75 protein-coding genes and 3 tRNA genes are annotated in these 83,068 nt (G+C 30.5%); 39 read left to right on the top strand and 39 right to left on the bottom strand.

Annotated elements, in window-relative coordinates; translation table 11 throughout:
* Window positions 1-456 precede the first annotated feature (456 nt).
* Window positions 457-1,374 (top strand): mechanosensitive ion channel family protein, encoded by a 918-nt coding sequence (locus tag C7447_RS13685; protein ID WP_148871079.1) that lies wholly within the window; start codon window positions 457-459, stop codon window positions 1,372-1,374.
* Between the two features lie 510 nt (window positions 1,375-1,884).
* On the opposite strand, the gene C7447_RS13680 is transcribed toward C7447_RS13685, so the two are convergent.
* On the bottom strand, window positions 1,885-2,109 hold the full coding sequence (locus C7447_RS13680; RefSeq protein WP_148871078.1) for a hypothetical protein: 225 nt from the start codon (window positions 2,107-2,109) through the stop codon (window positions 1,885-1,887).
* Entirely contained in the window at window positions 2,096-3,454 is a 1,359-nt protein-coding gene (locus tag C7447_RS13675) for an MATE family efflux transporter (RefSeq protein ID WP_148871077.1), read from the bottom strand. Before C7447_RS13675 ends, C7447_RS13680 begins: the two co-directional genes overlap by 14 nt.
* Window positions 3,455-3,541: 87 nt before the next feature.
* Here C7447_RS13675 and tpx point away from each other — a divergent pair, with 87 nt between their 5' ends.
* The 6 genes from tpx to ribB all read left to right on the top strand — a co-directional run bounded on the left by tpx (window position 3,542) and on the right by ribB (window position 10,299).
* Window positions 3,542-4,039 (top strand): thiol peroxidase, encoded by a 498-nt coding sequence (tpx, locus tag C7447_RS13670; protein WP_148871076.1) that lies wholly within the window; start codon window positions 3,542-3,544, stop codon window positions 4,037-4,039.
* Window positions 4,040-4,423, top strand: coding sequence for a diacylglycerol kinase family protein (locus C7447_RS13665; RefSeq protein ID WP_148871075.1), 384 nt, complete (start codon window positions 4,040-4,042; stop codon window positions 4,421-4,423). It begins immediately after the preceding gene.
* Between the two features lie 36 nt (window positions 4,424-4,459).
* On the top strand, window positions 4,460-6,913 hold the full coding sequence (locus C7447_RS13660) for an FtsK/SpoIIIE family DNA translocase (RefSeq protein WP_148871074.1): 2,454 nt from the start codon (window positions 4,460-4,462) through the stop codon (window positions 6,911-6,913).
* A 38-nt stretch (window positions 6,914-6,951) separates the two neighbouring features.
* Window positions 6,952-7,605, top strand: a complete 654-nt coding sequence (locus C7447_RS13655; RefSeq protein WP_148871073.1) for a LolA family protein — start codon at window positions 6,952-6,954, stop codon at window positions 7,603-7,605.
* A gap of 64 nt (window positions 7,606-7,669) precedes the next feature.
* Window positions 7,670-9,154: an LptF/LptG family permease gene (locus C7447_RS13650; RefSeq protein ID WP_246143081.1), complete on the top strand. Its 1,485-nt coding sequence runs from the start codon at window positions 7,670-7,672 to the stop codon at window positions 9,152-9,154.
* A gap of 2 nt (window positions 9,155-9,156) precedes the next feature.
* Window positions 9,157-10,299, top strand: a complete 1,143-nt coding sequence (gene ribB, locus C7447_RS13645; RefSeq protein ID WP_148871072.1) for a 3,4-dihydroxy-2-butanone-4-phosphate synthase — start codon at window positions 9,157-9,159, stop codon at window positions 10,297-10,299.
* A 70-nt stretch (window positions 10,300-10,369) separates the two neighbouring features.
* On the opposite strand, the gene C7447_RS13640 is transcribed toward ribB, so the two are convergent.
* From C7447_RS13640 to C7447_RS13625, 4 genes are all read right to left on the bottom strand, one after another.
* A complete protein-coding gene (locus tag C7447_RS13640) occupies window positions 10,370-11,311 on the bottom strand; it encodes an NAD(P)H-dependent flavin oxidoreductase (protein WP_148871071.1) in 942 nt (313 codons plus the stop codon).
* A gap of 3 nt (window positions 11,312-11,314) precedes the next feature.
* Window positions 11,315-12,109, bottom strand: coding sequence for a toxin-antitoxin system YwqK family antitoxin (locus tag C7447_RS13635; RefSeq protein ID WP_148871070.1), 795 nt, complete (start codon window positions 12,107-12,109; stop codon window positions 11,315-11,317).
* Window positions 12,110-12,129: 20 nt separating this feature from the next.
* A complete protein-coding gene (gene mnmA / locus C7447_RS13630) occupies window positions 12,130-13,317 on the bottom strand; it encodes a tRNA 2-thiouridine(34) synthase MnmA (RefSeq protein WP_148871069.1) in 1,188 nt (395 codons plus the stop codon).
* An 84-nt stretch (window positions 13,318-13,401) separates the two neighbouring features.
* Window positions 13,402-14,094 carry a toxin-antitoxin system YwqK family antitoxin gene (locus tag C7447_RS13625; protein ID WP_148871068.1) on the bottom strand — a complete coding sequence of 231 codons (693 nt, stop codon included), beginning with the start codon at window positions 14,092-14,094 and terminating at the stop codon, window positions 13,402-13,404.
* A 44-nt stretch (window positions 14,095-14,138) separates the two neighbouring features.
* Here C7447_RS13625 and C7447_RS13620 point away from each other — a divergent pair, with 44 nt between their 5' ends.
* Together C7447_RS13620 and C7447_RS13615 are read left to right on the top strand one after the other, a co-directional pair.
* Entirely contained in the window at window positions 14,139-14,726 is a 588-nt protein-coding gene (locus C7447_RS13620; protein ID WP_148871067.1) for an adenylosuccinate lyase, read from the top strand.
* Window positions 14,723-15,790: a serine hydrolase domain-containing protein gene (locus C7447_RS13615; protein ID WP_148871066.1), complete on the top strand. Its 1,068-nt coding sequence runs from the start codon at window positions 14,723-14,725 to the stop codon at window positions 15,788-15,790. Before C7447_RS13620 ends, C7447_RS13615 begins: the two co-directional genes overlap by 4 nt.
* On the opposite strand, the gene C7447_RS13610 is transcribed toward C7447_RS13615, so the two are convergent.
* The 4 genes from C7447_RS13610 to C7447_RS13595 all read right to left on the bottom strand — a co-directional run bounded on the left by C7447_RS13610 (window position 15,791) and on the right by C7447_RS13595 (window position 19,443).
* Window positions 15,791-16,633 carry a sterol desaturase family protein gene (locus C7447_RS13610; protein ID WP_148871065.1) on the bottom strand — a complete coding sequence of 281 codons (843 nt, stop codon included), beginning with the start codon at window positions 16,631-16,633 and terminating at the stop codon, window positions 15,791-15,793.
* A 197-nt stretch (window positions 16,634-16,830) separates the two neighbouring features.
* Window positions 16,831-18,198: a leucine-rich repeat domain-containing protein gene (locus C7447_RS13605; RefSeq protein WP_148871064.1), complete on the bottom strand. Its 1,368-nt coding sequence runs from the start codon at window positions 18,196-18,198 to the stop codon at window positions 16,831-16,833.
* Between the two features lie 100 nt (window positions 18,199-18,298).
* Window positions 18,299-18,910 carry a Crp/Fnr family transcriptional regulator gene (locus tag C7447_RS13600; protein WP_148871063.1) on the bottom strand — a complete coding sequence of 204 codons (612 nt, stop codon included), beginning with the start codon at window positions 18,908-18,910 and terminating at the stop codon, window positions 18,299-18,301.
* A 35-nt stretch (window positions 18,911-18,945) separates the two neighbouring features.
* Complete coding sequence (locus C7447_RS13595) at window positions 18,946-19,443, bottom strand: YkgJ family cysteine cluster protein (protein ID WP_148871062.1); 498 nt, start codon at window positions 19,441-19,443, stop codon at window positions 18,946-18,948.
* Between the two features lie 93 nt (window positions 19,444-19,536).
* Here C7447_RS13595 and argS point away from each other — a divergent pair, with 93 nt between their 5' ends.
* The 3 genes from argS to lpdA are packed head-to-tail and all read left to right on the top strand — an operon-like array spanning window position 19,537 to window position 23,321.
* Window positions 19,537-21,309: an arginine--tRNA ligase gene (argS, locus tag C7447_RS13590; RefSeq protein ID WP_148871061.1), complete on the top strand. Its 1,773-nt coding sequence runs from the start codon at window positions 19,537-19,539 to the stop codon at window positions 21,307-21,309.
* Window positions 21,310-21,328: 19 nt separating this feature from the next.
* A complete protein-coding gene (locus tag C7447_RS13585) occupies window positions 21,329-21,898 on the top strand; it encodes a hypothetical protein (RefSeq protein ID WP_148871060.1) in 570 nt (189 codons plus the stop codon).
* 34 nt (window positions 21,899-21,932) lie between these two features.
* Entirely contained in the window at window positions 21,933-23,321 is a 1,389-nt protein-coding gene (gene lpdA / locus C7447_RS13580; protein WP_148871059.1) for a dihydrolipoyl dehydrogenase, read from the top strand.
* Window positions 23,322-23,391: 70 nt separating this feature from the next.
* Here the strand turns inward: lpdA and C7447_RS14870 are convergent, their stop codons facing one another.
* Together C7447_RS14870 and C7447_RS13575 are read right to left on the bottom strand one after the other, a co-directional pair.
* Window positions 23,392-23,559 (bottom strand): hypothetical protein, encoded by a 168-nt coding sequence (locus C7447_RS14870; protein ID WP_170246044.1) that lies wholly within the window; start codon window positions 23,557-23,559, stop codon window positions 23,392-23,394.
* Window positions 23,516-24,886, bottom strand: coding sequence for a hypothetical protein (locus tag C7447_RS13575; protein ID WP_148871058.1), 1,371 nt, complete (start codon window positions 24,884-24,886; stop codon window positions 23,516-23,518). The genes C7447_RS14870 and C7447_RS13575 overlap by 44 nt, the downstream gene beginning before the upstream one ends.
* Before the next feature lie 200 nt (window positions 24,887-25,086).
* On the opposite strand from C7447_RS13575, the gene C7447_RS13570 reads away from it, so the two are divergent.
* A complete protein-coding gene (locus C7447_RS13570; protein ID WP_148871057.1) occupies window positions 25,087-25,875 on the top strand; it encodes an aldose 1-epimerase in 789 nt (262 codons plus the stop codon).
* Window position 25,876: 1 nt separating this feature from the next.
* On the opposite strand, the gene C7447_RS13565 is transcribed toward C7447_RS13570, so the two are convergent.
* The 4 genes from C7447_RS13565 to C7447_RS13550 are packed head-to-tail and all read right to left on the bottom strand — an operon-like array spanning window position 25,877 to window position 30,953.
* Window positions 25,877-27,265: a TolC family protein gene (locus C7447_RS13565; protein ID WP_148871056.1), complete on the bottom strand. Its 1,389-nt coding sequence runs from the start codon at window positions 27,263-27,265 to the stop codon at window positions 25,877-25,879.
* A gap of 1 nt (window position 27,266) precedes the next feature.
* Window positions 27,267-28,619, bottom strand: coding sequence for an HlyD family secretion protein (locus C7447_RS13560; protein WP_148871055.1), 1,353 nt, complete (start codon window positions 28,617-28,619; stop codon window positions 27,267-27,269).
* Window positions 28,620-28,625: 6 nt separating this feature from the next.
* Entirely contained in the window at window positions 28,626-30,278 is a 1,653-nt protein-coding gene (locus C7447_RS13555; protein WP_148871054.1) for a peptidase domain-containing ABC transporter, read from the bottom strand.
* Between the two features lie 3 nt (window positions 30,279-30,281).
* Window positions 30,282-30,953 carry a TetR/AcrR family transcriptional regulator gene (locus C7447_RS13550; RefSeq protein WP_148871053.1) on the bottom strand — a complete coding sequence of 224 codons (672 nt, stop codon included), beginning with the start codon at window positions 30,951-30,953 and terminating at the stop codon, window positions 30,282-30,284.
* An 861-nt stretch (window positions 30,954-31,814) separates the two neighbouring features.
* Between C7447_RS13550 and C7447_RS13545 the strand changes: the two genes are divergently transcribed.
* The 6 genes from C7447_RS13545 to C7447_RS13525 all read left to right on the top strand — a co-directional run bounded on the left by C7447_RS13545 (window position 31,815) and on the right by C7447_RS13525 (window position 36,483).
* On the top strand, window positions 31,815-32,504 hold the full coding sequence (locus tag C7447_RS13545) for a helix-turn-helix transcriptional regulator (protein ID WP_148871052.1): 690 nt from the start codon (window positions 31,815-31,817) through the stop codon (window positions 32,502-32,504).
* Between the two features lie 70 nt (window positions 32,505-32,574).
* Window positions 32,575-33,528: an alpha/beta fold hydrolase gene (locus C7447_RS13540; protein WP_148871051.1), complete on the top strand. Its 954-nt coding sequence runs from the start codon at window positions 32,575-32,577 to the stop codon at window positions 33,526-33,528.
* A gap of 78 nt (window positions 33,529-33,606) precedes the next feature.
* On the top strand, window positions 33,607-33,885 hold the full coding sequence (locus C7447_RS15080; RefSeq protein ID WP_317128814.1) for a YdeI/OmpD-associated family protein: 279 nt from the start codon (window positions 33,607-33,609) through the stop codon (window positions 33,883-33,885).
* Window positions 33,886-33,888: 3 nt separating this feature from the next.
* Window positions 33,889-34,089 carry a YdeI/OmpD-associated family protein gene (locus tag C7447_RS15075; protein ID WP_317128813.1) on the top strand — a complete coding sequence of 67 codons (201 nt, stop codon included), beginning with the start codon at window positions 33,889-33,891 and terminating at the stop codon, window positions 34,087-34,089.
* 186 nt (window positions 34,090-34,275) lie between these two features.
* Entirely contained in the window at window positions 34,276-34,764 is a 489-nt protein-coding gene (locus tag C7447_RS13530) for a hypothetical protein (protein WP_148871050.1), read from the top strand.
* A gap of 270 nt (window positions 34,765-35,034) precedes the next feature.
* The gene (locus C7447_RS13525) at window positions 35,035-36,483 is read left to right on the top strand and encodes an FAD-dependent oxidoreductase (RefSeq protein WP_148871049.1); all 1,449 of its coding nucleotides are present in this window, start codon (window positions 35,035-35,037) and stop codon (window positions 36,481-36,483) included.
* 81 nt (window positions 36,484-36,564) lie between these two features.
* Here C7447_RS13525 and rlmF read toward each other — a convergent pair whose 3' ends face one another.
* From rlmF to C7447_RS13510, 3 genes are read right to left on the bottom strand one after another with little or no spacing between them, the layout of a single operon-like run.
* Window positions 36,565-37,413 carry a 23S rRNA (adenine(1618)-N(6))-methyltransferase RlmF gene (gene rlmF / locus C7447_RS13520; protein WP_317128812.1) on the bottom strand — a complete coding sequence of 283 codons (849 nt, stop codon included), beginning with the start codon at window positions 37,411-37,413 and terminating at the stop codon, window positions 36,565-36,567.
* A complete protein-coding gene (gene bshC / locus C7447_RS13515) occupies window positions 37,413-39,005 on the bottom strand; it encodes a bacillithiol biosynthesis cysteine-adding enzyme BshC (protein WP_148871047.1) in 1,593 nt (530 codons plus the stop codon). Before bshC ends, rlmF begins: the two co-directional genes overlap by 1 nt.
* On the bottom strand, window positions 39,006-39,662 hold the full coding sequence (locus C7447_RS13510; RefSeq protein WP_148871046.1) for a class I SAM-dependent methyltransferase: 657 nt from the start codon (window positions 39,660-39,662) through the stop codon (window positions 39,006-39,008).
* 57 nt (window positions 39,663-39,719) lie between these two features.
* On the opposite strand from C7447_RS13510, the gene C7447_RS13505 reads away from it, so the two are divergent.
* Genes C7447_RS13505 through C7447_RS13485 form a run of 5 tightly spaced genes read left to right on the top strand, consistent with a single transcriptional unit; the run spans window position 39,720 to window position 44,858 of the window.
* Entirely contained in the window at window positions 39,720-41,669 is a 1,950-nt protein-coding gene (locus C7447_RS13505; RefSeq protein WP_148871045.1) for a BatA domain-containing protein, read from the top strand.
* Entirely contained in the window at window positions 41,666-42,925 is a 1,260-nt protein-coding gene (locus C7447_RS13500; RefSeq protein WP_148871081.1) for a dihydroorotase, read from the top strand. Before C7447_RS13505 ends, C7447_RS13500 begins: the two co-directional genes overlap by 4 nt.
* Window positions 42,926-42,928: 3 nt before the next feature.
* Window positions 42,929-43,255 carry a hypothetical protein gene (locus C7447_RS13495; RefSeq protein WP_148871044.1) on the top strand — a complete coding sequence of 109 codons (327 nt, stop codon included), beginning with the start codon at window positions 42,929-42,931 and terminating at the stop codon, window positions 43,253-43,255.
* A gap of 10 nt (window positions 43,256-43,265) precedes the next feature.
* Window positions 43,266-43,901, top strand: a complete 636-nt coding sequence (locus tag C7447_RS13490; protein ID WP_148871043.1) for an alpha/beta hydrolase — start codon at window positions 43,266-43,268, stop codon at window positions 43,899-43,901.
* Between the two features lie 39 nt (window positions 43,902-43,940).
* Window positions 43,941-44,858, top strand: coding sequence for a sterol desaturase family protein (locus tag C7447_RS13485; protein WP_148871042.1), 918 nt, complete (start codon window positions 43,941-43,943; stop codon window positions 44,856-44,858).
* 29 nt (window positions 44,859-44,887) lie between these two features.
* Here the strand turns inward: C7447_RS13485 and bcp are convergent, their stop codons facing one another.
* Window positions 44,888-45,340 carry a thioredoxin-dependent thiol peroxidase gene (bcp, locus tag C7447_RS13480; protein ID WP_148871041.1) on the bottom strand — a complete coding sequence of 151 codons (453 nt, stop codon included), beginning with the start codon at window positions 45,338-45,340 and terminating at the stop codon, window positions 44,888-44,890.
* A gap of 35 nt (window positions 45,341-45,375) precedes the next feature.
* Between bcp and C7447_RS13475 the strand changes: the two genes are divergently transcribed.
* Complete coding sequence (locus C7447_RS13475; RefSeq protein WP_148871040.1) at window positions 45,376-46,026, top strand: endonuclease III domain-containing protein; 651 nt, start codon at window positions 45,376-45,378, stop codon at window positions 46,024-46,026.
* Between the two features lie 239 nt (window positions 46,027-46,265).
* On the opposite strand, the gene C7447_RS13470 is transcribed toward C7447_RS13475, so the two are convergent.
* Window positions 46,266-46,850, bottom strand: coding sequence for an RNA polymerase sigma factor (locus C7447_RS13470; protein ID WP_148871039.1), 585 nt, complete (start codon window positions 46,848-46,850; stop codon window positions 46,266-46,268).
* A gap of 252 nt (window positions 46,851-47,102) precedes the next feature.
* Here C7447_RS13470 and uvrA point away from each other — a divergent pair, with 252 nt between their 5' ends.
* Window positions 47,103-49,895: an excinuclease ABC subunit UvrA gene (uvrA, locus tag C7447_RS13465; protein ID WP_148871038.1), complete on the top strand. Its 2,793-nt coding sequence runs from the start codon at window positions 47,103-47,105 to the stop codon at window positions 49,893-49,895.
* A gap of 40 nt (window positions 49,896-49,935) precedes the next feature.
* On the top strand, window positions 49,936-50,493 hold the full coding sequence (locus C7447_RS13460) for a YqgE/AlgH family protein (protein WP_148871037.1): 558 nt from the start codon (window positions 49,936-49,938) through the stop codon (window positions 50,491-50,493).
* Here the strand turns inward: C7447_RS13460 and C7447_RS13455 are convergent.
* Both C7447_RS13455 and C7447_RS13450 read right to left on the bottom strand, forming a co-directional pair.
* A complete protein-coding gene (locus tag C7447_RS13455; protein ID WP_148871036.1) occupies window positions 50,490-51,320 on the bottom strand; it encodes an aminotransferase class IV in 831 nt (276 codons plus the stop codon). The genes C7447_RS13460 and C7447_RS13455 overlap by 4 nt on opposite strands.
* 105 nt (window positions 51,321-51,425) lie before the next feature.
* Entirely contained in the window at window positions 51,426-51,809 is a 384-nt protein-coding gene (locus tag C7447_RS13450; protein ID WP_148871035.1) for an START-like domain-containing protein, read from the bottom strand.
* 104 nt (window positions 51,810-51,913) lie between these two features.
* Here C7447_RS13450 and C7447_RS13445 point away from each other — a divergent pair.
* Window positions 51,914-51,987, top strand: a tRNA-Met gene (locus C7447_RS13445).
* A 31-nt stretch (window positions 51,988-52,018) separates the two neighbouring features.
* On the opposite strand, the gene C7447_RS13440 is transcribed toward C7447_RS13445, so the two are convergent.
* Entirely contained in the window at window positions 52,019-52,912 is an 894-nt protein-coding gene (locus C7447_RS13440; RefSeq protein WP_148871034.1) for an MBL fold metallo-hydrolase, read from the bottom strand.
* A gap of 2 nt (window positions 52,913-52,914) precedes the next feature.
* Window positions 52,915-53,352 (bottom strand): GNAT family N-acetyltransferase, encoded by a 438-nt coding sequence (locus C7447_RS13435; protein ID WP_170246042.1) that lies wholly within the window; start codon window positions 53,350-53,352, stop codon window positions 52,915-52,917.
* A gap of 27 nt (window positions 53,353-53,379) precedes the next feature.
* Between C7447_RS13435 and C7447_RS13430 the strand changes: the two genes are divergently transcribed.
* Window positions 53,380-53,826 (top strand): GNAT family N-acetyltransferase, encoded by a 447-nt coding sequence (locus C7447_RS13430; protein WP_148871032.1) that lies wholly within the window; start codon window positions 53,380-53,382, stop codon window positions 53,824-53,826.
* 64 nt (window positions 53,827-53,890) lie between these two features.
* Window positions 53,891-53,963 (top strand) — tRNA-Gly (locus tag C7447_RS13425).
* Between the two features lie 35 nt (window positions 53,964-53,998).
* Here the strand turns inward: C7447_RS13425 and C7447_RS13420 are convergent.
* A complete protein-coding gene (locus C7447_RS13420; RefSeq protein WP_148871031.1) occupies window positions 53,999-54,646 on the bottom strand; it encodes a rhomboid family intramembrane serine protease in 648 nt (215 codons plus the stop codon).
* A 98-nt stretch (window positions 54,647-54,744) separates the two neighbouring features.
* Here C7447_RS13420 and C7447_RS13415 point away from each other — a divergent pair, with 98 nt between their 5' ends.
* Window positions 54,745-55,653: a lysophospholipid acyltransferase family protein gene (locus C7447_RS13415; RefSeq protein WP_148871030.1), complete on the top strand. Its 909-nt coding sequence runs from the start codon at window positions 54,745-54,747 to the stop codon at window positions 55,651-55,653.
* 118 nt (window positions 55,654-55,771) lie between these two features.
* Here C7447_RS13415 and C7447_RS13410 read toward each other — a convergent pair.
* Together C7447_RS13410 and bshB1 are read right to left on the bottom strand one after the other, a co-directional pair.
* Window positions 55,772-55,847 (bottom strand) — tRNA-His (locus C7447_RS13410).
* 56 nt (window positions 55,848-55,903) lie between these two features.
* On the bottom strand, window positions 55,904-56,620 hold the full coding sequence (bshB1, locus tag C7447_RS13405) for a bacillithiol biosynthesis deacetylase BshB1 (protein WP_148871029.1): 717 nt from the start codon (window positions 56,618-56,620) through the stop codon (window positions 55,904-55,906).
* A 73-nt stretch (window positions 56,621-56,693) separates the two neighbouring features.
* Between bshB1 and C7447_RS13400 the strand changes: the two genes are divergently transcribed.
* Genes C7447_RS13400 through C7447_RS13390 form a run of 3 tightly spaced genes read left to right on the top strand, consistent with a single transcriptional unit; the run spans window position 56,694 to window position 58,415 of the window.
* A complete protein-coding gene (locus C7447_RS13400; RefSeq protein ID WP_148871028.1) occupies window positions 56,694-57,440 on the top strand; it encodes a Rossmann-like and DUF2520 domain-containing protein in 747 nt (248 codons plus the stop codon).
* Complete coding sequence (locus C7447_RS13395) at window positions 57,433-57,960, top strand: KdsC family phosphatase (RefSeq protein ID WP_148871027.1); 528 nt, start codon at window positions 57,433-57,435, stop codon at window positions 57,958-57,960. The genes C7447_RS13400 and C7447_RS13395 overlap by 8 nt, the downstream gene beginning before the upstream one ends.
* Before the next feature lie 29 nt (window positions 57,961-57,989).
* Entirely contained in the window at window positions 57,990-58,415 is a 426-nt protein-coding gene (locus C7447_RS13390) for a DUF2147 domain-containing protein (protein WP_148871026.1), read from the top strand.
* Between the two features lie 392 nt (window positions 58,416-58,807).
* Here the strand turns inward: C7447_RS13390 and C7447_RS13385 are convergent, their stop codons facing one another.
* The gene (locus C7447_RS13385) at window positions 58,808-59,311 is read right to left on the bottom strand and encodes a glycosyltransferase (RefSeq protein WP_148871025.1); all 504 of its coding nucleotides are present in this window, start codon (window positions 59,309-59,311) and stop codon (window positions 58,808-58,810) included.
* Window positions 59,312-59,431: 120 nt separating this feature from the next.
* Window positions 59,432-60,574, bottom strand: a complete 1,143-nt coding sequence (locus C7447_RS13380; RefSeq protein WP_148871024.1) for a response regulator — start codon at window positions 60,572-60,574, stop codon at window positions 59,432-59,434.
* A 195-nt stretch (window positions 60,575-60,769) separates the two neighbouring features.
* Here C7447_RS13380 and C7447_RS13375 point away from each other — a divergent pair, with 195 nt between their 5' ends.
* From C7447_RS13375 to C7447_RS13365, 3 genes are read left to right on the top strand one after another with little or no spacing between them, the layout of a single operon-like run.
* Entirely contained in the window at window positions 60,770-63,859 is a 3,090-nt protein-coding gene (locus C7447_RS13375; RefSeq protein ID WP_148871023.1) for a hypothetical protein, read from the top strand.
* Window positions 63,859-65,085 carry a hypothetical protein gene (locus C7447_RS13370; protein WP_148871022.1) on the top strand — a complete coding sequence of 409 codons (1,227 nt, stop codon included), beginning with the start codon at window positions 63,859-63,861 and terminating at the stop codon, window positions 65,083-65,085. The genes C7447_RS13375 and C7447_RS13370 overlap by 1 nt, the downstream gene beginning before the upstream one ends.
* Window positions 65,078-66,628: a glycoside hydrolase family 2 TIM barrel-domain containing protein gene (locus tag C7447_RS13365; protein ID WP_148871021.1), complete on the top strand. Its 1,551-nt coding sequence runs from the start codon at window positions 65,078-65,080 to the stop codon at window positions 66,626-66,628. Before C7447_RS13370 ends, C7447_RS13365 begins: the two co-directional genes overlap by 8 nt.
* On the opposite strand, the gene C7447_RS13360 is transcribed toward C7447_RS13365, so the two are convergent.
* Window positions 66,608-67,822 (bottom strand): glycosyltransferase, encoded by a 1,215-nt coding sequence (locus tag C7447_RS13360; protein WP_148871020.1) that lies wholly within the window; start codon window positions 67,820-67,822, stop codon window positions 66,608-66,610. The two genes, C7447_RS13365 and C7447_RS13360, sit on opposite strands and share 21 nt — an antisense overlap.
* Window positions 67,823-67,924: 102 nt before the next feature.
* Window positions 67,925-69,178: an oligosaccharide flippase family protein gene (locus tag C7447_RS13355; protein ID WP_246143080.1), complete on the bottom strand. Its 1,254-nt coding sequence runs from the start codon at window positions 69,176-69,178 to the stop codon at window positions 67,925-67,927.
* Between the two features lie 144 nt (window positions 69,179-69,322).
* Between C7447_RS13355 and C7447_RS13350 the strand changes: the two genes are divergently transcribed.
* On the top strand, window positions 69,323-71,410 hold the full coding sequence (locus C7447_RS13350) for a tetratricopeptide repeat protein (protein ID WP_148871019.1): 2,088 nt from the start codon (window positions 69,323-69,325) through the stop codon (window positions 71,408-71,410).
* Window positions 71,411-72,525: 1,115 nt separating this feature from the next.
* Here the strand turns inward: C7447_RS13350 and C7447_RS13345 are convergent.
* The 7 genes from C7447_RS13345 to C7447_RS13315 form a co-directional block, all read right to left on the bottom strand.
* On the bottom strand, window positions 72,526-73,236 hold the full coding sequence (locus C7447_RS13345; protein ID WP_148871018.1) for a LytR/AlgR family response regulator transcription factor: 711 nt from the start codon (window positions 73,234-73,236) through the stop codon (window positions 72,526-72,528).
* A gap of 14 nt (window positions 73,237-73,250) precedes the next feature.
* Window positions 73,251-73,568 (bottom strand): Hpt domain-containing protein, encoded by a 318-nt coding sequence (locus C7447_RS13340; RefSeq protein WP_148871017.1) that lies wholly within the window; start codon window positions 73,566-73,568, stop codon window positions 73,251-73,253.
* An 11-nt stretch (window positions 73,569-73,579) separates the two neighbouring features.
* Window positions 73,580-74,629, bottom strand: a complete 1,050-nt coding sequence (locus C7447_RS13335) for a sensor histidine kinase (RefSeq protein ID WP_148871016.1) — start codon at window positions 74,627-74,629, stop codon at window positions 73,580-73,582.
* Window positions 74,629-75,765 (bottom strand): FIST signal transduction protein, encoded by a 1,137-nt coding sequence (locus tag C7447_RS13330; RefSeq protein ID WP_148871015.1) that lies wholly within the window; start codon window positions 75,763-75,765, stop codon window positions 74,629-74,631. Before C7447_RS13330 ends, C7447_RS13335 begins: the two co-directional genes overlap by 1 nt.
* Window positions 75,762-78,131, bottom strand: a complete 2,370-nt coding sequence (locus tag C7447_RS13325) for a PAS domain S-box protein (RefSeq protein WP_148871014.1) — start codon at window positions 78,129-78,131, stop codon at window positions 75,762-75,764. The genes C7447_RS13330 and C7447_RS13325 overlap by 4 nt, the downstream gene beginning before the upstream one ends.
* Window positions 78,124-78,669 carry a heme NO-binding domain-containing protein gene (locus C7447_RS13320; protein ID WP_148871013.1) on the bottom strand — a complete coding sequence of 182 codons (546 nt, stop codon included), beginning with the start codon at window positions 78,667-78,669 and terminating at the stop codon, window positions 78,124-78,126. The genes C7447_RS13325 and C7447_RS13320 overlap by 8 nt, the downstream gene beginning before the upstream one ends.
* Window positions 78,670-78,730: 61 nt before the next feature.
* Window positions 78,731-79,144, bottom strand: coding sequence for a response regulator (locus C7447_RS13315; protein WP_148871012.1), 414 nt, complete (start codon window positions 79,142-79,144; stop codon window positions 78,731-78,733).
* Between the two features lie 311 nt (window positions 79,145-79,455).
* On the opposite strand from C7447_RS13315, the gene C7447_RS13310 reads away from it, so the two are divergent.
* Window positions 79,456-83,068, top strand: a 3,613-nt coding sequence (locus C7447_RS13310) for a lectin-like domain-containing protein (protein ID WP_148871011.1), incomplete at its 3' end; no start/stop codon positions are given.

The following is an 83,068-nucleotide window of genomic DNA, read 5'->3' as shown; positions in this document are numbered from 1 at the left end:
AAGTAGTAAAAGCGTAGGGATTATCAATGTTGACGAAATCTAGGTTTCCACGTATATCATAACCTTATTCTACGCTTCTTTCTTTCTGATTTATAACTCTAAATTTAAACAATTGCTAACTTAAGATGTATATAAAAAATAGCGGTTTAGGTCTCAATCTGAACCGTTTTTTGCATTTATTTAAGTATCTTATTTTCAGGAAAGTAAGTGCTTTTAATTCGCTACTTTTCATATACTAAACCGATAGCGAAACTTCCACTCCTGCTTAATTAATAAGTAAATAAATTGTTATTCAAAATTAGAATTGATAGAACTAAGAGCGCTAATAAATAGTTTGATTTTCTTAATATAAAAGACGAAATTAGCTTACTGATAACAAATCACTTAAGCTAAACATGTTTTAGGGTTAAAATATTTTTTATCCTTTACCAAGTTAAATCTAATTTCTGAAAAACAATGAAATCAATTGAGCTTATTAAAAAATGGATGCAAGAGCATCCTACTTCAATTGCTCTAATCAAGTATTTGATTTTAGTTATTTTCATACTTGGTATTGTTCAATTATTAAGAAAATTTCTTCAAAAAAACTTACCTGACACCAATACAAGGTATAAATCTCAAAAAGGAATTGAAGTTCTTGGTTATTTTTTTATTCTGATATTTTCCTTTACTTATTTTACAGGTAATATTAAAGATTTTGCCTTAGCTGTTGGCTTGTTAACAGCAGGAATAACAATAACTCTTCAAGAGTTAATTCTAAGTATTGCTGGGTCAATTTATATTTTCTTTGTAAAAGTTTACAAGCCTGGTGATCGAATTGAAATAAACGGAATAAAAGGTGATGTAATAGATATTGATAGCGTTTACACCACAATGATGGAAATTGGAGAATGGGTTACTAGCGATAATTACAGTGGTCGAATTGTTAAACTGAGTAATGCTTTTGTATTTCGAGGGCCTGTTTATAATTATTCTAAAGATTTTCCATTTATTTGGGATGAATTCAATTTACCAATTCGATATGGTTCTGATATTGACCTTGCCAAAAAGATCATAATCCAAATTGCTTCTGATAAATTATCTGAATATGTTAACGATTCAATATCAAAATGGAAAACTGTTGTAGACAAATACTACATTGAAAATGCACAGGTAGAACCTACTTTAGCAATAACAATGACTGATAATTGGATCGAATTTAACCTTAGGTATATTGTAGATTACAAAAAAAGGAGGTTTACAAAGCACTTATTAAGTGAGTTAATTAGAAAAGAAATTGAAAAAACCAATGGAAAGGTTAGTTTAGCCTCATCTACAATAGAAATCATTAAAATTCCAAAACTGAATATAGAAAGACAAAATCAAAAAACTTAATCATCTAACCCTATTCTTTACTTCATTGTTTATAATTCTTTAGCAAAATAATTTTCATTTTATATGTAATAATGTAACATATTTAAAGTTAAAAACACTTAACAATCTGATTATTATTGTTTTATTTTTTTTATTTGAATGTAACAAATGTAGAATACCTTCGAATATTACGGAAGTATATTTGTAGTGTACTAAAGAAATAATATTTCGATAGGCATAAATTAAAAAGGAAAACTATACGAGTAGCTGGGGGGCAAACTAATGTAGCAATTACTTTTTAAAACAAAAAAACAACACATTAGTGTTGTTTTTTTGTTTTAAAAATTTATATATACTAAAAGGGGATATTTTTCATAAATAATTATATGTTGTTTTTGATAAAGCCTTAAGAATTAATAATAATAGATTTTATATTATTATTAAATTCCCCCAAAAAAAAGAGCGAGTGCATTGCACTCGCTTTTTTATTTTTATAGAAATCTATTGTGTATAATAAATCTACTTTTAACTTTATTCTAGTCCTTCCATTTCAGCGTCGTAAAAAGCACTAGCTTGTTCTATTAAACTTTCTAATTCATTCGCTAGTTCTTGCTCATTTTCATCAGATAAGTCTTCAAACCATTCTATTTCATCATCTTTTAAGTTAATTAAAAAACGAGGGTAATCAGTATGTAATACAAATATATCTTCTGGATAATTGCTGTTATCTGCTAATAAAAATTTAGGTAGTTCCATTTTTCTCTACAATTAATTTTTTAGTTAATAAGTTAAAACGAATATACAACATAATTGCCGATGCTGTAAGTGAAATCAGTAAGCCAATCCATATTCCTGAGGCTTTTAATTCGGTATGTAATGCTAAATAATAGCAAATAGGAAAACCAATAATCCAATACGCTATAAAAGTGATTCCCATCGGAATTTTTACATCTTGTAATCCACGAAGTGCTCCCAAAACAACTGCTTGAATTCCGTCCGACAACTGGAAAAACCCAGCGATAACTATTAAGATAGCTGCGGTTTCAATTACATTCTCATTCTGAACGTAATACGTTGGTAAAATATCTTTAAAAGCAATAAATCCGAGCGCAAAGAACAGATCAATAATCATCATTAATAAAAATATGGATATCGCAATTCTTCGTAATTCTTTGTAATTATTCAACCCTTTTTGGTTTCCTACTCTAACAGTTGCAGTAACTCCTAATCCGATAGCAATCATAAAAGTCATTGACGCTAAATTTAATGCAATTTGATTCGCTGCTTGTGCATTGGTACCAAGGGCTCCTGCCAAAAAAACACCTGATGCAAACAAGCTCACTTCAAACCACATTTGTAAGGCTGTTGGGTATCCTAAATTGTAAATACGCTTCACAACACTTTTTTTAATATGATTGAATGAAAATTTCTCTAAATAAGGTTGAAATTCCTTGCGCTTGCTTACAATGTAAATCATGAATATCACCATAAAGAAACGAGAAATTAGAGTTCCATAAGCAGAACCAACAACACCATAAGCAGGAAAACCAAACTTCCCATAAATTAATACATAATTAAAAAAAACATTAATTATGTTCGCTATAATAGTCGCTTGCATTGCATATTTAGTAAGTGACAAACCGTCAGCAAACTGTTTAAACCCTTGAAAAATCATCAATGGTATCATCGAATAAGCGATAACTTCAAAATAAGGAATTGCTAACTCAACAACTTCTACAGGTTGCTGTATGTAATACATTAAAGGTTTAGATAACAGTAATAATCCACAGATAATAAATCCAAGTATAATTGACAAAAACAGTCCGTGTTGGAATATCGTTCGTCCTTTTTCAATATTTTTTTCACCATCTGCTTCAGCTATCAACGGAGTAATCGCAAACGTAAAACCAATACCTAAAGACAAGAAGACAAACATTAACCCATTTGCTAACGAAACCGATGCTAATGGTGCTGCACCTAATTTACCGACCATTATATTATCTGCTAAACCCACTAAAACATGACCTAATTGCCCTAACATTACTGGATATGCTATGTATAAATTTTTTTTAAATTCTGAAGTATAATTAGATAAGTTCAAAGCTTCGTAGTTGATTTTACGACTGCGAAGATAGTTTAAATTGGCAGATTTTAATTACTTTTGAAATGAATAAAAACTCTATAAAAAATGGCAACCATCACTTTAAAAGGGAACGAAATACAAACTGTAGGAAGTTTACCAAAAATAGGTTCAAAAGCATCTGATTTTAATTTAGTTGGAACAGATTTATCTCGTAAAACTTTAGCTGATTATTCAGGTAAAAAAATAATTTTAAATATTTTTCCTAGTGTAGACACAGGTACTTGTGCTGCATCTGTAAGAAACTTTAACAAACAAGCTTCTCAATTAGAAAATACAAAAGTTTTATGTATTTCTAGAGATTTACCTTTCGCACAAGGTCGTTTTTGTGGCGCTGAAGGAATTGAAAATGTAGAAATGTTATCTGATTATGCAACTGGTGATTTTGGTAAGAACTATGAACTTACTATCGCTAACGGCCCTTTAGCACAACTACACTCACGTTGCATTATTGTTCTTGATGAAACAGGAAAAGTAATATACACAGAACAAGTTCCTGAAATTGTAGATGAACCTAACTATGAACAAGCATTAAAAGCTTTATAAATGAACAACTCTAAAGACGGATTTGTTAAAAAGCGTTTGCGTGGTATTAAATTTGCGTTAAAAGGTATTTGGATACTTGCAACCACTGAAGACAGTATCAAAGCCCAATTTTTTATTGGGCTTTTCGCTATTGTACTCGGTTTCCTTTTTAACATCTCTCTTTCAGAGTGGATGATTCAGCTTACCATAACAGGTTTGGTACTTGTTGCGGAAGCCTTAAATACTGCTGTAGAGAAAATGGCAGACTTTATTCACCCCAATTTTGACAAAAAAATTGGAATAATCAAAGATGTTGCTGCAGGTGCTGCAGGTTTTGCTGCAATAATTTCCATAATTGTCGGTTGTATTATTTACATTCCAAAAATAGCATACATATTTTCGTAATTATTCTATATTTACATGTTGAAATAAATACTTTTAATGGCAAAAAAAACAACAACAAAAACTAAAAAACCTAAAAAAATCTCAACTTTTAAACAAATTTTAGATTTTTTTAAAAACCGTCAAACCCAAACAGTAATAGGCTCGTTTTTGGTTTTATTTTCATTTTTTTTAATAATTGCATTTATCTCTTTCTTTTTCTCATGGCAAGAAGATCAAAGTTCACTTTCGCAATTTTCTGATAGAGCTATTCAAGCAAGAAATTTATTAGGTAAAATTGGTGCTAAACTAAGTCACTTCTTTATTTATAATGGATTTGGAATTAGTGCTTTTATCTTGCCCTTTTTAATCTTTTTAACAGGTGTTAGTTTTTTACTACAAACTCGTCTAAAAAACATTATTGCTTCTTGGAACTGGGGATTATTTAATATGCTTTGGATTTCTATAGCTCTCGGGTTTGTTGAAAAGAAATATTCAATTTTATCAGGAATTATTGGATTCGAAATCAACGAGTATTTGAGAACATTTATTGGTAAAACTGGCTTAGCCATAGTACTTACCTTCTTTTTAATAGCTTATTTGGTGATGCGTTTTAGAGTAACTCCAGAAAAAGTTGCAGATAAATTAAAAAGTAAACAAAAAGAAATTTCAGATAATATAGTAGACGATTTTTCTACAGATGAATTGCAAAACTCTTCAACTGATAATTCTAACACCGAAAAAACATTCGAAGGAACAAATAAATCTGAATTTGAGCTATCGGTTAAGAACTTGCAACCAACCATTGGTAAACACTCTACTGTTGGTCCAAAAAAAGAAGAATCTCAAGTTTCTTTTGATATTGAAGATTCAACAAAACATTCTTTAGACCCTGTTTTAAAAACAACTGAAAAACAAGAACCAAAAGATGTTGAAATAGCCATAGAAAAAATTTCAGAAGAAAAAAGTGTTTCTGAAAACTTATCAGAAAGACTCATCAAAGATTTTGGTGAATTTGACCCTAAATTAGAATTAGGAAATTATAAATTCCCCACTTTTAACTTACTTAAGCAATACAACGAAAGTATTTCAATTGACCCTGAAGAACTAGAAGCTAATAAAAATAGAATTGTAGAAACATTAAAAAACTACAAAATTGGTATTGCACAAATTAAAGCTACAGTTGGACCAACGATTACTTTGTATGAAATCGTTCCCGATGCCGGAATTCGTATTTCAAAAATTAAAAATTTAGAAGACGATATTGCGTTGTCTTTATCGGCTTTAGGAATTCGTATCATTGCTCCTATTCCTGGAAAAGGAACTATTGGTATTGAAGTACCTAATAAAAAATCGACTATCGTTTCAATGCATTCGGTAATTGCCTCAAAGAAATTTCAGGAAAGCCAGATGGAATTACCAATTGCATTAGGTAAAACAATTTCCAATGAAACTTTTGTAGTTGATTTAGCTAAAATGCCTCACTTATTAATGGCAGGAGCTACAGGACAAGGTAAATCGGTTGGATTAAATGCAGTATTAACATCGTTGTTATATAGAAAACACCCTGCGGAAGTTAAATTTGTATTGGTTGATCCTAAAAAAGTAGAACTTACTTTATTCAATAAAATTGAACGTCATTATTTAGCAAAATTACCCGATAGTGAAGAAGCTATCATTACCGATACTTCTAAAGTCGTGAACACTTTAAATTCATTGTGTATTGAAATGGATAATCGTTACGATTTGCTTAAAACAGCCATGGTTCGTAACATAAAAGAATACAATGTAAAGTTTAAAGCTCGAAAATTAAATCCAGAAAACGGACATCAATTTTTACCTTATATTGTTTTAGTCATTGATGAATTTGCTGATTTAATTATGACAGCAGGAAAAGAAGTAGAAACACCTATTGCTCGTTTAGCACAATTAGCACGTGCCATTGGTATTCACTTAATTGTTGCTACTCAACGTCCGTCTGTAAACGTAATTACAGGTATTATTAAAGCAAATTTCCCTGCAAGAATTGCATTTAGGGTAACTTCAAAGATTGATAGTAGAACAATTTTAGATGCGCCAGGAGCAGATCAACTTATTGGTCGCGGAGATTTATTATTTTCTGGTGGAAATGACATTACACGTATTCAATGTGCTTTTATAGACACTCCTGAAGTTGAAAAAATAACCGATTTTATTGGCTCACAAAGAGCGTATCCAGATGCTTATTTATTACCTGAATACGTTGGTGAAGAAGGTGGCGCAAATGTTGATATTGATATTGAAGACAGAGATAAACTTTTTAAAGAAGCAGCTGAAGTTATTGTAACTGCACAACAAGGTTCGGCATCATTATTGCAAAGAAAACTAAAGTTGGGATATAACAGAGCTGGTAGATTGATTGATCAATTAGAAGCTGCTGGTATTGTTGGCCCTTTCGAAGGTAGCAAAGCAAGGCAAGTTTTAGTTCCCGATTTTATTGCTCTTGAACAATTATTAGAAAACGAAAAAAATTAAATAATTATAAATATCCCGCAGAGCGGAAATAAAAGAACATGAAGAAAGTAGGATTATTTTTAGTAGGAATATTTGTTAGTGTAAATATGCTAGCACAAAGTTCATCTTCTCAAGCAAAAGCCTTATTAGATGAAGTTTCAAGTACAATGGGTGCATATACAAACATGAGCATAGATTTTTCTTCAACCTTAGTAAACAAAGAAGCTGGTGTAACAAATGATCCTCCAATTAGAGGTAGTATTATTTTAGCAGGAGAAAAATATAGTTTAGATTATTTAGGAAATAATTTTGTTTTTGACGGTAAAAAATTAATTGTTATTAACAAAGAGGAAAAAGAAATATCTATTACTAATGGAGATTTAGGAGAAGAAGACGGCTTTATTTATCCTTCAAAATTATTAACTTTTTACAAAGAAGGTTATAACTATAAAATGGGGAAATTAGAAAATAATAACGGCCGTAATGTGCAGTTTGTAAATCTAACTCCTATAGATAGTAATTCAGATATTATAAAAGTGCAATTAGGTATTGATGCGAAAACTAAACATATTTATAAATTAGTTCAAATTGGTTCTAATGGTGCAGAAACAACATTTACGATTACCAAGTTTAAGAGCAATCAACCTATTTCAGAAAATTTATTTTCTTTTGATAAATCTAAATATGAAAAATTAGGGTATTTTATTGATTAAATACCCCATTCTTATCACTAAAAGTTTTGTTATTGATTTTTTATAGTCAATTAACAAAACTTTTATGTTTATTACAACAATCCTTACTACTTTTGTGTTGGTGAAAACATTAGACAAATACATACTAAAAAGTTTCTTAGTCCCTTTTTTAGCAACCTTCTTTATCATTCTGTTTGTGCTAGTCATGCAAACTTTATGGCTTGCTTTTGACGATTTTGCAGGAAAAGGAATTAGTCTAATTTTTATTTTAAAATTTTTGTGGTATACTACTTTACTAGTTGCTCCACAGGCGCTTCCTATTGGTATATTACTTTCGTCAATTATGACTTTAGGAAGCTTATCCGAAAACTATGAATTTGCTGCTGCAAAATCTGCTGGAATTTCTTTACAGCGAATGGTTAGACCTTTGGTTTTCTTCGCTATATTTATGAGTGCTGTTAATTTTATGTTTTTAAACTACGTGTACCCGTATGCTATCTTAAAACAGATTAACTTAAAAATGAATATCAAGAAAAAACAACCTGCTTTAGCTTTAGTTCCTGGTAGTTTTAATACTGAAATTCCAAATTATCAAATTAAGTTTGATGAAAAATATGGTGAAGAAGATAATCTATTAAAGAATGTCTTGATTTACGATTTATCCGCTAAAAGAGGAAATAACAAAATTATATCTGCTAAAAAAGGAGAACTTGTTTCGGAAGAAGGTAGTAGATACATGACGTTAATATTAAAAAATGGACATTTTTTTGAACATCATGAAAAAAATAACTCTTCCTATAAGCAACGTCAAAAAATGCCCGCATCATATGCTGATTTTGATGAGTACACCATAAATATTGATATTTCTTCTTTTGCAAAAGATGATTTAGATGACCTAAATTATACACGAAATTTTAATATGTTAAGTTTAAAACAGCTAAAGGATACTTTACCAACGATAAAGCTTAACTATGATGAATATGTTAAAGCAAGAGCTAAAAATCTATTTTTAAATGTAAATGCTAAAGATTTATATAAATACCCAGATTCTCTTATTAACTCAAAATTATCATTAAACTTACTTGATAATTTTGATCTGAATCAAAAAAGAAATATTGTAAATACAGCCATCTCTAAAGTAGACAGAACACTTAACAATATTAAATCTAATAAGGATTCTTTTAAGCACAAAAGAAAGGTTTTAAATCTATATGATATTGAGTTTTATAACCGTGTTGCCTTTTCACTTTCATGCTTATTGCTTTTCTTTATTGGAGCTCCTTTAGGTTCCATTATTAGAAAAGGAGGTATGGGCTTACCCATGATTTTAGCTATTTCTATATACGTTTTATATTTCTTTACAAATACTTTTGGCCGTAATTTAGCTGAAGAAAGCTCGGTAACAGCTCTTTTAGGTTCTTGGATGGCAATTATATTGATGTTACCTTTAGCCCTTATTTTAACCACCAGAGCAACTAAAGACAAAGGTCTTTTTGATATTAATGGTTTTTTCAAAAAATTAATAGATAAATTTAAAAACTTACTCCCTAAAAAGGAGAAAACAACATAACAATGACAACAAAAACTACTTCAAAAATTCAATTAAATACTATTGAAGAAGCTATAAACGATATTAGAAAAGGTAAAGTGATTATAGTGGTAGATGATGAAGATCGTGAAAACGAAGGCGATTTTTTAGCTGCAGCAGAAAAGGCAACGCCAGAAATAATCAATTTTATGGCAACTCATGGTCGTGGTTTAATTTGTACTCCGCTTACCGAAAATCGTTGTAAAGAACTAGAGTTAGGTATGATGGTAACCAACAACACCGATCCTATGGAAACTGCTTTTACTGTTTCTGTAGATTTACGAGGGAAAGGTGTTACCACAGGTATTTCTGCCAGCGATAGAGCCTTAACCATACAAGCATTAATAAATGATGAAACAAAACCTTTTGATTTAGCTAGACCTGGTCATATTTTTCCGCTACGTGCTAAAGAAGGTGGGGTTCTAAGAAGAACTGGTCATACCGAAGCTGCTATCGATTTTGCTCGTTTAGCAGGTTTAGAGCCAGCAGGAGTTATTGTTGAGATAATGAATGAAGATGGTACCATGGCACGTTTACCTCAACTTTTAGAAGTCGCTAAAAAATTCGATTTAAAAATTGTTTCGATTGAAGACTTAGTCGCTTACCGAATGGAACACGATTCTTTAATTGAAAAGAAAGAAGATTTTGATGTACAAACTCGTTTTGGAGATTTCCGCTTAAGAGCTTACGAACAAACAACCAACAATCAAATTCATATTGCTTTAACAAAAGGAGATTGGAGTAAAAACGAACCTATTTTAACACGTGTAAACTCTACTTTAGTTAATAATGATATTTTGGGAACCTTAACTAATAATGCTGATCAGAAATTAGATCAAATGTTTCAAGTTATTAATGATGAAGGTCGTGGAGCTATTTTATTTATCAATCAAGAAAATCAATCTTTAAATTTATTGAATAGATTGCGAGGTTTAAAAATAAATCAAGAAACAGGAGAAATGAAAGCTCCAGGAATAGCGATGGATAATAAAGATTTTGGAATCGGTGCTCAAATCTTACACGATTTAAATATTCATAAACTACGCTTGATTTCTAACACTCAACAAACCAAACGTGTAGGTATGATTGGTTATGGTTTAGAAATCGTAGATTATGTTAATTATTAATATTTCAATTTTATAAAAAAACAGTCTGTATAAACTTTATACAGACTGTTTTTTTTATGATTATTTCTATTTAAAAATCTATCATAGAAGATTTAACTTCATTATATTCTTTTACTATTTCTTCTAAAACTTCTTTTGCTGATTTTATCTCATGTATTAAGCCTGCAACTTGACCAATTTCTAATTCACCTTCTTCTAAATCACCTTCAAACATTCCTCTTTTAGCACGTGCACGTCCTAACAGTTCTTTTATTTGTTCTATAGATGGCTTATGTTGATACAATTCCTGAACATCGTTATAAAACTTATTTTTAACCAAACGAACAGGTGCTAATTCTTTTAGTGTTAAATGCGTATCACCATCTTTCACTTCAACAATAGTTTTCTTAAAATTTTCATGAGCAGAAGATTCTATAGTTGCAGCAAAACGGCTACCAATTTGCACTCCATCAGCCCCTAAAACCATTACCGCTAACATACCTCTACCCGTTCCTATTCCTCCAGCTGCAATTACAGGAATTTTTAGTTGCTCTTTTACCATTGGTATTAATGTTAATGTTGTAGTTTCTTCTCGTCCGTTATGTCCTCCTGCCTCAAAACCTTCGCAAACCACAGCGTCTACGCCGGCTAATTCAGCTTTTAATGCAAATTTTACCGAACTCACTACATGTACAACCGTAATTCCTTTTTCTTTAAAAAAAGCAGTCCATGTTTTCGGATTTCCAGCAGAAGTAAATACAATCTTCACCCCTTCTTCCACAATAATATCCATGATCTTCTCAATGTCTGGATATAACATTGGTACATTCACTCCGAAAGGTTTATCAGTGGCTTTTTTACATTTTTGAATATGCTTTCGTAATACATCAGGATACATAGAGCCTGCTCCGATTAAACCTAATCCGCCTGCATTAGAAACTGCTGAAGCTAATCTCCAGCCACTCACCCAAATCATTCCTCCTTGAACAATTGGATATTGTATATTAAAAAGTTTGGTGATTTTATTTGTCATTAACTAACTTCTAAAATTTAACGGAATTGAATAATAAACAGGATGTTTTCTGTGGAAATTTTCTGCAGGTGACCAGCCTTTTATACTTTTAAAATAATTTACAATCTGATTATGTAGCATTTCAGGTAATTTTTCATCAATTTCAACATCTGATATTTTACCATCTATTCCAACAAAAAAACTAACATGAACCTTACCTTTAACAGTATAATTAATACTTTTAGAGAGCTTTTTTATCTTCTCAGCAAATTTTTTCTTACCCCCTTTGAATTGAGCTTTTTTATTTTGAGCCTCTCTATATTTCTTTTGCCCCCCTCTATCATCAATTTCTATCACTTTAAGAACACTATCGTTTTTATAATAAACTCTAGAAGCTAAGCCACCTGTAAAATGGTAATATTTCCAAACTCCTTCTTTTTTATTACCATCGTAAATACCTTCATAATTTTTATTTCCATTATGAAACCATCCCTCTGTCTTACCTTTTTTATGTCCTTTAAGATCATAATGTTCTATATGAGATGGTTTACCATTTTTAAAATAAGTAATAAATTGACCTAAAGGTTTCTTTAAATTTTTGTTTTTATAATGACCTTGTCGAAATATTTTTCCATTTCTATTATAGCTCCTAACAAACCAAAGAGAACCTGCTTTTTTTGTAATAATTTCAAAAGAATGAGCTTCTTGTTTATTCTTAGTTATACTTCCATTTTTATCTAAAAAATTTACAATAGAATCCTTTTGCGAAAAGGATTTAAGACTAAAAAAGATAGCAAATAGTAATAATACTTTTTTCATAGATTTTTTTGGGAGGTAATTTAAGAAATTATTCCCGAACCTAATAATTCATCAACCTTGTACCAAGCTACAAATTGTCCTTCTTGAATAGCTGATTGTGGGTTTAAGAATTCAACAAACAATCCGTTTTCTACTTTGTGCAAAATTGCTTTTTCAAGTGGTTGACGATACCGAATACGCGCTTCTACTTTCATAGTTTCACCTGTTTTTAAAGCCAAATCTTCACGAACCCAATGTAATTCTTCGTTAGAAACAAACAACACACTTCTGTATAATCCTTTATGCTTTTTTCCTTCTCCTGTGTAAATTACATTTTCATCTACATCAGTTTCTATAACAAAAAGTGGTTCTTTGGTTCCTCCGACAGCCAATCCTTTACGTTGCCCTTTGGTAAAATAATGTGCTCCTTGGTGCTTTCCAACAACTTTTCCGTCTTTAAGATGATACTTATATTTTGTAGAAAAATAATCTAACTCCGCTTGTTTGTTTTCAAAATGAGGAGTTGATTTTACATAGTCATTAAAATTTTCAGGAATTTGAACAATAAGCCCTTCTTTGGGCTTCAATTTTTGTTGCAAAAACTCTGGAAGTCTAACTTTTCCAATAAAACACAATCCTTGAGAATCTTTTTTATCCGCCGTAATTAAATCTGCTTTTTTAGCAATTTCTCTGACTTCTGGTTTGGTAAGCTCCCCTATAGGAAACAAAGCTTTTTCTAATTGCTTTTGCGATAATTGACATAAAAAATAAGACTGATCTTTATTCTTGTCTTTTCCTGCCAATAACTTGTAAACGGTTTTCGCGTTAATTACTTCTTCTGCTTTTCTACAGTAATGACCAGTTGCTACATAATCTGCCCCTAAACTAAGTGCGATGTCCATAAAAACATCAAACTTTATTTCACGGTTACATAACACATCTGGATTGGGTGTACGCCCTTTTTCGTACTCATCGAACATATAATCTACAATACGTTCTTTGTATTGCTCGCTTAAATCTACTGTTTGAAAAGGAATTCCGAGTTTTTCAGCAACAATCATTGCATCATTACTATCTTCTAACCAAGGACATTCATCAGAAACGGTTACCGAATCATCGTGCCAATTTTTCATAAATAAGCCAATAACTTCGTATCCTTGTTCTTTTAATAAATATGCGGTTACACTACTATCTACACCTCCCGAAAGTCCTACAATTACTCTTTTCATTTTCTTTTAATTGGGGTGCAAATTTACGAATTTGTAATGGATTTATAAGATTGTAAGAATTGATGGTTTCATCAATAAATATTATTACTGTTTTTTAATAGAATGGGTAACACGTTTCTTTTCTGCCAACTCACCATCCATATAAAATTCCCATTTCCCATCACGTTTTCCGTCCTTATGCATTCCTTTTTCTTTCAGGTTTCCTTTTAAATCGAAATATTTACCTAATCCGTTTAATTTCCCATCTGCATATATTACTTCTTCGATTAAAATTCCATCATCCGAAAAAGTTTTAGAAATCCCGTTTTTAAGTCCATTGCTATAGTGAGATTCTTCCGTTACTTTTCCGTTAGGGTAATAATTTTTTAAAACTCCATTAAGTTTTCCATCAACATAAAATTCTTCAGAAAATATTTTTCCATCAGAGAAGTAATACATCCACTTCCCTACTCTATTTTTACCTATCATGACTCCTTCAGACTTCAACTTACCTTTTGGCGTATAAAATTTTACCATAGCAGAATCTGAACTTGTCGAAAATTCTTTGATAATAGATGGAAACGAAGAAGATTTGTTATAAAACTTAAACGTACCGACTTCTTTCCCTTCTTTAAAATTACCTGTATAACGAATTTTGCCGTTTTCGTAGTATTTACGCCAAACACCTATTCGTTCTCCATTTTCATCTACTTTATTTACATTTTGAGAAATTGCATTTGAAACGAAAAAAAATGAGAATACAATAGTTCCTATAAATAGTCTTTTTATATTTATCATGGGGATGAATAATTTTAAAACAAATATACACAAACCATACCAAGGTGAATCAAGAATTTTTAAACACCATTTTGATAAAAGTTGAGAATGCCAAACGAAAAAATAGAGACGCAGCTGCGAAAACGATCTTAAAAACACCTACGCTATTTCCTTATTTAGTTTCTACAACGTTTCAAGTTGATACTAAATTATCTGTTCGTGCTGCATGGATCTTAGAATGGATTTGTACTCACAACGGATTAGATTTATTACTCCCACATTTAGAAGAATTCACCAAAAACATCCATAAAGTTCATTTTGATGGTTCGGTTCGTACGTGCGCTAAAATTTGTAAACATATTGCAACCGCTTATACCTCTAAAAATTCGCATAAAATAAAGAACGTTTTAACTAATGATCAAATAGAACGAATTATTGAAACTGGTTTTGATTGGTTAATTACCAATCAAAAAATTGCAGTAAAAGCATACACCATGAATACTTTATATTTGTTCGGATTACAAAAAGATTGGATTCACCCCGAATTAGAACATATTATTAGAAATGATGTGATTCATCAAAGTAAAGGATGCGAAGCTAGAGGAAGAAAGATTTTAAAACTAATACAGAATTTTAACCAAAAAAAGTTATGAATAACTATTGTAAAGTAATTTTAATAATACTTTTATTTTCTTCTGTTATATCAAATGCACAATTTGAAAAGGAGATAATAGAAGCTGAAGTTGTTACTAAAGATTTCCTAGAGGTACAGAAAATACCTGGACTCTCTATTTCTGCATCCTATAAAGGAAAAATTATTTGGTCAGAAGGTTTTGGATACTCAGATTTAGAAAACAAGAAAAAAGTATCTCCAACTTCTACACAATTTAGAATTGCAAGTATATCAAAAACACTTACATCAATTGCTTTGGCTAAACTTTTAGATAATAATAAATTAGATTTTGATGATAGTTTGTATAAACATGTTCCAGATTTCCCTGAAAAAAAATATGATTTTTCCCTTCGTCAAATTGGAAGCCATCTAGCAGGTATAAGACATTATAAAGGAAACGAGTTTTTAATAAACAAAAAAATGTCTATTGTACAAGGGCTAGAGATTTTTAAAAATTCAGAGTTGCTCTTTAAACCTGGTGAAAAGTTTAAATATAGTACCTACGGCTGGAATTTATTAAGTGTTGTTATTCAAAATGCTTCAAATGAAGATTTTTTTAAATACATGAATGATGAAGTTTTCAATCCCTTAAACATGAGTAATACTACTCTAGATATAGCCGACAAAGAAAATAATAATAGAACTAAATTCTATATAAATAGAAAAGGTAAAGCATTAATTGGCCCTAATGTGAATAATGAATTTAAAGCTGCAGGTGGTGGTTTTTTATCTACATCTGAAGATTTAGTTTTGTTTGGTAATGAGTTTATAAATCCAAAAATAATTAGCTCAAAATCCTTATCTGAAATTACAACTTCAAACAAGACTTTCGATGGCAAAAAAACAAATTATGGAATTGGAGTTAGTATTTCTAAAACTACAAATAACACGTTAAAATTAAGTCATTCTGGAGGAGGAATTGGAGCCTCTTCTTACTTATTAATCTATCCTGAAGAAGAAATTACTATTGCTATCCTAACAAATTTATCTGGTGTAAAAATGAAAGGATACATTAAAAATCTTGAAAATATATTTATCAAATAATTATTGAGGCAATTCCTCCAAATTAGTTGGTTTTCTATATCCTTTAAAAGGTTGTTTCAATAATTCTTTTAAATTAGAATTGGCTACTTCATCAGGAAACGTATCTACTCCATATACTATTTTATCACGATCAAGTTCCATGTAGGTTCCGAAAAGTCTATCCCAAACAGAGAATATATTTCCATAGTTAGAATCTGTATAAGGTAATAAATTATGATGATGTACTTTATGCATATCAGGCGATACAATAACATAACTCAATAATTTATCGACTTTTCTGTTCATTTTAATATTGGCATGACCAAACTGTGTAGCTATTAACGATACAGATTGGTACAACATGATAATCCCGATAGGGGTTCCTACTAAAAAAACACCAACTAGTGTAAATACAAATCGAATTACACTTTCTAACGGATGATGTCTATTTGCTGTAGTTGTATCTACATTATGATCAGTATGATGTACCAAATGTACCATCCATAAAGTTTTCACTTTATGCTCAGTAAAATGCGCTAAATAAGCTCCGAAGAAATCTAAAAATAAAACACCCAATACCGCATATAACCATAATGGCATTTCAGGCAACCAATTAATAATTCCGAAATTGTTAGCTTTTACCCAATCGGCAGTATTCAATAATAAAAAAGCCAATCCGAAATTAACTACAATCGTTGTTACAGTAAAAAACAGATTAGGCCATGCATGTTTCCACTTTTTATAGTTGAATTTAAATAAAGGCACAGCGCCTTCTAATAACCAAAAAAAGGTAATTCCACCCACCAAAATGATACTTCTATGAGAAGAAGGAATGGTTTCAAAATAGTTTAGTATTGTTTCCAAGAGATAATTTTATTTTCTCTAAAAATAAGAATTTTTGATGATAGTTATCGTTACAGGTTTGTTCATCCTTGAAAAATACAATCAAAATAATAAAACTTTATCTTAAAAATCATGAATTTTTATCATTTATGTATAAAATAAAAACTCAGAGAAAAATTTCTATGAGTTTCGTTATTAATAATGTATTTTTTGAAAGTTTACTCACAAGTTACTGCCGAATCTTTAGTAATAACAGTACCTGCATTTTCTAAATCACATATTTCTTGTGGAATAGTAGTTAAGAGGTTATCCTGTAAAAACAACTGCTCTAATCTTGTTAAATTTCCTATTTGAAAAGGTACACTTTCCAGTTGATTATCTTGAAAATACAACCCTTTTAAATTACTTAAGTTTCCTATCTGCTCCGGAACTTCAGATAGCTGATTACCTCCTAAATATAAAAATTCTAATTTATTAAGGTTTTCAATTTCTGACGAAATAACAGTAAGCTGATTAGAAAATAAATGTAAAAATGTTAATTCTGATAACATAAACACCTCTTCAGGGATATTCTGTATTTGATTTGAAGGCAAACTTAGCTTTGTTAATTTACTTAAGTGTTTAATTGAATTAGGTATGTCAGTTATTTGATTACGTCCCAAGTTTAAGTCTATTAAATTAGAAAGATTACCTATACTTTCTGGTATTTCCGTCAATAAATTATTAAATACTTGTAATTCTTCCAAAGCTGTCATATTTCCTATTTCTTCAGGTAGACTTTCTAATTCATTTAAACCTGCTCCCAAAATCTTTAATTTGGTAAGATCACCTATACTTTCAGGTAAAGTTTGTATAGCATTTCTAGAAATATTCAAGTTTATTAAATTTATTAAATTTCCTATTTCAATAGGAAGAGTATTAATATTGTTATCATACAAACTTAAATTTGTTAAATTTCCTAGACTCCCTATTTCAGCAGGGAGAGTTTGAATATTGTTATCATTTAAATTTAACTTACTTAAATGAGTTAAATGTTTAATCTCTGTTGGGATTGTTTCTAAATTAACATTGTAAAAATCTAATTCAATCACATAACCTTCATCATCAACAACTACACGACTCCATGTACTGATATCATCATTAGTTATATTCCAATCCAAATAATTACTTTGATTAGCATTGAAAATAGCTATTAACACCTCTCTTTGTGAAAGAGGCTCAATTTCAACAATAACATTATAATCTGCGGTAGTTTGGTTTTGAGAAGTAACGGTATAAGTAACTGGATTAGTAAAATCCATTATTCCTTCAGGAGAAAAAGTTGCGTATTCAGATACTTCTAAGGTAGGTACCAAAGCTGTTATATTTGTTCCATAAGGTACTGTAATCGTAATCGTTTTGTCTTCTTGATTAATTTGAGCAGCAATATCTGAATTAAGCGCCTCATTATTTTGCGATTTAAATACAAAGCTCACAATCTCTTTCTCATTACTCAAAATTGGATTATTGTCCTTTTTACTACAAGAATTTAAAAAGAGCCCAGACAAGATAACGGATACTAAAATAAAATTTATATGTTTTAACATGTTCTAAAAATAAAATTGATCAAAGATTAGGCTAAATAATAAAATCTTGACAATTCTAAAGTTATCTCCAGGTAAGTCTATGCCTTTTTTATGCAAGAACTTATTTATACAATCTTTTTTGAAGGCGTTTTTCCTTACTATATTGCTGAGGGGTCATGTTTAAATAACTGGCAATATATTTATCAGGGGTGCTTTTCAACATCGAATTTGATCGCTCTTCCATTTCATGGAAAAGTTGAAATCTTTTTGATGGGTTTCGGTATTGAAGCAGGCTCATCCTGTTTTCTCTGTCTAATAAAATAGATTCATGAATTTTATACATAATGTAGGCCATTTCGGTCCACTTTTTTGAGAGCATTTCAAGATCCTTCTTTTCTATAGATAGTATTTCGACATCTGTAATGGCTTCCTGTATTTCTATAGAAGGGGTTCTTTCCATATAACTTTTAAGACTGTTAAATGCGAAACCCTTTGGGCTAATGTTAGTTGTAATGGGAATGTCTTCATCATAAACAAACTGATGAACTACTCCCTTGATTACAATATTAGATCTAAACGCTATTTCACCTTCTTTTAAAATGGTTTCACCTTTTGCAAATTTCCTTTTTTTAAAATACTTAATTAGTTCTGAAAAAAAATCATCACTTATAGGGGCGGCCAATTGCATGTAATCATATAATAATTGACAATCTGAATCGGAGATAGTTTTCATCAAAAAAATAATTAATAAAAAATATTAAGCAATACTTATTGAGGCAATCGTTTCTTCAATTCCTGTACAATTCTGTAGGTTGCAGGACAAACCTCTGTATTTTTAATGGTTAAATTAGCTAATTGGATAAACTTTTTACGATTGGTATGCGGATATTCTGCACATGCTTTGGGGCGAACGTCATAAATAAAACAGGTATTATCTCGTTCGTCTAAAAAAGTACACGGAGCCGATTGCAAGACCATAAAATTATCTTCATCTCTTTGTAAGTATTGATTTGTAAAATCAATAACTTTCATTCTTAAATGCTTCGAAATACGTTCAATATCTTTTTCCGTAAAGATTGGACTTGTAGTCTTACAGCAATTTCCACAAGTTAAACAGTCTGTTTTTTCAAACTCTTCTTCATGTAGTTCTTGCATTAATAAATCCAAACGTTTTGGAGTTCGTTTTTTTAAACGTTGAAAATATTTTTTATTTTCTTCTAAAGCGTCTTTTGCAAGTCTTGGTAAGTTTTCTAAATCTTTGTCCATATCCATGCTGCAAAAATACAATTATTCTAAGCCAAAAATCCTCTTAAAAAACAAATAAAATTATGTAATTTTGCTACTCAATTTTTTTAGCTAATGAACATTCAATCGTTAATCGAAGCGAAAGTAAAAGAAGGATTTTTAAGTTTGTATGAAACCGAAATTCCGTCAGTAGAATTCCAAGCAACCCGTAAAGATTTTGAAGGAGACATCACCGTAGTTGTGTTTCCGTTATTACGCTACAAAAAAGGAAATCCTGTTCAAATTGGTGAAGATTTAGGAAAATATTTAGTTAAAAATGTTTCAGAAATAAACAACTATAATGTTGTTAAAGGTTTTTTAAACTTAGTAATTGAAGATAGTTTTTACACCAATTTTTTCAATACTATTTACACAGATAACAACTTCGGATTGGCAATGCCTACTGATAAGCAATCGGTTATGGTTGAGTATTCATCACCTAACACCAACAAACCCTTACACTTAGGTCATGTTCGTAATAACTTACTAGGATACTCGGTTGCCGAAATTTTAAAAGCATCGGGTAAAAACGTGTTCAAAACCCAAATTATTAACGATCGTGGTATTCACATTTGTAAGTCGATGTTGGCTTGGGAAAAATTTGGAAATGGGGAAACACCTGAGTCTACCGGATTAAAAGGAGATAAACTGGTTGGAAATTACTACGTAAAATTTGATCAAGAATATAAAAAGGAAATTGCTGATTTAGTTGCTCAAGGTAAAACCGAAGAAGAGGCTAAAAAAGAAGCACCTCTTTTACTAGAAGCGCAAGAAATGTTACGTAAATGGGAAGCTGGTGATGAAAAAGTAGTTTCTCTTTGGAAAACCATGAACCAATGGGTATATGACGGATTTGACGTTACCTATAAAAACATGGGAGTTGATTTTGATGCCTTATATTACGAAAGCAACACCTATCTTTTAGGTAAAGAAGTTGTGGATGAAGGTTTACAAAAAGGTGTTTTTTATCAAAAAGAAGACGGTTCAGTTTGGTGTGATTTAACTGAAGACGGATTAGACGAAAAACTTGTGTTACGTTCAGACGGTACTGCCGTTTACATGACGCAAGATATTGGTACCGCGATACAACGTGTAAAAGATCATCCTTCAATTAACGGAATGGTGTACACCGTTGGTAACGAACAAGATTATCACTTTAAAGTATTATTCTTAATCTTAAAGAAATTAGGATACTCTTGGGCGGAACAATTATTTCATTTAAGTTACGGAATGGTAGATTTACCTTCTGGAAAAATGAAATCTCGTGAGGGAACCGTGGTTGATGCTGATGATTTAATGACGGAAATGACCGATACTGCTCGCGAAATTTCTCAAGAATTAGGGAAACTAGAAGGCTATTCTGATACCGAAAAGGAAGAGTTATACAAAATGATTGGTTTGGGTGCTTTGAAGTATTTTATTTTAAAAGTAGACCCAACAAAACGTATTTTGTTTGACCCTAAAGATTCGGTAGATTTCCAAGGAAATACAGGACCTTTTATTCAATACACCTATGCAAGGATTCAATCAATTATTAGAAAAACAGATTTTGATTTTTCTAAAAAGGTAACAATTGATTTACACGAAAAAGAAAAGGAACTCATTAAACAATTAGAGTTATATCCTGAAGTAATTCAGTTAGCTGCTAAAAAATATTCGCCTGCTGTTATTGCAAATTACACCTACGATTTGGTAAAAGAGTTCAATTCTTTTTATCAAAACGTACATATATTAGGTGAAGAAAATATAGATAAAAAGATATTCCGTGTTCAACTATCTAAAAAGGTAGCAGACACTATAAAATCGGCATTCAGCTTATTAGGAATTCAGGTTCCTGAGAGGATGTAAAACACATAACGGTTAAACTATGAAAAAAAATTTAATACTTCTCTTATTATTAAGTTCAATAAACAGTTTTTCTCAATACCAAAAAGGAACACTGTTTTTAAGAGATAACTCTAAAATTACTGGTTTAATTAAAATTTCTAATGGATTTCGATTAAAATTTAGAGAAAATGAAAAATCTAAAAGGACTTTTTTTAACTACAGAAAAGTAAAAAAGGTAGTTTTTGATGATAAAACTGAGTATGTATATAAGATAGAAAGTCAGTTAGTAGTTTTATTAAAAAAAGAAATTAGTGGTAAGTTAGAATTATTTTCAAGGCAAAGAGCATCAGCTCCTACGAAAAATAAAATGGATGATTTTTTACTAGGCAAAGGACCTTTTACAGAATATTTTATTGCAGATGAAAACTCTGACTTTGCAGACAAACTACCTCTTAATTTTAAAAGTAAAAATTATAGAAAAATACTTTCAAAACATACGTTAGATTGTACAGATTTTCAGAATAAAATTAAAGATAAAAAAAGTATTAAATCAAACTTCGACTTTAATATTTCTCAAATGATTAATTATTATAATGATAATTGCAATTAGATTATAAACAAACAACAAGATAAAAATAAACAACATGAAATACGACGTATTAATAATCGGAAGCGGTCCTGGTGGATATGTAACTGCTATCAGAGCATCTCAATTAGGATTTAAAACTGCAGTAGTAGAAAAAGAAAACTTAGGTGGTATATGTCTTAATTGGGGATGTATTCCTACCAAAGCCTTATTAAAATCTGCACAGGTGTATGATTATTTAAAACATGTAGACGAGTACGGATTAAAAGCAGAAGCAATCGATAAAGATTTTGAAGCGGTTATTAAGCGTAGTCGCGGTGTTGCAGAAGGAATGAGCAAAGGTGTTCAATTCTTAATGAAGAAAAATAAAATTGACATTATCGATGGTTTTGGTAAAGTAAAACCAGGTAAAAAAGTAGATGTTACTGCTGCAGACGGAAAAGTTACTGAATACTCTGCTGATAATATTATTATTGCCACAGGAGCACGTTCTCGCGTATTGCCTAATTTACCACAAGATGGTAAAAAAGTAATTGGGTATCGTGAAGCAATGAGCTTACCAACACAACCAAAATCGATGATTGTTGTAGGTTCTGGAGCAATTGGTGTTGAGTTTGCTCACTTCTATAACTCAATGGGAACCGATGTTACTATTGTAGAATATTTACCAAATATTGTTCCTGTAGAAGATAAAGATGTTTCTAAACAAATGGAACGTTCGTTCAAAAAAGCTGGAATTAAAATTATGACTAGCTCTTCTGTTGAATCTGTAGATACTTCTGGTACTGGAGTAAAAGCTACGGTTAAAACAAAGAAAGGTGAAGAAATTTTAGAAGCAGATATCGTTTTATCAGCAGTTGGAATTAAAACTAACATCGAAAATATCGGATTAGAAGAAGTAGGTATTGTTACCGATAGAGACAAGATCTTAGTAAACGATTGGTACCAAACTAACATTCCTGGGTATTATGCTATTGGTGATGTAACTCCTGGTCCTGCTTTAGCACACGTTGCTTCTGCCGAAGGAATTACTTGTGTAGAGAAAATTGCAGGTGTACATACCGAAGCAATCGACTATGGAAACATTCCTGGTTGTACCTATGCGACTCCAGAAATTGCTTCTGTTGGTTTAACAGAAGAAAAAGCAAAAGAAGCTGGCTATGAATTAAAAGTAGGTAAATTCCCCTTTTCTGCTTCTGGTAAAGCAAAAGCAGCGGGTACTCCTGACGGATTCGTAAAAGTAATTTTCGACGCTAAATACGGTGAGTGGTTAGGTTGCCACATGATTGGTGCCGGAGTTACCGATATGATTGCTGAGGCTGTTTTAGGACGTAAATTAGAAACTACAGGTCATGAAGTATTGAAAGCTATCCACCCTCACCCAACCATGAGTGAAGCGGTTATGGAAGCTGTTGCAGATGCTTATGATGAAGTGATTCATTTATAGATTTATAGAAACAAGAATCAAGATAAGAGATAAAAGACCTCACCATCCCGAAACTTCGAGAGGTGAGGTTTTAAGTTAAAGATTGTTTCAATCCTTTTTCTATATTCTTCCAAAAGAAATTCCAAAAAGAACGTGTTTTATCTCGTTCTAGGTCTTTAATTTCAGTTTTTATTAGTCCGTTTTTAGATGAATTTTTAATAAATAAATTTAAAATCCAAGAAAGTACTTTTTTTTTCATTTCCGTCTTCTAAAAGATTAATTTTAAAATTATCAAAATCAATTTCAAAATCTCCGTTAGAAACATCATCATTTCCATATAAATTAAAAAACAATTGATTAATTCTTCCTTCTACCTCTACATTTGTTGTTGGTCGCATAAATGAATTAATGCTCTCTTTTGGCACATTTAGTAAACTTCCTCTTATAGTAAATTCATCATTTAAATTATCAGTTTTAAAACTCCAATCTATTTTCAGATCAGACGTATTCATAAAACGAGAGTCTATATGTATAACTGTTCTAGGAAACTTATTTTCTCTTTCTACATTTGTTAAATCATTAATTTCTGCATGTATCGAATTGAAAGATATTAATCCAGGAGTTCCATTTTTCTTTGTTAACTCTTCGTAAACAATTTGTGTATCTTGTATGTTAATTTTATGTATATCAATATCAAAGGGTAAATTTCTCATCGATTTACTATAAAGATCTTTTCTTTGATAGGGATGCTCTAAAACAACTCTATCTCCATACACATTAAAATCACCTTGATCGATAAAAATGGTATCTAATTCAAAAAATAATCTTTTTTTATTATGAATTTTAAAAGAAGGAACCGTAATTTTCTTTATATAAAGAGTTAGTAGATCTTTTTCATAAGGAACATGGTAAATATAATTTTCTCTCGATTTTAAGGGTATGATTTCTAAGCTATCAACTTGAATTTTTTCATTTTCAAACGTAAAATTTGAAAAACCTACTGCTTGTACTTTAGAAAACTGACTTTTAAATTTTTTAATTGTTATTTTTAATGCTGAATACTCAAATGGTATAGATGTAGTGGATGGATTATCTAAAGTAAAATCTTTCAAGTTTACATCTATTCTATCTATAGATAATGGAAAATTATTTTGCTTCGTTAAGTTGATATTTAAATTTTTGAATGCAATTTCTTCAATATTTACTTTTTCATACCAACTTTTAGACGGCTTTTTTTCTTCTTTTTTTTTGTCTATGATTTTCCCTGTAATTTTTGAATTTTCAACAGTAAAAGATTCGATTTTAATTTTATTATTTATAAAATATTGATAGAAAGAAAAGTTATTAATTTCAACTTTTTCAGATTCAAATGTAACACTATCTTGAATAGCTTTACATTGCTTTAAAGCAGCATTTCCTAATAAAAAATTAATTTCTATTTCATCATATTCAAGCGCATTAGTTTTTCCAAAATTTGTCTTTAAATAGGTGTCAATCTTATGCGTAGCATACATATCTAGGATTTTACAGCCTAAAATAATTGATAATAAGAAAACTAATATTTTAGCTTGTAACTTGTTTTTCATACTAAAGTTATTACACAATAATAAGCACTTACCCTTACTTAAGCTACTCCATTACAAATATTTATTAACTGATATGATTTTTTACTCTAAAAAATTAATTCAAATAAGAATTGATATTTTATAAACATTCAGCTTTTTATTAAAAAAAAGATTTCTTATTCCTTATTTTGCATCTGCAAACTCGAAGGCAATTTTTAAACATGAAAAACATAACTTTAAGCAACAACGACCTAAGTGTGGTTATTGACCAAGGAGAATTGATAAGTTTTAAAAAAGGAAATGAAGAGCTAATACATCAAAAAGGAGCTCCGGGTTGGAGAAATTCTGATACTGAAATGTTTCCTATAATTGGCCCTACGGTTTCTAATAATTTTGTGGTTGAAACACCTAAAGGCAATTGTATTCAAGATCAACACGGATTGTTAAGAGAGTTTGCCTACACTGTATTGGAAAGCAATAAAACATCGTTGAGTTTACAAAAAGAATACAAAGCCAACACAAAAATTAAAAACTCAAAATTCCCCAATAAATCTACTGAAGAATTCCAGTTTTGGCCATATGACTTTACCTTCATTAAAAGGTATGTTTTAGAAGATGATCACCTAAAAATTATATTTCAAATCCAATCAGAAAAAGACATGCCTTTTATGTTAGGCTATCATCCAGCCTTTAAATTATCTGGGAACGCAACAGAAATTTGTAAAACAAATACTAAAACCGCTACTGTAAAAGATGTTATGGATGCTGGTTCTACCGCTTTTCCTTTTTTGAATACTGATGAAATTACCCTAGTTAAAGAAAACGGACATAATGTTACTATAAAAACAAAAGGATTCAACAATTTTATGTTGTGGACAGAAGTTACCAATATGCTTTGTATTGAGCCTATAACCGAATATCCTTATACCGGAAAGAAAAAATTAGAACCTAATTTATTTAACAAAGCCAGCGGTAATGATTTTTTTGAAGTCACCATTTTTCCCGAATAAATTACATCTGTTGGTTTAACAAGATCATACTCGCTTGCTCTTTTAACAATTGGTTTTCTGTATCTATTTGTTTTAACCGTGCTTCAATTAATTTTGCTTCACGAGAATTAATTAAAAATAAGGAGCTATCCCCTAACGAAAATTTACGCTCTTCAGCAGTTACCATTTTTTTATAACCCGTAACCATTTGTTGAGTGGTTGTTAACTGGTCTTTATACGATTCAACCGCATTTAAAGTAGCCTTGAATTTGTTTTTTAACGATACTTCTTGCGATAGCATTTCAAAGTTCACCTCATCCAACTTTGCTTTTGCTAATTTAAGTTCTCCTCTCTCTTTTCTTAAAAATAAAGGCAATTTAACAGCTACTCCTCCTTTATAATTTGCTCTTGTAAAAGAATCTAAAAACCCTGGTTGTGTGGTTAAAAAATTATATTCAACATTAACCTGTGGCAATAAGTTATTTAGTTTTAATCGTTTTTCTACTTGTAAACTTTTCTGCTTGTATTGCAGCGCAGTATATTTTGGGTGCTTTGTAGGATCAAAATCCTCTTTTATAACCGCTAACAAAGAAGAAACATCCTCATTTACTACTGCTATATTGGTTTCTGGAACTACATCTGGCTGCAATTCTACAGGAACTGTATTCTCATTCCATAAATAGTTAGACAACTCAAAACCAGCCTTGGTTAGTGTCAATTTATTTTTCTCAAGCATTAATTTTCTATTAGCTACGGTAATAGATGCTTCTAAAGTATCAATTGCCGGTTTATCACCTGCTTCAAAACCTTTTACTATTCCTTTTAATCTGAATTCTACATTGGTTAAAAAAGAACTATACAGCAAATTCTCTTTGTAGGTTTTAAGCCAATTGGCATAACTCACCGTGGCATCGTACAAAATAGAATTCACCAATAATTGTTGTTCTGCTTCCGCTTGCTTTCTGAATAATTTTGCTTGTTTTAGCTGAGCCATACGCTCATTGATCAATAAATTTTTAGCCAATGGCACAGAAATTCCTGCGCTATACAATCCATCTTCCGGTACTGTAGCTTCAGGATTCAAATACAAACCGTTATTATCTTCAAAAGAACCTTTTAATTCAATTCCGTACCATGTAGGAATTTTAAAAAGTAGTTGCTGCTTATCGTAATACTCCTTTTTATCAAATTCTTTAGTAGACTTGGAATATTCTATTTTTGGATCAAACGCTCCTCTAGCTTTTAACACTTTTGCTTCTGCTTGCGTTAACGTAATATTAGCTTGTTTTACCAAGGGATGATGCAGCTTTACATACCCTAAAAATTCTGGTAATGACAATACTTTTTTCGAAGCATTTTGAGCTGTTAGCAACCCACTAAACAATAACAGAACTAAACTTATATATCGCATATTATTTTTTCTTTTTGACTGTTGTAGTTGTTTGAGGTTGATAATAGTTAGGCGGAAAACCATTTAACTGACGCCATAATTCAAACCAAATGGGCACATCATTTAACAAAGCAATGGTTCTAGCTCCTGATCCTACTCTAATGGCTTCCGGCCAGTCATGAGTTGATTCATCTGGTGCTAATAACACTCTAAATTTTCCGTTAGCACTAATAAAATTTTCAATAGCCACCACTTTTGCTCCATATGTCCCGTAGGATACATTAGGCCAACCGCTAAATACAATTGCGGGCCAACCATCAAATTGAACCCTGAATTCTTCCCCCATGTGAATTAATGGAAGATCAATAGGTTTTATATAGGTTTCTACTGCCAAAGTATAATTTGCGGGCATGATACCTACCAACGCTTCTCCTTCTTTAAAAATCTCTCCTATTCCACCTTTGATAGCTTTATTAATAAAACCATCTTGTGGCGCAGTTACAAACAACAAAGAAGATCTCTTTTTATAATTTGAAAATGTATTTTCTAACTTCGTTACCTCTACTTTTGCATCTAACAAACTCGATTCTGCTGTAGACAGATCACTTCTGGCTTTTGATATTTTTTCGGCGTAATTTACTTTGATGCTTGAAAGATCTATTTGCGCATTGAGCACATCGTTTTTACTGGAAATCAACTTATTTTCCTGCGCAATTAATTTTGATTGTGATTCTTGTAATTTCACGCGTTTCGCCTCTACATCTTTCACCGCTTTTAATCCTTCTTCTTGCAAGGTTAATTCTCGCTTATACTGTTGTTCAGCAACTTTATAATTGGTTTTTTCAGCTTCAAAGGCAATGCTATCACTTTTCACTTTTAGCTTTGATTGCAACAGTTTATTTTGCGCTTGCTTGTATTTTAATTGTTGCTCTTGTTGCAAAGAAGTTATTTGCATTTGTAAAGCATTCAATTTGTTATTGTAAGCATTTACCGAGTTGTTTTTGGCTTGAATTTGATCATCGGTTCTTTGCAGTAATTGATCATCAAAATAATCACTCTTTATTTCAGAAATACGAAGTATAGTATCTCCTTTTTTAACAAAATCTCCTTCCTGTACATACCAATGTTCAATCCTCCCTGGAATTTGCGACTGAATGGTTTGGGGACGCTGATTGGGCTGTAAAGTAGTTACGGCTCCTTTTGCATTGATATTTTGCGTCCAAGGTAAAAATAGTACGACAATACTCAATACCAACACAAACAGTAAAAACCTGCTAAAGTATTTTCCGTATTGTTTACTGTTTACATATTTAACCGACGTAAAATGATGTAACGATACTTTTTTATTTAATTTATTATTAGATATATTAAGCATATTTTTTTATTTTATTTCACCATCAACCAACGCAATGTGCTTTGAGCATTTATTTTTCCATTTATGATTGCTGCTCACTACAATTAACGACCATGAATGTGCTGCATCTGTAATGTAATTGATAATTTCATCTGTTTCATCATTATCAAATTCACTTAAAGGATCTTCCAGAATTAGTAGTTTTGGTTGTTTTACAATGGCTCTAGCCAACACCAATTTTTTAGCATCTGTTGAGGAAATTTGCTTTCCATCAGGTTTTAAAATGGTTTGTAGTCCTTGAGGTTGTTCTCTTAAAAAAGAAGTAAGTTTTACTTTTTCAAAAACCTTGATGATCTCTTCATCAGAAATATCTTCCCTATCAAAAACAATATTTTCTTTAATAGTTCCTTCAAACGGCGTTTCATCATTTAACGCCAATCCTAAACTGGCACGATAATAATTTAAAAACAAACTGTTTATTGATAAATTATTGACGTAAATATTTCCTTTAGACGGACAAATAACTCCGGAAATAAGTTGTAATAGTGTAGATTTACCCGAACCGTTTTCTCCTTGAATTAAGATTCTGTCTTTTGGATTGATAGACATATCAACATTTTTAATAATAGGCTCTTCTCTATCAGCCACTTCAAAACTCACATTGTCTAGCTCTACAATCAATTTATCTTTAAAATTAGGTTTTTCTCCATTTTGTGCTTCTAATTCTTTATCAACCACCTGACCTATTTTTTCAATAGATGTCAACACATCATAGAATGATCCCAAGCCTAAAATCAACTTTTCAACCGAAGCAATAACCAAAAGAATAATGATTTCCGCCGCTACAAACTGACCAATATTCATCTCTTGGTTCAACACCAACATTCCTCCTATTAACAATAAACCCGCAGTAACAATTACTTTAAAACCTATTAAATGAATGAATTGTAACACTAAAATTTTAAAATGTTTTTCTCTGGACTGTAAGTATTTACTCACCAACGCATCATTTTTACGCAATGCTAAATTAGTATTACCTGATAATTTAAAACTTACAATACTTCTGGCTATTTCTTGAATCCAATGCGCTACTTTATACTTATGCTTTGATTCCTCCAAACTGGTCTCTAACCCTCTAACGGCTGTAAATTTGAATACCAAGTAAATTAATAGCATCAACAACACGCCAAAAAAGATAAAAAATGGATGGTAAAATGATAGCAACACCAACGCAAATACTATTTGTAACAATGCTGATGGTACATCTATCAATATTTTTGATAAGCCTTTTTGTATGGTTAACGTATCAAAAAAACGGTTGGCTAACTCCGGCGGATAATAACTATGCAACTCATTCATCTTTATTTTAGGAAAACGATAGCTAAACTCAAACGATGCTTTTACAAAAATGCGTTGCTGTATGGTTTCTATAATTCGTAATTGCATTAGTTGTAATATACCAGAAAAAGCCACTCCAATGGTTACTATTACAATTAAAACAATCCACGACGTAGAAACCTGCGCTCCTTGCATTAACCCAATAATTGCTTGAATTCCTAAAGGCAACGATAACGCCACCAAACCCGAAAAAATAGCATAGTTAAAAATCTGTAAAATCTCTTTACGTTCTAGTTTCAGGAGTCCGACAAAACGTTTCCAAGGTGATAATCTTTCGTTCATAGTTTATAGTAATGTTTTTAGTGCTAAATCAGTAAAAAAAGTAGTAGGAGTCATGTTTTTTTTACAATTGGTTATGGATGTAAAATGATTTTTTAAAAAATGCTGATGCAACGCTCCGTCCACAATAGTACTGGCTAAACTTGCAGGATATTTGTACTGAGTATTTACCTCAGCAATAACATCTTGCAATCGGTTAATAACACATTTGTAAGTAGTAAAATAACCTTCTTTATTCTCAGTATCTACCTCTTTAGTCATAAACGACTTGGAATTTTCATTAATAATAATTCGGTTCAGTACTACCTCATTAATATGGCTGATGCTAGAATCTTCTTTAATGGTTCTGGTTACAACGGTAATGGCTTTTTTTAGTTTTTCTTTTGAATTGCTAATGTTATACGTTTCAAATACCAATTGATACTCTAACCACGCCCAATACCAAGAAGTTAAGTATAGCAACAGCTTGTGTTTATTCTCAAAATAACGGTAAATAGAACTTTCATTAGAACCAATTTTAACGCCTAATTTTTTAAAAGTAAAGGCTTCAAAACCAATTTCATCGATGAGTAAAATACTTTCTCCAATAATTTTTTTACCCAATGCAGACGACTCTGGATCTTTCAAAAAGATCTTTTCGGGTACCGCTATTTTTAAATTTGACAGTAAACTTTTCATTTCAAAATATTAAAGCGCAAAAATAATAGTATTACTATTAAAAAAGAAATAAAAACTCTGTTTTAACAAATTATTAATTGATAGTACTATAAAGATTTATGATTGTACTAATAGTTCACAATAAGCTATTTGATTTTAACACGTAAAACACTATATTTGAAAGACTTCTTATACTTGTTATGAAAAATATAAGAAACAAATACTAATAAAACATTTGTATATCCCTCACAAAAAAAGGGATAAGTGTATAAAAAATACACATATAACCAGTTGTATTTAATAAGACCGACTTTTGGACTTCCCCATGTTTATTGCTAAAATCGAAATTTGAGGATTAAGACCAGTGCTTTAAAAATAGCACGAAAATGGACTTCTGTCGAATTTTAGACTGTCAAGCTTTCGATTGAAATCGTGTGAGAGTTTCACTATCAAATACGAATTTTGATTCGCATAAAGCTTGTCTAATTTATGGATATTTTTTGACAAAGTCAAGTAATCATTCTAATGACATAATATTTAAATCACTATTAATTAGTTATTTACAAAATTTAGATTATCGCTTTTAAAATAACGATATCTTATCAGCCACTGATAAAATGCATAATTTTAAAATCATAAACGCTGACTCAGAAGTATTATCTAGCGTCGGGTCTGACTACGTAAATAAGGATTAACCAGAGGCTTTGGTTAATTTACTAAACACAACAACGCACATAAAACATAGCTAAAGTTTAAATATCCAATATTTTTTGTTTCTTTATAAAAAAGAAATGTACTTGAAATGAGTAGTCATTATTTAAACGCTACATTCCATGTACGTAAACGTAAGCCATTTGAAAAAACCAATAACTACTTTTAAAAATGGATTATTCCGAAATAAATAGACTATCAAGATTAACTGCAATTTTAATTCAATTACAGACTAAACGAATTGTGACGGCTTTGGAATTAGCGAATAAATTTGATATTAGTAAAAGAACTATTTACAGAGACATAAAAGCATTGGAACAATCTGGTGTTCCTGTATTAACAGAAGAAGGAAAGGGTTATACATTAATGGACGGATATAAAATCCCACCAGTAATGTTTACCGAAAAACAAGCAAATGCTTTAATACTTGCAGAACAATTAGTGCTAAAAAGTAAGGATGCATCATTTATAAAAGATTATTCGGAAGCAATTGATAAAATAAAATCAATTCTAAAATACACCGTCAAAGACAAAACAAATTTACTAACAGATAGGACACAATACAATCAAGTTATAAATCTTGAAAGAAATAGTAACAATTTATCAGATTTGCAAAATGCTTTGACCAATTACAACCTTGTTAAAATAGAATATATCGATAAAGAGAATTCTACATCAATTAGATTAATAGAACCATTTGCTATATTAAATTCCGAGAATTGGTATTTAGTTGCATGGTGTCGTTTGCGAAACGGATTTAGGTTTTTCAGACCAGACAGAATTCAAAAAATGGAAATTCTAACAGAAAAATTTGAACCTCATAATATGACCTTGCAAGAATATTTTGACAAATATCATTAACTCTTTTTTGACCCTTGCCATAAGGCTGTCACCGACTGAATTTACTTTTGTATCATATTTAAACAAAAAAATGACAAACGTAATGATCAAAAAACTTAATTCAATCGAATTTCCAAGTCCCACTATGGTTTCAGTTAACGGTATTGAACTCGAAGTATTTGAGGCTGATAATCAAAATAAAGGTAAACCTATTATACTCTGCCACGGTTTTCCAGAGAATGCTTTTTCTTGGCGTTTTCAGATTTCTGAGCTTGTAAAAGCTGGCTATCACGTTATTGTTCCTAATCAGCGTGGATATGGTAACTCATCTCGTCCAACCAAAGTAACCGAGTATGATATTGAATATTTAACAGGTGACTTGGTAGCGTTACTTGATTACTATGGATATAAAGATGCCACTTTCATTGGTCACGATTGGGGTGCAAATGTTGTATGGAGTCTTGCTCTAATACATCCAGAACGAGTAAATAAAATAATCAACTTGGCTTTACCTTATCAAGTTCGTGGAGAAAAACCATGGATTGAATGGATGGAGGAAATATTTGGGGAAGATAACTATTTTGTTCACTTTAATCGACAATATGGTGTAGCAGATAAAATATTAGATGAAAATATATCTAATTTCCTTCGCAATTTATTCCGAAAGAATGTACCTCTTTCACCGCCCGAACCAGGAATGTTGATGATTAATCTTGCAAGAGCAAAAAAAACAGATGGTGAACCTATTATGAGCGAAAGTGAACTAGCTGTTTTTGTTTCCGCCTTCGAAATATCAGGATTTACAGGAGGAATCAATTGGTATAGAAATCTTGACCGAAATTGGCATTTACTTGCCGATGTAAATCCAATCATTCAACACCCTACACTTATGATATATGGTGAACAGGATATGATTCCTAAGTCCGAAAACCTAACAGATTTTGTACCCAATGCAGAAGTGGTCAGTTTAGATTGTGGTCATTGTATTCAACAAGAAAAACCAAAAGAAACAAATAGAGTGATTCTAAAATGGTTGAAACAATAGCCTTTCTAAAAAAATATAGAGACCTATTGCCCTAAAAGCCAAACGGATTGAAGAAACTGGTTAGAGAAAAATCATCAGTTGAAAAAGTCTGTTTGGCTGGTTTATTATAAATCATCATCAACAAAACCTACAATTAGTTGGAGTGAAGCTGTAGACGAAGCACTTTGTTTTGGTTGGATAGATAGCACTAAAAAGAAAATTAATGATGATAGTTATATGCAATATTTTTGTAAGCGAAAGGCAAATAGCATTTGGTCAAAAATAAACAAGGAAAAAATTGCTAAACTGATTCGAAATAACTTAATGACAAAAGCAGGATTTGATAGTATAAAAACTGCAAAACAGAACGGTTCTTGAACAATGATGGACGAAATAGAAGCACTTGTAATTCCAGATGATTTAAAAGAGCAATTGATAAAGTATAAAAATGGCATGGAATACTTTGATAACTTAAGCAAGTCCAATAAAAAGTTATTGTTATATTGGGTAGTTTCTGCTAAAAGAGAAGTGACAAGACAAATGAGAATTTTCGAAATAGCAGAAAGTGCAAGTAAAATTTGAGACCAAAACAATTTAGATAGAATAAGAACGGCTTACAACAATGTGTATAATTCATAAGGGTTTCAGTGGTTTTCGAGCAGTATCACCCGCATCAATTTTGGATGGTAGCTTGATAGGTTTGAAGCACGCAATCCCTTACGAAATCATACACTCAGCGCTGTAATGCAAAAAAAACACGAAAACTAAATGAACATTTTTCTGAAATTAAAACATTGGCAAATTTTTTTTATTTGGATTGTTGGAACAATTCAAATGTTTATTTTCATAAAATCAGACTTCTGGTTTTTATCATTTGGCTTGTACATTGGACTTTTTCTTGGCTGGATTTATTCAATTGGTAAAGTTCTGAATAAAAGCGTGGAATCGAATAACGGAATGAAAATTTGGTGGATTTTATATCTGATTTCATTAATTCCATTCGGACTAAATGCTCGTGATATGCTAACTCAATCTTACGACCGAATTGACTCTTGGATTATTGCTATAGCTGGAATTATCGGACTTGTAGCTATCTCTAAAATTGTGCTTTTTTCTGCAAAAACTCTAAAACGAGCTGAATCAAAAACTGAACATAAAACAACGGATTTAATTTTAGAAATATTTTTGATATACTTTTTTACTATCGGAGTTTGGATTCTACAACCACGTCTGAATAAACTAATAGCTAAAAAGTAAAGTACTACAGGTAACAAAGTATATAAAAATTGCTAATTTTAGCTAGACCAAAGTTGGTTGCTCGTTTGCCTGCTTCTGATTTTCCTTCGGAAACCCTTACTCGTAAACATGCAACTTCCCCCCATATACAAACACTTTGTTTAGAAAAAAAAATATAAATTTGTCACATTAAATTGCATAGAAGTAGTGAAAACCAAAATCATTACTTAACTGAGGTTCTTCTCTTAAAAGAGAGTCAATATCAGGTTAAATAAAGAAGAAGTGAAAAAGATGAAAAATGAAGAGGCTAGCTGGACTATTTGTCACGAATGTCAGGGACACGGTAAAAAAAGCCAAAGGTTACGTAAGAAAGCACGACTTCGCTACCAGATAGAACTCGATCAATTTGAAAAGACGAATGGTGAAGGAACTCCTCCCGTTCGACCTAAAGGACACTTAGAAACGTGCCTAATCTGTTCAGGATCTGGGTTACTTCCTTCTGCTAGTCAACCGATAGCAGATACAAAAAACTACCCTCACGTTGCTATTATTGGTGGTGGTATAGGAGGAGTAGCTTTGGCTGTAGCTTGTTTGCATCGCGGAATCCCTTTTACCCTTTATGAACGTGACAGCAGCTTCGATGCTCGATCTCAGGGCTATGGACTTACATTGCAACAAGCTAGTAAAGCAATCAAAGGATTCGGTCTTTTCTCGCTAGAAGAAGGTGTATATTCAACAAAACATGTGGTACATACTACAGAAGGAAAGGTGATTGTGGAATGGGGAATGAGAATGAGAGAGGAGTCGGATACGAAAAAAACTCCGAAGCGAACAAATGTGCATATACCAAGACAGGCTTTGCGCTCAGCACTGCTTGAGCAGCTTGGTGGACACGATATGGTGCAATGGGGACATCAATTAATACATTTTAAGGAATATAAAAATAAAGGTGTTGATTTGAGTTTTCAAGTAAATGGAGAGATCAAAAACATTAAAGCCGATCTTGTAGTTGGAGCCGATGGTATTCGTAGTGTGGTGCGAAGGTTACTGATTGGTGAGGATGTTACTCCTTTGCGCTATCTAGGTTGTATGGTAATTTTAGGTATTTGTCCTTTGGCGTCTCTCGGAGGTATTGATAATCACTTACTAGACTCAGCCACTGTATTTCAAACCGTTAATGGCAAAGATCGAATCTACATGATGCCTTTTTCGTCAGATACCATAATGTGGCAACTTAGCTTTCCAATATCCGAAAAAGAAGCCAAGGCATTAAGTGCTAAAGGAGCTAAAGCACTTAAAGAAGAAGCGTGTCGAAGAACACAATGGCATGATCCCATTCCTCAGATTATGGAGGCGACCAAGGAATCTCATATTTCTGGCTATCCTGCATATGACCGAGAATTACTCAAATCAGAATTATTGGAAAAAGGACGACAAATAACATTAATTGGTGATGCTGCTCATCCTATGAGTCCATTTAAAGGCCAGGGAGCGAATCAAGCGCTACTAGATGCATTAGCGCTGGCTCGGGGAATTTCAAAAGGATGTAGACCTCAATCTCAATGGAGAGAAGTAGGAATTCGAAAAAGTGTATTAACCGAATTTGAATCAGAAATGTTAGAACGTAGTGCTTCTAAAGTAAAAGGTTCTGCAGAGGTTGTAAAACTGCTACATTCTAAAGTTGTGCTTCGTGAAGGAGATGGTCCAAAAGGACGTAGTCTAAAGAGAAAAGAGGCATAACAAATGGCTATAAGTAATAAGGATTGATACTTAATCGAAAACCAACCTCTTTTAATCCCGCACTAAACTATAGCCTAACCGTTAAAACCTCCAACAAACAATCCTCGTTACTTTGTTTCCTTGATGCATAGGTATCACTTTAAACTCCACAACCTTTAGTTTTTTAGCAGAAGCCTGTAAACTCTCTACATTTTCTTTTTTAGAAACCAAACTGGTAAACCACTTACTTACTTTAGGTTGTTTAGAACTTTCGTATAAATAGGTGTGTAAAAATGCTTTTTCTCCACCCACATACCATAGTTCGTTATTATTACCAGCAAAATTACGTACTGCGTTATTCCCTAAATTTCTAGTCTTTCTTCGATTAGCTCCTCTTGCCTCTTCTGCGCTTTTGTAAAATGGCGGATTACACATTGTTGCCGTAAATTGGTCACCCTCTTCTAAAACTCCCTCTAAAATATGTTCTTCTTTAAATTGTTGACGTAACTCTATTTTAGCATCCAAATTATTATCATCTATAATATCTTGTGCATAATCCAAAGAATCTAATTCGATATCGGTTGCCACAAAATCCCAATTGTATTCCGCATCTCCTAATAACGGATACACACAACTGGCACCAGTACCAATATCCAACACTTTTACATTAGTTTCATCGCCAATTAAATCTGCTAAATGATGAATGTAATCCACTCGCCCAGGAATTGGCGGACATAAATTTTCATCAGAAAAATTCCAATAATCTATTCCGTAATACGCAAACAACAATGCTTTGTTGAGCTCTTTTACTGCTACGGGATCTGAAAAATCAATGGTAGTTTTATCAAATTTCTCGATTAAAAATTCTTTTAACTTCGGATATTTTGTAAGTAAAAATTTAAAATCGTATCCTTTGTTATGCTTGTTTCTTGAGTGTAAAGTTTTATCCATTATAAAGTGAGTACCGTAAACTCTAATTCTAACGGTTTTAAATTGTTTTTAAGCGTTTTTATAAAGCTTTCGCCATATTCTAAGTAATACTCTGAAAAGTTTCGCTGACGCTCTTCTAAACTTTGATTTGGAAAAATTGCATTTTGTAATTCAGAAATTCTAGTAACCAACTCTTTATGTTTACGTTTTTCAGCACGCATTAAACGTTTTTCTAAATTTTCTAACCCTTTCAACTGTTTTTTTTCTTGAGCATTTACAGCTCCTACAAACGAAACATCTGTCTGTTTTGCAACTTCTCGTAAATCGTTAAACTGTTGTTGTAAAAATGCTTTTTGTTTTGAAAAATCAACCGCTATTTCTGAACTCTCTTTAACTTTCTTTTTGATTAAACGGTTCTGTTTTAAAAACATTTCTTCAGTAGAAACATTTAACTTATCCATTTTTTGTTGCTGTTTTTCACTCACCACTTGTACCGAATTCCTCAATAATAAAATAGGAAACAGAACTTCAGTAGCTTCAAAATAGCTCTTTAATTGCATCCAATACGCCAATTCTCCACCACCACCAATGTAACATAGATTTGGCAAAATTACTTCTTCATAAAGAGGGCGCATAATTACATTCGGCGAAAATCGCTCAGGCACTTCATCAAGATGTGTAAGCAACTCACTCTTACTCCAAGAAATGTCTGTGTTGTTTACTTTATAAACTCCGTCTTCTAAAACAATTCTTTCTCGAATGGTATCCGTTAGGTAAAACAAATTAATCTCACGCGGATTTACTTGTACTTTGTATTCCTTTTCAAACTCAGTATTTGTTTTAGAAACCTTTTTAAAAGAAGTTTGCTGTAACAACTCTTCTTTTGCATAAGGTAAAAACTCATTTTTTAAATCTCTATGGTCGGCGTCGATAATTACCAAACCATATTCACCAAACAATTCGTTGGCGATATAACGAGTTGCCTCAGCCAAATTGTTATGTTCTAAATATCCTTGGGTAAATAGTTTTTTTAAATATTCAGCATTTTTAGAAGTTCCCAAATGCTTAGACAATTCATTAAGAACAACTTCTAAACCTTCGGTTGAAAATCGTCCAACCGCTCCTGTTTGATTTGAGTTCCACTGAACTTTTTTCCCTTTAAAATTGAAAAAATTAATTTCCTCAAAATCATGATCTTCTGTAGCCATCCAGTAAACAGGGACAATTTTTTTTTCAGGAAAGTTTAATGATAATTCTTCCGCTAAATTAATAGCGGATATAATTTTATATAGAAAATACAACGGACCTGTAAACAAATTCAACTGATGTCCAGTCGTAATGGTAAACGTATTTTCTTGTAAAAGAAATTGAATATTTTCCGCTGTTTTATCAGAAGCATTTACTCTTACATATTGCTTTTGTAATACATCTACCAAAACTTTTCTTTTGGAATCTGAGAATGATTTTTCTTTTAATACTATCTGATTTTTAAAACCTTCTAAATCTGGAAAATTATGATAAAACGGATTTATGGTATCGGATTTCGCTAAATAATCGCACATTGTTTTAGAGAAATATCCCGTTTTTTGAAATGGTATATTGGTAATCTTCATTTACGCTCTTCTTTGAAATAATGTATAGACATAAGGTCTCTCTCCTCCGTACGGATTTACAAAGGTGTAGTTAAAATCTTTAATTAATTTAAATTCACTTCCCAAGTTTGCTTGCAACATCTTAGTATTATATCGCTGCAACTGTAAACCATAACATTTTTCTGCTCCATTTAAAGCAAAAACTGCTATAATTACAAATCCGTTGGGTTTTAAAACTTGTTTTAACAAATTAAAATAAGCTTTTTGCTCTTCTTCTTTTAAAAAGAAATGTAAAACTGCTCTATCAATCCACAAATCGATATTAAGCAGCTTACTTAAATCTTTCGATTTAGTTAAATCGTCTTGTATAAACTGAATTTTATCGGAATTCTTACCTAAACGGTTTTTCAACGATGTTAATGCTTCGGAAGAAATATCGCTCGCAATAATGTTAGAGAAATTAGCTATAACTAAATCGTCTATCAACTTAGAAGAACCAACACCAACATTTAAAATAGTTGCTTCTTTTGATAAATTGATTTCTTGAATTAAAGAAAGTATTTGTTCAGATTTTTCTTCGTACCAACCTAACTTTTCTGTTGTGTTTTTTATGTACGCATTATCCCAATGCTTTTGATAATCAACCGCGGAAGTTTTACAATCAGATTCGTTTGTCATAATTCAAAAATACTAAATTTAATTTCTCTATTTTTATCCTCGTTATTTAATTTAGAAATGCAATTTAAACACCCTGAATTTTTATATTTTTTCGCGCTTTTAATCATTCCAGTTTTAGTGCATTTATTTCAGCTACAACGGTTTGTAAAAGTGCCGTTTACCAATGTTGCTTTTTTAAAAAAATTAGTTCTCGAAACGCGTAAGAGTTCACGCATAAAAAAATGGTTAATTTTAGCTACCAGACTACTATTACTTTCTGCGATAATTTTAGCTTTTTCTCAGCCTTATTTAAGCAACAATTCTTTAGAAGAAAAACAACACACTTTTATCTATTTAGACAATTCTTTAAGTACAAATGCTAAAGGAGAAAAAGGAAATTTATTACAAATAGCTTCGCAAGAATTAATAGAATCTATTTCTGATAATTCTAATTTCTCTTTATTAAGCAATACGAGTTTTCATCAAAATATTTCATCATCTGAATTAAAAAACATTCTTTTAAAAACAGAAAATGAAGCTGTAAAAGCACCTTTTAGTGAAATTTTACTAAAAATTTACAATCAAAATAAAATTTTAAATACGACTTTAAGTAAAAATATCTTAATATCTGATTTTCAGAATGCTTACGACAATGACTTTACAAATGTAAATCACTCATTATCACTCATTCAACTACAACCAGAACAAAAAAACAACCTTTCTATAGACAGTGTTTTTGTAAACGAAAACACCTCTTCTAACTTTAACGTAAATGTGGTTATTAAAAATCAAGGTGACAGCAAAGAAAATATTCCGATAGCTATTTTTAATAATCAAAAATTAATCAGCAAACAAACCTTCTCTATCGAGAAAGACAACAATAAAACAGTTTCTTTTTCAATTCAAAAAACCACAGTCTTTTTAGGAAAACTAGAAATAACTTATAGCGATACTTTTAGTTTTGACAACTCCTTTTATTTTACATTAAATTCACAAGAAAAAACAAATGTTTTAGCGATTGGAAACACCAATGATTTTTTATCAAAAATCTACACAAAAGACGAGTTTAATTTCACGAATTCTAATTTACAAAACACCAACTATAATTCTATTGAACAACAACAACTCATCATTTTAAATGAGCTCGAAAAAATCCCACAAAGTTTAATTTCAACTTTGACTGATTTTTCTAAAAAAGGAGGACAACTAGTTGTAATTCCAAATCCAAAATCAGACATCAATTCTTATAATTTATTTCTCAAGAATGTATCCGCAGGGAAAATTCTTCCGTTGAAAAAAGACACTTTAAAAATTACGAATATCAATTTTAAGCATCCGCTATTTAAAAATGTATTTGATAAAAAAGTAAGTAATTTTCAATATCCTACAACACAAAGCTACTACCCTACTTCGTTTACTAATTCTAGTAACTTAATTTCTTTTGAAAACAACGAAAAATTTATCAAACAAGTTAACCTACCTAACTCAAAACTATTTTGGATAGCCTCTTCATTAAACAAATTAAATAGCAATTTTACGAACTCTCCACTAGTTGTTCCTGTTTTTTATAATATTGGTCAGCAAAGTTTACAACTTTCTAAACTGTATTACACAGTTGATGAACTGAACACGATTGAGGTTAAATCTCAACTAGGAAAAGATGATATCTTATCTATTCAAAATAGCGAAACTTCATTTATTCCATTGCAACAAAACAATCAGAATAAAATAACACTTACCACTAAAGAACAACCTTTTAAAAATGGTTTTTATCATATTTTACATCAAAAAGACACTTTAAAAACAATCGCTTTTAACTACCCAAAAGAAGAAAGTTCGCTACAATATTTGGATATAAAATTGCTAGTAAATAAAAATAAAAATATCGAAATTTCATCTTCTGTAAAAGAAACCTTACAAGAAATTAATAAAAAAAATAAAGTTCGATGGCTTTGGAAGTTGTTTTTATCACTTGCCATTGTATCTTTGCTATTAGAAATTTTGATTCTAAAATACTTCAAAGTATGATCACGCTTTTAAAATCGGCTACGATTATTGACGCTTCAAGTCCATTTCACCAACAAACTAAAGATATTTTAATTGTCGACGGAATTATTAAAAAAATCGATGATAACATTTCTAAAAAGAAAGAGTACAACATTCTAGAACTCGATAATCTACATGTTTCTTGCGGATGGTTTGACACAAGTGTTTCTTTTGGTGAACCTGGTTATGAGGAAAGAGAAACTATACAAAACGGATTACAAGTTGCTGCTAAAAGTGGATTTACTTCGGTTGCTGTAAATCCAAATACAAATCCTGTGGTAGATAATAAATCTGCCGTTGAGTTTTTAAGAAACAAAGCTAATGGTTTTGCTACTAATCTCTTTCCTATTGGTACCTTAACACAACAAAGCAAAGGTGAAGAAATGGCCGAATTGTTCGACATGCAACAATCGGGAGCGATTGCTTTTGGAGACTACAACAAACCTGTAGAAAACGATAATCTGTTAAAAATAGCGTTGCTATATGCTCAGAATTTTAACGGATTGGTTTTCAGTTTTGCAAAAAATAAAAAAATAGCAGGTGAAGGTGTTGCTAATGAAGGAATCAATTCTACAAAACTAGGTTTAAAAGGAATTCCTGCTTTAGCAGAAGAACTCCAAATAGCGCGCGATTTATTCTTATTAGAATACACCGGCGGAAAATTACACATTCCAACTATTTCTACAGAAAAATCTGTGCAACTCATAAAAGATGCGAAGAAAAAAGGATTGAATGTTTCTTGTAGTGTTGCCATTCATAATTTAGTATTAACTGATGATGAATTACATGATTTCGAAGCTAATACAAAAGTGACACCTCCTTTACGTACTCAAAAAGATACTAAAGCACTTTTAAAAGGCTTAAAAGATGGTACGATTGATATTATTACCTCAGATCATAATCCGATTGATATAGAACATAAAAAAGTAGAATTTTCAGTAGCCAAAAACGGAACCATTGGGCTTGAGAGCGCTTTCGGTGCATTAAATTCAGTATTAGATTTAGAAACTATCATCAAATGTTTAAGTGATAATCCGAAGAAAATATTTGATATAAAAAAAACATCAATTAATATCGATCAAAAAGCAGATCTATCGTTTTTTAACCCTGAAGGTAATTACATATTTTCTGCAAACGATATTTTATCAATCTCAAAAAACAGTATCTTTTTAAACAAAAAACTAAAAGGAAAAGCTTACGGAGTATTTAATAATAATCAACTTGTTTTAAATTTATAAACTATGGAAAATCAAACTGCAAAAGAAGGACAACTACTAGCCATCATAAGTCATTTTTGGATTATCGGAACACTTATTTCTTGGCTTTTAAACCTTAAAAAACAAAACTCTTTTACAAGTTTTTATATTCGTCAAATGATTGGGTGGCATTTATTGCTTTTTTTAAACGGATGGTTAATTTACAACTTCTTTGGAGGTTTCATTAAATGGATTTTGGGTGGAATTTTAGCTATCTTTTGGTTAATGAGTATATTTGGTGCTATTACCGAAAAAGAACGTTTAATTCCGTTTTTTGGTGAATATTTTCAAAATTTTTTTCGAAGCTTATAAACTATAATTAATGCTGCATTATATAAAAAGAGACCCAAAAATTTCGGTGAAAAATCCTCCTTTACTAATTCTATTACACGGTTACGGAAGTAACGAAGAAGATTTATTCTCATTTGCTGAAGAATTGCCTGATGAATTTCTAATTATTAGCACGCGTGCTCCTTACAATATGGATTACGGCGGTTATGCTTGGTATGCCATTAATTTTGATGCTATTAATGGAAAATTTTCAGATTTAGAGCAAGCAAAGCAATCTATTGTAAAAATTGCTTCTTTTATTGATGAAATAAAAGATAAATACAGCACCAGCCCTGATAAAACTTTTTTATTAGGATTTAGCCAAGGTGCAATCTTAAGCTACGCAACTAGCTTACAGTACCCTAACAAAGTACAACATGTTATTGCATTAAGTGGTTATATTAATGAAGAATTACTTCCCAAAGAAATTTCAAAAGAAATAAAAACAGATTATTATATTTCTCATGGTACAGTAGATCAAGTATTACCTGTAGATTGGGCACGTAAAGCTGTTCCTCTTTTAGAGAAGCTTGATTTAAAAAGTGACTATTCTGAATATCCTGTTGGACATGGAGTAGCTCCTCAAAATTTTTACAGTTTTAAAGATTGGATTGAGAAACGTTTATAAATAAAGTTTATTTTTGTGTATTAAATTTGAGAGAGTCTTATGAGTGGAATATTTAATCAGGACGTTTTGTACTTATGGAGTACACCTTTTTTTCTATCGATCATATTAATTGAAATGTACTTTAGTTATCGTACTAAAGCAAAAAATTACGATTTTAAAGACACAGGAACTAATGTATATTTTGCATTAGCAAACTTTGGTTTAGACCTTTTAATGAAAGGAGTTTCCTTTTTTATAATGGGATTATGTTACAATTACCGAATTATTGATTTTGAAGGAAACCAAGCTTGGCTGTATTGGTTATTGGCTTTTATCGGTCAAGACTTCCTTTACTACATTCACCATTATGTGGATCATCATTCTCGTTTCTTTTGGGCTGTACATGTAACACATCATAATTCTGAGTACTATAACATTTCTACTGGTTTTAGATCTCCTGTATTACAGCCTTTATTTCGTTATATGTTCTTTTTGCCTTTAGCTTTTTTTGGTGTTGAACCATTGCATATTATGTTTGCCTATGCCGCTAATCAAATCTACGGAACCTTGTGCCATACAAACTTTATTAAAAGTGATTTAGGTTGGTGGGGGTACTTTTTTGTAACTCCTTCACATCATAGAGTTCATCATGCTTCTAACACCAAATATTTAGATAAAAACATGGGAATGGTATTAATTATTTGGGATAAGATTTTCGGAACATTTCAAGCAGAAGTAAAAGAAACTGAGTATGAAAAAATTAGATATGGCTTAACATCTAAGATTGAAGACAGAGGGCCTATTAATATAATTTTTCACGAATGGAAAGAAATATTTAAAGACTTTTTTGATCGCAAAAAAGATTTACCTCTTTCAACTAGATTAAAATATGTATTTATGCCTCCAGGGTGGAGTCATGATGGAAGCTCTAAAACAAGCAAAGAGCTACAAGCTGAATTAAAATCTCAAAATAAATAAAAAACCGAACAAAATGTTCGGTTTTTTATTTATTTCAAAATTTGCTCTGTATGCGCTTTGGTTTTTACTTTTAAAATCACATCTTCAATAACTCCTTTCTCATCTATAACAAAAGTTGTACGATGAATTCCATCATATTCTCTTCCCATAAATTTCTTTGACCCCCAAACACCAAAAGCTTCAATCACAACTTTATCTTCATCCGCCAATAAAGGAAAAGGTAATTCATTTTTATTAATGAAGTTTTGTTGACGTTTTGCACTATCAGCACTCACTCCCAACACATCATACCCTTTTGCTAAAAAAGTCTGGTAATTATCTCTTAAATCACAGGCTTCATTTGTACAACCTGGTGTACTTGCTTTTGGATAAAAGAATAACACCAGCTTTTTCCCTTTGTAATCAGAAAGTTTAACAACATTTCCTTTTTCATCCTTTGCTTCAAAATTTGGTGCTTTATCACCCACTTTTAATGTAGTCATATTTCTTACTTTTGTTCATGTAAAAATACTCAAAAATGACCAAAGCCGAAAAAGTTCAGTTTGTAATTGATACTCTCGAAAACTTATATCCCGAAACACCCATTCCGTTAGATCATAAAGATCCATACACTCTATTAATTGCAGTATTAATGTCTGCCCAAAGTACAGACGCTCGCGTAAATACAATTACTCCGCTACTTTTTGAAAAAGCAGACAATCCGTACGATATGGTTAAGCTTAGCGTAGAAGAAATAAGAGATATTATAAAACCAGTAGGTTTATCCCCTATGAAATCAAAAGGAATTTACGGCTTATCAAAAATTCTAATTGAAAAACACGACGGAAAGGTTCCTATCGATTTTGATGCCTTAGAAGAATTACCAGCTGTTGGTCATAAAACAGCTAGCGTTGTTATGGCACAAGCTTTTAATATCCCTGCATTTCCTGTAGATACTCATATTCACAGATTAATGTATCGATGGAATTTAACAAACGGGAAGAACGTAGTTCAAACAGAAAAAGACGCTAAACGTCTATTTCCTAAAGAGCTTTGGAACAAATTACATTTACAGATTATTTATTACGGACGCGAATACTCTCCTGCTCGTGGTTGGAATTTAGAAAAAGATATTATTACTAAAACCATTGGAAGAAAATCGGTGGTTGATGAATACAATAAAAAATAATAAAAAAGCTTCAGTTTTTAACTGAAGCTTTTCCACTCTTAATTCAAATTCAATTCAATGAGAACATCAGTCTTGGATTTGACGACTTTTATAGATTTTGAAAAGTCGAGCAAAAATTGAATTGTTTCTTTTGACGGCTCCATCTTGAAATCAGATGGTTTCTTCGTGTAAATTTGCATCATATAGTCCCTTTTATATTTGTATTTCAACTAGATAACGCATTTTTTAAAATATTATTATCAATTTATTAAAATAATATTATTTTTTTCAATAATTTTTCTCAAATTGATTAATGCATATCGCATTCTACCTAAAGCTGTATTAATACTCACTCCTGTATTTTCAGATATTTCGTTAAAACTCATATCCATGTAAATCCGCATTTTTAACACCTCTTTTTGCTCTTCAGGTAGTTCTTCTACTAAATCGCGAACATCAGATAGTATTTGATCTTTAATAAGCTGTTTTTCTGCATTTAGCGTTCCATCTCCAATAACTGAAAAAATATCAAACTCATCTGTATTCTTAAATGAAGGCATTCTATTAGATTTTCTAAAATGATCTATAATTAAATTATGAGAAATTCTCATAACCCAAGGTAAAAACTTACCTTCTTCATTGTAATTTCCTTTTTTTAAGGTTTTTATTACCTTGATAAAGGTGTCTTGAAAGATATCTTCTGTAATATCTCTATCTTGAATTTTACTATAAATAAAACTAAAAACTCTTTGCTGGTGTCTTTTAATAAGTAGCTCTAAAGCTACTTCTTTACCATTCATATAGTCTTTAACTAAAACACTGTCTTGGGTTTCTTCTTTACGCATAATAATTACTTTTTCTGAAAAGTTTAGAACTCTTCGATTAGGGATTGTTTAATTTTAAAAAGTAATTTTATTCTATACGCGTATTAGTTTAAGAATTGATAATGAGTTACAAATATCTATTATTTTATGATTAAACACAAATAATATGTTAAATTTATTAAAAAAATATTCTTTTTTTAACGTTAACTTTTAATACATGTTATTCTTAACTTCGCTGTAAAAATGGTAATTTTGGTGTTTATTTTTTGATGTATGAAGATCGACATTTCTAAAATTAATCCGAAAGAGAATATTATTATAAAAGGAGCTAAACTGCACAATCTAAAGAATATTGATGTAGTAATTCCTCGTAATAAATTAGTGGTTATTACTGGGCTTTCAGGTTCTGGTAAATCATCCTTAGCTTTTGATACTTTATATGCAGAAGGGCAAAGACGATATGTAGAAAGTTTATCTTCATACGCTCGTCAATTTTTAGGTAAATTGCATAAACCCAAGGTAGATTATATTAAAGGAATTTCTCCTGCAATTGCTATTGAACAAAAAGTTAACTCTACCAATCCGCGTTCTACTGTAGGAACTTCTACCGAGATTTATGATTATATTAAATTATTATATGCTCGTATTGGTAAGACCTACTCACCAATTTCTGGTAATGAAGTAAAAAAGCATACTGTTTCTGATGTAATACAACATGTACAAAACTTTGAGGATCGTACAAAAATGTTACTACTTGCTCCAGTTACTATTGATAAAAATCGTGATTTACAAACAGTTTTACAAGTTTTAGCACAACAAGGGTACGCTCGTTTACAATATAATAATGAAGTGTATAGAATTGATGATTTTCCTGTTAATAATTTTAAAGGAAATACTTTCAATTTGGTGGTAGATCGGATTGTAGTGAAACACGATGAAGATTTCTACAATCGTTTAGCGGATGCTGTACAAACTGCTTTTTTTGAAGGAAAAGGATTTTGTTTTATTGAAAATCTGTCAAATAATGAAATTGCAGAATTCAGTAATAAGTTCGAACTTGACGGAATTACATTTTTAGAACCAAACACTCATTTTTTCAGTTTTAATAACCCCTACGGAGCCTGCCCTACTTGTGAAGGTTACGGAAGTGTTATTGGAATAGATGAAGATTTAGTAATTCCCAATACAGGACTATCAATTTATGAAGATTGCATCTTCCCTTTTCGATCAGATAGTTTTAAAAAATATAAGGATAATTTAGTTTTAAATGCTGCTGATTTTGATATTCCTATCCATAAACCTTGGTTTGAGCTTACAGAAGAGCAAAAAAAATTGGTTTGGAACGGAAATAAAAAATTTAAAGGAATCAATCATTTCTTTAAAAAGCTAGAAGAGAAGAGTTATAAAATTCAAAATAGAGTAATGTTGTCACGCTATCGTGGAAAAACAACATGTATCGATTGTAATGGAAAACGTTTACGAAAAGAAACCGATTATGTTAAAATAAACAACCATACAATTTCTGATTTAGTTACACTTCCTTTAGATGAATTAACAGTGTTATTTAAAAAGATTCAGCTTAACAAATATGAAAAACAAATTGGGAAACGCTTATTAACTGAAATCAATAACCGATTACAATTTCTAGGTGATGTCGGCCTAAACTACCTTACATTAAATAGGACTTCAAACACACTTTCTGGTGGAGAAAGTCAGCGAATTAATTTAGCTACTTCATTAGGAAGTTCGTTAGTTGGATCCATGTATATTTTAGATGAACCAAGTATTGGTTTACACCCTAAGGATACTGAAAAACTTATTGGTGTTCTAAAAAGTCTTCGCAATTTAGGAAACACAGTTATTGTTGTAGAGCACGATGAAGATATTATGAAAGAAGCTGATTATATTATTGATATCGGTCCTGAAGCGGGAACTTTTGGTGGTAATATTGTTGCTGAAGGCACTTTTGATGAAATTCTAAAATCTGACTCATTAACTGCCAAATATCTATCTCAAGAACTAAAAATTGAAGTTCCTTCGAAACGAAGAGAAAGTAAAAACTTCATTAAAATCATTGGTGCTAGAGAAAACAATTTAAAGAATATAGATGTTACATTTCCTCTCAATAACCTAACTGTTATTACTGGAGTTTCAGGTAGTGGAAAAAGTACCTTGGTTAAGAAAATATTGTATCCAACGATGCAAAAAAAGTTAATCGGTTACGGAGAAAAAATAGGTCAACATACAACAATAGAAGGAAGTTTTGATATTATAAAACATGTAGAATTTATCGACCAAAACCCTATCGGTCGTTCCTCTCGTTCAAACCCGGTAACGTATATTAAAGCCTATGACGATATTCGCAAACTTTTATCAGATCAAAAATTATCTAAAATTCGTAATTATCAACCCAAACATTTTTCATTTAATGTTGATGGTGGACGATGTGAAGTTTGTAAAGGAGAAGGAGAGGTAACCATCGAAATGCAATTCATGGCAGATGTGCATTTAGAGTGTGAAACATGTAATGGTAAACGTTTTAAAAAAGAAGTTTTAGAAGTTAATTTTGAAGGAAAATCAATTGATGATATCTTAAATTTTACCATTGATGATGCTGTTGATTTTTTTAAAAAACACAGTCAAAAAAAAATAGCCTCAAAATTAAAACCTTTACAAGATGTTGGCTTAGGGTATGTTCAACTAGGACAAAGTTCATCTACACTTTCTGGGGGCGAAGCACAACGAATTAAATTAGCTTCTTTTCTAGTTAAAGGTAACACGAAAGATAAAGCGCTGTTTATTTTCGACGAACCCACAACTGGATTGCATTTTCATGACATTAAAAAATTATTAGCTTCCTTTAACGCCTTAATAGAAAAAGGACACTCTATCGTAGTTATTGAACATAACATCGAATTAATTAAATGTGCCGACTATATTATCGATTTAGGCTTAGAGGGTGGTAAAAATGGAGGGAATCTTATTTTTGAAGGTACCCCTGAAGATTTAATCAATAATAAAAATTCTCTAACAGCCAGGTATTTAAAAGAAAAACTAATATGTTAAAAAATATTGTTATATTTAGTACCATAAAGAAAGAGGAAATATGGTTGCTTTAAAACCAGAAAAAGGAAGGCTTCTTATTGCAGAGCCATCAATTTTAAATGATGATTCGTTTAAACGTTCCATTATTTTACTTACCGAGCACTCTAAAGATAGTACGGTTGGTTTTATATTGAACAAACCTTTAGAATACATTCTTAGTGATTTAATTCCAGATATAGACTGTAACTTTACGGTATATCAAGGCGGCCCTGTGGAGCAGGATAATTTGTATTTTGTGCATCGTGTTCCTGATTTATTAACCGACAGCATTAAAGTTGCCGAGGGTATATACTGGGGCGGTAATTTTAATCAGTTAAAAGAATTACTTTCAGAAAACAAATTAGAGAATACTGATATTCGTTTTTTTCTCGGATACTCTGGATGGTCTACAGATCAACTTGATAATGAACTCGATACAAACTCTTGGTTTGTTTCAAAAAATGATTATGAGAATATTTTTTCTGTAGATGAAGAAACTATCTGGAAAAATAAGCTTCTACAAAAAGGAGGTAAATATAAGATTTGGGCAAATGCACCGGGTGATGTTCAGATGAATTAAGATGTTATAGATATAAGTTTTAAGCTGTTTTGTAACTTCTCTCCTATGAATGTACTAAATGTTTTTTTACGATAGTTTGTAACTGGTTGAATCCCGATAATAGCATTTGTAATAAATACTTCATCAGCTTTCTGAATTTCAAAAGGAGAAATTGAAGTTTCCTCAAGGGTATAATCAGGATGTTTTTCAATAATTTCCATTATTTTTTTTCGAACAATTCCCTTAATACATCCTTCAGACAACGCTGGTGTTTTAATTATGTTTTCTTTAATAATAAAAATATTTCCATTCGTTGCTTCAACAACACTTTTTCGCTCATTTAATAAAATACAATTATCTAAATCATTCTCTTGCGCAAAAACAGAAGCTAATGTATTTAGCATCCTGTTTGTTGTTTTTACAGTTGACAATAAACCTGAAAAGTTATAAAAATCTTTATACAAATCAATTGTATAAGTAGATTTCGTTTGATAAGTAACAGTTTTTACATCTATAATAAAGTCTACTTCATTAGTAGTAGGTGTATATAAACCTCCATCTTTTCTGTATATAGACAACCTAGCTCTTAAAATAGTATTTATAGGATTAGTTTCTACAACTTTTAAAATTTGTTCTTCTAAAAATTCTAACGTAAACTCCATTGGAATTTTCATTCGCAACATTCGCATAGAAGCCATTAGTCTAAAATAATGATCTTCCCAAAAAACAACTTTATTATTTTGAATTTTAACTGTTTCAAAAACACCATCTCCAAATTTAAAGGCTCTGTTTTCATGAGAAATATTTACTTCTGAAGTATTAATTAAGTTTCCGTTGTAATTTATCATCAATAAAGAATTTGACAGCAAATTTACTGATTTCAATAAGGTTTATCCATAAAAAAGCTCGACAATTTGTCGAGCTTCTATTTATTTTTATAAACCATTTTGAGCTTAGGCTCCAATTGCGTGTTTTAATTCATCAATTTGGTTTTCCCATAACATTTTTGCTTCTTCTGCGCTTTCCTCATCATCAGCAAAATCAGTTATAATTACAGAAACATCTTTAGTTAAAGCATCAACTTGGATTTTAAACTCAAAATAACTATCGTCCCCTTCGCTTTCCGTCCATTTATACTTTACACGTTCATCACTCTTTTTAGACAAAATTGTTGCCTCCTCTTCACTATCATCCCAAAAAAATGTAATTAATTTTCCTCTAGAATTCACTTTATCAGCAAACCACTCTTCTAATCCTGAAGGAGTTGCAAAATATTGATATAACATTGCTGGTGATGCGTGAACAGGAATTTCTAGTTCAAATTTTATTTTACTCATTTCTGTTAATTTGAAGGGCAATATAGGTAAATATTCTTTTTTAAAAAAATTACCCAGATTTATTGCTAAAATCTAAAATTGATTTATATTTGCACCCGCAATCAGGCGAGGTAGCTCAGTTGGTTAGAGCGCAGGATTCATAACCCTGAGGTCACGGGTTCAAATCCCGTCTTCGCTACAAAGCTCAAACAGAAATGTTTGAGCTTTTTTTATTTACTTTTTTTCAAACTTTTATAAATACTTACTCTTATTTTTTCATCGTTTATAAAACTCCAATTATAGTCCTTTTCGAATTCTTTCGTAATATTTTTATTGTTTTTCACCTCTTCTAGACTTTTTCCTGATGCAATCTCTTTTTGAACTCTATCTCTTAAAATAACCAGCATCTCTTTAAAAGCAATTAACTCTTTTTTATTAGAAAGATTTAAATGACCTGGTATAATTACAGTTTCATCATCTGCTAATCTTATGGCTTTTTCTGCAGAAGTAATATAACCATCTATGCTACCTCCACTATCGATATCTATATAAGGGAACTTACCTTGAAAATACGTGTCTCCCATATGTATTACATTACTTTTGGTGAAATAGATATGAGCATCTCCGTCAGTATGTGCATTATGAACATGAGACACCAAAATATCCTCTCCATTTAAATGAAGCATTATATCATTCGTAAATGTGATTATTGGTAGTGCAGCTTTTGGAGAAGCTGGACGTTTTTTTCCTCTAACAACATTATCAACACTCATGCGTTTTCTAACATTTTCATGCGATACGATTATCGTTCCTTCTTTTGTCATATTTGCGTTTCCTCCTGTATGATCTCCATGCCAATGTGTATTGATTAGATATTTAACAGGCGTATTCGTTATTTTTTTTATTGCTGATAAAATTTTAGGTGTTAGTCTTGCAAATTGATCATCAATCATGAAAACGCCATCCTCTCCCACAAACAATCCAATGTTTCCTCCTTGCCCTTTTAACATATAAATGTTGTCTGTAATCTTAACAGGCTCAATAATTACTTCTGTATTTTGACTATATGTTAATGATGTAATTAGTACCAATAAAACACATAACTGAATTTTAATTATTTTCATTGTTATAAGTTTAGGTTTTTATACATTTTAAAATGAGTTCCTACTTTATCAATTTCAAACGAATCTCCAAGAATTTTAAACCCATTGTTTTCATAAAATTTAAGAGCCACTTCTCTCGCATTACACCAAATAAAATCCACCTCCTTTTTTTTTAATTCATTTGTCGCTGTATTAATTAAAAGCCTTCCAAAACCTAAACCTCTTGCTTTAGACAATGTTGCCATTCCTCTTAATTGATATTGATTTCCTTTTAACGAATCGCATTTCACCCTCATAAAGCTAACTACACCAACAAGTTCCCCATTTTTATAAGCTCCTAAATGAAATGTGTCTTTATCGAAATCTCCATTAAATTCGTAAGGCAAATCAATTCCTTTTCGTAAGACTTCTTTTCTGATAGAATAAGTTTCTTCAGCAGTTATATTTTTAATAGATTTCAATATCTTTATCTTAAAATTATTACACTAATGAGCATTCAATTTAAACCGATTGAAAAAGAAGGTATTTTACAAATTATTCCTCTACTCCAAAAATTAAATACAACTACCCCTCTTGATTTACTAAAGCAACGTGTTTTAGAAATGGTAAATTACCAAAATTATGAATGTGTTGGTGTTTTTGATGATGAAAAATTAATAGGCATTAGTGGTTTATGGTATTCAACTAGACACTACATTGGCAAGAGTGTAGAACCTGACCATGTAATAATCAACGAAGATTATCGTGGGAAAAACATTGGAAATCAATTTTTTAAATGGATTTACGAATACACAAAATCGAAAGGGTGTGAAGCTATAGAGTTAAATACCTATACTGGCAACCGAAAATCTCACAAATTCTATTATAACGAAGGTTTTGAGATCTATGGATTTCATTTCGTGAAAGTTATGCGTGAGAATAAAAAATTTTATTAATTTTTTACAAAAAAGTATTGTAAGTTTTAAAAATGCTCTTATATTTGCAACCGCAATACCAAAGGCGAGAGTAGCTCAGTTGGTAGAGCGTCAGCCTTCCAAGCTGAATGTCGCCGGTTCGAACCCGGTCTCTCGCTCAACAAAAAATCCGAAACAAATGTTTCGGATTTTTTTATTTCTTTAACTGTAATTTATCTCCAAAAAAGAGTAACCCTGCAATAATACCTCCCATAATTAAAATCATTGTAGTGTTATTACTTACAACGGAAGGACGCATTAATAGGGTTAATAGATATCCTCCAATCGCCCCACCTAAATGCGCAGAATGACCAATATTACCTACCCTGTTTTTCATTCCATAAATCGAGTATAATAAATATCCTATTCCAAAAATATAACCTGGAATTGGAATTGGAATTGGCAACATAATAAGTTCCATATCTGGATACAAAATAATCGCAGAAAACACAATTCCTGATACTGCTCCGGAAGCCCCTACTGCAGAATAATAGGTCTCATTTTTATGCTGACTAAAAGAATACAAACTTCCTATTAGCAGACTTCCAAAATAGATCAATAAAAAACTCACATTCCCAAAACTTGATGCTACAATTTTACCAAACAGATATAGCGCATACATATTAAAACCTAAATGCAACCAATCTACATGTAAAAAACCAGAAGTTACCATTCGTAACTTCTCTCCTGCTTTTATATTTCCTATTTGAAATTTATACTTGTCAAAAAAAGCAGCATCACTAAACCCTTTTATAGAGACTAAAACATTCGCAATAATTATTATTAATACAATTTGATTCATTTTATATTATCATTTATACAACAAACATAGTCAAATCTCCTATAAATTTGGTTTGTTTTCAATTTTAAAATTCGATATTTGTGGCTTAATTTTTATATATGCCATTTTTAGTTTTTGCTCTTACGTATCCTTTTATTTGGTTAATCTCTAGATTACCGATACGTATTTTATATGTAATATCCGATTTCTTCTTTTTTCTAATTTATTACGTTTTTGGATATCGAAAAAAAATAGTGGTTGATAATTTAAAAATGGCTTTTCCAGAAAAATCTGAAAAAGAAATAAGAAATATCTCTAAAAAATTCTTTAAACATTTTACTGATTTGATTTTTGAAAGTATTAAATCATTTTCTATTTCAGAAAAAGAAATTAAAAAAAGATATGTTTATAAAAATATTGACGTTATAAACGATTTAAATAAAAAAGGGAGAAGTATTGCTTTATTGGGATCTCATCACAACAACTGGGAATTATCTTTTGGCTTACCATTATCTACCGATATTCCTTGTTATGGTGCTTATACAAAAATCCAAAATCCTTATTTTGAAAAAGTAATTAAATCTTCTCGAATGAAATTTGGTTATGATGGTGTATACACTTCAATCTTTACTAAATCTATTGAAAAAAGAGTAAAAGAAAAAATTCAAAGTTTATACATTTTATTAAGCGACCAATCACCTCAACTATATAAAACTAAACATTGGGCTACTTTTTTAAATAATTTTGTTCCAGTGCATACTGGTGCTGAAATTTTAGCTAAGAAACACAATTTTGCAGTAGTAAACATGAGTGTTACTAAATTGAAAAGAGGTTATTACCAAGCAGAATTCGAACTTATAACAGAAGATGCTCCTAGTTTTAAAAATTATGATTTAACAGAATTATACTTAAAAATTACTGAGAAACACATACTAAAACAACCTGAATTTTATTTATGGTCGCACAAACGATTTAAACATAAAAACAAATATCAACAGTGGTTAGATAAAAAAGCTAAAGCTAAATAGTAAAAATCCATTCAAATTGAATGGTTTTTAGTTCTTAAAAATTGAGTAGTATCTTTTTGATTTTATACCTCAAAATAAAGAGTATAAAAAAAGTCTTTCCGATACTGAAAAGACTTTTGGGTGAAAGACGGGATTCGAACCCGCGACCCTCGGTACCACAAACCGATGCTCTAACCAACTGAGCTACAATCACCATTTGTAACTTGCGGGTGCAAATATACATCAAAATTTAAATTCAACAAACATTTTTTTAAATTAATTTGCTTAAATTTTCGACTCCTACGTAACGCTCTGAGGTAAAACCTTCTGCATACTCTACTCCTATTAATCTTCCTAGGTCTTTTGCACGGTATTCAACACTATCTGTAAAGTTTTTACTAGTAATTGGTGTTTCTGGCTCATTACTTTTCGGATCGTAAAACTGAGAAGAATATGCCATAACTGAGGCTATTTTTTTATTCATAAAACCTGTAACATCAACTACAAAATCTGGCTCTATACTTTTCCATTGTATGTAGTGAAATACTTGTTTTGGTCTCCACCTTTCTTGATAAACTCCATTTAATTCAGTTTCCACTTTTACCAATCCACTTAAAAAACAGGCGTCAGATACTAATTTACTTCCTTTTGGATGGTCTATATGCCGATCATCAATAGCATTACACAACACAATTTCTGGTTGGTATTTGCGTATCATTTTAATGATTTCCAATTGATGTTCTTTGTCGTTTGTAAAAAATCCATCTGCAAAACCTAAATTTTCACGTATAGAAACTCCCAAAATCTCTTTGGCGTTTTCTGCTTCAGTAAAACGAAGTTCTGCAGAACCTCGTGTACCCAATTCTCCTTGAGTTAAATCTACAATTCCAACTTTTTTTCCTAAAGAAATCTCTTTGGCTATCGTTGCTGCACACCCTAATTCAACATCATCTGGATGCGCACCAAAGGCTAAAATATCTAACTTCATATCTAAAATAAATATCAGCGAATTTACTAAAACCATTTTTCTTTTGCGATAAAATATCAATATCTTCGCTCTTATGATTTCAGTAGTAATTATTGGTAACGGAAATGTAGCATATCACATAACTAAAGCTTTTTTAAAAGCTGATAATGTTGATGTAAAACAGGTATATGCACGTTCTATTAATAAAATAGCATATTTAAAAAATAGTGTTTCTATTACCAACAAATTAGAACTCTTAAAAGATGCTGATGTATATATTATTTCGGTTTCTGACGATGCTATTCCTGAAGTTTCTTCTATGATTACAAATAAAAAAGCTTTGGTGGTACATACTTCTGGTAGTGTTTCTTTAAATTTACTACAAAACAAAGGAAGAAAAGGAGTTTTTTATCTGTTGCAGAGTTTTTCAAAAAGCAAAGAAGTTAATTTTGAGAAAATTCCATTTTGTTTAGAAGCTAAAAATAAAAAAGATTTAGCTTTATTAGAAGAATTAGCCTTAACTATCGGAAAAAAAATATATCATATTAACTCACAACAACGCCAACAATTACATGTAGCTGCAGTGTTTGTAAACAATTTCGTAAATCATATGTATAAAATTGGGAACGATATTTGTGATGAATACAATGTCCCTTTTGAGGTGTTACATCCTTTAATTATGGAAACTGCTACTAAGATTGATTTTTTATCGCCTAAAGAAGCACAAACAGGACCAGCAATACGCAACGATCAAAAAACAATTAAAAATCATTTAGATTTGCTGAACGAAAACCAACAAGAAATTTATAAATTATTAACACAATCAATCCAAAATGGATAAAAGTTATAAAGAAATTTTTACTCAGATAGACACTCTTATATTTGATGTAGATGGTGTATTAACTAACGGAGTAGTGACTGTTTTTCCTGACGGGCAACTTATTAGACACATGAGTATTAAGGATGGATATGCATTAAAATCTGCTATAAAAGCAGGCTTACGTGTGTGTGTAATTTCCGGAGGAAAGAATGAAGGAGTTAGAACACGACTTCAAAATTTAGGCCTCACAGATGTCTATTTAGATGCACATAACAAAATCGAACAGTTTAACGAATTAATAAAGAAATACGAAATTAATCCAGAGAACGTTTTATACATGGGTGATGACATACCAGATTTACCCGTTATGAGATTAGTAGGGATGCCTTGTTGCCCAAATGATGCGGTAAGAGAAATTCAACAAATCTCAAAATATATTTCAGATAAAAAAGGCGGAGAAGGTTGTGCCCGTGATGTAATTGAACAAGTGATGCGTGTTCAAGGAAAATGGAAAAGCGATTTTTACGATGCCGAAGCATAAATTAACAAAAACCTCTAAAATTTTATAAAATGAAGAAATTAATTTTTACTCTATTAGTATTTACAATTACAATGACAGTAAATGCACAAACCATATTTGGTAAATGGGAAAATCGTGACGAAGAAACTGGTAAAGTCGACAGCGTTATAGAAGTATATGAAAAAAGTGGAAAAGCTTTTGCTAAAATTGTAGAAATTACCAATCCTGAAAGAAAAGATGCTGTTTGCGATAAGTGTGAAGGAGATAAAAAAAACAAGCCTATTTTAGGGATGGATATTTTATCAGGTTTGCAAAAAGATGGTAGTGAGTGGTCTGGCGGAGAAATTTTAGATCCTAAAAAAGGTAAAATTTACGATTGTTTTATTGAGTTAAAAGGGAAAAACAAATTAAAGGTTCGTGGCTTTTTAGGTGTTGCTCTTTTCGGACGTACTGTTTACTGGCATAGAAAGTCTTAAGAAAGATAAAGTTGTATTAATTTTAAAAACTCTAACTAAAAAGTTAGAGTTTTTTATTTGATTCTGGTTTATACGTTATAAATAAATTGTCTAAGATTTTTGAAGTCACATTTATCTACACATTTAACTAATTTCTAGTTCTAAGCTTAAACATTAAACCATTTAATAACACCTACATCGGAGGTGGTGGTAAAAGTGATGCTATAACTACTGCTATAAAAAATAATCTTTTCATAATTTTAATCTTTAAATATTTCTACTCTATACTCTAATATGTGCTTTTGGTTTACCACACTAAATAATTAACTTATTGTTTTTTTGGAAAGTTTTACAATCAAGTAAAATTTATGATTGTCTGCATTTATTAAACCCAAATATTTGTGTAAAAACACTTAAATTTTCAATAATTTAAATTTAGATTCTTTATCTATCGCAAAAATTTCAGACACCGTATTATCTATAATTCTCATTATATTTAAATACAACTCTTTAAAAAGTCCTTTTTTCATATTATCTGTTTTACATATTGATTTAAAAATATTAGCCGAATCATTCGATTCTACTAAATTAGAAATAGCTTCGTCATAATCATCATAATCTGAAAAAGCATCTGCACTCATGTACCCTATATAATCTACATTTTGTTTATTAAATAAGTAACGAGCACCCACCCTTATCGCTCTTGTTTTTCCTTTATTCTTTTTCATATCTACAATACTTACTAAGTCAGGTATTTTAATTTTTAATTGATTTAAGATTACAATTGTATCATCTTTACTTCCATCATTTACAAAGCACAAATGATAGTTTTCTTTTTCTTTTACAAAATTTACAAATGCATCTATATTTAATCTTTTTTCTTCATTATAACAGGGGATTATTATTCCGATTCTCATAATATCGTGATTTTTGTTATATCAAAAATAATTTCTGTTTACTTATATTTTCGTTTTATTCGATAAATAAATATTAAGGATAGGTTAACTGTTTATCTATATCGACGAATCGTTTTTGACCTACTTATAATAACGAGCAATTTGTACTAGCTGACCTAAAATTTTAAAAGAGTCTTTCATAGAAAGTTTAGACCCATCTGCATGAATCCATCGCTTTAAAGGTTGCTCACATATCATTTGCTTAGCCTTCTCTCCGTAAAAATTCTTCATTCTCATAAAAATTTCTACATCAAATAACCATCGTGTTATAAATTTTTCTTGGAACATATTATTAATAATTTCTCGGTCCATAATTTTAGCGCCACATTGCGTGTCTTTAAAATTCATTCCTAAGATTTTTTGAATAATAAAATTAATAGTCAAACTAATAATTTGTCTCGCAGACTCTTTTGTTATATTCGCCCCCATTCTACTTATTCTAGATCCACTAACAATTTTATAATCTGTAGATTCTATCGTTTTTACCAAATCATCAAAATCTTTAAAATCTGTTGATAAATCAGCATCTAAAAACCCTATATAATCTAATTGAGGATTCTTCGCCAAATGTAAAATACCTAATCGTACAGCTTCTGCTTTACCTCCATTCTTATCGCAATTATAGACACTTATGTAATCTTCTTTATCCTTACTTAAATTTTCTAACACCTCTAACGTATTGTCCGTGCTACCATCATTAACGAAACATAAATGATAGCCTAAATTATTATGAACAAATTTTGTGAATTTTTCACTCAACAATCTATCTTCTTCATTATAACAAGGTATTACTACCCCAATACATTTCTCTCTAATAACTCTATTGGCTTCATTATTAACATCTACATCTTTTTTTGTAATTGTTCCTACTCCTATTAGTTTTTTCACTCTCGCTGCCACTTCATTTAAACTAACAGGTTTTTTCATGTAATCATCAATACCTAATTCAAAACCTTGTACAATAACATCCTCATCTGTATTACCAGACATTACCATTATTTTTACATTAGAATTATTAGTATTTTGAATATATTTTAAAACTTCAAGACCTGACATTTCTGGCATGTTAATATCTACAATAACCAAATCAGGATTAAAAGAATTAAAAAGTTCTATTCCATATTCGCCAGTGTTAGCGGTTTTAACTTCATATCCTAAATCAACTAATCTCTTCTCTAAAGAAAGTAATATAAGCTGTTGATCATCTATGGCTAATATTTTCATAATAATTTGGGTTTAGATTTTTAAACAAATCTTATTAATTAATACTACAATAATAGCTCGAAAACACTTCTTAAATTTTAAATATATGTTCATTTACAACAAAGTATAGATGAACGGTATTATTAAGTCGGTAATCGATTTTTATATAGGGTTAAGTTTATTGTATATTTAAAAATTAGAAAACATAGTTTAAAATTGGATAAAAAAACAAACAAATATCTTATTAGCGCATTATTGATTGGTGTTGCATACCATTCAACAGCTATCTTTTTTACTTTAGAATATACTTATGACGCCTTAATACATTTATTTTTTGCTAACCATTACGCTAACAGCTGGTTTGAACCATGGAACTACAGCTGGTATACCGGTTTTACCGTTATGAGTTATCCTCCTCTTGTACATCAAGGTATTGGTTTACTATCTTATATTGGCGGATTAAAATTTGGTATGTTTACTGTAGCAATTATAGCTACTATTTTATATATAACAGGAGTTTATCGTTTTTCTTTATTGATAACATCTAGTCGAAAAGCTGCTGGTTACGCTGCATTAATCGCTACTTTTTCTTCATCCTTTGCAGAAACCTTACATTTATTTGGTCAGTTACCCAGTATTATTGGTATTTCTATTTTAATGCACTCATTGCCTGAAATTTATTTATGGTTAAAAACGGGACAGTATAAATATTTCTTTACCTGTTTGTCACTAATTTCTGTAACGGTAACATCACATCATGTAACTCCTATATTTGGGATGATCTTTTTTATTTTCCCATTAATTGGAATGGTGGTTATGGATGCCTCTAGAGAGCGTGTTAATAGTATGAAAGAAGTTACTTTTAAAGTATTTCTTAGTACATTTTTTTCTCTATTCAAAAGAATAATAGGTTTTGGTTTAAGCTCTTTACTCATCATTATATTTTGTATTTTACCATATTGGGTAAATACAAAAAAGAATCCTATTACTCAAGTACCAATCCCTCATGGTTCTAGAGATAATTTTTTAGAAGTTACCTCATCTGGCTTAGTATTTTTCGTAATACCATGGGGAATAATTATGTTTTTTTTACCTTATATTATTTATAGGTTTTACAGCAAACGTTATTTATTTTTTGGTATATCTTTTTCAATGTTAACAATCTTAGGCACTGGTGGAACAACACCACTTCCAAAGATGTTACTTGGTGATACTGCTTTTAACATACTTACATTAGATAGATTTACACTTTGGGCTTCTATAATGGCTTTACCTATATTTGGTGAATTCATTTATAGGTTTACCGAAGGGGATTTAAAACAACTCATTCAACAAAAATATGGTGCTATTACTCATAGAATTTCTGGCGGAATTTTAGCTGGCATGTTTTTATTTACGACTGTTTTTACCATGAGCTTAAGTTATTTTAGACCATCACAACCTCAGAAAATAAAAATGTTACCTATTATTAATTTTCTAAATCAAGATCAGCATGATCATTGGAGATATTTAACTCTTGGTTTTGGAGATCAAATCGCATGGTTAGCAGCCCAAACCAAGGCAATGAGTGTAGATGGCAACTACCACTCTGCAAGAAGATTACCTGAACTCACTACACGTGCTGTAGAACGTTTAGAAAATTCTAAATTTAGAGGCATTGAAGGTTTAGGCTCTCTACAACAATTTTTAACTGTACCTGAGAAATACAATCTAAAATATATATTCTCTAATGATAAATTTTATGACCCTCTACTCTACTTTGCAGGTTGGCAGCGTTTACGACAATTAGAAAATGGAATTATGGTTTGGGAACGTTTAGGAATTCCTCCGCTATCATCTATCCTACCCAAAAAAGATGTGCCAAGATTTTTAAAAATTATGTGGGGAATTATCCCTGTTTCCACCGTATTAATTGCCTTTTTCTTGAACATTCAATTAATGTGGTATCGTACTTTAAAACTTAAAGTTAAAAGCTTACCCGTTTACCTAAAATTTCAAAATAATTACAATACCTTTTCAAACAAAGTTTTAATTATTTCTAATATATGGATCGTTTTTATGTTTGTAGTTATAAGCTACGGTATGTATTATTTCTATATAAAAAACAATACTCAGTTAACAGCACAGAATGTTATAGAAGCCTATTTTGATGCTATAGATTTTAAAGAATTTGAAAGAGCCCATTCGTATGTAGACCCTAAAAGTAATGTTCCTATTGCTCAGTATATGTTAGAGATTTCAGTTACTGATGGTTTATTAAGCTCATATGCAAAGCTAGATGCAATAAAGGTTGAACTTAAAAACAAGACAAAAAATAAAGCCAAAGCTATTATCTATACAGAATGGATTACTCCTATTGAAAGAGCCAGCAAAATGTATATTTATGAAGTAGTAAAAAGAGGATCTAAATGGTATGTAAAACTCCCGAATTATGACTTAGATATTCCGCCAGACCAATTGTTTTCAGATAATACTACGTACTATTTAAATCATGGTAGAAGAAGAATTACCACTCAACAAACAAGTCATGAAGATGTATTAAAACAACCTATTTTAGAAGTTTTATCAGCTAAACTTGTTAAAAACGGTAAAAGCTATTCAGTTATTGGTGAAATTCAAAATGTTGATAATGTTCCGGCAGATATTATATTAAAAGCTACTTTGTATAATGATGATGATAAAAAATTGGCTAATTACAATGCTAAATATTTAGTTAAACACAAACTAATGCCCAAAGAAACTTCTAATTTTAGAATTAATTTTGAAGGAATTGCTTGGTCTAAAACTAAAGACTCTATACCTAAAACATTTAATCCAGATGAATTTACCCCTACAGAGCTTGAGGAACAACCAACAAAGTTTAATTTGCATTGCGAAGGGAACGTAGCCAATACCGATTTATACAAACTAATAAGTATTAATGATTTAAAACATAACAAAACACACATCTCTGGAAATCTTTTTAACACAGGTATTCAAGAAGTTACTATACCTGAACTTATTATATCCTATTACAATGAAAATAAAGAGTTAATTTGGGTTGACAACCATTTTATTAAAGAAGGGATTAGACAACAAAGAAGACAATTTTTTAATGTTTCTCTTAGTAATTTAGATAGTTTAAATGTTGTAAATGATGACAAAACCTTTAGCTTTATTAACGGTTTACCAAATGAAGATATTGCTAAAAAAGTAGTGCCAAACAGAATTATTGGTCATGAAAATAAAGACTTAATACCTATAAAAGCTAATACGTTTAGTTTTATTAAAATTGAAACTAATAATTATATTGGAAATCCAAATTAATGAAGTTGAAATTATACCACATATTATTTCCTTTTTTACTAATAGTAATACTATCAGTAACTAGTTACATCCCTAAAAAAACTGAATTAAAAATAGACTTAATAACAAAAAAAACAGCTTACACAGCTACCCAAACCATAGAACTAAAATTTACATCTAACCAAACAGAAAAGATATATCTATATTGTAATAACTCATACAGCTCAACGATACTTACCCCAGAAATTAAAAATGATAGTATTTCTTTTACTGTACCTAATCATTTTACAAAAAAAACGGGCTTACTTAAATGGTCATTAACAGTCAGTTCTAAAAATGTTTTAAATGGAGAAATTATTATAACTCCTTCAAATTCTAAAACTCATGTGGAAGCTTATTTTGGACCTCGTAGTATTTTAGCTGGCGGCAAGGACCTTTCAATGTTAGTTGTAGTTCCTTCAGACAGTTACGACAATCCTGTAAAAGAAGGGACTAAAGTTTTTATCAATCATCAATTTTTATCAACTATAAAAACTGATATAATTCCTACTGAAAACTTAATAGCATGGAAAAATATTTTTTCTTATAAGCCGTCAGGTCGAATTTTAGTAAATGCTTTATGTAATAACTCTTCCTCTAAAGAATTAACTACCATTGTATATCCTAATAATCCCGTAAATTTTAAAATTGAAGCACAAAGAGATCATGATTTTGCAGATGGAAATCAAGTTTCTTATTTTATAACCTCCACTATTAAAGACCAATACAATAATATTATTAGCGACGGCACATTAGTTGAATTTAATATTAAGAACAAACAAAACATACTTTTAAAAACATATAGCACTACTATAAATGGAGTTGCAAAAGCAAAAATGCTTCATCCCGATCATGAAGAAACATGGAAAGTGAATGCTGTTGTACCTGGTATGGCAGAAAGCAATACGGTACAACTTAAATATAAGCAAGTTTTAAAAGATTTCGATATTGAATTTACAAATAAAAATAGAACCATAAACGTTGGTATTTTAACAAGTTTTATGGATCAGCCAGTAGCCGACGGATTTATAGTAAAACTTAATCTATATAAAAATGATTCGCTTATTGAAACTAAAATTAAAACCTCTTATGAAGGAATGACTGCTTTTAAACTATCAAAAGATTTTTACGAAAGTGGTGTTTATAATTTAATAATAGAATCTGGAGGAATTACCAAAGAATTTTTAAATACAAAATTAGATGAGTAAACTACTAACAAAAAATATATATCGTTCTTTATTAATTATTTCGTTTTTAGTCTTAAACGGATTAATTCTTTATGGCTTAAGTAATGTATGGACATTTTTAAATACAGGTGCAGATAGAGCTTCAATATTAAATACCCCTTTACAAAGCGTTGAAGCGTATTTACCAAAAACAGTATGGACATCTATAGAAAACCCTGGAAGACCCATAGAAAAACAAACATTATCTAAACTTCAAAAAGACTATTTAAATGCGTGGTATGTAAAGAATATTGCTTACAACTCCAATAACCTTTATGGAATAAAGGATTACTATACAGATAGCGCTAGAGTTAATCTTTATAAAACTATTAATTTTAATAAAAAAAATAATATAAAAATTGAGGCAACTACATTAGCTCATCAACCTAAACTAGAATTTTATAGTGCCGATGGCCAATTAGTTGTTTTTACTGATGAAAACGTTGAAGAATACCAACGCTTGTATAAAGACAACTTAATTACCTATGAAGACACTCATAAAGCTACTTATAAAGTAATGATGCTCTTGGAAGATGGTTTTTGGAGAATAAGACACATGGTTAAACAACCTCCAACACCAAAAGAAAATATACAAAAAATAACTCCTTTTGCCACAGTAAAAAATAAAACTATTATTGTAAATAAACAGCCATTTACTATAAAAGGTATTAATTACTATCCACAAGAAACTCCATGGGATATGTTTGGAAAAAAATTTGACACTACGATTATTGATAACGATTTTAAACTTATTAATTCCAGTGGATTAAACACTATTAGAATATTCATTCAGTATGAAGATTTTGGAAAAGCCAATGTAAAAGAAGATAAACTTAAAAAAGTTAGAAAAACACTTGATCTTGCTCAGAAACACAACTTAAAAGTAATTGTTACTCTTTTCGATTTCTATGGTGATTATTCAGTACAAGATTGGACACTAAACCACCGACATGCTGAAAAAATAGTTACTACATTTAAAGACCACGAAGCTATTTTAGCTTGGGATATTAAAAATGAACCAGATTTAGATTTTAATACAAGAGGAAAGGAAAATGTTTTGAGTTGGTTAAAATACATGATAAAAGAGATTCGAAAATTTGACAATAACCATCTCGTAACCATTGGGTGGTACTCTACCAAAGCTGCTGTAAATTTAACAGAATCCGTAGATATCGTTTCATATCACTACTACCTAAAAAACTTTGAAAATGATTTTGACAAACTTCAAAAAGAAATTCCTAATAAACCGCTCGTGCTTCAAGAATTTGGAGTTTCATCTTACAAAGGTTTATGGAATCCTTTTGGAAACTCTGAAAAAGATCAAGCTCATTATCATAAAAAAATGCAAGCTATATTCAAAGAAAAAAATATAGCTTACATGTCTTGGACTCTTTATGATTTTGATAAAATACCTACTTCAGTAGTAGGTAGTTTACCTTGGAGAAAAAACAAACAAAAACACTTTGGTTTTATTGATAAAAAAGGAAAGAAAAAAGCTTCCTATTTATATATCTCCAGTCAATAATTTTGTATTTTCTCTTTCCTTATTATTTTTAATATCATTAAAATGATCTAAATACATATCTGCAATTTTTTCCATTGGGAATGAAGATGCAGCTTCATAATTCATTTTTGCTAACTCTAATCTAAATGCATCATTGGTAACTATATTTTGAATTGCATTCGCTAACGAATCTGCATCATTTGCTTCAAAAAACTCACCAACATACCCCTCATCTCTAACCAAATCTGTTAAATCTCCTAAGTTAGGCATTGCTACAGCTTTACCATAGCTACCTGCTTGATGTAATACTCCTGAACTACCAGTAGTTGTTGTATAGGGGAATACGACAACAGCACTTTCTCCAAAAATAATTGGCACATCTTTTTCTTCTACATAACCTGTGAAAGTTAATCCTGACACATGTGCATATTTTTCTTCAACACTTTTTAAATATCCTGGAGTATTTGGACTATCGGTACCTGCAATTACTATTTCTAACTTTTCGTTAGTACGTTTTCTTATTTTTTCAACAGCTTCTATCATCACCTCAACCTTTTTATAGGTTCCAAATTTCCCAAAAGCCATAATCTTTTTTGGTCCTTCTGGTAAATTAAAATCTGGTTGTGGCGGTGTTTCAAATGTTCCGTGAGGCACTAATACCACATTTCCTGTCTTATATTTGTTTTCTAAAGTATTTACATACTTGTGAATTGTAACTGCTACCAAATCTGCAGATAATACAAACTTTGTTAATGTAGTTCCTATAAAGCCATAAACTTTTTGCAATATTTTATTTTTGGTAAAACCAGCATTTTTTAAATCTACTTGTTCTAAAATATTATGGATTAAAACTATGGTTGGTATCCCTTTCATTTTAAACAACTTTGGAAGCATTAACCCTAAAGCTGCTGGTACTTTTTTATCTCCAAATTTTAAAAACTGTAAATTGAATAAAATAGCATCTGGTTTTGATTGACTAATAGTTTTATAAATACTCATTATGTTTTTATAACTATTAAACTCCCAACAATCTTTAACTGTTATCTTACACCCACTTTCTTCAAAGTCTAAATGTTTATCTTCAACCGTTTTATCAGTAATTAAAATAATTTCGTCTACTCTATCCTTTAATCTAAATTGTTTTACTAAATGATAACCATATTCATTTAAAGTAACTTTACTAGGTGGAAATGCTGTAACAATTGCTAATTTCATAACTTTTGGATTTAATTCTTTATTACAAATATCATTCATGATTAAATGCAATAATATCAATCTTCGATAGTTTGACTTTTAGTGTAGATAAAAAGTCATAATTTACTGTTTAACAGTATTTCTTTTTTTTAATATATAGCTACTAAAAAATAACAACTGAACTAATAACAATAACATCATGGCTATAATTTGTACCAAAACCACCTGATCTAAACTATCATGAAACCATATTATTAATACAACCTGTGCAACACCTAATAAAGCTGAAAGAATAACTGGTACATATCTATCTATAGAAAGAAAATAATATGCAAATACGTTAGAGATAGCAAATACAGAGGTAGCTAAAGCATATTTCCATAATAATGGCGCAATAGAAATGTATGCTTTTCCAAACATTATTTTTACCACCAATTCTGGAAATAAATAACTACCCGTAACAATTGCTAAAGATAATAATGATATATAACCAACGTACTTTAGCAATACACCCGCATGTGGTTGTCTCTCCTTTTCTTTTTTTACTACGGTCGGCAACAATAGCATTACAAACATCCATGCTACAAAATAAACCACTCTTCCTATTAAAGCCAAAGAAGCATATAAGCCTGCTTGATAACTGTCGAAATAATGCTTTACCAATAAGATATCACTATTATTAATTATAATTTGGGTACATTCATAAAAGGCTGTGAGTAAAAAGAACTTTAAAACTACCCTCTTATGTTCACTACTTAACACAATTTTTTTAATAGGAATTCTTTTAATTTTAAAAGGGAACATTCCAAAAACAAAAGAAATTAATATTCCTATAGCTACTAAAATAGACGATTGAACCTTTATAAAATATAAAAGTGTTAATGTTATTATTAAGCGGCTCAACATTTCACTTTGATAGGTTATAGAAAGTTGATCGAACTTTTTATAACCTTGAAAAACACCTCTATTTATACTCATTAAAAAATAAATAGGCACACCTAAACCAAAGTAAACAAACATATTAGATGTACTCGTATTAAATATATTTTGAAGGTTTTTTGAAAACACGATTATTAAAACACCTAACATTACTCCTATTAAAAAAGTATATTTTGTTAGCAGTCCTAAAAAATTAATAAAAACATTATTTTCAAATAAAACAGCATATTTCGCTGTAACTAATTGAAATGTCATTGCTAAAAAAGACAATACTAAAAGAAAGGTGATTAAAATAGCTGCATCAGCAAATTCTTTAGGACCCAATAACCTTCCCAGTGCTAAATTGTAGATATAATTACCTGCATTAACAAATAAAGCACTAAACATAAATATACGTTCTGGTGTAATATATTTACCACTTAAATTTGTTAATTTCATTTTGTTTTTATTAATCATCTAGCACAAATATCTGCTTCTAATCAACTAAGAGCGATTATCTTTCGACTAATGGTTTATTACTGTCGATGAATTATAATAAAAACGTGCTTAACTTGTAAAAATTAAAGAAAAAGATATTTACCCATGAAAAATTTATTTTTAATAACAATTACTTTAATTCTTTCAATTAACTTTTCCGTTTTAGCTCAAATTGACATGAAACAAGGTTTCAATTATTTAGAAACTGGTAAGTATGTAGAAGCAGAAACTTTTTTTAAAACTATATTAAATGAATTCCCTACGAATAAAACAGCTAAATTATGTTATGGAAGAGCTGTTGGTCTAAATGGAGATGCGGAGAAAGCTGTTACAATTTTTACTGATCTTTTAAAAAAATACCCCAATGATTTTGAGATAAAACTAAACTACGCAGAATCTTTATTATGGAGTAGTCAATTTAATAAAGCTAAAGGTTATTATAAAAATTTAGTTACAGAAGAACCAAAAAGCTTTTCTGCTTTATTGGGTTATGCAAATACACTTTCTAATTTAAAAGAATATGAAAATGCGCTTACTTATGTAAATAAAGCATTAGAAGTTTCTCCTGGAAACCCAAATGCATTAACTTCTAAAAAGTATATTCGTTTAGGATATGCTTATCAATTTCAACAAAAGCAAGATTATAATAAAGCTTTAACAATTCTTGACCAAAACCTTTCTGAATTTAAGTTAGACAAAGAAACACTGCTTAATAAAGCAAACGTTTACCTGATTAAAAACGAACCAAAAAATGCTGAAAAAGCTTATTTTTTATTAGCCACTAACAAAAAAGATTCTATAATTGCGTTAAATGGGTTGTCTTTAGTTTCTCACTTACAAAATAAAGAAAAGGATGCACTTAAAACCGTAGAAAAAGCGCTTGAAAAAACTTCTTCTATAAAAGACGATTCTTTATTAGTAAATCAAACTAAAGAAAGATATATACAAGCACTAATATGGAATCAAAAATATAAAACTGCCGAAAAAGAAATAAACCAATTGCTTAAAACCTCACCTAATGAGAATTGGATATTGTCATTACGTGCTACATTAGGTATGTATCGTAGTGATTTTAAAGAGTGTATTGCTGATTATAACCAAATCTTAAAAAATGATTCTATTTCTTTTGATGGAAACTTAGGAGGTGCCAATGCACAATTGGCAAATGGAAATGAAAATGGAGCCTATAATGCTGTTTTTAAAACTTTAGAAGTTTTTCCAAATCAAAAAGATGCAATGGGGTTTTTAAAGAAGTTAAACGAAGATTTTACCCCTTTTATAGAAGAAAAATTAGCCTATACTTTTGACAATGGTAATAATAATTCTTTTTCATCAACCACTTCTTTAATATTTCCTTTTTCAACAAAACTGAAAGCAACCGCTAATTATCAATATAGAACGACTGAAAATACCGTAACAAAAAACAAAGCGAATTCAAACAATTTAACTTTTGGTCTAACCTATAAAATACATCCCAAAATTACGTTTAATTCTTCCTTAGGAATTAATAAAGCAAATTCTTTTACTAATAATTATGAGCAACTTTTGGTAGATGTTAACTTTAAACTAAAGCCTCTTAAACTTCAAGATTTAGAAATTGGGTACAAAAGAGAAATTCAAAACTTTAATGCTGACTTATTAGATAAAGAAATAGTTACCAATAATTATTACGCAAATTATAACATTAGCTCAAATTTTAATTTAGGTTGGTTTACACAGTTTTTTCATACCACTCAAAATGATGGTAATGCAAGAAACCTTTTATTTACCTCTTTATACTATAATTTTTTAAAAAAACCAGCTCTAAAAGGGGGTATTAATTATCAATTTATAAGTTTTAAAGACCAGGTTCCTACAATTTATTTTAGTCCAGAAAAATTTAATGCTATCGAAATTTTTGCTGATTTGTTAAAAGATGAAAAAATTACAAAACCTAAAAATTGGTTTTACGGTTTAAACGGAGCTTCAGGATTTCAGTTTATTGAAGACAATAAAAGACAACTGACGTATAGAATTCAAAGTAAGATTGGATATAAATTCTCAGATCGACTTCTTATGAATTTATTTGGGCAACATACAAACATAGCTTCTGCAACCGCTTCTGGGTTTACTTTTACTGAAATTGGTCTAAGAATAAAATGGTATATTACTAAGAAACCAATATTCATTAATAAAAATGGTACCTTTAATTAATAAAAAATAATCCTCTTACATATTGGAGATTAAATCTACCCGTAAGAGGATTACTAACTAATTTTTATTATCTACTCGTCTAAAGTACATAATAACTAAAATTCAACTTTACTTATTTCGATACCTATCGTATTACTATAGACAACAAGCTTAAACTTATCGATTAACGGTTTTTTAAACATCTTTATCATTCATAAACAAAAAATCCTCTCATGCTTTGAAGATTCCGCATAAGAGGATTATTTAACCAAACTAATGAAAAAGAACGTATAATTTAATTATGATAAAAAATTAATAGAATTTTTATTCTCATAATCTATATCTCAAAAATAGGTTGATATTTAACCTTATTTTCTTCTTTTCGACCTAAGTTCTTATTTCTTTAGACCGTTGATTCAATTTTCTCGATTAATGATTTTAACACTACTTTTTTTCGAAAACTAATTTAAAATGAAATATTATATATACTCTCTACTATAGTTGCTATACACCTAAAAAAGATAATCCTCTTATGCTCTGGGGATCTGCACAAGAGGATTATTTAACCAAACTAATGAAAAAGAACGTATAATTTAATTATGATAAAATAAATTAATGGGGATTAATTATATTTTAATTCTCATAATCTATACTTCAAAGATAGGTTGATATTCAACCTTATTTTCTTCTTTTCGACCTAAGTTCTTATTTCTTTAGACCATTGGTTGAAATTTATCGATTAGTGGTATTCTTGTTGATTTTTATTTAAAATAAGATTATTTTTTAATTTCGGAATACAACAAAAAAATAACCCTCAAGCTACTGGGGATTGAGCGAGAGGATTATTAACTAACCAAACTATATGAAAATAAAATCTTTAAGTCTTCTTAAATAATGGGGATTAAAATCTAAACCGAGAACTTATTTTCTTATTTATACTTCAAATATACATTGATAAGACACTTATAAACTTCAATTTTCGATTTACAACTTATTACTTTAGACAAGAGGTTTGTATGTATCGATAAACCGTATTTTAAAATCTTCCTTATTTAAAAAAGGAAAAAAAATATAAAAAAATAAATGCCTCCTATATGGTGGCATTTATTCATTTATTTAATATTAAAAAGTTTTTTTTAAAGTAAGTTAAGTCTTTTCATCAACTCAGGTCGGTTAGACCTACTTACAGGTATAACATCTTTAGCTATAAGTACACTATTATCTTCAATATCAATTATTTTTTTAAGATTAATAATATAAGATCTATGTACTTTTAAAAACAAATCATCTGGAAGTTTATCTTCAATTTTTTTAAGCGTGGAATGTACCGTGTAGTTTTTAGTATCTGTTTTTATTAAAATATAATCTCCTTTAGCTTCAACTAAATAAATACTAGGTAAGTCAATTTTGATAAGTCTTCTATCAATATTTACATAAAGTTGATTTTCTGAGTTATCTTCTTTTACAAAAGCTTCCTTTAATGCTTTTTTTGGAACATTAAATTTTTCTGCTTTCTGTATTGCTTTTAAAAACCTAGGTAATGTTATTGGTTTTACTAAATAATCAACAATACATTCGTACTCAAAAGCTTCTATCGCAAAATTTTTATCTGAAGTTGTTAAAATTACCTTTGGCGGGCTTTTAAGTGTTTGAATAAGATCAAAACCTGTAAAATCAGGCATGTGAATATCTAAAAATATAAGATCAATCTCATTTTGATTTAAGTACTTTATTGCTTGAATTGCATTAGAAAACTGTTCTACAATATTTAAACTATCAACACTCTTACAAAGTTGTCCAACTACTGCTCTTGCAGCAGCTTCATCATCTATAATAATGCAATTCATAAATTTTTAGATTTTTAATTTTTTGCCAAAAACTGAGACATGCAATCTAGTATTTTTAAAAACTCAAAGTGTTTATTTACTTCCCCAGAATTTAGCTCTTTTTCATATATTTCGGCAAAACTGTATGCTTTTTCCAAGCCTAAAATACTAATTTTATGTTTAAGTTTATGAACTGCTTGAGCAGATTTATTAAAATCCTGATTATTAATTGTTTTTTGATAATGATTAATTTCTTCTGGCAGCTCTATTTTTAAGATTGAAAGTATCTTATCTTCAAACTCTAAATCTCCTCCTGATAATTCTTGTATGTAATTTAAATTAGGTTGTTCCATATAAAATCGAATTATTTAGGTAAGGTAAAATAAAAAGTAGTTCCTTTATTTATTTGAGAATCTAAACTGATACTTCCACCGTAGTAATCTATTATTTTTTTAACTATCGCTAATCCTATTCCTGTAGATTTTTCATTGTTTTCTAGTTTTTGAAAAACTTTAAAAATCTTTTCATAATACATTTCTGGAATTCCTTTCCCATTATCTCTTATATAAAATTGCCAAAAACCATTACGCTCTTCTACTCCAACTTCAACTTTTCCTTTTGGCTTATCTATATAATTAACAGCATTAATTAATAAATTTTGAAATAGTTGTTGTAGTCTAAACTTATCTCCTTTAACAATTGGTAAAGTTTCTATAATTTTAACATTTATGTGTGCTGGAATGTGAATAATATTTATAATCTCTGTAACCAAATGCTGTAGGTCAACATCGTAGATATTGGTTTCTGCTTTATCTATAGTTGAATAATCAAGAATATCACAAATTAAAGAATCCATTTTTTCAACATTATTCAAAATAAGCTGAAGGTTTCCCTGACATTCGTTATTCATAACATCTTTATAATCTTCAATAAGCCAATTCGTTACTGTATCTATAATTCTTAAAGGAGACTTAAGATCGTGCGAAACTATATGTGCATATTCATTAAGTTCTTGATTTTGTTTTTCTAGATTTTCTAATAATCTTTCTTTTTGATTATTTGCCTCTACAATTTGTTTGGCTTGATTATCTATAAACTTAGCTAGCTTTTCAACGTCTAGTTCAATTTCTTCTCTTTTTTGATCTTTTGGTAATTGATACAGCCCAAGTGTATTGATAACATCCTTTAGTTTCTCAATCACTTTACTTTGTCTAATTGCTTCTCCTTGTAATTTTTGATTTGCCTCAAATAATTCTTCCGAACTTATAATCATAGCTCTTTGAATCATTTTTTGTTGATCTTCATAATTTTCATACGATCGATCGATCGCATTAATGAATTCCGTCAAATCTAAAGATGCCTTTTCTTGAGGTGCTAAATATTTTCTTATTTGTCTTTCTAATAACGAATTCATTATTCACTAATTAAGGTTAGTGTCATGGTTTGATTATGTAAAATGCATTTTTTATTATTAGTAAAAGGCGCCATTTCTCCATAAGAATAAAAACCACTAATTGTAACGTCTTTTCCGATTACATGTTGTACTTCTTCTATTTCTTCCTCAACTCGTTGATCCATGACCAATTTTCTTCCAACACAACTTATCAACAACCCAAGTTCAGGTTTCTTTTTTCTATTCTTCATTGCCAATTCTGCAGCTTTAAATGCTCCATTGGCAATATTATCTACAGTGGCCATCATAAGCTGTACTATAGATCCTTCAGGTACATCTCCTGCTAATATCATTGTATTACTATCTTCATCAATATTTAAAATAGTTCTCACAATTGCTTTTTCTGCATTAGGAGATTTTACACTTAATGGATACAGTAATGCTGCTTGAGGCAGTTGAGCCGCTTTTGCTCCTAAATATTTTTTATAAATATCTAGTGCGGGTACATTATCAATTTCCCACAATACATTTCCTGCTGATTTTGTAATAACACGCTCTGGACCAAATGGTGTCCAACCTCCATAATTAGCATATGTAAATTCAAGAGTTTCTCCATAAAAACCAATGCCTACTATTTCACCTTCTTTTGGATTTTCATTATAAGATGCTAATGTTTTTTCAAATCGGGCATCATCACCACATAAACCTCCTGTAATAGCTAATGTATTATCATTAAACGTAGATTCAATTCCTTCTATTAAGTCACTTCCGTTAACGAAACTCCCTTCAGAAATTACAAAAAGATGTTTTAATCCTTCTTTTTTGAATTTTTCAATTAAACTTACTCCTGCTTCTTTGGCATTTTTTTTATGATCCAGAATATTTTCTGTTTTTATATCGAAAAAACTTCTCTCAAATTCAATCGCCGTTATAGAAATAGAATCTTCAAAAACACTGTTAGATAGTATTTCTCCAGAAGTTGAACCAAAAACTAAATGTCCAGTCGGAAATTTTTTTCTTATTTCTTTATAAATAGTATTTGATTCAAGTAAATACCTATTTCCAAAAATTAACACTAAGGGATCTTTTAAATTCAAAAAATCTGAATCAAACTCCCATTCTTTGTCTTTTATTTTTTTTCCTTGTATGGTTTTCATTTTCTTAGTTTTATAAAAAAAGTTGTGCCAATTCCCTGCTCACTTTCTAACCAGATATCTCCATCGTACATATCAACAATTTTCTTTACTATCGAAAGTCCTATTCCTGTTGAATCTTTATGATTTCCTAACGATTGAAAAATGTTAAAAATCTTTTGATGGTATTCTTTAGGTATTCCTACACCGTTATCTTTTATGCTAAAAATATAAGCTTCTTTTTCTTCTACATAACTTACTTCAACTATGCCTTTTTCTTTATCTATATAATTAACAGCATTCCCCATTAAATTTTGAAATAACTGTTGTATTCTTGTTTTATCGGCTTTAATAACTGGTAGCTTTTCATCAACGATGACCTCTACATGATTTGGAATAAATATTAGACTTTTAATATGATTAACTACTTCACAAACACTTACATTTTCTATTACAGAAAGAGAATTATTAATACTCGAATAATTAAGAATATCGTTAATTAAATTTTCCATTTTTTCAACAGTTTCTTCTATCAAATTGAGGTTAACAATTCCTTCTTTTTCTAATACATTTTCATAATCTTCTTTCAGCCATGATGTTAATGCCGATATGCTTCTTAAAGGTGATTTTAAATCATGCGAAACAATATGAGCATACTCTTCAAGTTCTTCATTACTTTCTCTTAGTTTTTTCAATAGACTTTCTTTTTGAAATTCTAAAATTTTATTATCAGTAATATCTAATAGCACTCCAATTGATCCTATTATATTTCCTTTTAAATCGTAATTCGGAGCACCACTTACTAACCAATATCTTTCTTGTCCCCACCTATTGGTAAACTTAAACTCATATGAGTCTGAAATCCCTTGTTTTCTATCTTCCTTTTTTTTATCTATAAATGTTTTTTCTTCTTTTCTTGAAAAGAATTTTTTTGAGTTTTTCCCAATCATCTCTTTTTCAGAAAAACCAGACATATTTACAAACGTTTGATTAACTAATAGTATTTTATTATTAATATCTACTTCTACTAAACCTAAGTTAATGTTTGCTATAATATTGCTATATTTTTGTTTTTGTGCTTCTAAACTTTCTCTATATTTTTTGTTAAGCGTTACATCTCTATAGGTAGATAAATGCCCTTTGTAAACATTTTCATTATTAAAAATGGGTATAAAATCTCTTTCTAAAATTTTACCATCTTTCATTTTTAACTCATCTGCAAGAAAAACTTCTCTTTTACTTACAATAGAGTTAACACGAGATTCAAATAATTCTGGATCTTCAAATAAGTTTTTTTTATTGGAGGTTGCCACCGAACAATCATAGCCTATTATTTTTTCTGGTGGGAGCGTTACATTAAAAAACTCACAGAATTTCTTATTTGCAAGTATTAACTTTCTATTTTCATCTTCTAATAATACACCACTGTCTAAATTTAAAATTAAAGTAGCTAACCTATTTTCAGATGCTATTAATTTTTCTTTGGCTAATTTTTCTTTACCAATATCTTCTATGGTTGCTACTTGAAATTTAATTTCTTCTTTTGTACCCCTTACAGCTGTAACGATAGTTTTAGCCCAAAGAATTTCCCCATTTTTCTTAATATACCTTTTCTCTAAAGTAAAACTATCTATATCTCCTCTAAATAGTTTTTCTCTATGTAATCTTGACATTTCTTCATCATCTGGGTGTGTAGTATCTTGTACTTGTTTATTTTGAAACTCTTCTACAGAATAGCCTAACATTTTACAAAGCGATTTATTGACGAATAATAAACCTTTTTCATTTTGTCTCGATAATGAAATTCCTATAGGAGAATTTTCAAAAATGATGTTAAATTGCTTTTTTTGTTCTTCTAAAAGCTCTTGAATTGCTATTTCTTGTGTTATATCTCTAGCAATACCCTGAGCTGCAATGGCTACACCTTGTTTATCATACACTAAGCTTGAATTTACTTCTACAAATTTTACGGTTTTGTTTTTTGATATAATACGCGACCTGTATTTTGTATAGGATCCTTTTTTAAGTAAACCTTTAAAGGCTTCTACCGTATATTCAAAATCATCTGGGTGTAATAATTTCATAAGGTTTACGGTTTCTTCTTTATGATTATACCCAAACATTTCTATAGCTGCATCGTTCATTTTTAAAACGTCACCACTAAGATCTATCAGTACAAAGGCATCATTAATATTTTCAAAAACACCTTTAAGTTCCGATTTTTTTTGACGTACAAGTTCTTTTAGATCGCTATTTGTAGATTTTAACTGTTGTGTAACCGTAAATAACTCTAAAGACTTCTCTTCTAATATTTTTTCTGCTTGTTTTCGAGCTTTGCGTTCACGATCTAGAGCACGTTGAAATATTTCTATCTGTTTCTCATTACTCATAAACCTTCTCTATTGTAAACTTTACTTTGGTTCCTTTTTCATTTAGTTTTTCTAAACTAACTTTAGCCATATCGTGATAGTGTTCAAATGTTTTTTCAATTAAAGCCTGTGCAAACATATACATCGCTCTTTCTGACTTGTATAACATTTGAATACTATCTTTAGTTTGCTCTAAAATTTCAAAAGTTGGCAATTCTGCCTCTGGGTAAATTTTTCGAACATGAACATGAATATGACTTTCAACAGACGAAAGTAAATCAATAGGAGAATTATAAACATCAAATATTTTTGGATGTGATTTAATTAATACTCCAAAAAAGTATTTTCCATACTCATAAATGAGAGTATCTACGGGTATATTTACTTTACTACTTAAATTAGTTATTAAGTTCACCATTTCTATAAAATCATAAGTCCCTACAGATGTGTAAACACCTTCAGATTTTAAGTTGGATTCATTAATAATATAATCTACAGTTTCGAGCCCAAATGTGGCCTCTACCATTTCTAAAAACTCGGTAAATACAATTCCTTTCATAAAAATATTTTTTTTGCTAATGATAACTCATTAATTTACCAGTAAGATAAAAAATATTCTTTTAAACTGATATTAATTCATTAATTGACCAGTAAGATAATATTTTTAACATTTTTTCTTTATATTCTTCATATTTTAATGGCTTAACAACATAACCAGCAATACCTATCTTATAACATTCTAACATATCCTTATAATTATTAGAGGTTGATAAAACAATAGTTGGTATATATTTTAATACACTGTCTTTTTTGAGAATATTTAGGAATTCGATACCATTTATTTTAGGCATATTAAGATCTAATAAAATAATATGAGGTAACCTATCTTTTTTTGATAAAATCTGCAACGCTTCCTCCCCATTTCTAGCTTCTATAACTTGATGTTTAAGTTTTAATTTTGAAATAGTTCTGTGAAATTTCATTATTTCAATTTCATCATCTTCTATTAATAATATTTGCATCGAATTTTCCATTGTCTAATATATAATATATCCTACTCCAAATTTCAACTATTTAAATCTACCTAATTTTTTTTTAAGCTATAAGACGCGTCTCCATCGTTGAATAAGCAAAAAGTATCGTCGAATGGTTTTTATTTTTTCTTTCCTCCTCTAGCCCATCGATAAAACAACCTATAAAACAACCTATAAAACCATTTATCTACTCTTATTTTCCATTCATCTACATTAAGGATAGCTCAGTCGTATTTCTAAAAATGTAAGATTACTTCAGCATTAATTTTGGTTGAATAAATATAAAAATTTTAGTAATAAAATCATTTACTATGGAAAATAATTATAGTTCAGTCCTTAAATTTAGAAGGGTTATTAAAGTTCTCATAGCCTTGCTTTTTTTTCAATTTATATCATTAAATGAAGTTAAATCTCAGGTAATTTTTACTGAAAATTTTGGTGAAACAACCACGCGACAGACTTCAATATACATGCCAACAGGAACCTTCGCGTTTGGTGACCCAAATGGAACGGTAAATGAAAAAGCGATTGAAAATAATCATTATGCAGTAATTGACCCCAATCATATTGTAGACGATTATCCCAATCCATACTATTGGTTTTGGACAGGTAATCAACCTGTTGGTAATACAGGAGGAGATAATGGTAATCCTGCTACTGACGATCATACAACTGGAGATACCAATGGAGCTGTTCTAGTTGTTAATGCGGGTACAACTTTATCAGATTTTTATGAAAGGCAAGTCAGTCTAGAATTAGATCAATGTTATCGTTTATCTGTTTGGATGTATGTAGTAAATGCAGGAGCGCAAATTACCTTAGAAGCAAAAGATGTTTCTAATGGTAGTGTTCTTGGTTTCGAAACAATTCCTTTTACATCCACAGAAGATGTATGGACAGAATATACACTTGACTTTAAAATTCCAGCAGGATGTACAAGCGCTGATGTTGCCCTTGCACTTAGAAATAACAATAGTAATAATAGTGGTAATGATTTTTACATTGATGATATACAATTAGAAAAACTTACTTTATGTACAGGTTTAGAACAGACTATAACATGCCCCGTAGGTAAAATCCCTACTGATTCAGATAACGATGGTGTGAGCGATATTGATGATCTTGATGATGACAATGATGGAATCTTAGACTGTGAAGAAAAAGGAATCTCTTCTTCTCAGGAATTTCAAGATGTTTTCTCTATAAATGGAGATGCAGTACAAGTTGCTCCAAAGGAGGTGCGCTTAACTCAAAATATAAATGATCAATCTGGTCAGGCTTTTTCTAAAAACACATTAAGTTTTAATAAAGATTTTAGTTTTTCATTTGAAGCTAATTTAGGAACAAATGATGGAGGTGCAGACGGTATAGCAATAGTTTTTCATAACGACCCACAAGGTTCATTAGCTACAGGAGCTAATGGTCAAGGAATCGGAGCTGGAGGTATCACAAATGGTATTGTTTTAGAAATAGACACATGGGATAATGGTGCTGGCTTAAATGATATCCCTAATGACCATACAATGATTTGGGATTCAGACAATCAGGCTGCAGGTGTGTTGTCGTCTGCTATAGATTTTGGAAATCTAGAAGATGGTGCTTGGCATCAAGTTTCAGTTTCTTGGGATTCCGAATTACAAACACTCACTTATTTTGTCGATAATACATTAGCAGGTAGTTACACAGGAGATCTTATAAATACTTATTTTGGTGGAACACCTTTTGTATATTTTGGTTTTACAGCTTCAACAGGAGGGGCAGTAAATAATCAAAGCATAAGATTTGCGGACTTTTGTGATATTCCTGTTTATATTGATACAGATAATGATAGCATCCCAGACAATTTAGACACAGATAGCGATGGAGATGGATGCTTTGATGCTATAGAAGGTAATGGTTCTTTTACCAATTCAGATATAGATGGAAATGGTGCCTTAACAGGTAGTGTTGATGCCAGTGGTGTACCAACTATAGCTAGTGGTGGACAATCTACAACAGCCGCTGTTACGAATAGTGGAGATACTGCTGCTTGTGATGTTATAGATACAGATGCAGATGGTATTATTGACTCTTTAGATCTCGATGATGACAATGACGGTATTTTAGATACCGATGAATGTACTCAAGTTGAAATCCAATGGAATCATAATGATGCAGGTGGACAAGGTCAGGCAGTGCAATATGGTAGTGGTGCAGATGCTTTTTTCACCAATGCTAATGATCTATCTTTTGGTCCTGGAATATTTGAAAATCCAGATTATGCTTATACGTATGTTTTTGGAGGTGCCGACCAAATTAATTTTGCAAATGCTAAAACAAATAACGATTATATACAAGTATCTTTTACACCTAATACCAATATGTTTATTTATGAGATAAATTTTGGCTATTATACTACAAATGCTAGTGATATTGAGTTTCAAATGGGTAATCATAAGCTGGCTCTAGAAATATCTACTAATGCAAGCGATTTTAGCGGAGCGAATCTTTTATTACAAGATGTACAAGTTGGAGATATGTTGGTACCCAATGGGTATGCATTCATTAGCAACTCTATAGCCAACTATGTTTTATCAGCCAATACCACTTATTATGTAAGAGTTTATTTTTATGATGAACAAAATGCAGATTCACAAAATAGAGTTCGTTTTGATGATTTTTATTTTAACATGAGTGAAGAATGTGATACTGACAATGATGGTTTAATTAATAGTTTAGATAATGATAGTGATGCAGATGGTTGTTTTGATGCAATTGAAGGAGATGGATCATTTACAATTACTGATGTAGATGCCGATGGAAGACTTACAGGAGGAGTTGAAGCAAATGGAGTGCCTTCCGTTGCAAACTCAGGAACTGGACAAGCTAATACTCCTGCCGTTACAGATGACAGTAATTTTACTGCTTGTGCTTCTGATACTGCACCTATAGTTACTATTCTAGAAGATATAAATAATGATGGTTTTATTAATAACACCGAGCTTTCTGGTACTATTGAAGTAAGAGTAGAATTGCCTACAGCTGCTGTTGCTGGAAATACTGTAACAGTAGTAGATGGAAATGGAAATACTATAACGGTGACTCTTTCTCCTCTAGATATTTCAAATGCTAATATCGAAGTAAGCTTTCCAGCTCCTGCAGAAGGAGGTAGTATTAATACAAGTGCAACCATAACATATGGTCCTGGAATTATAAGTAATCCAGGTACAGATAGTGCTAAGGTGGATACTATTGCTCCTTCAGCTCCTACTATAATTATTAGTGAAGACATAAATAACGATGGTGTAATTGATAGTAGTGAACTTGTAGGAACAATAGAAGTAACTATAACACTACCTGCTGATGCTGTTGAAAATGATGTTTTAGTCGTAGTAGACGGAAATGGAAATACACAAACTATCATTCTTTCAGCGGACAATATTACAGCTACTACTGTAACAGTAAGCTTTCCCGCACCAGCTAATGGAGGTGTAGTAAATGCCAGTGGTACTATTACTGACCAAGCAGAAAACACAAGCTTGGCAGGTACTGATAACGCTACTATAAATATAAATACAACACCTACAGCTACTAGTGATTCTTTAACTGTAGAAGAAGATTCTACAGCAGGTATCGCCAATCAAATTGATGTAACTACCAATGATACCATCGGTGGAGACGGTGGAGACGGTGATGATTTTTCCATTGCTACTGCACCTACTAATGGTACAGTAACAGAGATTACTGATGGTATTTTTGAATACATCCCGAATACGGACTTTAATGGTTTGGATAGTTTTACCTATACCATTACGGATGTAGATGGTGATTCTGCTACAGCCACAGTAAACGTTACAATAAATGATGTGAACGATGCACCGGTAGCCAATACAGATACGGCAACCACGGAGGAAGACACCGCAGTAGCCATCAATGTAATCGGAA

Source organism: Tenacibaculum adriaticum (assembly GCF_008124875.1).
Classification (GTDB): Bacteria; Bacteroidota; Bacteroidia; order Flavobacteriales; family Flavobacteriaceae; genus Polaribacter; species Polaribacter adriaticus.
Note: the sequence above shows the minus strand (reverse complement) of the source record. Positions and strands in the feature narration are given on the sequence as shown.

Coding starts and splice junctions, on each gene's coding strand:
- C7447_RS13555 (WP_148871054.1), bottom strand. CDS start 30,278: ATGAACGAAAGATTATCACCTTGGAAACGTTTTGTCGGACTCCTGAAA.
- C7447_RS13575 (WP_148871058.1), bottom strand. CDS start 24,886: ATGAAAAACAAGTTACAAGCTAAAATATTAGTTTTCTTATTATCAATT.
- C7447_RS13400 (WP_148871028.1), top strand. CDS start 56,694: ATGATTTCAGTAGTAATTATTGGTAACGGAAATGTAGCATATCACATA.
- C7447_RS14870 (WP_170246044.1), bottom strand. CDS start 23,559: ATGAAAAAAAAAGTACTTTCTTGGATTTTAAATTTATTTATTAAAAAT.
- C7447_RS15075 (WP_317128813.1), top strand. CDS start 33,889: ATGATGGACGAAATAGAAGCACTTGTAATTCCAGATGATTTAAAAGAG.
- C7447_RS13455 (WP_148871036.1), bottom strand. CDS start 51,320: ATGATAAATTACAACGGAAACTTAATTAATACTTCAGAAGTAAATATT.
- C7447_RS13325 (WP_148871014.1), bottom strand. CDS start 78,131: ATGAGTAATGAGAAACAGATAGAAATATTTCAACGTGCTCTAGATCGT.
- C7447_RS13475 (WP_148871040.1), top strand. CDS start 45,376: ATGACCAAAGCCGAAAAAGTTCAGTTTGTAATTGATACTCTCGAAAAC.
- C7447_RS13540 (WP_148871051.1), top strand. CDS start 32,575: ATGACAAACGTAATGATCAAAAAACTTAATTCAATCGAATTTCCAAGT.
- bcp (WP_148871041.1), bottom strand. CDS start 45,340: ATGACTACATTAAAAGTGGGTGATAAAGCACCAAATTTTGAAGCAAAG.
- C7447_RS13340 (WP_148871017.1), bottom strand. CDS start 73,568: ATGGAACAACCTAATTTAAATTACATACAAGAATTATCAGGAGGAGAT.
- C7447_RS13495 (WP_148871044.1), top strand. CDS start 42,929: ATGGAAAATCAAACTGCAAAAGAAGGACAACTACTAGCCATCATAAGT.
- C7447_RS13430 (WP_148871032.1), top strand. CDS start 53,380: ATGAGCATTCAATTTAAACCGATTGAAAAAGAAGGTATTTTACAAATT.
- C7447_RS13640 (WP_148871071.1), bottom strand. CDS start 11,311: ATGACAAATAAAATCACCAAACTTTTTAATATACAATATCCAATTGTT.
- C7447_RS13635 (WP_148871070.1), bottom strand. CDS start 12,109: ATGAAAAAAGTATTATTACTATTTGCTATCTTTTTTAGTCTTAAATCC.
- rlmF (WP_317128812.1), bottom strand. CDS start 37,413: ATGGATAAAACTTTACACTCAAGAAACAAGCATAACAAAGGATACGAT.
- C7447_RS13530 (WP_148871050.1), top strand. CDS start 34,276: ATGAACATTTTTCTGAAATTAAAACATTGGCAAATTTTTTTTATTTGG.
- C7447_RS13500 (WP_148871081.1), top strand. CDS start 41,666: ATGATCACGCTTTTAAAATCGGCTACGATTATTGACGCTTCAAGTCCA.
- C7447_RS13545 (WP_148871052.1), top strand. CDS start 31,815: ATGGATTATTCCGAAATAAATAGACTATCAAGATTAACTGCAATTTTA.
- C7447_RS13570 (WP_148871057.1), top strand. CDS start 25,087: ATGAAAAACATAACTTTAAGCAACAACGACCTAAGTGTGGTTATTGAC.
- C7447_RS13385 (WP_148871025.1), bottom strand. CDS start 59,311: ATGAGAATCGGAATAATAATCCCCTGTTATAATGAAGAAAAAAGATTA.
- C7447_RS13510 (WP_148871046.1), bottom strand. CDS start 39,662: ATGACAAACGAATCTGATTGTAAAACTTCCGCGGTTGATTATCAAAAG.
- C7447_RS13485 (WP_148871042.1), top strand. CDS start 43,941: ATGAGTGGAATATTTAATCAGGACGTTTTGTACTTATGGAGTACACCT.
- C7447_RS13450 (WP_148871035.1), bottom strand. CDS start 51,809: ATGAGTAAAATAAAATTTGAACTAGAAATTCCTGTTCACGCATCACCA.
- C7447_RS13470 (WP_148871039.1), bottom strand. CDS start 46,850: ATGCGTAAAGAAGAAACCCAAGACAGTGTTTTAGTTAAAGACTATATG.
- C7447_RS13390 (WP_148871026.1), top strand. CDS start 57,990: ATGAAGAAATTAATTTTTACTCTATTAGTATTTACAATTACAATGACA.
- C7447_RS13415 (WP_148871030.1), top strand. CDS start 54,745: ATGCCATTTTTAGTTTTTGCTCTTACGTATCCTTTTATTTGGTTAATC.
- C7447_RS13365 (WP_148871021.1), top strand. CDS start 65,078: ATGAGTAAACTACTAACAAAAAATATATATCGTTCTTTATTAATTATT.
- C7447_RS13585 (WP_148871060.1), top strand. CDS start 21,329: ATGAAAAAAAATTTAATACTTCTCTTATTATTAAGTTCAATAAACAGT.
- C7447_RS13665 (WP_148871075.1), top strand. CDS start 4,040: ATGAACAACTCTAAAGACGGATTTGTTAAAAAGCGTTTGCGTGGTATT.
- C7447_RS13440 (WP_148871034.1), bottom strand. CDS start 52,912: ATGAAAATAATTAAAATTCAGTTATGTGTTTTATTGGTACTAATTACA.
- C7447_RS13320 (WP_148871013.1), bottom strand. CDS start 78,669: ATGAAAGGAATTGTATTTACCGAGTTTTTAGAAATGGTAGAGGCCACA.
- C7447_RS13355 (WP_246143080.1), bottom strand. CDS start 69,178: ATGAAATTAACAAATTTAAGTGGTAAATATATTACACCAGAACGTATA.
- C7447_RS13335 (WP_148871016.1), bottom strand. CDS start 74,629: ATGAATTCGTTATTAGAAAGACAAATAAGAAAATATTTAGCACCTCAA.
- C7447_RS13505 (WP_148871045.1), top strand. CDS start 39,720: ATGCAATTTAAACACCCTGAATTTTTATATTTTTTCGCGCTTTTAATC.
- C7447_RS13615 (WP_148871066.1), top strand. CDS start 14,723: ATGAATAACTATTGTAAAGTAATTTTAATAATACTTTTATTTTCTTCT.
- C7447_RS13650 (WP_246143081.1), top strand. CDS start 7,670: ATGTTTATTACAACAATCCTTACTACTTTTGTGTTGGTGAAAACATTA.
- lpdA (WP_148871059.1), top strand. CDS start 21,933: ATGAAATACGACGTATTAATAATCGGAAGCGGTCCTGGTGGATATGTA.
- C7447_RS13345 (WP_148871018.1), bottom strand. CDS start 73,236: ATGAATTGCATTATTATAGATGATGAAGCTGCTGCAAGAGCAGTAGTT.
- mnmA (WP_148871069.1), bottom strand. CDS start 13,317: ATGAAAAGAGTAATTGTAGGACTTTCGGGAGGTGTAGATAGTAGTGTA.
- C7447_RS13600 (WP_148871063.1), bottom strand. CDS start 18,910: ATGAAAACTATCTCCGATTCAGATTGTCAATTATTATATGATTACATG.
- bshC (WP_148871047.1), bottom strand. CDS start 39,005: ATGAAGATTACCAATATACCATTTCAAAAAACGGGATATTTCTCTAAA.
- ribB (WP_148871072.1), top strand. CDS start 9,157: ATGACAACAAAAACTACTTCAAAAATTCAATTAAATACTATTGAAGAA.
- C7447_RS13550 (WP_148871053.1), bottom strand. CDS start 30,953: ATGAAAAGTTTACTGTCAAATTTAAAAATAGCGGTACCCGAAAAGATC.
- C7447_RS13605 (WP_148871064.1), bottom strand. CDS start 18,198: ATGTTAAAACATATAAATTTTATTTTAGTATCCGTTATCTTGTCTGGG.
- bshB1 (WP_148871029.1), bottom strand. CDS start 56,620: ATGAAGTTAGATATTTTAGCCTTTGGTGCGCATCCAGATGATGTTGAA.
- C7447_RS13560 (WP_148871055.1), bottom strand. CDS start 28,619: ATGCTTAATATATCTAATAATAAATTAAATAAAAAAGTATCGTTACAT.
- C7447_RS13680 (WP_148871078.1), bottom strand. CDS start 2,109: ATGGAACTACCTAAATTTTTATTAGCAGATAACAGCAATTATCCAGAA.
- C7447_RS13460 (WP_148871037.1), top strand. CDS start 49,936: ATGGTTGCTTTAAAACCAGAAAAAGGAAGGCTTCTTATTGCAGAGCCA.
- C7447_RS13625 (WP_148871068.1), bottom strand. CDS start 14,094: ATGATAAATATAAAAAGACTATTTATAGGAACTATTGTATTCTCATTT.
- C7447_RS13420 (WP_148871031.1), bottom strand. CDS start 54,646: ATGAATCAAATTGTATTAATAATAATTATTGCGAATGTTTTAGTCTCT.
- C7447_RS13395 (WP_148871027.1), top strand. CDS start 57,433: ATGGATAAAAGTTATAAAGAAATTTTTACTCAGATAGACACTCTTATA.
- C7447_RS13525 (WP_148871049.1), top strand. CDS start 35,035: ATGAAAAATGAAGAGGCTAGCTGGACTATTTGTCACGAATGTCAGGGA.
- C7447_RS13360 (WP_148871020.1), bottom strand. CDS start 67,822: ATGAAATTAGCAATTGTTACAGCATTTCCACCTAGTAAAGTTACTTTA.
- C7447_RS13315 (WP_148871012.1), bottom strand. CDS start 79,144: ATGGAAAATTCGATGCAAATATTATTAATAGAAGATGATGAAATTGAA.
- C7447_RS13350 (WP_148871019.1), top strand. CDS start 69,323: ATGAAAAATTTATTTTTAATAACAATTACTTTAATTCTTTCAATTAAC.
- uvrA (WP_148871038.1), top strand. CDS start 47,103: ATGAAGATCGACATTTCTAAAATTAATCCGAAAGAGAATATTATTATA.
- C7447_RS13660 (WP_148871074.1), top strand. CDS start 4,460: ATGGCAAAAAAAACAACAACAAAAACTAAAAAACCTAAAAAAATCTCA.
- tpx (WP_148871076.1), top strand. CDS start 3,542: ATGGCAACCATCACTTTAAAAGGGAACGAAATACAAACTGTAGGAAGT.
- C7447_RS13565 (WP_148871056.1), bottom strand. CDS start 27,265: ATGCGATATATAAGTTTAGTTCTGTTATTGTTTAGTGGGTTGCTAACA.
- C7447_RS13490 (WP_148871043.1), top strand. CDS start 43,266: ATGCTGCATTATATAAAAAGAGACCCAAAAATTTCGGTGAAAAATCCT.
- C7447_RS13655 (WP_148871073.1), top strand. CDS start 6,952: ATGAAGAAAGTAGGATTATTTTTAGTAGGAATATTTGTTAGTGTAAAT.
- C7447_RS13370 (WP_148871022.1), top strand. CDS start 63,859: ATGAAGTTGAAATTATACCACATATTATTTCCTTTTTTACTAATAGTA.
- C7447_RS13595 (WP_148871062.1), bottom strand. CDS start 19,443: ATGGACAAAGATTTAGAAAACTTACCAAGACTTGCAAAAGACGCTTTA.
- argS (WP_148871061.1), top strand. CDS start 19,537: ATGAACATTCAATCGTTAATCGAAGCGAAAGTAAAAGAAGGATTTTTA.
- C7447_RS13380 (WP_148871024.1), bottom strand. CDS start 60,574: ATGAAAATATTAGCCATAGATGATCAACAGCTTATATTACTTTCTTTA.
- C7447_RS13685 (WP_148871079.1), top strand. CDS start 457: ATGAAATCAATTGAGCTTATTAAAAAATGGATGCAAGAGCATCCTACT.
- C7447_RS13330 (WP_148871015.1), bottom strand. CDS start 75,765: ATGAAAACCATACAAGGAAAAAAAATAAAAGACAAAGAATGGGAGTTT.